Consider the following 114,183-nt stretch of genomic DNA (forward strand, 5'->3'; position numbering starts at 1 on the left):
GTCCGGCGGCTGGTCGGCCTGGGATTGGTGGGGCGTCTGCGTGGCCAGGGATCCGTCCGGCGGCTGGTCGGCCTGGGATTGGTGGGGCGTCTGCGTGGCCAGGGATCCGTCCGGCGGCTGGTCGGCCTGGGATTGGTGGGGCGTCTGCGTAGCCAGGGATCCGTCGGGCGGCCAGGTGGGCAGGGACCGTGTCGGCGGGGCGGCCAGGGACCGTATCGGCGGGGCGCCCAGATGGCCACGGATCGGTATCGGCGGGGCGGCCAGGTGGCCAGGATCTGTGGGGACTCCGGGGCACGGCAGAGTGCCGTCCCACAGTGAGAACCGCTTCGCCTACCCACCCCCTTCCTCCCCTACGCTTGTCCCGTGACCCCCGTCGAGCTGTCCCGCACCGTGCTGCACGCGGTGCGTTGTGCTGTCGATGACGGGGAGCTGAGTGTGACCGTGCCCGAGCGGGTCGTGGTGACCGAGCCGGGGCCCGGGGGGTGCGGGGACTTCGCCACCAATGTCGCTCTGCAGCTCGCCCGGTCGGCTGGGCAGCCGCCACGGCGGGTCGCCGAGATTCTGCGGCCCCGGCTCGTCGGTGCCGACGGCATCCGGGACGTCGTCGTGACCGGGCCCGGGTTTCTGAACATCAGCCTCGACGCGCGGGCCGACCTCGTCACCGCGCTCGTCCGGGAGATCCGGGCCCGTGGTGCCTCGTACGGCCATGGGGACGCCCTCGCCGGTCAGGTTGTCGCGCTGCGGGTGCCGTACGAGGTGCGGGCCGAGGTCGTCGCGGACGCCGTCGTACGGATCGTGGCCACGCAGGGCGGGCGGGCCACCGTCGAGCACGGTGAGCCCGTCAATCTGCGGCCCGTGCCCGCGCCCGAGGATCCCGCGCCGCTGGGCCACGACGCCTCCCAGTGGGCCCTGCTGCACCCCGCCGCGCACGACCGGCCGCGGATCACCGCCGATCATCTGGTCCAGCGGGAGAGCAATCCGCTGTTCCGGATCCGGTACGCCCATGCCCGCATCCGGTCCCTCAGCCGCAACGCCGCCCGCCTGGGCTTCACCGCCGAGCCCGGCCCCCTCGACGCAGGCCACTCCGCCGGCGCCGGCCCACTGGTCACCAGCCGCTCCACCGACACCCCCCCGGCCACCTCCGCGAACGGCACCTCCGCCCACGGCACCCCCACCCTCCTCACCCCCCTGGCCGACCACCCCCGCATCCTCTCCGCGGCCGCCACCCACCGTGCCCCGGACCGGCTTGCCCGGCATCTCGTCACCGTTGCGGATGCCGTACTGCCGTTTCTGCCCTCCGTGCTGCCCTGCGGCGAGGAGAAACCCTCGGCCGCCCACCGCGCCCGGCTCGCCCTCGCCGAAGCCGCCGGGACGGTGCTGGCCGGCGGCCTGTCCCTGCTCGGCATCGACGCACCCGAACACCTCTGAGGCTCCTCGCGAGAGACGCCCGGAGAGAGACAGAGAGTCTGAGAGTCACCGTCATGAGCCGTTCCGCCCATCCCGCCGGGCCCCGCCACGCCGACGTGCTGCCCGAGGGGCACTACTCCGCGCCGCCCGCCGATCTCAACGCCCTCGACCACAAGGTGTGGGCGCAGACCGTCGGGCGCAATACCGACGGTGTCGTCACCGTCGGCGGCGTCGATGTGAACACCCTCGCCGAGGACCACGGCACCCCCGCCTACATCCTCGACGAGGCCGACTTCCGTGCACGCGCGCGTGCGTGGCGTTCCGCCTTCGGGGCCGATGCCGACGTGTTCTACGCCGGGAAGGCGTTCCTGTCCCGTGCCGTCGTGCGGTGGCTCCACGAGGAAGGGCTCAACCTCGACGTGTGCTCGGGTGGGGAGCTGGCCACCGCCCTCTCCGCCGGCATGCCGGCCGAGCGCATCGCCTTCCACGGCAACAACAAGTCCCTGGAGGAGATCGAAAGGGCCATCCGCGCCGGTGTCGGGCGGATCGTGCTCGACTCCTTCCAGGAGATCGTGCGCGTCGCCCACATCGCGCAGTCCCTGGGCAAGCGGCAGAAGGTCCAGATTCGGATCACCGTCGGGGTCGAGGCCCATACGCATGAGTTCATCGCCACCGCCCATGAAGACCAGAAGTTCGGGATTCCGCTGGCCGGGGGGCAGGCCGCGGAGGCCGTGCGGCGGGCGTTGCAGCTCGACGGGCTCGAGCTGATCGGGATCCACTCCCACATCGGGTCGCAGATCTTCGACATGTCCGGCTTCGAGGTCGCTGCCCATCGCGTCGTAGGGCTGCTGAAGGACATTCGCGACGAGCACGGGGTCGAGCTGCCCGAGATCGACCTGGGGGGTGGGCTCGGGATCGCCTACACCAGTGACGACGATCCGCGCGAGCCGCACGAGATCGCCAAGGCGCTGACCGAGATCGTCACGCGTGAGTGCGAGGCCGCCCGGCTGCGCACCCCGCGCATCTCCGTCGAGCCCGGGCGCGCCATCGTCGGGCCGACCGCCTTCACGCTCTACGAGGTCGGCACCGTCAAGCCGCTGGACGGGCTGCGGACGTACGTCTCCGTCGACGGCGGCATGTCCGACAACATCCGGACGGCCCTGTACGACGCCGAGTACAGCGTCGCCCTCGTGTCCCGGACCTCCAGCGCCGAGCCCATGCTCGCCCGCGTGGTCGGCAAGCACTGCGAGAGCGGGGACATCGTGGTCAAGGACGCGTTCCTGCCGGCCGACCTGGCGCCGGGCGATCTCATCGCCGTACCGGCCACCGGCGCGTACTGCCGGTCCATGGCCAGCAACTACAACCATGTGCTGCGGCCGCCCGTCGTCGCCGTGAAGGACGGCGAGGCGCGGGTGATCGTGCGGCGCGAGACGGAGGAGGACCTCCTGCGTCTCGACGTCGGCTAGCCCGCCACCGGGGCTGGAAGATCTCCGGTCCTCCGGCCCCGTGCCCATGAAATACATGTCTCACGATCCGGACGAAGGGTAGAAACTCCCGTCCGGTGAGTGAGACTGGTCCAACCGTAGACGGTAAGAGGAAACGAGGTCGGATGATGCGTACGCGTCCGCTGAAGGTGGCGCTGCTGGGCTGTGGAGTTGTCGGCTCAGAGGTGGCGCGCATCATGACGACGCACGCCGACGACCTCGCCGCCAGGATCGGGGCGCCCGTGGAGCTCGCGGGCGTGGCCGTACGGCGGCCGTCCAAGGTGCGCGAGGGCATCGACCCCGCCCTCGTCACCACCGACGCCACCGCCCTCGTCAAACGCGGGGACATCGATGTGGTGGTCGAGGTGATCGGCGGGATCGAGCCCGCGCGGACCCTCATCACCACCGCCTTCGAGCACGGGGCGTCCGTCGTCTCCGCCAACAAGGCCCTGCTCGCCCAGGACGGGGCCGCCCTGCACGCGGCGGCGGAGGAGCACGGCAGGGACCTGTACTACGAGGCCGCCGTCGCCGGTGCCATCCCGCTGATCCGTCCGCTGCGCGAGTCCCTCGCCGGTGACAAGATCAACCGGGTGATGGGGATCGTCAACGGCACCACCAACTTCATCCTCGACAAGATGGACTCCACGGGCGCGGGGTACCAGGAGGCGCTCGACGAGGCCACCGCCCTCGGGTACGCGGAAGCCGACCCGACCGCCGACGTCGAGGGCTTCGACGCCGCCGCCAAGGCCGCCATCCTCGCCGGGATCGCCTTCCACACGCGCGTGCGCCTCGACGACGTCTATCGCGAGGGCATGACCGAGGTCACCGCCGCCGACTTCCGCTCGGCGAAGGAGATGGGCTGCACCATCAAGCTGCTCGCCATCTGCGAGCGCTCCAAGGACGGTGCGTCGGTCACCGCGCGTGTGCATCCCGCCATGATTCCGCTGACCCACCCGCTCGCCTCCGTGCGCGGCGCGTACAACGCCGTCTTCGTGGAGAGCGACGCCGCCGGTCAGTTGATGTTCTACGGCCCCGGCGCCGGCGGTTCGCCGACCGCCTCGGCCGTGCTCGGCGACCTCGTCGCCGTCTGCCGCAACCGGCGGGGCGGCGCCACGGGGCCCGGTGAGTCGGCGTACGCCGCCCTGACCGTCTCGCCCATGGGCGAGGTCGTCACGCGCTACCACATCAGCCTCGACGTCGCCGACAAACCGGGTGTTCTCGCCCAGGTCGCGACCGTGTTCGCCGAGCACGGGGTGTCGATCGATACGGTGCGCCAGCAGGGCAAGGACGGCGAGGCCTCCCTCGTCGTCGTCACCCACCGTGCGTCCGACGCCTCCCTGAACGGGACCGTCGAGGCGCTGCGCAGCCTCGACACCGTGCGGGGTGTCGCCAGCATCATGCGGGTTGAAGGAGAGTAACCAGCAATGACCCACCAGTGGCGCGGAATCATCGAGGAGTACCGGGACCGGCTGCCGGTATCCGACACCACGCCGGTCGTGACGCTCCGCGAGGGCGGCACGCCCCTCGTGCCCGCGCAGGTGCTCTCCGAGCGCACGGGCTGCGAGGTCCACCTGAAGGTGGAAGGTGCCAACCCCACCGGGTCCTTCAAGGACCGCGGTATGACCATGGCCATCAGCAAGGCCAAGGAGGAGGGGGCGAAGGCCGTGATCTGCGCCTCCACCGGCAACACCTCGGCCTCCGCCGCCGCTTACGCCGTGCGGGCCGGCATGGTTTCGGCCGTTCTCGTCCCGCAGGGCAAGATCGCCCTCGGCAAGATGGGCCAGGCCCTCGTGCACGGCGCGAAGATCCTCCAGGTCGACGGCAACTTCGACGACTGCCTCACCCTCGCGCGCAACCTGAGCGAGAACTACCCGGTGGCGCTGGTCAATTCGGTCAACCCGGTGCGTATCGAGGGCCAGAAGACGGCCTCCTTCGAGATCGTGGACATGCTCGGCGACGCCCCCGACATCCACGTCCTGCCGGTGGGCAACGCGGGCAACATCACCGCCTACTGGAAGGGCTACAAGGAGTACGCCGCCGACGGCATCGCCACGAGGACCCCGCGCATGTGGGGCTTCCAGGCCTCCGGCAGTGCGCCGATCGTGCGCGGCGAGGTGGTCAAGGACCCGTCGACCATCGCCACCGCCATCCGCATCGGCAACCCGGCCTCCTGGCAGTACGCCCTGGCCGCCCGGGACGAGTCGGGCGGCCTCATCGACGAGGTGACGGACCGTGAAATCCTGCGCGCCTACCGCCTGTTGGCCGCGCAGGAGGGCGTCTTCGTGGAGCCCGCCTCCGCCGCCTCCGTGGCCGGTCTGCTGAAGGCCGCCGAGCAGGGCAAGGTCGACCCGGGCCAGAAGATCGTGTGCACGGTCACCGGCAACGGTCTGAAGGACCCCGACTGGGCCGTCGCCGGCGCCCCGCAGCCGGTCACCGTCCCGGTCGACGCGGCCGCCGCGGCCGAGCGCCTCGGTCTGGCCTGAACCCTGGAAAAACCCTGACAGGGTGCACAGGGGGCTTACGACACGCATCGTGCGCCTCCTGTGCGCCCTATGTCGCCACAGAACCTTCCTTCGATAGGCTGTACCGAACCCGCCCGTTGCATATGCCCTCGCATCGGGGCAGCGCCGCGCCGTCTGCGCGGCCCGAGGGTCTCCCCGTACGTCATCGAATGTCTTCGACAGTCACGCAGCTCAAGGAGAGTCAACGAGCGATGGCCGGTCCAGCGTTCCGCGCCGCCGCCGTCCGGGTGCGCGTTCCCGCCACCAGCGCCAATCTCGGCCCGGGCTTCGACGCCCTCGGCCTCGCGCTGGGGCTCTACGACGACGTGGTCGTCCGGGTGGCCGACTCCGGGCTGCACATCGACATCGCGGGGGAGGGCAGCGAGACCCTCCCGCGTGACGAGTCTCACCTTCTCGTCCGCTCCCTGCGCACCGCCTTCGACCTGCTCGGCGGGCAGCCGCGCGGCCTGGAGATCGTCTGCGCCAACCGCATCCCGCACGGCCGTGGCCTCGGCTCCTCCTCCGCCGCCATCTGCGCCGGCATCGTCGCCGCCCGCGCGGTGACCATAGGCGGCGAGGCCCGCCTGGACGACGCGGCGCTGCTGGAGCTGGCCACCGAGATCGAGGGCCACCCCGACAACGTGGCCCCGTGTCTGCTCGGTGGGTTCACGATCGCCTGGATGGAGTCCGGCGCCGCCCGGGCGATCAGGATGGAGGCCAGTGATTCCATCGTTCCGGTGGTTTTCGTGCCCGGAAAGCCGGTCCTGACCGAGACCGCGCGCGGCCTGCTGCCGCGCACCGTGCCGCACGTCGACGCCGCCGCCAACGCGGGCCGTGCCGCCCTGCTCGTCGAGGCCCTCACCCGGCGCCCCGAGCTGCTGCTGCCCGCCACCGAGGACCGCCTCCACCAGGAGTACCGCGCCCCGGCCATGCCGGAGAGCGCCGCGCTGGTGGAGCGGCTGCGCGCCGACGGCATCCCGGCCGTCATCTCCGGCGCCGGACCCACCGTCATGGCGCTGGCCGACGCCGACAGCGCCGACAAGGTCGCCCACCTCGCGGGTGCGGGCTGGGCCGCGAACCGGCTGGACCTCGATGTCCAGGGAGCGAGCGTGCTGCCGCTTGCGACCTGACACACGGTTGCCGGATTTGGAGAGGGGGAATGTTTGTTGGATCCGGTAGTGTTAACCTCAAGTCTGCACCCGACCCCACCATGGCGAGGTGCCTCGTGTCCCAGTCCGGGACAGACATTCTTCCGGGAGCCTCCCACGCCACTCCGTGTTCCGTGCGCCGTACCTGGGCAGTACGTCGCATGCGGACACTGAGCGGGCCGCCGGGCACGCTCCGGAATCGGTGCTACCACGCCACGTGACACTGAGTGCCACGACTCGCGGAAGCGCCATCACCGCACATTTCTTCCGCCGCTTTGGCGGACCACCGCCCCGGCACGGTTCACGGAAAGCAAGGACCGTAGCCGGACAGCACAACCGGTCGCCGAGCCAGACAGGCCGACGTCCGCTCCAGGGAAGGACCCTTCGTGAGCGACACCACCGATCTGATGGGCGCACGTGTCGAGGAGACCGCTGCCGCGCCCGCCACGGACGCCTCCGCGCCTGCCACCGGTGCCGGCTCCCGGCGGCGCCGCGGTACCGGCCTTGAGGGCATGGTGCTGGCCGAGCTGCAGCAGGTCGCCTCGGGCCTCGGCATCAGGGGCACCGCGCGGATGCGCAAGAGCCAGCTGATCGAGGTCATCAAGGAGGCGCAGGCCGCCGGGGGCGCCGCCCCCAAGGCCGAGGCCGCCACCGAGACCAAGCCGAAGCGCCGCGCCACCTCCAAGGCCCGTACCGGCGAGGACACCGCCGAGAAGAAGGCGGAGGCCAAGACCGAGGCCCCCGCCGAGAAGGCCGTGGCCCAGCAGCAGATCGAGATCCCCGGCCAGCCCGGTGGGGGCACCTCCCGCGATGGGGGTACCGCCCGCGCGAGCGCAGCCGAGCGTGGGGAAGACGACGCGCCGACCGAGCGCCGTCGTCGCCGCGCCACCGCCGAGGCCGGCAGCCCCGCCCCGAGCAGCGCGGAGACCATCACCGCCGAGGCCAAGGCCGAGCCCAAGGCCGAGACCCCCGCCCAGCAGCCGCAGGGCGAGGCCGGTGACGGCGACGGCCGTGGCCGCCGCGACCGCCGTGAGCGCGGCCGGGACCGCGACCGCCGCGGCAAGGGCGACGAGCAGCAGGGCGGCCAGCGTCAGCAGCAGGGCCAGCAGCAGGGCGGCCGTCAGGACCGTCAGCAGGACGAGGACGACTTCGAGGGCGGCCGCCGGGGCCGTCGCGGCCGCTACCGGGACCGCCGTGGCCGCCGTGGCCGCGACGACATCGCCGAGCCGCAGCTCGCCGAGGACGACGTCCTGATCCCCGTCGCGGGCATTCTGGACATCCTCGACAACTACGCCTTCATCCGGACCTCCGGCTACCTGCCGGGCCCGAACGACGTGTACGTCTCCCTCGCCCAGGTCCGTAAGAACGGCCTGCGCAAGGGCGACCACGTCACCGGTGCGGTCCGGCAGCCCAAGGAGGGCGAGCGCCGCGAGAAGTTCAACGCGCTGGTCCGCCTCGACTCCGTCAACGGCATGGCGCCCGAACACGGCCGTGGCCGCCCGGAGTTCAACAAGCTGACCCCGCTCTACCCGCAGGACCGCCTCCGCCTGGAGACGGACCCGGGCGTGCTCACCACCCGCATCATCGACCTGGTCTCGCCGATCGGTAAGGGCCAGCGCGGTCTGATCGTGGCCCCGCCGAAGACCGGCAAGACCATGATCATGCAGGCGATCGCCAACGCGATCACGCACAACAACCCCGAGTGCCACCTGATGGTCGTCCTCGTCGACGAGCGTCCGGAAGAGGTCACCGACATGCAGCGGTCGGTCAAGGGCGAGGTCATCTCCTCGACCTTCGACCGCCCGGCCGAGGACCACACCACGGTCGCCGAGCTCGCCATCGAGCGCGCCAAGCGCCTGGTGGAGCTGGGCCACGACGTGGTCGTGCTGCTCGACTCGATCACGCGTCTGGGCCGCGCCTACAACCTGGCGGCTCCGGCCTCCGGACGCATCCTGTCCGGTGGTGTCGACTCCACCGCGCTGTACCCGCCGAAGCGGTTCTTCGGCGCGGCGCGCAACATCGAGGACGGCGGTTCGCTGACCATCCTGGCCACGGCTCTCGTGGACACCGGGTCCCGCATGGACGAGGTGATCTTCGAGGAGTTCAAGGGCACGGGCAACATGGAGCTGAAGCTCGACCGCAAGCTCGCGGACAAGCGGATCTTCCCGGCCGTGGACGTGGACGCCTCCGGTACCCGTAAGGAGGAGATCCTGCTGGGTGCCGAGGAGCTGGGCATCGTCTGGAAGCTCCGCCGTGTGCTGCACGCGCTCGACCAGCAGCAGGCCATCGAGCTGCTGCTCGACAAGATGAAGCAGACCAAGTCGAACGTCGAGTTCCTGATGCAGATTCAGAAGACGACGCCGACGCCCGGCAACGGCGACTAGTCGGTACAGACCGGGCAGGAAAGAAGGCCGCCCCCCGTCAATCGGTGACGGGGGGCGGCCTTTTGGCGCTGAGAGGTACGGGTGCGCATCACGCGCCCCTCCTGACTCATCGCCCCATGGGGGACTCTCTTGTCCACGCCTCTTCCCCGCAGCGGCCGGCACAGACGACGCATACGCATCGTCCTGCCCGTCGCCGCCGCCGGTGTCGCCGCGGCCGTCGCCGCCGCGGTGCTGACCACCTCCGCCGGTGCCACGACGACTTCGGCCTCGCCGACCGTCAAGCCCGCCACCAGCTCCGCCTCGCTCAGCGAGCTGACGAACCGCGTCGCGGGCGCGCTCGCCACCGACAAGGACTTCAAGAAGGCTTCGAAGACCAAGGACACGAACGGCGGCGGCACGGCCTCCTCGTCGTCCTCGTCGTCCACGTCGTCCTCGTCCACGACGTCCGGCACCGGCACCGTCAGCCCGATGATCATCGGCGGTACCACCACGAGCATCACCTCGGCCCCGTGGATGGCCCAGCTCTGGTACTACGACGACAAGGGCACCAGCGACACCAGCGACGACGTCGGCTTCTTCTGCGGCGGTGCCGTGGTGGCGCCGACGAAGATCCTGACCGCCGCGCACTGCGTCAAGGGCTTCGACTGGCACGCCAACGGCGCCATCGTCACCGGCACCGACCAGCTGCCCACCACCGACTCCTCCGGCAACACCGACGTGCACGGCGGCACGGTCTCCGGCGTCTGGCGGCAGTGGAACCACCCGTCGTACAACGCGACGACCATCGACAACGACATCGCCGTACTGACCCTGCCGAGCCCGATCAAGGCGACGCCGATCCGCATGACGACGTCGACCGACACGGCGTCCTACGCGGCCGGCACCAGTGCCAAGGTCTACGGCTGGGGCCGCACCAGCTCCACCAGCCAGGACATCTCGCAGACGCTCAAGACGGCGACGCTGCCGATCCAGTCGGACAGCACGTGCTCCGGCGCCTTCGGCAGCGACTTCATCGCCGGCCACATGGTCTGCGCGGGCAACCCCGCGACCGGCAGCGACTCCGGCACCACCGCCACTTGCAACGGCGACTCCGGCGGCCCGCTGATCGTGAACAACCGCATCGTGGGCATCGTCTCCTGGGGCGTGCAGAACTGCGTCGCCAAGGGCGCCTACAGCGTGTTCAGCAAGGTGAAGTCGTACGTCGGCGCCGCCTACCCGCGCATCGACGACACCAACCTCAGCGGCGACCACAAGGCCGACCTGTTCGTGCGCGAGCACTCCACGAACACCGGCTACGAGAAGGACTCCAAGGGCACCTCGTTCGCGTCCCGCGTCTCCTGGGGCAGCTTCTCCGGGTACAACACGATCCTGCAGACGGACCTGGACCGGGACGGCTACCAGGACTTCATCCTGCGCCGCAGCAGTGACGGGGCCGTCTTCTGGCTGCACTACATCCCGGCCACCCAGAGCTGGAGCAAGAAGGAGATCTTCAGCAACTGGTCCACCCGGAAGGCCACCGTCGCCCCCGGCGACGTCACCGGCGACTACCTGCCCGACCTGCTCTCGGTCGACTCCTCCGGCAACCTGTGGATCTACCCGGGCAAGGGCGACGGCTCCTTCGCCTCCCCCGTCAAGGTGGGCTCCGGCTGGGGCCAGTACAACTCCCTGCGCGGCCACGGCGACTTCGACGGCGACGGCAAGGCCGACCTGATCGCCCGCCAGAGCAGCACCGGCGACGTCTACCTGTACCGGGGCACCGGCACGGCCGGCTCGGGCGCCTTCGCCCCCCGGATCAAGGTGCGCAGCGCCTGGACCGGCTACAACGCCTTCGACGCCGTCGGTGATGTGACCGGTGACGGCAAGGCCGACTTCCTGGCCCGCACCTCCGGCGGCACGCTCTACCTGTACCCGGGCACCGGCAAGGCGACCAGCGAGATCTTTGCCACAAGGATCTCGGTCGGCACCGGTTTCCAGGCGTACGACCTCTGGGGCTGAAACCCCAGGTGAGCGAGACTCACCGCCCGTGACCCGATCACGCACAGTGCCCATCGCCGTACGCGGTGGGCACTGTGCGTTGTGCAACCCTTGCCCGAGTTTCTCCGTCTGCCCTTACGGAGTGACGATGGAGCGGTACTGACCGCGCCTGACCCTGAAAGCAGGGGGTAACCGACCGACGAGACCTAGGAGCGATGTGTCCGCCGAGAGCACGCCGGAGCCCGTCATACCCGAGCCGGGCGAGACCGGCCCCCGCCGCAGTGGCAACGGCCGCCGCAGGAGCCGGAAGGCCCTGCGCGCCGCGGCCTGGACGGCCGCAGGTGTGGTCGCGCTGGGCGGGGCCGGCGCCGGTTACCTCTACTTCAAGCTCAACGGCAATATCCGAAGCGTCGACATCGACCAGGCCCTCGGCACCGACCGCCCCACGAAGATCGACAACGGCTCCGAGAACATCCTGGTCCTCGGCTCGGACACCCGCTCCGGCTCCAACAAGAGGCTCGGCGGCGGCATCGACGACGGCAGCGCCCGCTCCGACACGGCGATGATCGTCCACGTCTACGAGGGCCACAAGAAGGCCAGTGTCGTCTCCGTCCCCCGGGACACCCTGATCGACCGCCCGGCCTGCACCGACACCAAGGGCACCAGACACCCGGCCGCGAGCGGAGTGATGTTCAACGAGGCCTACGCCACCGGCGGCGCGGCCTGCGCGGTGAAGACCGTCGAGTCCCTCACCGGCATCCGCATGGACCACTACCTGGAGGTCGACTTCGCCGGCTTCCAGAGGCTCATCGACGACCTCGGCGGCGTCCCGGTCACCACGACGAAGACCATCGACGACCCGCAGAGCCACCTGGACCTCCGGGCCGGCACCCACACCCTCGACGGGCAGCAGGCCCTCGGCCTGGTCCGCACCCGGCACGGCGTGGGCGACGGCTCCGACCTGGGCCGCATCCAGCTCCAGCAGGCCTTCGTCAAGGCCCTGCTCGACCAGGTCGAGCACGTCGGCGTCTTCAGCAACCCGAAGAAGCTGTACGACCTCGCCGACACCGCCACCAAGACGGTCACCACCGACTCCGACCTGGGCTCGGTCAACTCCCTGATCGACTTCGCGGACGGCCTCAAGGGCATCGGCTCACGGCACATGACCATGATCACCATGCCGGTCCAGTACGACCCGTCGGACCCCAACCGCGTGCTCATGCAGAAGCAGAAGGCCCAGCTGGTCTGGGACGCCCTGAAGAACGACCGGCCCATCCCGAGGTCGGCGACGCAGGGCACGGCAACCGGAGAAGCCAAAGGCGTGGTGACTCCCTGAGGGGCGACTCCCCAGGGGCGCGGGGCTGTATCGATGTGCGGCTCCGCCGCGTGGGCGCGACAAGCCACGGACAACCTGCACTCGCCCACGTCGAGACCACGGCAGCCCCGTAGGCGACAACCCACTCACCCGCAGGAATACAACAACCGCACCCCCGGTTTTGGGAGAGGGCCCCAGTCCTGGCAGACTGGTACGTCGGCTCCGGTTCACGCTCCCGCACCCCGCGGCGGCGACCCGGCGCCCTCCCGAAACCTAGGAGACACCTTGAAGCGCGACATCCACCCCGCGTACGTCGAGACGCAGGTCAGCTGCACCTGTGGCGCGTCGTTCACCACCCGCAGCACCATCGAGTCCGGCACCATCCGGGCCGAGGTCTGCTCCGAGTGCCACCCGTTCTACACGGGCAAGCAGAAGATCCTCGACACCGGTGGCCGTGTGGCCCGCTTCGAGGCCCGCTTCGGCAAGGCCGCCGGCTCCAAGAAGTAGCGAGCCCCATTTCGCCGGTCCACGGTCACGCCCTCGCGGGGGTGTGCCCGGGACCGGCGTTTTTGGTCGCCCGCCCTTCCCTTCACCGCAGTACAGGAGCCCAAGATGTTCGAGGCCGTCGACGAACTCGTCGCCGAGCACGCCGATCTGGAGACGAAGCTCGCCGACCCATCGGTCCACGCCGACCAGGCGAACGCGCGCAAGCTGAACAAGCGCTACGCCGAGCTGACCCCGATCGTCGCCACGTACCGCTCCTGGAAGCAGGCCGGCGACGACATCGAGACCGCGCGCGAGTTCGCGGCCGACGACCCCGACTTCGCGGCCGAGGTCAAGGACCTGGAGAAGCAGCGCGAGGAACTCACGGAGAAGCTCCGCTTCCTGCTGATCCCGCGCGACCCGAGTGACGACAAGGACGTCATTCTGGAGATCAAGGCGGGCGCGGGCGGCGACGAGTCGGCCCTGTTCGCCGGCGACCTGCTGCGCATGTACCTGCGCTACGCCGAGCGCGTCGGCTGGAAGACCGAGATCATCGACGCCACCGAGTCCGAGCTGGGCGGCTACAAGGACGTCCAGGTCGCGGTGAAGGCCCGCGGCCAGCTCGAACCCGGCCAGGGCGTGTGGGCCCGGCTGAAGTACGAGGGCGGTGTGCACCGCGTGCAGCGGGTGCCGGCGACCGAGTCGCAGGGCCGTATCCACACCTCCGCCGCCGGTGTCCTCGTGACCCCGGAAGCCGAGGAGGTGGACGTGGAGATCAACCCGAACGACCTCCGCATCGACGTGTACCGCTCCTCCGGCCCGGGCGGCCAGTCGGTCAACACCACCGACTCCGCGGTGCGCATCACGCACCTCCCGACCGGGGTCGTGGCCTCCTGCCAGAACGAGAAGAGCCAGCTGCAGAACAAGGAGCAGGCGCTGCGTATCCTGCGCTCCAGGCTGCTCGCCATGGCGCAGGAGGAGGCCGAGCGGGAGGCCGCCGACGCCCGCCGCAGCCAGGTCCGCACGGTGGACCGCTCCGAGAAGATCCGCACCTACAACTTCCCGGAGAACCGCATCTCGGACCACCGCGTCGGCTTCAAGGCGTACAACCTGGACCAGGTCCTGGACGGCGACCTCGACGCGGTCATCCAGGCCTGCGTCGACGCCGACTCGGCGGCGAAGCTGGCCGCGGCGTAAGACACGTACGAGCACGACACGGAGGACTCGCGTGAACCTGCTGCTCGCGGAGGTGGCCCAGGCCACCCAGCGGCTGGCCGACGCCGGCGTGCCCTCGCCGCGTACCGACGCGGAGGAGCTCGCCGCGTTCGTGCACGGCGTGAAGCGCGGCGCACTGCACTCCGTGAAGGACTCGGACTTCGACGCCCGGTACTGGGAGGTCATCGCCCGGCGTGAGCAGCGCGAGCCGCTGCAGCACATCACCGGGCGGGCCTACTTCCGATACCTGGAACTCCAGGTGGGGCCGGGCGTGTTCGTGCCGCGGCCGGAGACCGAGTCCGTGGTCGGCTGGGCCATAGACGCCGTACGGGCCATGGACGTCGTCGAGCCGTGCATCGTCGATCTGTGCACCGGCTCCGGCGCCATCGCGCTCGCCCTCGCCCAGGAGGTCCCGCGCTCGCGCGTGCACGCCGTGGAGCTGTCCGAGGACGCCCTGGTGTGGACGCGGAAGAACGTCGCGGGGTCCAGGGTCGATCTGCGCCAGGGGGACGCCCTGACGGCCTTCCCCGACCTCGACGGGCAGGTCGACCTGGTGATCTCCAACCCGCCGTACATCCCGCTCACGGAGTGGGAGTACGTGGCGCCCGAGGCCCGCGACTACGACCCCGAGATGGCGCTGTTCTCCGGCGAGGACGGCCTCGACCTGATCCGCGGCATCGAACGCACCGCACACCGTCTGCTGCGCCCCGGCGGGGTCGTCGTGATCGAGCACGCCGACACCCAGGGCGGCCAGGTGCCGTGGATCTTCACCGAGGAGCGGGGCTGGGCCGACGCGGCCGACCACCCCGACCTCAACAAGCGCCCCCGGTTCGCGACCGCCCGCAAGGCGCTGCCGTGAGCACCCCGACATCAGTCCTTTTCGAAGTTCAGCAGTACGTGTACGAGGAGGCCCGCTAGACATGGCACGGCGATACGACACCAACGACGCGACCGACCGCGTGACGGGTCTGCGTGAAGCCGCGTCCGCGGTCCGCCGGGGCGAGCTGGTGGTGCTCCCGACCGACACGGTGTACGGCATCGGCGCCGACGCGTTCTCCTCGGAGGCGGTCGCCGACCTGCTCGCCGCCAAGGGCCGGGGCCGCAATATGCCCACCCCTGTCCTCATCGGCTCCCCGAACACCCTGCACGGCCTCGTCACGGACTTCTCCGAGCTGGCCTGGGAACTGGTCGACGCGTTCTGGCCGGGCGCCCTGACCCTCGTCGCCAAGCACCAGCCGTCCCTGCAGTGGGACCTCGGCGACACCCGCGGCACGGTGGCCGTCCGCATGCCCCTGCACCCCGTCGCCATCGAGCTGCTCACCGAGGTCGGCCCCATGGCCGTGTCCTCCGCCAACCTCACCGGCCACCCGGCGCCGGAGAACTGCGACGCCGCGCAGGAGATGCTCGGCGACTCCGTCTCCGTCTACCTCGACGGCGGCCCCACCCCGGCCAACGTGCCGTCCTCCATCGTGGACGTCAGCGGCCCGGTGCCGGTGCTGCTGCGCGAGGGCGCGCTCTCCCCGGAGGAGCTGCGCAAGGTCGTACCCGACCTCGAGGTGGCGAATTGACGGCCCCTGAAGCGGGGCGTGGCATAGGCATAGGGGAGCGTGTCGCGGAGCAGACGACGACGTTCGGCTTTCCGCGCGACACCTTCCGCATCCTCCACGTCAGCACCGGCAATGTGTGCCGCTCGCCCATCACCGAGCGGCTGACCCGCCATTTCGTGGCGGAGCGGCTCGGCGTGCTCGGCGGCGGGCTGATCGTGGAGAGCGCGGGAACCTGGGGCCACGAGGGCGCGCCGATGGAGGCCAACGCGGAGACCGTGCTGGCCGACTTCGGCGCGGACGCCTCCGGCTTCTTCGGACGGGAGCTGCTGGACGAGCACGTGATCAGGGCCGACCTGGTGCTCACCGCCACCCGCGACCACCGCGCGCAGGTCATCTCCATGGGCCATTCGGCGGGCCTGCGCACCTTCACCCTGAAGGAGTTCACCCGGCTGGTCCGGGCGATAGATCCGGCCACCCTGCCGCCCCTGGACGACGGCGTTGTCATGCGCGCCCGAGCCCTGGTGCGTGCGGCGGCGGCTCTACGCGGGTGGCTGCTGGCCCCCACCGCGGAGGCGGACGAGGTCCACGACCCGTACGGGGCGCCCCTGACGTTCTTCCGGTCGATCGGGGACGAGATACACCAGGCGCTGGACCCGGTGGTGACGGCGCTGACCGGGGTGGCGGCGCGGACGTGAGCGCCCCGTAAAGAGCTGCAATACCGGGCATACCGCACATCCCCGGCCTACATTGGGAACACGTCACCGTCGACCGCCCGGGAGCCCGCCATGTCGGTCACCCATACCCTCGAGACCGACGTCCTGCGGCGGCAGGACCCGGCGATGGCCGAGATCCTGCTCGCGGAACTGGACCGGCAGTCCACCACCCTGCAGCTGATCGCCGCCGAGAACTTCTGCTCGCCGGCCGTGCTCGCCGCCCTCGGCTCCGCCCTCGCCAACAAGTACGCCGAAGGCTATCCAGGCGCCCGGCACCACGGCGGCTGCGAGATCGTGGACCTCGCCGAACGCGCCGCCATCGACCGGGCCAGGGAGCTGTTCGGCGCCGAGCACGCCAACGTCCAGTCCCACTCCGGCTCCTCGGCCGTCCTGGCCGCCTACGCCGCCCTGCTGCGCCCCGGCGACACCGTCCTCGCCCTCGGCCTGCACTACGGCGGTCATCTCACCCACGGCTCGCCCGCGAACTTCTCCGGCCGCTGGTTCGACTTCGTCGGGTACGGCGTGGACGCGGAGACCGGCCTTATCGATCACGACCAGGTGCGTCACCTCGCCCGCAACCACCGTCCGAAGGCGATCGTGTGCGGCTCGATCGCCTATCCCCGGCACATCGACTACGCCTTCTTCCGCGAGGTCGCCGACGAGGTCGGGGCCTATCTGATCGCCGACGCCGCGCACCCCATCGGGCTGGTCGCCGGCGGCGCGGCGCCGAACCCGGTGCCCTACGCCGACATCGTGTGCGCGACCACCCACAAGGTGCTGCGCGGTCCGCGCGGCGGGATGATCCTGTGCGGGAGCGAACTGGCCGAACGCGTCGACCGTGCGGTGTTCCCCTTCACCCAGGGCGGCGCACAGATGCACACGATCGCCGCGAAGGCCGTCGCGTTCGGCGAGGCGGCGACACCGGCCTTCGCCGTGTACGCCCATCAGGTGGTCGCCAACGCACGGGTCCTCGCCGGTCACCTGGCCGCCGAGGGCCTCACGGTCACCACCGGCGGCACGGACACCCATCTGATCACCGCTGACCCGGCCCCGCTGGGCGTGGACGGCCGCAGCGCGCGCGGCCGGCTCGCCGCCGCCGGGATCGTCCTGGACTGCTGCGCGCTGCCGCACGGCGACGGCCGCGGCCTGCGCCTGGGCACGGCCGCGGTGACCACGCAGGGCATGGGAGAGCCGGAGATGGTGCGGATCGCCGCGCTGATGGCGGCCGTGCTGCGCGGCGCGACCGAGCCGGCCGCGGCACGGGACGAGGTGCGCTCTCTCACAGGTGCCTTTCCGCCGTATCCGGCCTGAACGGGGGTAGGCGATGCCCCGTACACCCCGGTGTGCGCCGTGGTTCACAGCCGGGCGTGCAACCATCGTGGCTACCCGGAAGTCCCCATCCATATACGTCCATCGCTAGGGTGTGGGGCTGTGATGGCCAGCGAGACCCGTGGGGAAGCCTGTGCGTGAATACCTGCTGACGCTCTGCATCACGGCCGCGGTGACGTATCTGCTGACAGGGCCGGTACGGAAGTTCGCGATCGTGGCCGGGGCGATGCCGGAGATCCGGGCGCGTGACGTGCACCGGGAACCCACTCCGCGCCTCGGCGGTATCGCCATGTTCTTCGGACTGTGCGCGGGCCTGCTGGTCGCGGACCATCTGACCAACCTCAACGAGGTCTTCGCGAAGTCGAACGAGCCGCGGGCCCTGCTCTCCGGGGCGGCCCTGATCTGGCTGATCGGCGTCCTGGACGACAAGTTCGAGATCGACGCGCTGATCAAGCTGGGCGGCCAGATGATCGCCGCGGGCGTGATGGTCGTCCAGGGTCTCACCATCCTGTGGCTGCCGATCCCCGGCGTCGGCAACGTGGCGCTGACCCAGTGGCAGGGCACGCTGCTGACCGTGGCGCTCGTCGTCATCACGATCAACGCGGTGAACTTCGTGGACGGCCTGGACGGTCTCGCGGCCGGCATGGTCTGCATCGCGGCGGCCGCGTTCTTCCTGTACTCGTACCGGATCTGGTACTCGTACGGCATCGAGGCCGCCGCCCCGGCGACCCTGTTCGCGGCGATCCTGATGGGCATGTGCCTGGGCTTCCTGCCGCACAACATGCACCCCGCGCGGATCTTCATGGGCGACTCCGGCTCCATGCTGATCGGCCTGGTGCTGGCGGCGGGTGCGATCTCGATCACCGGTCAGCTGGACCCGGACGCGCTGGGCCTGTACGTGGGTTCCGAGAGGGCCGCGGTGCACGCGACGGTCCCGGTCTACATCCCCCTCCTCCTCCCGCTGACAATCATCGCCGTACCGGCCGCCGACCTGGTGCTGGCCATCGTGCGCCGTACCTGGCGCGGCCAGTCGCCGTTCGCCGCGGACCGCGGGCATCTGCACCACCGGCTGCTGGAGATCGGCCATTCGCACAGCCGGGCGGTGCTGATCATGTACTTCTGGTCGGCGCTGATCGGCTTCGGCGCGCTGGCGTACTCGGTCAACTCGGCCTCGATGTGGATCGTGCTCGGCGTGGTGTTCCTCAGCGCGGTCGGTCTGGTCCTGCTGCTGCTCCCGCGCTTCACGCCGCGGGTGCCGGTGTGGGCACAGCGCTTCGTGCCGCCGCGCTACCGGCTGCTCCGCCGTGCTGCCGCGGCCGCCGCGGCAGGCGAGGCCGAGGAGCCGCAGGAGGTGCACGAGGCCCCGGAACGGGCTCCCGTCACCGCCGGGGTCTCGGGTGTCAACGGAGCGACCGCGATCGGCGCTCGTTCGCGTTTCCTTGACCGGGGCTGACCCGCGCAAGGTAAGAATCTGACTAGAGCATTGCCAACTCGTGGGGGAGCATAGTCCCCCAATACCAGACAAGTGGGCCCGGTTTTTGCACAGACGCGCGCCGTCAGTCTCATGTGTGACAGTAAGCACACGTGACGGGTAAAGACCTCATCAAATAGTTTGTGATACGGTTCACGAGAACCCCGGAGAGAACCGAAGGACCGTAGTGCGACGGTCCATTGGTGTGAGGTCTCGATCACTCAGCCCGGGACTACGCTCGTCCATGACGACACCCTGCCCCCTGTGAAAGCGGAGTTGCCGCCATGCCGTCCAATGACGCCCGGAACCTTCTGCAGATCGCTGTGCCCGCAGCAGCTGCAGGCGCGATCGCCGTCGCCGTGAGCGCCGCGGTCGCGGGGGGCAAGGGTGCGCTCGGTGCGGCCGTCGGCACGGTACTGGCCGTCCTGTTCATGGGAATCGGCCTCTACGTGCTGCAGTGGACGGCAAAAACTCTCCCGCAGCTCTTCCAGGCGATGGGCCTCATGCTCTACATGGCCCAGCTGCTGCTCCTCTTCATCTTCGTCGCCGTCTTCAAAGGCACCTCCCTCTTCAACGGCAAGGCGTTCGCCGTGGGGATCGTGGTCACGACCGTCGCGTGGATGGCCGCGCAGGCCCGCGCGCACCTGAAGGCCAAGATCTTCTACATCGACCCCGACTCCGCGAAGAGCGACAAGTCCGAGAAGACAGGGCCGTCGTCGTGAGGGGTAGGGGCGGGATAAAGGCCTGTGAGATCTCCTGCTATCGTCCGGTGCCAACTGCGGCATCGCGGGCGCGGGCATCTGAGCTGACGCCTGCTCGATCGCGAGGCTCGATGCCCCCCAGCCGCCCCCACATCCGTAACACCAGTCCGGTGCCGATCCGCGGCCGCGCGCCGCGCCGACACAACGAGGTTGCCGTACCCATGCGTCACGCCGAAGGAGCCCGCGGTGAGTGCTGACCAGACCCAGCTCGCCTTTGACTGGAGTTGTCGGATCATGTCCGACAATGGGTGTGGCTTCCCGGCTCCGGGCCTGCACTCGTTCCTGTTCAAGCCGATCGCCACGGTCGGGGGCTTCGACTTCAACAAGGTGATGCTGCTCGCGCTCATCACCACCGCGCTCGTCGTCGGCTTCTTCTGGTCCGCCTTCGGCAACGCCAAGGTCGTCCCGGGCAAGCTGCAGATGATCGGCGAGGCCGGCTACGACTTCGTGCGCCGCGGCATCGTGTACGAGACCCTCGGCAAGCGCGAGGGCGAGAAGTGGGTGCCGTTCATGGTCTCCCTCTTCTTCTTCGTCTGGATCATGAACGTCTGGTCCGTGGTCCCGCTGGCGCAGTTCCCGGTCGCCTCGATCATCGCCTACCCGATGGTGCTGGCCGTGATCGTCTGGATCCTCTGGGTCGGGCTGACCTTCAAGCGACACGGTTTCGTCGGCTTCTTCAAGAACGTGACCGGCTACGACAAGTCGCTCGGCGCGGTGCTCCCGCTGGTCATGCTCATCGAGTTCTTCTCGAACCTGCTGGTCCGCCCGTTCACGCACGCGGTGCGACTCTTCGCCAACATGTTCGCCGGTCACCTGATGCTGGTGATGTTCACCGTCGCCTCCTGGTACCTGCTGAACAGCTGGATGATCCCGGCCGCCGGCGTCTCCTTCGTGATGACGATGGCCATGATCTGCTTCGAGCTTTTCGTCCAGGCCGTCCAGGCGTACGTCTTCGTACTGCTGGCCTGCTCCTACGTTCAGGGCGCTCTCGCCGAGCACCACTGAGCCGCCCCCACCCCCAGGTCGTCCGGTGGCCAACCCCCACCGGTCCGTAAAGAAAAGGAAGATTCAGCATGGCTGCCACTGAGACCCTCGCCGCTGTCTCCGGTTCCATCGGTTCCGTCGGTTACGGCCTCTCGGCCATCGGCCCCGGCATCGGCGTCGGCATCATCTTCGGCAACGGCACCCAGGCGCTCGCCCGTCAGCCCGAGGCCGCGGGTCTGATCCGCGCCAACCAGATCCTCGGCTTCGCCTTCTGTGAGGCGCTCGCCCTGATCGGCATCGTCATGCCGTTCGTGTTCGGTGTGAAGTAAAGACTTCCCTCACCGACACGTATCGACGAAAGGCACTGATGTGATCGCCAACCTGGTACAGCTGGCGGCTCCGGAGAAGGGCGGGAACCCGCTCATTCCCGAGGGCCCCGAGCTGCTCGTCGGCACCATCGCCTTCGCCATCGTGTTCTTCTTCTTCTGGAAGAAGCTGCTTCCGAACATCAACAAGGTTCTGGAGGAGCGTCGCGCGGCGATCGAAGGCGGCATCGAAGAGGCCGACGCCATGAAGGTGGAGGCCCAGAGCGTCCTTGAGCAGTACAAGGCCCAGCTCGCCGAGGCCCGGCACGAGGCCGCGCGCCTGCGCCAGGAGGCGCAGGAGCAGGGTGCCGCCCTCATCGCCGAGATGCGGGCCGAGGGCCAGCGGCAGCGCGAGGAGATCGTCACCGCAGGTCACGCCCAGATCGAGGCCGACCGCAAGGCCGCCGCGCAGACGCTGCGTCAGGACGTCGGCAGGCTCGCCACCGAACTGGCCGGCAAGCTCGTCGGCGAGTCCCTCGAGGACCACGCCCGGCAGAGCCGTGTGATCGACCGCTTCCTCGACGAGCTCGAGGAGAAGGCCGAGGCCACGCGATGAACGGAGCGAGCCGCGAGGCCCTGGCAGCCGCACGTGAGCGTCTCGACGCGCTGACGGACTCCACGTCCGTCGACGCCGCTTCGCTCGCCGACGAGCTGGCGGCCGTCACCGCGCTGCTCGACCGCGAGGCCGGCCTGCGCCGGGTCCTCACCGACCCGGCGCAGCCCGCAGAGGCCAAGGCGGAGCTGGTCCAGCGTCTGCTCGGTGCCCAGGTCAGCGGCGCGACCGCCGACCTGGTGGCCGGGATGGCGCGCTCCCGCTGGTCGCAGCCCCGCGACCTGGTGGACGCGCTGGAGGAGCTGGCGAGCATCGCCGACCTCACGGCCGCGGAGAGGACGGGCACCCTCGACGACGTCGAGGACGAGCTGTTCCGGTTCGGCCGGATCGTCTCCTCCAGCACCGAGCTGCGCGCCGCGCTGACCGACCGCGCCGCCGGCACGGCGGCCAAGACGGAGCTGCTGCACCGGCTGCTCGGCGGACGGGCCAAGCCGGTCACCGAGCGTCTGGTGGTGCGCCTTGTGACCGCGCCGCGTGGACGTAGCCTGGAAGCGGGACTGGAGTCCATGTCCAAGCTGGCCGCCGAGCGCCGGGACCGCATGGTCGCCGTCGTCACCTCGGCGGTGCCGCTGAGCGACGGCCAGAAGCAGCGCCTCGGCGCCGCCCTCGCCAAGCTCTACGGCCGTCGGATGCACCTCAACCTGGACGTGGACCCCGAGGTCATCGGCGGTATCCGGGTGCAGGTCGGTGACGAGGTCATCAACGGCTCCCTCGCGGACCGGCTGGATGACGCCGCCCGCCGCATGGCGAGCTAGCAGCAACTCGATATTTCGAGAAAAGCAGTACGTACTTACGGCCCTGGTTGGGCCGTGCAGAGGATTCCTGGGGGTCGCCCCCAGACCCCCCAAGTGAAACTTCGGGCCCAACAAGGAGAGCAGGGAACCCAGATGGCGGAGCTCACGATCCGGCCGGAGGAGATCCGGGACGCGCTGGAGAACTTTGTCCAGTCGTACAAGCCGGACGCGGCCTCGCGCGAGGAGGTCGGTACGGTCACCCTTGCCGGCGACGGCATCGCGAAGATCGAGGGTCTTCCCTCGGCCATGGCCAACGAACTGCTGAAGTTCGAGGACGGCACCCTCGGCCTCGCCCTCAACCTCGAGGAGCGCGAGATCGGTGCCATCGTCCTCGGTGAGTTCAGCGGCATCGAGGAGGGTCAGCCGGTGCAGCGCACCGGTGAGGTCCTCTCCGTCGCGGTCGGCGAGGGCTACCTCGGCCGTGTCGTCGACCCGCTCGGCAACCCGATCGACGGCCTCGGCGAGATCGAGACCGACAGCCGCCGTGCGCTTGAGCTGCAGGCCCCCACGGTCATGCAGCGCAAGTCGGTGCACGAGCCGATGGAGACGGGCTACAAGGCCGTCGACGCGATGACCCCGATCGGCCGCGGTCAGCGTCAGCTGATCATCGGTGACCGCCAGACCGGCAAGACCGCCCTGGCCGTCGACACGATCATCAACCAGCGCGACAACTGGCGCACCGGCGACCCCAAGAAGCAGGTCCGCTGCATCTACGTCGCCATCGGCCAGAAGGGCTCCACCATCGCCGGCGTGCGCCGCGCGCTGGAGGAGAACGGCGCCCTGGAGTACACGACCATCGTCGCCGCCCCGGCGTCCGACCCGGCCGGCTTCAAGTACCTGGCGCCGTACACCGGTTCGGCCATCGGCCAGCACTGGATGTACCAGGGCAAGCACGTCCTGATCATCTTCGACGACCTCTCGAAGCAGGCCGACGCCTACCGCGCCGTGTCCCTGCTGCTGCGCCGCCCGCCGGGCCGTGAGGCCTACCCGGGTGACGTCTTCTACCTGCACTCCCGGCTGCTGGAGCGCTGCGCCAAGCTCTCCGACGACATGGGTGCCGGTTCGATGACCGGTCTGCCGATCGTCGAGACCAAGGCCAACGACGTCTCGGCGTTCATCCCGACCAACGTCATCTCCATCACCGACGGCCAGTGCTTCCTGGAGTCGGACCTGTTCAACGCCGGTCAGCGCCCCGCGCTGAACGTCGGTATCTCCGTCTCCCGAGTCGGTGGTTCCGCGCAGCACAAGGCGATGCGCCAGGTCTCCGGCCGGCTCCGTGTCGACCTCGCCCAGTTCCGTGAGCTGGAGGCGTTCGCCGCCTTCGGTTCCGACCTGGACGCGGCCTCGAAGGCGCAGCTGGAGCGCGGTTCGCGCATGGTCGAGCTGCTGAAGCAGGACCAGTACCAGCCGATGGCCACCGAGGACCAGGTCGTCTCCGTCTGGGCCGGCACCAACGGCCGTATGGACGACGTGCCGGTCGCCGACATCCGCCGCTTCGAGAAGGAACTGATCGACTTCCTGCACCGGAAGCACCAGGGCCTGATGACCTCCATCAAGGAGGGCGCCAAGATGTCCGACGACACGATCCAGGCGATCGACGACGCGGTGGCCGAGTTCAAGAAGCAGTTCGAGACCTCGGACGGCAAGCTGCTCGGCGAGGACGTCCCTGCCGCTGCCGCCAAGTGACGTAAGGAAGGGACCTGACTCATGGGAGCCCAGCTCCGGGTCTACAAGCGTCGCATCCGATCCGTCAGCGCGACCAAGAAGATCACCAAGGCGATGGAGATGATCGCCGCCTCGCGCGTCGTCAAGGCGCAGCGCAAGGTGGCGGCCTCCACGCCGTACGCGACCGAGCTGACGCGCGCGGTCACGGCGGTCGGCACCGGCTCGAACACCAAGCACCCGCTCACCACGGAGGCGGAGAACCCGACCCGTGCCGCGGTCCTGCTCCTCACGAGCGACCGCGGTCTGGCCGGCGCCTTCAACTCCAACGCCATCAAGACGGCGGAGCAGCTGACCGAGCGCCTGGAGCGCGAGGGCAAGCAGGTCGACACGTACATCGTCGGCCGGCGCGGTGTCGCCCACTACAACTTCCGTGAGCGCAAGATCGCGGAGTCGTGGACGGGCTTCACGGACGAGCCGTCGTACGCGGACGCCAAGAAGGTCGCGGCGCCCCTGATCGAGGCCATCGAGAAGGACACGGCTCAGGGTGGTGTGGACGAACTCCACATCGTCTTCACCGAGTTCGTCTCGATGATGACGCAGACGGCGCTGGACGCCCGGCTGCTGCCGCTGCGCCTCGAAGAGGTCGCCGAGGAGGCTCACCCCAAGGGGGAGATCCTCCCGCTGTACGACTTCGAGCCCTCGGCGGAGGACGTCCTCGACGCCCTGCTGCCGCGCTACGTGGAGAGCCGTATCTACAACGCGCTGCTCCAGTCGGCCGCTTCGAAGCACGCCGCCACGCGGCGCGCGATGAAGTCGGCCACCGACAACGCCGGTGAGCTCATCGAGAACCTCACCCGGCTTGCCAACGCGGCCCGCCAGGCCGAAATCACCCAGGAAATCAGCGAGATCGTCGGTGGCGCGAGCGCCCTGGCCGACGCGACCGCGGGGAGTGACCGATAAATGACCACCACTGTTGAGACCGCGACGGCTACGGGCCGCGTCGCCCGGGTCATCGGCCCGGTCGTCGACGTGGAGTTCCCCGTCGACGCGATGCCGGACATCTACCAGGCCCTGCACGTCGAGGTCGCCGACCCGGCCAACGCGGGCGAGAAGAAGACGCTGACCCTGGAGGTCGCCCAGCACCTGGGTGACGGCCTGGTCCGCGCGATCTCCATGCAGCCCACCGACGGTCTGGTCCGCCAGGCCCCGGTCGTCGACACCGGCGCGCCGATCTCGGTGCCGGTCGGCGACTTCACCAAGGGCAAGGTGTTCAACACCCTCGGTGAGGTGCTGAACGTCGACGAGACCTACGACGGCGAGCGCTGGCCGATCCACCGCAAGGCCCCGAACTTCGACGAGCTCGAGTCCAAGACCGAGATGTTCGAGACGGGCGTCAAGGTCATCGACCTGCTCACCCCGTACGTCAAGGGCGGCAAGATCGGCCTGTTCGGCGGCGCCGGCGTCGGCAAGACGGTGCTCATCCAGGAGATGATCTACCGTGTCGCCAACAACCACGAGGGTGTCTCCGTGTTCGCCGGTGTCGGTGAGCGCACCCGTGAGGGCAACGACCTCATCGAGGAGATGACCGACTCGGGCGTCATCGACAAGACCGCGCTGGTCTTCGGCCAGATGGACGAGCCCCCGGGCACCCGTCTGCGCGTCGCGCTGGCCGGCCTGACCATGGCCGAGTACTTCCGTGACGTCCAGAAGCAGGACGTGCTGTTCTTCATCGACAACATCTTCCGCTTCACGCAGGCCGGTTCCGAGGTCTCCACGCTGCTCGGCCGTATGCCGTCCGCGGTGGGTTACCAGCCGAACCTGGCCGACGAGATGGGCATCCTGCAGGAGCGCATCACCTCGACCCGCGGTCACTCGATCACCTCGATGCAGGCGATCTACGTCCCCGCCGACGACCTGACCGACCCGGCCCCGGCGACCACCTTCGCCCACCTCGACGCGACGACGGTGCTGTCCCGTCCGATCTCCGAGAAGGGCATCTACCCGGCCGTGGACCCGCTGGACTCGACGTCCCGGATCCTGGACCCGCGCTACATCGCGCAGGACCACTACAGCGCGGCCATGCGCGTGAAGAACATCCTGCAGAAGTACAAGGACCTGCAGGACATCATCGCGATCCTCGGTATCGACGAGCTCGGCGAGGAGGACAAGCTCGTCGTCCACCGTGCCCGTCGCGTGGAGCGCTTCCTGTCCCAGAACACCCACGTCGCCAAGCAGTTCACCGGCGTGGACGGTTCGGACGTGCCGCTGGACGAGACGATCGCCGCGTTCAACGCGATCTGCGACGGCGAGTACGACCACTTCCCGGAGCAGGCGTTCTTCATGTGCGGTGGTCTTGAGGACCTCAAGGCCAACGCCAAGGAGCTGGGCGTCTCCTGAACTCCCTGAGTTCGTCCGAGGGGGCGGGTGCGTCCCGCCCCCTCATCCACGCCCACTAGAATTGACCCCAACACCCGGCGCCCCTGCCGGGTGGTGACCCGAGGAGCCACCCTTGGCTGCTGAGCTGCACGTCGAGCTGGTCGCCGCCGACCGCCAGGTCTGGTCCGGCGAGGCCACCCTGGTCGTCGCGCGCACCACGTCCGGCGACATCGGCGTCATGCCCGGTCACCAGCCGCTGCTCGGTGTGCTGGAGTCGGGCCCGGTGACCATCCGTACGAGTGACGGTGGAACGGTCGTCGCCGCGGTGCACGGCGGTTTCATCTCGTTCGCGGACAACAAGCTGTCCCTGCTGGCCGAGATCGCCGAGCTGTCGGACGAGATCGATGTCCAGCGCACGGAGCGGGAGCTGGAGCGTGCGAAGGCGGAGGGCGACGCCGCCGCCGAGCGCCGCGCAGACGTCCGCCTGCGTGCGGCGGCGGCGCGCTGAACCAGCCGCGCGGTACGTTGACGTCACTCAGCCGCGGCCGGCCCGGAGCAATCCGGTGCCGGTCGCGGCTGAGGCAGATGTGGGTGTTTTTCCGGTTTCATTACTCAGTGACAGAAGCAGTTCCCCTACCTAGGAGACGAGGAGGTCGGTGCCGATGGTCCTCGCTCTGACTGTGTGCGGGATCGTGGTCGCGCTCGTGGTGGTGGGACTGTTCCTGTTCGGGCTGCGCCGCAGGCTCATCCAGCGCTCCGGCGGCACCTTCGACTGTTCCCTGCGCTGGGACGTGGCCGAGAAACCGGACGCGGGCGGCAAGGGCTGGTCCTACGGCGTCGCCCGCTACAACGGCGACCGCATCGAGTGGTACCGCGTCTTCTCCTACGCCTTCCGCCCGCGCCGCACCCTGGAGCGCGCCGCCATCGAGGTGGCCGGCCGCCGGCTGCCCGAGGGCGAGGAGGAACTGGCGCTGCTCTCCGACGCGGTGGTCCTCGCCTGTACCCATCGGGGCACCCGCCTCGAACTCGCCATGAGCGAAGACGCGCTGACCGGATTCCTCGCGTGGCTGGAGGCAGCCCCGCCCGGTCAGCGAGTGAATGTGGCGTAGCCACATTCACTCTCCCCCGGACGAAGTCCGGGGGAGAGTCAACGTCGCTTAGTGGGTCTTTCTACAGATTGCTGCTGATGGCGTTCACCAGCTCACCGTCGCTGGTGTCGCCGCTGAACTCCCAGAAGAACGCGCCGCCGAGCCCCTGGGACTTGGCCCAGCTCATCTTGCCGGCGATGGTCGACGGGGTGTCGTACGACCACCAGTTGCTGCCGCAGTGCGCGTACGCCGTGCCCGCGACGGTGCCGGTGACCGGGCAGGACGTCTTGAGCACCTTGTAGTCCTCGATGCCCTGCTCGTACGTGCCCGCAGCCGGACCCGTGGCCGTCCCGCCCGGAGCGTCCTGAGTGACACCGGTCCAGCCGCGGCCGTAGAACCCGATGCCGATGAGCAGCTTGCTCGCGGGGACGCCGATGGACTTGTACTTGGCGATCGCGTCGGCGGTGGTGAAGCCCGCCTTCGGGATGCCGCTGTACGAGGTGAGCGGGGAGTGCGGGGCGGTCGGGCCCTGTGCGTCCCAGGCGCCGAAGAAGTCGTACGACATCACGTTGTACCAGTTGACGTAGCTCGCGGCGCCCGCGTAGTCGGCGGCCTCGATCTTGCCGCCGGAGGAGCCGTCGGCGGTGACCGCGGCGGTGACCAGCTTGCTCGAACCGAACTTGGCGCGCAGCGCGGCCATCACGTTCTTGAAGGCCGCCGCCCCGCTGGTGTCACAGGACAGGCCGCAGGCGTTCGGGTACTCCCAGTCGATGTCGATGCCGTCGAAGACATCGGCCCAGCGCGGGTCCTCGACCAGGTTGTAGCAGGAGTCGGCGAACGCGGTCGGGTTGGCCGCGGCCTGGGCGAAGCCGCCGGACCAGGTCCAGCCGCCGAAGGACCACAGCACCTTGATGTTCGGGTACTTGGCCTTCAGCTCGCGCAGCTGGTTGAAGTTGCCGCGCAGCGGCTGGTCCCAGGTGTCGGCGACGCCGCTGACCGACTGGTCGGCGGTGAACGCCTTGTCGTAGTCGGCGTAGGAGTCGCCGATCGCGCACTGGCCGTTGGTCACGTTGCCGAAGGCGTAGTTGATGTGCGTGATCTTCGCGGCCGAGCCGGACGTCACCAGGTTCTTGACGTTGTAGTTGCGGCCGTAGATGCCCCACTCGGTGAAATAGCCGAGTTTGACCTTGTCGCCGGTGGTCGGGGGAGTGGTGGTGCCGCCGGTGGTGTGCACCTTGACCGCGCCGCTGACCGGGCCGGTCTGGTCGGCGGTGTCGCGGGCCTGCACGGTGTAGGAGTAGTCGGTGCCGGCGCTCAGCCCGCTGTCCGTGTACGACGTGGTCGTCACGGTGCCGACGACCTTGCCGTCGCGCAGCACGTCGTAGTTCTTGATGCCCTTGTCGTCGGTGGCCGCGCCCCAGCTGAGCTGCACCGAGGTGTCGGTGACGTTCGAGGCGGTGGGCGTGCCGGGGGCGCTCGGGGCGGCGTCGCCGGGGACGGTCGTACCGTCACAACTGTCGCCGTTCAGCTTGCAGTTCGTCGGCGAACCCGGTCCTGCGCCGTTGAAGCCGAAGGAGACCGAGGCGCCGGGGGCGATGGTCCCGTCGTAGGACTTGTTCTTGGCGGTCCAGTGGGTGCCGGAGCTGGTGACGTCCGCGTCCCAGGCGGAGGTGACGGACGTGCCGGAGGGGAAGTCCCACTCGACGGTCCAGGAACTGATGCTGGAGGAACCGGTGTTCTTGATGGTCCACTGGCCGCCGAAGCCGGTTCCCCAGTCGCTGGTCTTGGTGAAGCTCGCCGTGGCGTTGGTCGCGGCCTGGGCGGGGCTCGCGAGACCGACGAGGCCGGCCAGGGGGAGCAGCAGGGTCGCGAACCCTGCCGCGGCTCTGTGTCTGAAGCGCATGCTGCGCCTCCTCGATATGGAGGAATGTTCGGGAGTGCCAGGGGCATGACTGAGCCATCACGCCCACGGTGCTGCGAGAGTAGAAAGGTCTGGACCACGGGTCAATAGGTCTGGACCAATTCGCTCCGCAGTGCCGCTGGATCCCCAACTCCTGTGCCGGCAAGGCCGCTTGGACCCGGCTGCGCAGCCCCAGCTTGGCCAGCAGCCGGCTGACGTGCGTCTTCACCGTGCCCTCCGCCATCCGCAGCCGCTCGGCGATCTCGGCGTTCGACAGTCCCTGGCCGACACAGGACAGCACCTCCCGCTCATCGCGCCACAGGGCGGCCGGTACGACCCGCCGAGCACGGGCAACAGCCCGGTGATCCGGGGGATGCGGCGGGCGGAGGACGGGGTGCCGTACAGGACGGCCGAGTACACCAGATCGGTGTACAGCACGATCGTGACGACACTGCCCTGGGTCACCGTGTCCAGGGTCAGCGCGAGCGTGCCGACCGCGAGACCGATGCGCGGCCGGGTGCGGTGCAGCGGCTCGCACGCGGCCGTCACCGCCAGCGGCACCAACGGCGCCCAGGGCGCCGCCCACTGCACGATGGGGTCGGAGGGCACCCGCGGATGGATCCCGAACAGCCACAGCAGCACGCCGCCGAGCGGCCCGCCCACGGCGATCCGCACGTCGTCGCGGTGGGGGCGGGGGAATGAGAGGGGCCAACACGGGGGCTGCACCCTTCGCGTGAGCCGGGAGAATGGTCCCGGAGTACATCGAAGGTCGCAGGCGTACACCGAGACGGTGTAGCCGCCCCGCCCCCGCCCACCCTGCCGCCCGCCCGGCGTGGGGTCGTACGCTGACCGGCGACGAGGAGGGGTGCATGACGGACACGGCGGGCTCCGGTGCGGTGCTGGTCGTCGACGACGACGCGGCGATCCGGCGCTCGCTGGAGCGCGGACTCAGGCTGAGCGGCTTCGCGGTGCGGACCGCCGCCGACGGCCCCGAGGCGCTGGCGGCGATCCGGGACACGCCGCCCGATGTGCTGGTGCTCGACGTGTCGATGCCGGGCATGAGCGGCATCGAGGTGTGCACCCGGCTGCGCGACGGCGGCCGCGACCTGCCCGTGCTGATGCTCTCCGCCCTGGACGAGACCGCCGACCGGATCGCCGGGCTCCAGGCCGGCGGCGACGACTACCTGGTCAAGCCGTTCGCCCTGCAGGAACTGGTGCTGCGGCTGCGCGCCCTGCTGCGCCGCCGCCCGCCCACCGGCCGCGCGGAGCTGCGGGTCGCGGGCCTGGTGATCGACCCGGACGCCCGCACCGCCGAGCGGGACGGCAGGCACCTGGACCTCACCCGGCGCGAGTTCGAACTGCTGGAGGTGCTCGCCCGCAACGCCGGACTCGTCCTCACCCGCGACCAGCTCCTGGAACGGGTGTGGGGCTACGACTTCGACGTGCGCACCGACGCCGTCGACACCTTCGTCAGCTATCTGCGGCGCAAACTGGAGGCGGACGGCGGCGGCCGGCTGATTCACACCGTGCGGGGCGTCGGCTTCGTGCTCAGGGAACCGCGGGACACACCGTGAGACTCACCACCCGTATCGCCCTCGCCGTCGGCTGCACCGTCCCGCTGCTCGTGCTCGCCGCCGGCTGGCTGCTGCTGCACCTGGTCGCCCGGGACCTGCACCGGGCCGAGGACCAGCACCTGCGGCAACGCGCGGTGGCCCTCGCCCCGGACGCCCGGGCGCTGCTGCGGGCCTCGGCGAACGGCCGCCCCAAGGCCGCCGATACCCGGGAGCGGCAACTGTTCACGGCGGCCCTCGACGTCGGCGTACGGCTCGTCGGGACGGACAGCACCTTCGGCGGCGGTCCCCAGCCCGGCCCCGCCGTGGCCCTGCCCGACCGGTCCGCCGGCTTCGCCACCGTCCGCGCCGACGGGCGCAGTTGGCGGGCCCTGGCCCGGCCGGTGCGGACCGCCACCGCCTCCGGCACGCTGTGGCTCTTCTCGCCCGACACCGCCGACCGCACCCAGGTCCGGCTCGTCCGCAACCGGGTGCTCCTCACCGCGGTGCTCGCCGCACCCCTGTCCGGTCTGCTCGCCTGGGGCCTGGCCGCCGGGGCGAGCGCGCCCCTGAGCCGCCTCACCCGCCGCACCGCGGGCCTCGACCCGCGCACCAGCGCCACCCGGCTGCCCGCGGAGCGCACCGGGGTGCGCGAGGTCGACGAACTGGCCACGACCCTCAGAACCGTCCTCGCCCGCTACGACGAACAGGCCGCCCGCACCGGCCAGGCCCTGGACACCGCCCGCTCCTTCTCCTCGGCGGCCGCGCATGAACTGCGCACCCCGCTGATGAGCATGGGCACCAACCTCGACATCCTCACCGACCACCCCGACCTGCCGGCGCCGGAGCGCGCCGAGGTCCTCGCCGACCTGCACCGCGAACACGCCCGGCTGCTCGGCCTCCTGGTGATGCTGCGGGACCTGGGGCGCGCGGACCTGGTGGAGGCCGACGCGTTCCGGCCCGTCGACCTGCCCGACCTCGCCGACGCCGCTGTGGCCGAGGCCCGGCGCCGCGCCCCGGACGCCGACATCACCCTCGACACGGCACCCGGAGTCACCGTGCACGGCTGGGAACCCGGCCTGCGCCTGCTGCTGGACAACCTGCTCGGCAACGCCCTCGTCCACGGTCGCGACTCACAGGGCCGGGCACGGGTGCGGGTCGGCGTGACCGGCAGCGCGGGCCAGGTCCTCGTCACGGTCGACGACCACGGCCCCGGGGTACCGTCCGACGCCCGCGCGAGGATCTTCGAGCGGTTCCAGCGGGGCCCGGACAGCGTCGGCTCCGGGCTCGGCCTCACCCTCGTCGCCCAGCAGGCGGCCCTGCACCGGGGGAGCGTCACGGTCACGGACGGGCCGGACGGGTGCGGCGCGCGCTTCGAGGTACGGCTGCCCGCGCAGGGCGGCGGGGCGCCCGCGGACGGCGGCGCGCTGCCCGGCCGGCGGGACTGGCTGATCGGCACAGCCGGGGCGAACCGGTCACAGAGTTTTCCCAAAGACCGCTCCTAGCCTCCGTCCCGTCGGACGGCGACCTGTCCGTCCGGAAAGGGGCCGGACGGACCACCGGGCCGTCCGGGAAGGGAACGGAGAGCAGGATGAACGCACGACGACGTACCCGCACGCTGCTCGCGGGCGGGGCGATGGCGGCCGTACTGGCGGTGGCGGGCACCACCGGGGCCGCGGCGGCCGACAGCACCCCGAAGCCGGGCCCCACCGGCGACGGGGCGCACGCCCTGTGCAAGCGGGTGCCCAAGATCGACCGCCGGATCCAGCGGGCCCTGAAGCGGCTGGACGCGGGGGCCGGCACCCGTGGCTCGGTGGCCCGGCTGGAGCAGCGCGTGGACAACGCGAAGAAGGCGGGTCACACCCAGATCGCCACCTTCCTCCAGGACCGGCTGGACTTCCGCAAGTCGCTGGTGACCAATCTGGAGCAGCGCCAGAAGGACCTGAACGGCGTCCGGACCTGGTGCCAGGACAACAACGGCGGGAAGGCGGGGAGTTGATGCGCGCGCCGTGGCCGGCGCTGCCGGCGGTCGCCCTTCTGGTGACGCTCACCGCGGGCTGCGCCCACCACGCCGGGGCGTCCCCCGACACCCCGGCGGTGTCCGGCACACCCGCCGCCGCGCCTTCGGGGTACGCCGAGATGCAGAAGAAGGTGGACGCGGCCGAGTCCGCGGCCGCCGCGGCCGACCGGGACGCGACGAGCGACGCGGACAAGTGACGCGTAGGGGTCCCGGGGCGTGCGGCGTCCTCAGCGCTCCCCGCCCGGGACCCACAGCACGTCCCCGACGTCCTTGTTGGCGATACGGGCCAGGATGAACAGCAGGTCGGACAGCCGGTTGAGGTAGGTGGCGGTGAGCGGGTTCATCGTGTCGCCGTGCGCCTCCAGGGCCGTCCAGGTCGAGCGCTCGGCGCGGCGCACGACCGTGCAGGCCTGGTGCAGCAGGGCCGCGCCCGGGGTGCCGCCGGGCAGGATGAAGGAGCGGAGCTTCTCCAGCTGCTCGTTGAAGCGGTCGCAGTCCGCCTCCAGCTTGTCGATGTAGAACTGCTCCACCCTGAGCGGCGGGAACTCCGGGTTCTCCACCACCGGCGTCGACAGGTCCGCACCCACGTCGAACAGATCGTTCTGGACGCGCACGAGGACCTTGACGACCTCCGCGTCCAGGCCGCCCAGCGCGATCGCGGTGCCGATCACCGCGTTGGCCTCGTTGGCGTCGGCGTAGGCCGAGATCCGGAGGTCGGTCTTGGCGACCCGGCTCATGTCACCGAGTGCGGTGGTGCCCTTGTCGCCGGTCCTGGTGTAGATACGCGTCAGATTGACCATGCGGCCAGCGTAGTTACGCTCCGGCCGTCCGGAACACTCGTGTGCCCACCGTCACCGCCAGTGCCGCGAAACCGACGGCGACGAGGACGCCGTAGAGCATGTGCGCGCTCGTGTAGTGCCCGACGTACGCGTCACGCACCGCGTCCACCAGGTAGCGGAACGGCACGAAGTGCGACAGCACGTTCAGCCAGGTGGGCGCGAGCGTCATCGGGAGCATCAGGCCGGACAGCAGCATCGACGGCATCGACACCATGTTGATCAGCGGGCCGAACTCCTGCGGGGTGCGGACCTTCATGCCGAGCGCGTACGACAGCGAGGCCAGCGACACCGTGAGCAGGGCGACGAACGCGAAGCCGATCAGGATGCCGGCGAGCGGCGCGCGCAGCCCCATCACCAGCGCGGCCAGCACCAGCAGCACCGCCTGGAAGACGAAGACCGTGGCGTCGCGCAGCACCCGGCCGAGGAGGAGGGCGAGCCGGCTGACGGAGGTCACCCGCGTCCGCTCCACCACCCCCTGCCCCTTCTCGACGATGATCGTGAAACCAAGACGGCGCCGCTGGCCACCGGAGAGCGCGCCGGCCTTCCGGTCGAGGAGGCCGGCGCCGCCGCCGACGACCCGCTGCCGGACCTGATGGCCGGTCAGGTCTGCTGGATCCATCAGACGGTCTTCGTCACCATCGGCCGCGAGATGATGGCCGGCCGCAAACCGGCCGAAGTCTCCCGAGAGGTACTCGCCCTCCTCGACGACATCGAGGACCTGTTGAGCGACCGCGTCCTGAACTACGCCGTACGCGGCAGGGCCTGAGCGCGCCGCCGGACGGCGCCAACCGTCACGGACCCGCGAGGATTTGCGCTCCGGCCGGCGAGGCCGGAATCCTGTCGGATCCGCCGGCTCGAGGGCCGCCGAGCCCGTCGAACGAGACGTGACCGGTGTCTCAGCGTCTGAGACCGTGACACGCGTTACTAACCGCTCACACAGCGCCGCCAGAGCGCTATGGTCCGCCGGAGAAGCAGACTTGGAGCGCGTTCAAGGGAGTCGGAGTGGCACGGAAGCTCGCCGTCATCGGGGCCGGTCTCATGGGGTCCGGGATCGCTCAGGTCGCCGCGCAGGCGGGCTGGGACGTCGTCCTGCGGGACGTCACCGACGAGGCACTGAAGCGTGGCACCGACGGCATCAAGGCCTCGTACGACAAGTTCGTGAGCAAGGGGAAGCTGGAGGCCACCGCCGCCGAAGCCTCCCTGGCCCGCATCACCGCGACCACCGACCTGGACGCCGCCGCCGACGCCGACGTCGTCGTCGAGGCCGTCTTCGAGAAGCTGGAGGTCAAGCACGAGATCTTCCGCACGCTCGACAAGCTCGTGCGCGAGGACACCGTGCTCGCCTCCAACACCTCCGCCATCCCGATCACCAAGATCGCGGCGGCCACCGAGCACCCCGAGCGGGTCGTCGGCGTCCACTTCTTCTCGCCGGTGCCGATGATGCAGCTCGTCGAGCTGGTCCGCGGCTACAAGACCAGCGACGAAACCCTCGCCACCGCACGGGAGTTCGCCGAGTCCGTCGGCAAGACCTGCATCGTCGTCAACCGGGACGTGGCCGGCTTCGTGACCACCCGGCTCATCTCCGCCCTCGTGGTGGAGGCGACCAAGCTCTACGAGTCCGGCGTCGCCACCGCCGAGGACATCGACCTCGCCTGCAAGCTGGGCTTCGGCCACGCCATGGGCCCGCTCGCCACCGCCGACCTCACCGGCGTCGACATCCTGCTGCACGCCACCAGCAACATCTACACCGAGTCCCAGGACGAGAAGTTCGCCCCGCCGGAGCTGATGCGCCGGATGGTGGACGCCGGTGACATCGGCCGCAAGAGCGGGCAGGGCTTCTACAAGTACTGAGCACCTTCCGTACGGACATCCGCCGGACATCACCCCCGGGAGTTCACTCCCAGGGGTGAATTCGGTATCGGTTCGCTTACAAACAGCAACCGCACCACCACTCACACAGTCAGACGTTGCAACGTCACGGAGTACGCCAACCGCACTCAACGGGGAGCGCATATGTACATCAGGGGCGACCACGCCGAGCTGGTCGTCGGGGGCCGCCTCGACGTCCGCAGCGCGGCGGACGCCCGTACGGCCCTGCACTCGGCCGTCGACACCGGAGTCGGCGACCTGGTGCTCGACCTGTCCGAACTGGACTCCTGGGACGCCACCGGACTCGGGGTGATCATGGGCGCCCACCGGCGGGCCGGCCGCTGCGGTCGCCGTCTGGTGCTGCGCGGTGTCCCGCCGCAGATGCAGCGCCTGCTGGTGGCCACCCGGCTGCACCGCATCCTCGCCATCGAGGGCGGCCTCGGGGTCGAGTCGCAGCCCCGGGTGTGAGACGCGTACGAGTCTGAGCCGGACGCAGACCGCTGCGGCCGCTGAGACCCGGACACAGCCGCCGAAGCGCACGACGCGGGCAATCCTCACCGGACTGTGATGTCTTGGACCGCACGGCACCCCGCCCTGTCGGAGATACTGAGCGAAGGTTTAGGGTTCGGTCGCCCGCCGCCTCGCAACCCTCGACCGAGCGGGTCCGGACCAGAAGCGACAGCGCGGTGTGCGACAAGGCCGGGAGGGGCCGGAATCCGGGCACACGACGCTTTTGGGGGGTCTTAACCCATGGAACCCATGGACCCGATCGACCGGGAACCCGAGGAGCACGGTCAGGCTGCGAGCCGTCGCCCGCCCCGGGAGTCCCTCACCTCGGACTTCGGTCAGAGCACGCCCGCGCTCGCCCGTACGGCGCACGTCGTGGCCGGCGACCTGCTGCTGACCGTGAACCCCGTGGACGGCAGCGAGATAGAGCCCTGCCCGCCGGACCGGCGGCCGGTGCCGCCCCGCAAGCGCACCGCCGCCGAGCGCGCCGAGGTTGAGCGGGCCGCCCGGCCGCCGGTGCCGCCCGGCCCCGCCCAGCCGGCGCTCTCCCTGCTGGAACGCCAGGACGAGCGCGAGCGCCTGGTCCGCCTGCTGGCCCGGGGGCGTTCGGTACGGCTCACCGGGCCCGGCGGCTCGGGCCGTACGGCCCTGCTGGAGCTGGTCGCCGAGGACTGCCTGGACCTCGCCCCCGACGGCGTGGTCCGGCTCACCGGCTTCCACCGCACCACCACCGACCTGCTGCACGACCTCTTCCACGCGGTCTACGACGCCCCGCGCCACCGCCTCGATCCGGAGGAACTGCGCGCACTGGTCCGCGAGATCGGCGCGGTCGTCGTCCTGGACGACATCGAGTTCGGCGGCGCCGCGCTCGACGAGCTCCTCGACGCCACCCCCGAGTGCGCGTTCCTGATCGGCGCCACCCCCGACGTGCCCCCGCCCTCCGAGGGGTCCGAGGTCGAGGAGGTCTTCCTCAGCGGCCTCGACCGCGCCGCCGGCGTGGAGATCCTGGAGCGGACCGTCGGCCGCGTCCTCACCGAGGAGGAGTCCAACTGGGCCGGTGACCTGTGGTTCGAGTCCGAGGGGCTGCCGCTGCGCTTCGTCCAGGCCGGGGCCCTGCTCCGGCAGCGCGACGAGCTGCGGGCCGGCGTCGGGGCGGTGGACGAGTACGGCGTCTTCGAGGACGTACGCCCACCGGCGGAGCTGTCCCTGGAGCCGGCGGACGAGATCCCGCTGCCCTCCCTCGGCGAGGCCGCCGCGCCCGCCCCGCTGCTCGCCTCCCGGCTCAGCGCCTCCGCCCGAGCCACCCTGCGCTTCGCGGTCGCCCTCGGCGGCGAACTGCCGCACCAGGCGCATCTGCCGGCGCTGATCGGCGACACCCACGCCGACGCCGCCCTCGGCGAGCTGGCCGGGTGCGGACTGGTCTCGCCGGTCGGTGCCCGCTACCGGCTCGCGGCCGGGGTGCCGGCCCAGCTGGAGGCCGCCGGGTACGCCGACGACGCCCAGGCCCAGGCGCTGGCCGCCGCCGAGCACTACACCTGGTGGGCCGGGCATCCGTCGGTCACCCCCGAGCGGGTGTGCGCCGAGGCGGACGCGGTGCTGGCCGCGCTCGCCGTGATCGTCCCGCACCCGGCACCGCCCGCCGAGGGCGAGGAGAGCTGCGCGGTACGGCTCGCCCGTACGGCCGCGCCGGCGTTCGCCGCCGGGCTCCACTGGAGCGCCTGGGAGCGGGCCCTGCGGTCCGGCGCGGAGGCCTCCCGGCTGACCGGCGAAGTGGCCGAACAGGCCTATTTCCACCACGAGTTGGGTGTCCTCGCGCTCTGCGGGGGGCAGCTCGACCGGGCCCGCGCCGAGTTGGAGGCGTCCATCGGGCTGCGCGGGGCGCTCGCCGACAAGCGGGGCACGACCGCCGGGCGCCGGGCGCTCGCACTGGTCGCCGACCGTTCCGGTGACGTACCCGGGATCGCCGCGACGGCGGGGGACGAGCTGCCGGAGGTACGGCACGAGGAGTCGGCCCCGCCGCCGTACGTGCCCCTCGGTGACCCGCTGGTCACGACCAGGCTCCCGGCCACCACGGAGCGGGGCGGGGGCTTCCGGCGGCTGGCCCGCCGCAACCTCGTCGCGGTCGGCTCCGGGGCGCTGCTCGCCGCCGTGCTGGGTACGGTCGTCACGCTGGGCATGACGTCCAACGAGAACGCCGACAAGAACCCGGCCGGCAAGGTCGACGTCAACCCCTCGGCGAGCCAGGGCACTGACGACGGCACCCTCGGCGCCGACCCGAACCAGACCCCGTCGGCGGGCGGCTCGGCCCCGGCCGCCCCCCGCCCCACGGACTCGGGTCGCACGACGGAGGACCCGACGCCGTACCAGCCGGCCACATCGCCGTCGTCGGCCCCGAGCCACACCCGGGGCACGGGCGGGGGAGGTACGACACCGACGCCGTCCAGGTCCACGACCAAGTCGGGTACGCCGACACCGACGAAGACCAGCCCGAGCCCGTCGCCCTCGGCCTCGCCGTCATCCAGCACGCCCTCGCCGTCCGCGTCCCCGTCGGCCTCGAGCCCGTCCACGACGGACACGGCGAGCGGCCCGACGACACCGCAGAGTTCGGGGAGCGCAACGAACTCGGGGACCGCGTCGCAGTCGTCCGGCTCGGTCATCTGACCGAGCCGAGAAAGTGAGCCTCAGAACAGGCGGAGCTTGTCGTCCTCGATGCCCCGCAGGGCGTCGTAGTCGAGGATCTGGCAGTTGATGCCGCGGTCGGTGGCGAGGACGCGGGCCTGGGGCTTGATCTCCTGGGCGGCGAAGACGCCACGGACCGGGGCCAGGTGCGGGTCGCGGTTCAACAGGTCCAGGTAGCGGGTGAGTTGTTCGACGCCGTCGATCTCGCCCCGGCGCTTGATCTCCACCGCGACCGTCCCGCCGTCCGCGTCCCGGCACAGGATGTCCACCGGGCCGATGGCCGTCATGTACTCGCGGCGGATCAGCGTGTAGCCGTCGCCGAGCGTCTCGATGCGGTCGGCGAGCAGCTCCTGCAGGTGCGCTTCCACGCCGTCCTTGATCAGACCCGGATCCACGCCGAGTTCGTGCGAGGAGTCGTGGAGGATCTCCTCCATCGTGATGATCAGTTTCTCGCCCGCTTTGTTGACGACCGTCCAGACGCCCTCTTCCTCGCCGGTGCCCTCCTTGAGCGTGCAGGGCGGCGACATCCAGTTGAGGGGCTTGTAGGCCCGGTCGTCGGCGTGGATGGAGACGCTGCCGTCCGCCTTGACCAGGATCAGGCGGGGCGCCGAGGGCAGGTGGGCGGTGAGCCGGCCGGCGTAGTCGACCGAGCATCGGGCAATGACGAGACGCATGGTCGGCAACGCTACTCGACGCCCCTCGGTGCGCGCGATTCGCCCGCCCCGCTCCCGATCGATCGCCCCAATTGTCCCTGGAAACTCTTGTTCATCCCTGGCCGATTGTGCCCGTAAAGGGACCGTTCCATATACGCATTCTGCTGGTGTGGTCACCTACGGTTGCCTACCGTAGTAAACGGGAGGTCGCGACCTGTGTACTGAGCGTGTTCGAAATAGCGAACCTCCCCTTTCTGTCCGGCAACCCCTGCTCTTCGGGGGTGCGAGAGGAGTACCCATGTCGCTCGACGTCTCACCGGCCCTACTCGAACAGGCCGAGCGAGGCGAGGTCGACGAAGCAGAATTCGTCGACTGCGTCCGGACCTCCCTGCCCTACGCGTGGGAGATGATCAGCTCCCTGGTGGCCCAGCTGAAGGTCGACGGCGGACCGTTCGCCGACAACCAGACGCCCCCGCCGGACGAGCAGGCACGCGGTCAGCTGCTGCGTGCGCTCGCGAGTGACGCCATCCGCGGCGCCCTGCAGCGGCACTTCGGTGTGCGGCTGGCCTTCCAGAACTGCCACCGGGTGGCGGTGTTCCCGCTGGACGCCTCGGTGGACGAGACGTTGGCCCGCTTCACCTCGGTACGCAGCCAGTTGCTGAACCAGTCGCCGGAGCTTCGGGACTGCTGACGGGGCGGTCCCGGTACGGCAGACGTTGTGAGTCGCTTGCTTGCCGCTCCACCCGCGGGAGGTGCATTCAGTGCTGGGGCGGCAAGCCCCCGAGGCGGCCTGGGAGTTGTCGGACGGCTCAGCGCAGCTGGGGCAGCACCTCGGCACCCAGCCGCCGCAGGTTCTCCTCCGTCGCGGCGAGATCGCCCGAGCCCTCCACTAGGAGGGCGAAGCGGGAGATGCCGGTGCGCTCCGAGGTGGCCGCGAGCCGGTCGGCGGCCAGCCGCGCAGTGCCGACCGGGTGCAGTCCGCAGAGCAGTTCGGTGTAGGCGTACGGGTCGCGCATCGCGCGCGCCCGGCCGTCCACCGTCACATGCGCCTCCAGGCCCTGTTTCAGCCAGCCCGGCATGGCCTTCATGAGCGTCTCCGCCGCGTCCGTGCGCCGGTCGGCGAGCTGGCACACCCCGGCCGAGACATGCGCGGCGTCCGCGACCTCCTCGGCCGGCCGGCCCGCCGCGCGGGCGCAGCGCTGCCAGAAGGCCACCATCTCGGCCTTTTCCTCGTCCCCGACGTGCATGCCGAGCAGCATCGGCAGCCCGCGCTCGGCGGCCAGCCGAACGCTCGCCGGGGAGGTGCACGCGACGACGACCTCCGGGCCCGGAGTCTCGGTCAGCGCCTCCGACGGGCGGGGTACGACCGGCACCTCGCGGAAGCTGAACCTTTCGCCGGACGCCGACACCCGTGGCTCGCGCAGCCAGCGCAGCAGCAGATCCAGTGACTCGGGGAATCCGTGTTCGTACGCCTCCAGGCCCGCGCCGAAGACCTCCAGATCCACCCAGGGCCCGCCCCGGCCCACGCCGAGCGTGAACCGGCCGCCGCTCGTCAGGTGCAGCAGCGCGGCCTGTTCGCCGAGTGCGACCGGGTGGGCGGTGGGCAGTACGCTGACCGCAGTGCCGATCCGGATGCGGCGGGTGCGGCCGAGCAGCAGGGCGGCCAGGGTGACGGCGGACGGGCATGTGCCGTACGGCACGAAGTGGTGCTCGGCCAGCCAGACGGCGTCAAGACCGGCCTCCTCGGCGACCTCCGCGGAGCGGACCACCCGGTGCAGGGCCTCCCCGGGGCCCTGGCCCGGGAACTGGGCGCCCAGCACAAAACTTCCTACGTACATCTCATTTCCTGCTTCCTTGGCTCCGACCCGGAGCTCCCCCACAGGGCATAACCGTCTGACACGTGCGCAGGACACGGCCTGACGGAGAGATTTGCGGATTGTCTGCAGAATGGGTCGCTCTGGAGGGTGACTTGTGTGGGTTGGTGCCGTACGCGTACCCCATACGGCGGCGCGTAGGCTGGATGCAGCCCGTGCTTCCTGTACAGCCCCGAGAGGTGTCCCGTGTCCCCGCGTCGCAATCGACCGAAGGCAGCCGGATCGTCGGGCCGGAGCGCCGAGGACGACCGCGCCGGCCGGTACGGCGGCTGGCAGTCGACCGAGAGCTGGCAGGGCGAGGACTGGAGCGTGCGCCATGTCGCCGGGGCGAGCGCGGAGGGCAAGACCTACCGCTGCCCGGGCTGCGACCAGATGATCCCCTCCGGCGTCCCGCACGTGGTGGCCTGGCCGGAGCACGCGGGCGTGGACGACCGCCGCCACTGGCACAAGGCCTGCTGGAACGCGAAGGACCGCCGCACCACAAGGGTGCCGCGGTCCCGTAACGCGCCTAGGTTCTAGCCCGGGCCTTGTCCGTCAGTCCGGTCGGTCGTTGAGCCCCTCAAGGACCACCCACTCCGAGTAGTCGAACCGCTCCCCGAGGGCGACGAACGCGTCGTACAACCCCGTGCCCTCCGGCACCGGCACCTGGTACGACTTCACGGCACGGAGGAACAGCCGGTAGCCGAGGTCAGCACACGCCTCGGTGACGACCCGCAACAGCGCGGGGACGAGACCGGTCACCGGAGTTCCGTACATGGGCTTCTCGGCCTCACGGCTGAGCCGCTCCGCGACCGGTCGCATCACCTGGACAACCGCCTGGCGCAGCTCCTCGTCCACCACCGGCTGTGGCGGCGCAGGCACGAACTCCGGATCGTCCCGGTGCACACTTGCCAGCCATGCCTGCTCGATCCGCTCCAGCCAGGTACGGGCACTCATGCCGTACTCGGCCGGGTCGGAGGTGCCGTGGGTGGCCCCCAGCCACACCGTACGGATCGTCCTGTCCGGCAGCGGGGAGGGCAGGAGCCGCTGGACGTCCTGGCCCAGTCGTGCGGCCTTCGACCGGTCGAACTGCTCCACGGCGATTTCCGCGAAGTGGAGCCACATCGGCACGGGACCACCTTCCGGCAGGTGGCGCCGGGCGTCCTCGGGGGACAGCGCACGGGGGAAGTCTCACCGTGAAGCCACCTAGGTCAGCCCGACGTCGGTCACGTAGATGCCTTCCCGGAAGCCGTTGTCGGCGGCGTCCTCGTGTTCGGCTTGGGCTTCGTCCGGCATCATCACCCCACCAAGTAGGACGTGTACACGACCCACTTGCCGTGCGGGTGGGCGTGTCCTTGCCGATGTACTTCAGCTGCACGATGACCCAGTTAGTCTCGACCTCGCTCTTGATCACTTGGTCACCACGGACCGCCCACTCGTACCCGAGCGCTTCCCGACCGGCATGTCCCGGCCCATCGGTCGGTTGAGATGAGCATGAGGAAACCCCGCCAGGTAGTCTCTGGCGGGGTTTCGAGTCATCGACCTGTCGAGATCACTCTTGGCTCAAGGCGGCTCGCAGACAGGCGATCAGATCATCGGCCGGCACCTCGGCCCAGTCCGCCCCGGGCACCCCGAGGCGGACCTCATAACGCTCTCCGTCCAGCTCGTACACCAGGACCTGACGCTTCGTTCCGTCCAGCAACGGAAACGGATCCACACACAGGCGGACGGCACCGTGCGTGATCGATGGGAACATGTTCCGCAGTACCTCATCCGCACGAAGGCGACGCAGAAGGTTCCACTGTCTCCGGTGGAAGTCGGACGACAGAAGGCCGGACCACTGCAAAGAGGTAGGCTCTCCGCCTTCGATTGCTCTGGCGAATTCATCGAGCTCCAGGAATTCGAATCTCGCCTTCAACTCGTCGAATGGCATTCCTTCCCGCCATGCAGCGACCGCCTCCACGAGCAATCCGAGGTCGTCCGTCGAGCCGATCTCCCAGGCGAATCCGGGAGCCCCTTCGGCGAACCCGATAATGTGGACACGCAGCCGGAACAGACGCTCGTCGGTCGCAGTGTGGACCGACATGAAGCCCCTCGCCGTCTCGATGACGTCGGACTCCCAAGGCGGTAGCCCGATGTCGCATCCGTGCAGCTTCGCCGCCTCTTTCATGGCCGGTCCAAGGCCGCCCGAAGCGGTCACGTCCGGGTACAGGTCCTTCCGATAGGTACCCATAATTCGACTCCTCAGCAGTGGCAGTAACCGATGACCGAACCTTTCACGGGGGGAAGTTCTCCCTTCAGCACCGATAGATCCGGCATAGCTGTCGGTGCATCCGACACCATGGCTCCTTCTGGTGTACCGGTGGGGTGATGGTCTCGGTCAGCCACCAGGAAAATGGCTGGATTTCGCCCATGGCGTCGGTGGGTACGACGGTGAAAAACGAGGCCTCCCGTCGGCGCTGTGGATCTGGCGATCCACAGCGCCGACGGGAGGCCCTCACCCGATCAAGCGAGGCTCACACGTCCCGGTTCTCCAGCAGCGCGATGGCGCCGGCGAACGCGGCCGCCGACAGGCCCAGCATGATCCATAGCGGGTCCCAGCCCGTGGGGCCGGAGCTGCTCAGGGAGTTGTCGTAGAAGCAGCTCATCTGGCTCGGGATGGAGTACTCCAGCAGCCACTGCCGCACCTTGGACAGCGACTGCGAGGCCATGAACAGCGCGATCACCAGCGGGGCCAGGACCGCGCCGATCATGATGGTGATGGCGCCCGCGGAGTGCCGGATGATCGAGCCGATGAGCAGCGAGAACAGCCCGAGCAGCGCGATGTAGAGGCTGATGCCGAGGGTCGCCTTCAGCCAGTCGCCGGTGGAGGGGGTGCGGGCGCCGCCGACGCCGTTCAGCATGGACGCGTGGATCATGGCCATGAGGCCGGACACGGCCAGGGTGACGACGAAGGCGACGGCGAAGAACACGACCGCCTTGGCGGCGAGCACCCGGCCCCGGCTCGGGCACGCGACCATCGTCGTACGGATCATGCCGGTGCCGTACTCCGAGGCCGTGGTCAGCACGCCGAGCGTGATGATGCACATGCTGCCCAGCAGCAGGCCGAAGAAGCCGAACTGGAGCGGGTTCTGGTCCGACAAGGTCTCCGGGCTGGAGTTGGACTTCACCACCGAGGCGGTCAGCAGGCCGATGGCGAGGACGAGCACCACGAAGACGCCGAGCGTCCACATCGTCGAACGCACCGACTTGATCTTGGTCCACTCGGAGGACAGCGCATGCCCGAGGTGGGTGCGCACGACCGGGATCGGCGAGGTGTAACCGGGGTACGACCCGCCGGGCGCCGCCTGCCAGTGGGGCGCGGCTGCGGGGGCCTGCGGCATGGGGGGCTGGTGGGTGCTCATCGGGCGTCCTCGGGCTTGGTCAGGTCGGCGGGGGCGGTGGCCGGGGCCGGGGGAGCGGCGGCGGGCGCCTGCTGCGGCGCGGGCGGTGCCGCGTCGGCCGGCTGGGCCGAAGCGGGCGGCTGGGCCTGCGCGGCCGGGGCGGGCGGCTGGGACTGCGGGGCGGCGGGAGTCGGCGCGCCCGCAGCCTGGGTCTGCTGGGCGTACGGGTTGGGGGCGCCGTAACCGGCATTCTGCGGGCCGCCGTACGGCCCCGCGGAACCCTGGGGCATCGCGAAGGGCTGCCCACCCTGCTGGGGCGGCGGCGGGGCGTACCAGCCGGGCTGGCCCTGGCCGGGTACCGGCATGGGCGGCTGGGCGCCCGGCGGCAGCGGCTGCTGCAGGCCCGCCTTCTGGTCGATGGTCGAGCGGTAGTCGACCGCGCCCTGCGTCATCCGCATGTACGCCTCCTCCAGCGAGGCCTGGTGCGGCGACAGCTCCCACAGTCGGACACCCGCCTCGTGCGCGAGGTCGCTGATCCGGGGCAGCGGCAGCCCGGTCACCCGCAGCGCGCCGTCCTGCTCCGGCAGCACGTGGCCGCCCGCCTCGGTGAGCGTGGTGCTCAGCTTCTCGCGCAGCTGCGGCTCGGCGTCCGGGGTGCGCACCCGGGCGAAGTCGGCGGAGTTGGCCGAGATGAAGTCCTTCACGCTCATGTCGGCGAGCAGCTGGCCGCGCCCGATGACGATGAGGTGGTCGGCGGTGAGCGCCATCTCGCTCATCAGGTGGGAGGAGACGAAGACCGTACGGCCCTCGGCGGCCAGGGCCTTCATGAGGTTGCGGACCCAGAGGATGCCCTCGGGGTCGAGGCCGTTGACCGGCTCGTCGAACAGCAGCACCTGCGGGTCGCCCAGCAGCGCGGCGGCGATGCCGAGCCGCTGGCCCATGCCGAGCGAGAAGCCCTTGGAGCGCTTGCGCGCCACGTCCTGCAGGCCCACGACACCGAGCACCTCGTCCACGCGGCGGGCCGGGATGCCCGACAGCTGGGCGAGGCTCAGCAGATGGTTGCGGGCGGTCCGGCCGCCGTGCACGGCCTTGGCGTCGAGCAGCGCGCCGACCTGGCGGGGGGCGTTGGGCAGCTTGCGGTACGGGTAGCCACCGATCGTCACCGATCCGGACGTCGGGTTGTCCAGCCCGAGGATCATCCGCATCGTCGTCGACTTGCCCGAGCCGTTCGGCCCGAGGAAGCCGGTGACGGCACCTGGCCGCACCTGGAAGGAAAGGTTGTACACGGCGGTCTTGTCGCCGTAGCGCTTGGTCAGGCCGACAGCCTCGATCATGCTCCGCACCCATCGAAAGGTTCAGGACAGCGGGGAGCCGCCCCCGTAAGGGTTAGGAGGATATCGAGGCGCTGACGGTTCCGCCCAAGGGACGGCAAAGCCAGAACACTACGGTGCGTGGCGGAAACCTCTACTGGGCGTCCCTGCGCTTGAGGAGGACATACCCGCCGGCGAGCGCGGCGATCACCCACAGCACCATGATCCCGAGCCCGCCCCAGGGCCTGTACGGCGTGTCGTCGGCCCTCGGGACCACCTGCATGATCCGGCTGCCCGCCTGGTCCGGCAGGAACCGGCCGGCCTTCTTCGTCGCGTCGACGTTGCCGAGGATGGTGGAGATCAGGAAGAAGAACGGCATCAGGATGCCCAGCGACAGCATCGGCGAGCGCAGCATCGCGGCCACGCCCATGGAGAACACCGCGATCAGCGTCATGTAGAGGCCGCCGCCGACGACCGCGCGCAGCACGCCCGGGTCGCCGAGCCGCGCCCCGTGCGGGCCGAGCATTGCCTGACCGAGGAGGAACGCGGCGAAGCTCGTGGCCATGCCGACCACCAGCGCGAGCGCGCCCGCCACCGCGATCTTGCCGAACAGGAAGGTGGCGCGCTGCGGTACGGCGGCCAGCGAGACCCGGATCATGCCGGTGCTGTACTCGTTGGAGACGACCAGCACACCGAACACGATCATGGCGAGCTGGCCCAGGGTCATGCCCGCGAAGCTGACGTAGGTCGGATCGAACGACAGCCGGTCCTGCACCGGCATTGAGTCGAACTGGCTCCGCGACAGCGCGGAGATGAGCGTCCCGATGGCGATCGTGACCGCCACGGCCACCGACAGCGTCCACACCGTGGATGCCACCGACCGGATCTTGGTCCACTCGGACCGGATGACCTGCACGGCTGCCATGGACGTCAGGCCCCCTTCCACTCGGCGCCCCACTCCCGCGGGGCGTCCCCGGGCCCGGCGTGCGCGTGGTACTCCACGGACTGCGCCGTCAGCTGCATGAACGCCTCCTCCAGCGAGGCCTGCCGGGGGCTCAGCTCGTGCAGCACGATCCCGTACCGCGCCGCCAGCTCACCGATGCGCTCGGCCTTGCCGCCCGCCACCTCCAGCGCGCCCCCGCCCGCCTCCACGACGGTGATCCCGTCCTCGTGCAGCACATCGAGCAGCCGCTCGCGCTGCGGAGAGCGGATCCGGACGTAACTGCGCGCGTACTGCCGGATGAAGGCGGTCATGGTCGTGTCCGCCAGCAGCCGCCCCTGCCCGATGACGACGAGATGATCGGCGGTCAGCGCCATCTCGCTCATCAGATGGCTGGACACGAACACCGTCCGCCCCTGCGCGGCCAGCGACTTCATCACGTTCCGGATCCAGTGGATGCCCTCCGGGTCCAGCCCGTTGACCGGCTCGTCGAACATCAGGATCCGCGGATCCCCGAGCAACGCCGCCGCGATCCCCAGCCGCTGCCCCATGCCGTACGAGAACCCCTTGGCCTTCTTCCGCGCCACGGCGGTGAGCCCGACGGTGTCCAGCACCTCCGCCACCCGCGACGTCGGGATCCCGTTGCTCTGCGCCAGACACAGCAGATGGTTGTAGGCGCTGCGCCCGCCGTGCACGGCCTTGGCGTCCAGCAGCGCGCCGATGTACGTCAGCGGGTCCTTGAGCTGGGCGTAGTGCTTGCCGTCGATCCGGACGTCACCGGCGGTGGGGTGATCGAGCCCGAGGATCATCCGCATGGTCGTGGACTTCCCGGCGCCGTTGGGCCCGAGGAAGCCGGTGACGATGCCGGGCCGCACCGCGAAGGTGAGATGGTCGACCGCCACCTTCTCGCCGTACCGCTTGGTCAGCCCCTCCAGCTCGATCATGCGGCCACGCTAAGACGGGACAAAGCCCCCTGCCACCGGAGCGGGAGGGGGCTTCGTGTCGTTCGGCGACCGCGCGCGGATGGGTTACCGGGTCTGCTGCGCCGGCACCCCGCGGGAGATCGGCTCGTCGTCCCCAGGCGTGCCCGCGGCAGCGACCGCCGCACCCGTCAGCGTCGCCAGCATCTCGCGGACGTTCGTCAGCTGGGCGTTGATCGAGTCGCGGCGGTTGGTCAGCGCGGCCAGCTCGCGCTCGGATTCCGAGCGGATGCGGTCGGCCTTGGCGTTGGCGTCGGCCACGATGTCCTCGGCCTGGCGCTGGGCGGTCTCCACCGTCTGGCGGGCGCGGCGCTCGGCGTCGGTGCGCAGCTTCTCGGCCTCCAGGCGCAGCTGCTCGGCGCGGTGCTCGATCTCCGCCAGCCGCTTCTCGGCCTTCTGCTGGCGCGTGGCCAGGTCGCGCTCGGACTGCTCGCGGCGCTTGGCGAGGTTCGTCTCGAAGTCGGCGGCGGCCTGTGCGGCCTTGGCGCGGGTCTCCTCGAAGAGGGCGTCCGCCTCCTCGCGCTTGGACTGCGCGTCCTTCTGGGCCTCGGAACGCAGCTGGGCGGCCTCGCCCTTCGCCTTCTCGACGATCCGGACGCCCTCGTCCTCGGCCTTGGCCTTGCGCTCGGCGGCGTAGGACTCGGCGTCGTTGCGGACCTGCTGGGCCGCGGACTCGGCGAGGTCGCGGTGCTGTTCGGCCGCCCGCCGGGCCTCCTCACGCAGTTCCTTGGCCTCTTCCTCGGCCAGGCGCAGGATCTTCTCGACCCGGGCACCGAGACCCGCGTACGACGGTTCGGCGTCGGTGACCTGAGCCTGCGCGTTCTGCGTCTCGAGGTGGAGCTCCTCGATGCGCTTCTCCAGGGCGGTGATGCGGGCGAGGGCGCTGTCACGGTCGGAGACGAGCTTGGAGATACGTTCGTCCACCTGAGCGCGGTCGTACCCACGCCGCACAAGCTCGAAGCCGTAGGGGGAAGTGTCGCTCATGGGGTTCCTGTCAATGAGACCGGTGAGGTGATAAGGGGAATCCTAGGGGCCGAAGCGGTGTGTCATCGAGCGGATACGGTTTTGATCTGGAGAATGGCACCTCTTTTGGGTGGCCGGCCGCCGGACAGCTTGCCAATGACTCGGGCAAAGCCCCCAGACGTTACCGGAACGCACCGCTCACACTAGCCGTCTGACGACTTGCCACCCGATCGGGGGGCGCCGACCGTCGCGCCGGCCTTGACCGAGCCCTCCTTGCCGGCCGACGGGGCCTCGAAGGACTCCAGCGCCTCCAGGACGTCCTGGACCCGGGAGATCTCGGCGTTGATGTCCTCGCGCCGGCGCACCAGGATCTCCAGCTCGCGCTTGCCCTCCTCGACGGTGCGCCGGGCCTCGCGGATCGCCTCGGCCTTGAGCTCCTCGGCCTCCTTGACGAGGCTGGCCTTCTTCTGCTCGGCCTCCTTGAGCAGCGCCTCCGCCTTCTTGACGGCGGCGATGCGCACCTTGCCCGCCTCGGAGTTGGCGTCCGACACCAGCTCCTTGGCCTTCGCCTCCGCCTTGGCCAGCTGCTCCTCGGCGGCCTTGATGAGGGCGTCGCAGCGGTCGCCGGTGGACTTCATGGTCTCGGCGGCCTCGCGCCGGGCCCGCTCGTGCAGCTCCTCGATCTCGGTGGTGATGCGGTCGCGCAGCTCCTCCGCGCGCTCCCGGATCGCGGTCGCGTCCCGGCGGGCGCCGACCAGCAGCTCGTCGGCGTCCGTACGGGACTTCTCCACCAGCGAGTTGCCCTCGACGGTCGCCTCGGCGACGATCCGCTCGGCCTCGCTGCGGGCCGCCCCGACCATCGTGTCGGCCTGCGACTCGGCGTCCGCGGTGGTCTTCAGCGCCTGCTCCTGCGCCTCGCTGAGCAGCTTGTCGACCTCGGACGTGGTCTCGGTGATGAGCGTGTCGACCTGCTCGGCCGCCTCCGAACGCCGTTTGTTGGCTTCCTTGCGGGCCTCGTCCAGGGTCCGCTCGGCCTCCTCGCGGGCGGAGCTGAGGAGCCGTTCGGCCGCCTCCTCCGCGTCCACCCTGAGCTGCTCGGACTCCGCCCGCACCCGCTCGGCGTGGGCCTGTGCCGAGCCGACCGTCTCGGCGGCCTCCGCGCGCAGCCGTTCGGCCTCGCCGGTGGCGTCCCCGATGAGCTGCTCGGCGGCCGCCAGGGCCTCCGCACGCACCCGCTCGGCCTCGGCGGCGGTCTCCGTCTGCAGCCGCTCGGCCTCGGCGATCGTCTCGTTCTGGAGGCGCTCGGCCTCTTTGCGGGCCTCGGTGATGAGGGTGTCCGCCTGGGTCGCCGCGTCCGAGCGGATGCGGTTGGCGTCCTCGCGGGCGTCCGCCCGGGTGCGGGCGGCGGCCTGGTCGGCCTCGGCGAGCGCGTCCGAGGCCTCGGTGCGCGCCCGCTGGGCGTACTCGCCGGCGTCCGAGCGCAGCCGCTCGGCCTCCGCCATCGCCTCCGCGACCGCACGCTCGGCCAGCGCCTTGGCGGCCTGAGACTCCTCGTTCGCCTCGCGGCGGACACGGCTCGCGTCCTCGCTCGCCCGTTCCCGCTCGGCGTAGGCGTCGGCGCGGACCCGGTCCGCCTCTTCCTCGGCCTCCCGCCGGGTACGGTCCGCCGCGTGCTCGGCGGCCGAACGCAGCCCGGTGATCTCCTCCTGCGCCTGCTCGTGCAGCCCGGCGACGGAGTCCCGCACCTGCTGGGCGTGCTGCTCGGCGGCGGACACCATCTCGGTGGCGCGCCGGTCGGCCTCCTCGACCAGCCGCGTCGCCTCGGCCTGCGCCTCCTCCACGCGCCCCCGCGCTACGGCCAGCAGCTCCTCGCTCTGCTCGCGGGCCCGCTCGCGCTCCTGGTCGGCCTCGGCCCGCGCGGAACCGAGGATCTCCTCGGCCTCGCGGCGGCGCCGGACGGCCTCCTCCTGGGCGGCGGCCAGCGTCTCGGACGCCTCGGTGCCGAGCCGCTCGGCGGCGGCCTGCGCCTCCGCGCGCACCCGGTCGGCCGTGTCCTGGGCCTCCGCCTTCAGCCGCTCGGCCTCGGCGGCGGCCTCCGAGCGCAGCCGTACGGCGACGGCCTCGCCCTCGGCGCGCGAGGCGGACGCGTCGGACGCGGCCTCGTTGCGCAGTCGGTCGGCCTCGGCCTCGGCCTGCTGCTGGAGCGCGCGGATCCGTTCCGCCGACTCCGCGCGCAGGCGCTCGCTCTCCTCGGCGGCCTCGCGGCGGATCCGGGCGGCCTCCTCGCGGGCCTCGGTGAGCGCCTGCTCGGCCGACTCCAGCCGGTCCCGTGTCTCGGTCTGCAGCCGGGTCAGCTCCCCGGCGGCCTCCGCGCGGCGGGCCTCGACGGCGCGCTCGGTCTCCTCGCGCAGCTCGCGCGCGGCGGTCTCGGCGCCCGCCTTGACCGACTCGGCCTGCTCGTCGGCCTCGGCGCGCAGCCGCTCGGCCTCCTTGCGGGCCCGGTCCAGGGTCTCCTCGGCCTGCCGGCGCAGGCTGGTGGCCCGCTCGATGGCCTCGGTGCGGACCTTCTCGCTGTCGGTGGTCGCGGTCTGCCGCAGTTCGTCGGCGTCCGCCTTGGCCTTGGCCAGCAGTTCCTCGGCGGACCTGGCCGCCTCCTCGATCTGCGCGACCGCCTCCCGGCGGGCCTCCGCGCGGATCGACTCGCCCTCGGCGACCGCGTCGGCGCGCAGCTGCTCGGCCTCGCCGCGCAGCCGGCGGGCCTCCTCCTGCAGCTCGACCGTCTTGGCGCGGTACTCCTTGGTGTCGTCCTTCGCCGCGCCCTTGAGCTGCTCGGCGATGTCGTGCGCCTCGGCGCGCAGCCGGTCCGCCTCGGCCTCGGCCTCGGTGCGGATCCGCTCGGCCTCCTCGGCGGCGGCCTTGGTGGTCCGCTTGGCCTCCTCGGACGCCTTGTTGAGCACGTCCTCGGCGGTCTTGGCGGCCTTGGACAGCTGGGTCGCGCTCTCCTCGGCGGTGATCGTGCGGGCCTTCTCGGCTGCCTCGGCGATGATCTTCTCGGCCTCGGCACGGGCGTCCGCGACCAGCTGCTCGGCCTCGGTCCTGGTCTGCTCGGCCTCCTTGGTGGCCTCCTCGACCAGCCGGGCGACCTGCTCCTTCGCCGTCCGCGTGCGCGCCTCGCCCGCCGCCTGGGCGCTCGCGAGGGTCTTGGCGGCGGCCTGCTCGGCCTCCGTCTGCAGCTTCTCGGCCTCGGCCTGCGCCTTGCGCAGCGCCTCCTCGGCCGCCGCCATCCGCTCCTCGGCGGCCCGGCTCAGCTCGGTGGCCTGCCGGCGGGCGGTGTCCGACTCGCCGGCCGCGTCGGTGCGCAGCCGCTCGGCGTGGTCGGTGGCCTCCTGGGCCTGCGTGGACGCCGCGTTCAGCAGCCGCTCGGCGTCCGTGCGGGCGCGGCGCAGCAGCTGCTCGGCCTCCGCGCGGGCCGCCTCGGCGTCGCTCTGCAGCCGCTCGCGGGCCTCCCGGGTCAGCCGCTCGGCCTCGGCGCGGGCGGCGGCCAGCGCCTGCTCGGCCTCGGCGCGGGACTCGTCGAGCAGGCGGCGGGCCTGCTGTTCGGTGCGGGCGCGCAGCTGCTCGGCCCACGCCACGTTCTCGTTGACGTGCGACTCGACGGTGGCGCGGCGCTCGGCCAGCTCCTGATCGAGCTGCTGGCGCCGGGTCACCGCCTCCTGGTGCAGCTCCGCCTGCAGCCGGGCGGCCTGCTCGGCGTGCTCCTGCAGGATCCGCTGGGTCTGCGCGCGCGCCTCGGCGGCCATCCGCTCCGCGTCCTGGCGCAGCTGGTCGGCCTGCATCTGGGCATTGCGGAGCAACTGCTCGGCCTGATAGCCGATGTCACCGCCGTCGAAGGCGGGCCGGGTCATCAGGGTGCGGCGCGCCTCGTGCAGCTTGGCGCGCAGCACCTCGACCTGGTAGCCGAGGTCCTCGGCGTGCTGGATCGCCTTTTCCCGCTCGGTCTTCAGCCGCTTCATCTCGGCCTCGAACCGAGAGAGGTGGTCGACGTCAGCCGCCGGCTCTCGCTCCTGGCTCTCGTAGCCCCGCACTGCGCGGTCCCATCCGTCCCCTGGTCAGCTTCTCCTGCGAGCTCCGTCCATCCGCCGAACGGGGCCCCCGGGGAATGGTGTCAGATCAACGGCGGAGCACGGGCTGCTGCCCCGACGCTCGTCCCCCGAAACCCGGACCCCGGAACGGCCGTCCCCCGCGTTCGGGGACGACCGCCCCCAACCCTACCGGCCCATATGTACGGGGGTCAGTGCTCAGGGGACTCAACAGGGGCCGAAGTGACCAGTTCTGTGAGCACGCCGTGGCAATCCTTGGGGTGCAGGAAGGTGATCCGCGACCCCATGGAGCCGCGCCGTGGCTCGTCGTACAGGACGCGCACGCCCTTCTCGCGGATGTCCGCGGCGTCCCCGTCCACGTCCGCCGTGCCGAAGGCGATGTGGTGGACGCCCTCCCCGTTCTTCGCCAGCCACTTGCCGACCGCGGAGTCCTCGCGGGTCGGTTCCAGCAGCTGGAGGTAGGAGGCGCCGCCGTCCGAGGTTTCGTTGATCTTGAGCATGGCCTCGCGCACGCCCTGCTCTTCGTTGACCTCGGTGTGGAACACCTCGAAGCCGTAGGTGGCCTGGTAGAACTCGACGGTCGCGTCGAGGTCGTGGCAGGCGATCCCGATGTGGTCGATTCGCGTCAGCATGGATTCAGTGCAGCGCCACTCCCGTGGTTACGCAACGTGCCAGCGATCACACTGACAGGCCGATGACGGCACGGAGTGCCATCAGTACATTCGAAGTAAACCCTCGTTCACTCCTCGGCCTGGGCAGGCCGGTAAGGGGATCGCAGCTCATGCCTTCTGGAACGAACAGCTCGGTGATCGTCGCGGGCGCGCGCACGCCCATGGGACGACTGCTCGGCTCCCTCAAGTCCTTCTCCGGAGCCGACCTCGGCGGCTTCGCGATCAAGGCCGCCCTCGACCGTGCGGGGATCGGCGGCGACCAGGTGCAGTACGTGATCATGGGCCAGGTGCTCCAGGCGGGTGCCGGCCAGATCCCGGCCCGCCAGGCCGCCGTCAAGGCCGGCATCCCGATGAGCGTCCCGGCGCTCACCATCAACAAGGTCTGCCTCTCCGGCCTCGACGCGATCGCCCTGGCCGACCAGCTGATCCGCGCGGGTGAATTCGACATCGTCGTGGCGGGCGGCCAGGAGTCCATGACCAACGCCCCGCACCTGCTGCCGAAGTCCCGCGAGGGCTTCAAGTACGGCGCGGTCCAGATGCTGGACGCGATGGCCCACGACGGCCTGACCGACTCCTTCGAGGGCATCGCCATGGGCGAGTCCACGGAGAAGCACAACACCCGCCTCGGCATCGGCCGCGCCGAGCAGGACGAGATCGCCGCCCTGTCCCACCAGCGGGCCGCCGCCGCGCAGAAGAACGGCCTGTTCGAGGCCGAGATCACTCCGGTGGAGATCCCGCAGCGCAAGGGCGACCCGGTCCTGTTCAGCAAGGACGAGGGCATCCGCGGCGACACCACGGCCGAGTCCCTGGGCAAGCTGCGCCCGGCCTTCAGCAAGGAGGGCACGATCACCGCCGGCTCCTCCTCGCAGATCTCCGACGGCGCCGCCGCCGTGGTCGTGATGAGCAAGGCCAAGGCCGAGGAGCTGGGCCTGAGCTGGCTCGCCGAGATCGGCGCGCACGGCAACGTGGCGGGACCGGACAACAGCCTCCAGTCCCAGCCGTCCAACGCCATCCTGCACGCCCTCAAGAAGGAGGGCCTGGAGGTCTCCGACCTCGACCTCATCGAGATCAACGAGGCCTTCGCCGCGGTCGCCGTGCAGTCAATGAAGGACCTCGGCGTGTCCACGGAAAAGGTGAACGTCAACGGCGGTGCCATCGCCCTGGGCCACCCGATCGGCATGTCCGGCGCCCGGCTCGTGCTGCACCTCGCGCTGGAGCTGAAGCGGCGCGGCGGCGGCACCGGCGCGGCCGCGCTGTGCGGCGGCGGCGGCCAGGGTGACGCGCTGATCGTGCGGGTACCGAAGGCGTAAGCACCCTCGTCGTGCGCGTCCGCACGTCGTTGTACGCGTCTGTACGTCTGTGAACTGAACGGAGCTGTTTGATGCAGGACGTCTCCTCTCTGGTGGCCCAGGCCAGGGAAGGCCGGCCGCGGGCCGTGGCCCGGCTGATCTCCCTCGTGGAGGGGGCGTCCCCGCAGCTCAGGGAAGTCATGGCGGCCCTGGCCCCGCTGACCGGCAATGCCTATGTGGTCGGTCTGACGGGCTCCCCGGGGGTCGGCAAGTCGACCTCCACCTCCGCGCTCGTCACGGCGTACCGCAAGCAGGGCAAGCGGGTCGGCGTCCTGGCCGTCGACCCGTCCTCGCCGTTCTCCGGCGGCGCCCTGCTCGGCGACCGCGTCCGCATGTCGGACCACGCGTCGGACCCGGGGGTCTACATCCGCTCCATGGCCACGCGAGGGCACCTGGGCGGCCTGGCCTGGGCGGCTCCGCAGGCGATCCGGGTGCTGGACGCGGCGGGCTGTGACGTGATCCTGGTGGAGACGGTCGGCGTCGGTCAGTCGGAGGTCGAGATCGCCTCCCAGGCGGACACCAGCGTGGTCCTCCTGGCCCCCGGCATGGGCGACGGCATCCAGGCGGCCAAGGCGGGCATCCTGGAGATCGGCGACGTGTACGTCGTCAACAAGGCCGACCGGGACGGAGCCGACGCCACGGCCCGCGAACTGAACCACATGCTCGGCCTCGGCGAGTCCCGCGGCCCCGGCGACTGGCGCCCGCCGATCGTGAAGACGGTCGCGGCCCGTGCCGAGGGTGTCGACGAGGTCGTGGAGGCCCTGGAGAAGCACCGCGCGTGGATGGAGGAGCGCGGGGTGCTGGCCGAGCGCCGCAAGGCCCGTGCCGCCCACGAGGTGGAGACCATCGCGGTCACGGCCCTGCGCGAACGCATCGGCGACCTGCACGGCGACCGCCGCCTCAGCGCGCTCGCGGAGCGCATCGTCGCGGGCGAGCTGGACCCGTACCGGGCGGCGGACGAGCTGGTGGCGGGCCTGACGCAGGGCTGAGGGGTCGCCGACTCCGCGATTGCGCTGGTAAGTTGACGGGCATGTTCCTCACCTTGGCGTAGAGCGCACACCGGACCGCGAGGCCGACGAGAAGGCCCTCGCGTCCCTCGGTGTCCCCTCTTCCGCCTCCACCAGAGGAACATCAGCATGTCCACGCATGCCCCTGTGCGGCCCTCGTACGCCGCCGTGCTGCGCCTTCCGCACGCGCGCCGCACCTTCGCCTCCGCGCTCGCCGCCCGCTTGTCCTACGGCACGGTCTCCCTGGCCGCGCTGCTCTCCGTCACCCGGGCCACCGGCTCCTACGCCGTCTCCGGCGCCGTGCTCTCCCTGTTCGGCGCCGCGACGGTCTTCCTGAGCCCGTTCAGAGCATCCTTGATCGACCGGCACGGGGCGCGCAGGGCCCTGCTGCCCATGTCCGTGCTCTACGGCGCCCTGCTGTGCGTCCTGGCCGCGCTGACCTGGCGCCCCGGGGCACCGCCGCCGGCCATCGCCGCCGCGGCGGCCCTCGCGGGCGCGTGCGCGCCTCCGCTGGGGCCGACGATGCGCGCGCTGTGGGCCGAACTCGCCCCCGAGCCGGGCATGCTGGCCCGCGCCTACAGCCTGGACGGGGTCGCGGAGGAACTGCTGTACGTGTCCGGCCCGGTGCTGGTCGGCGCGCTGCTGGGCTTCGCACCCCCGGCGTCCGGGATCCTGCTCAGCGCGCTCCTGGTCGTGGGCGGCACCTGCGCCTTCGTCGCGTCCCCCGTGCTGCCCGGTCCCCGTTGTGCCGCCCCCGGGACGAGGCGCGGGACCCTCTTCGGCCTGCGGGCGCCGGTCGCCGTGGCCATGGGCGCCGGACTGGCGCTCAGCGGGCTGGACCTGCTGGCGATGGCCTTCGCCACGCAGCGGTCGTACGGCACCGGCGTGGTGCCCTGGGTGCTGGGGGCGCTCTCGGCGGGCAGTGCGGTGGGCGGCCTGGTCAATGGCGCGGTGCGGTGGCGGGCGCCGGCCCGGGTCCGGCTGTGCGGCTTCGCCGTCGCGCTGGGCCTGGTGATCGCGGCGGGGGGCCTGGCGCCCGGCGTGTGGTCCCTCGCCGCGGTCATGGGACTCGCCGGAGCGTTCGTCGCCCCCACCCTCACGACGGCGTACCTCGTGGTCGAGGAGACGGCATCCGAGGGGGCTCGCACCCAGGCGGGCGCCTGGGTCAACACCGGGGTGAACGCAGGGAGTTCCGCGGGGGCGATGGTGACGGGCGCGCTGATCGGACGGGTGCCGCTGGGGGTGTGTTTCGTCCTGGCGGGAGCGGTGGCCGTGCTGCCCGCCGTGGCGGCGTATCGCCGTCGCGGGGTGCCGGTCGCCGGCGGCTGATCGCTCCCCCACTCTCGACTTCGCTCGAGCGGGGGACCCCCGTCGCGGCGGAGCCGCACATCGATACAGCCCCGCGCCCCTGACGGGGCGCGGTTCCCCCAGGAGGCTCAGGGACGGCCCCGCTGCCCCCGCAAATGATCGGCGATCGGCTTCAGTGCCTTGTCCAGTTCCGTCAGCGCCTCCGGCGACAGCAGATCGATGAAGTGGCGCCGCACGGAGGCGACGTGATACGGCGCCACCTTCCTCATCGTCTCCATGCCGTGCTCGGTCAGCACGGCGTACAGCCCCCGCCGGTCGGACTCGCAGTTCTCGCGGCGCACCAGGTTCGCGTTCTCCATCCGCGTGATCTGGTGCGACAGCCGGCTCTTGGACTGCAGGGTCGCGGAGGCGAGGTCGCTCATCCGCATCCGCACGTCGTCCGACTCGGACAGGTTCACGAGGATCTCGTAGTCGTTCATAGTCAGGCCGAACGGCTGCAGATCCTTCTCCAGTTGGTACGTCAACAGCCTGTTGACCTCCAGGTGGGTGCGCCAGGCGCACTGCTCCGCATCGGTCAGCCAGCGCGTGGCCGTCTCGGTCTCCATGAATGAAGTCTACCTAAGAAGTTGAATGGCGAACTACTTCGGGTGGTGTGACAGTGCGCACGCGTTCGATGTCACCCTCCGCAGACTACCGCTCACAGCCCGAAGCGGCGCTGGAGGTCTCCCAGCTGTCCGGGAAGGCGCGGTGCCCCCGATGGTTGCTGACCGTGTCCGCCCGGTGCCGCTCCGCCACCTCCGGGGACCCCTGGTTCGGACGGAACGACACCCGTCGCCGTCTCCTCCATGAGGGTCTCCGTCGACTGCAACAGGACCGTCCCGGCGCCCACGAACTCGAACTGGTGCTCCTCCCCGGATACCCCGCCGAGGCCCGTCATTGCACGTAGACCGCCCAGTACACCCGTCAGATAGCCATGGTCGTAGTGATGGCACGGCGACGGGCAGTCGGCCCACCCGACGAGCGCCTGCGGGTCGACCCGGATCGGAGGTTCCATGAACACCACCGGACCGTTAGATGCGGCCACAAACTTTCCGGTTCCGATAAGGGTCAGAAAACCCGGCACGATCGATTGCTTGAGCGCGAGACTTGGCTGAAAAGCGAGCAGGTTGCCCGCGCGAATGGTCAGGTTCCCGTCGTCCAGGTCGTAGGAATTGACGTCGAAGGCCCGGTCGGCGAGCAGCATCTTGCCCGAGCCCGCCGCCACGACCCAGTCGCTCGCGTGCAGTGGCGAATGGAACGAGGTACGGACAAGTCGGTCGAGTCGGCCGTGCCCGATGCCGTTGAACTCGATCGCCCCATAGTAGGCGATCATCTTCCCCTTCTGCAGGAACCACTGCCCGCTCTTGAGCTCCACGCAGAACGTGTACTTGTTCACGTTGTCGTCGGCGGGCAGGGTCATCGGGTCGTACACCACCGGCCCGGCGCCCGGAGTTCCGTACGCGCTCACAGCTTCTCCTCCGACGCCTGGACGTACACCGTGCCGTTGCCGCTCAGCTCCAGCTGGAAGGCCTCGCCGGAGCCGCGGCCCACCATGTCGCGCCAGCCGAGCGCGGTGGACAGTCTGTTGCGGACCTCGCCGTGGTGGGCGACGTACGCCTGTGGGTCGACGTGGACCGGGCGCTGCGGGGTGATCGGGATCTCGAAGACGCCGCCGTGCGCCATCACGGCGACCGAGCCCTGGCCCTGGAGGGTCGTGGTGAACAGGCCCTGCCCGGTGACCTGGCCCCGGACCAGGCCCATCACCCCGCCCTGCGAGCCCATGAACATCGTGCCCTGCTGCAGGGTGCCCTCGAAGGCGAGCAGCCGGTCGGCCTCGACGTACAGGGTGTCGCCGGAGAGGTTGATGACGTGCACGTGGTGGCCGCCGTGCCCGAAGAAGACGGTGCCGCTGCCCTCGACCGTCATCAGCGGGGTCGCCTCGCCCGTCACCCGGCGCCCGATCATGGACATGAGCCCGCCCTGGCCGCCCTGGATGTTCGGCGTGAAGGACACGTCCCCCTTGTAGGCGACCATCGCCCCGCGCTGACTGAACAGCCGCTGCCCGGGCAGCACGGTCGCCTCGACCATCTTCGAGTTGATCTCCCGGAACGCCATGGCTACAGATCCCCCGCGATCGTGTTCCGCTCGCTCGGCTGCACGTACACCAGTCCGTCGCCCTCGAAGCGGATCTGGAAGGCCTCGCCGCCGCCCTCCCCGAAGAACGTGCGGAACGTCACTCCGGACTGGAAGGACTGCCGGACGTTGCCCTGGTGGGCGATGTAGGCACCCGGGTCGACGATCAGCGGGTACTGCGGGCTGACCCGGAGCACGACCGCCGGCCCGTCGGACATGATCGCCGCCTGCCCGTGCCCCTCGACGGTCGTGGTGAACAGACCGTTGCCCTGCGAGGCGCCGCGCAGCCCGGTGAACGTCGTGCCCGTGCGCAGGCCCGCGTCCGTCACGAGCAGGTTGCTCGACTCCACGTACAGCTTGTCGCCCTGGAGGCTCACGAGGTTGATCTCGGTCGCCCGGTCCGCGAACCAGCACGTGCCGTGCCCCTTCACCTCCATCACCGTCATCTGCTCGCCGGTGAGCCGCCGGGTCACCATCCCGCGCAGTCCCTCGCCCCCACCGGTGAGCTTCTTGAAGCTCATCTGCCCGTCGTACGCGACCATCGAGCCGTTCTTCGCCTTCACGGCGTCCCCGGTCATGTCGACGGCGAGCACCTTGCTGCCTTGCAGTCGGAACATCGCCACGGAGCGAAAGTAGCGGCGCCACGGGTGGACGGAACAGGGCCCGTGGGTGGATACCGACCCTGAGCGGACCCCTAGGGCTGCCGTTTGCTTCAATGGTGGGACGCTTGTGCGTGCGTTCACAAACGGCAGCCCGCAGCCGACGGACCGTAACCGCGAGACCGTCGCGCCCCCTCCCACCGAAGGTGATCCGTGGACATCAAGACCGCCACCGCCCTCCGCCGCCTCCGCCTGGTCTCCGCGCCCGAGGCCGTGTCCTTCCTGATCCTCCTCGTCTGCTCGGTGCTGAAGCGGACCACCGACTTCAACGCGGTCCCCGTCATGGGCGCGGTCCACGGCGTCCTGTTCATCCTGTACGTGATCTTCTGGGCGGACGCCTGGAACCGCGCCAAGTGGCCGCTGAAGACCGGTCTCCTCTACTTCGTCCTCTCGGTGCTGCCCACCGGCGGCTTCTTCGCCGAGCGCAAGCTGCGCCGCGAGGCCGAGAACGCCGTCATCGCGGCCCGCGCCCGCAAGGAAGGAATCGTGAACGCATGATCGTCGCCTTCTCCGTGACGCCGCTGGGCGTCGGCGAGGACGTGGGGGAGTACGTCGCCGACGCCGTCCGCGTGGTGCGCGAGTCGGGGCTGCCCAACCGCACCGACGCCATGTTCACCTCGATCGAGGGCGAGTGGGACGAGGTCATGGACGTCGTCAGGCGCGCCGTCGCGGCCGTGGAGGCGCGCGCCCCGCGCGTGTCGCTCGTCCTCAAGGCCGACATCCGCCCCGGCGTGACCGACGGGCTCACCTCCAAGGTCGAGACCGTGGAACGGCATCTGGCGCAGTAGTTCGGCCCCCTTTTGAGCGGTCGCCGGGGGAGGTGTACGTTCCCCTCCTGATCATCCGAGCGATCGCTCAACTTCACGCTCTGGCCTGGGGGAACACCATGCGTCTCTACCGAGAGACACACATACGCGCCGATCTCGACGAGCTGTGGGCGCACACCCAGGACCCCGCCACGCGCCTGCGCTGGGACCTCCGCTTCAAGTCCATCGCCCCCCTGCCGGGCGTGGCGGGCGAGCCCCGGCGCTTCACGTGCACCTGGCGCGTACTGCCGCTCCTCACCGTGCCCGGCACCGGCGTCGCCGCCGGCGAGAGGGACCGCCCCGACGGCACGCGCGTGTGCGCCCTGCGTTTCTCCTCCTCGCACCCGCTCTCCCCGATCGCCGAGGCGAGCGCCTACTGGCGTTACGTGCCCGACGCGCAGGGCGTGCGCCTGCTCACCGGGTACGAGTACCGCGCCCGCGGGGGCGCGTTCGGGGCAGCCGCGGACCGCCTGGTCCTTAGGCCGCTCACGGGCTGGGCGACGGCGTGGTCCTTCGACCGGCTCCGGCTGTGGCTGGAGCGGGGGATCACCCCCGAGCGGGCCCTGGTCAACTGGATCGTCGAGCTGGCGGTCCGTGCGGTTGTCCTCACGGTGTGTCTGACCGGGCTGGGGCTGGAGTCGCTGCTGCGGCTCTTCGGGTCCTTCGCCGACACCGTGGCCTATCTGTGCCCGCTGGTGCTGGTGGTCGCCGGGTCGCTCGCGGTCTTCAAGGCGCCGCTGGCCGGGACGCCCGCCGCCCGGCGCTGCCTGCGGGCGCCGGTCACCCGGGCGCGTGCGCCGCGGGTGCTGCGGCGGCTGGAGGCGTACGGGTGAGGGTCCGGGCGACCTGCGAAGTCCCGGAGCTCGTCAGTGCCACCCCCAGGGGTGTCCGCTCGTACAGCACCTGATGTCCGTACCGCCGTGAGGTCAGCAGACCGGCATCCCGCAGCACCGTCAGGTGGGCCGACACCGATGAGGGGGCCAGCCGTAGTCGGTGGGCCAGTGCCGTGGTGGTCGCCGGTTCGTCCAGCGCGGCCAGCACCTCGGCGCGGTTTCGGCCCAGCAGCCGTACCAACGCCTCCGGCGTCCGTTCGCCCGACTCCGTCCACAGGCCCGCGATTCCCCGGGCCGGATAGACCAGCGTCGGCTGCCACGGTGGTTCGAAACCGGTGATCACGTCGGGCCACGAGAAGACGCTCGGCATCAGTACGAGCCCCTGGCCGCCGAGGTCGCGGGCGTACTCGGTGTGCAGGGCGAGAGTCAGCGTGCGCCCGTCCCAGGACAGGCGGCTGTCCAGCTCCGGCAGCAGCGTGCCGAGGCCCACCTCGGCCAGGCGGCGGGAGTGGAAGGCCACGTCCGCCTCCAGCAGAGCCCGCAGCCGGGGCCAGTCCGGGGCGATCAGCGCCCGCCAGGCCTCCTCCACGGCGTCCGCCAGCTCCTCGATCATCCGGGCCGGGTCGGCGAGCCAGGCGCGGCCCTGGGGCGACTCCAGCGCGCCGGGTGTGCAGGCCAGGGAGAGCGCGGTGTCCTCGCGGGCCGCTTCCGGATCGGACGCCCGTACGGCCGCGATCTCCTCCTCGAACGTGGCGGCCGGCCCGATCGGCGGCGCCCCGAGCCAGTCCGGCGAGTGCCCCCGCCGGGGCATCAGCAGCCACAGCGGAGCAAGGTCGAGCCCGGCCGCCGCATCCCTGATCCGCCGCAGCCAGGGCGCCTGATAGGCGTGCCGGTCCGGCCGCTTCAGGGTGCGCACCGCCTCCTGCGTCTCCCACAGCGGGGAGATCGCGAACCGGCAGCGCAGGAAGTCGTCGTCGCCGAAGTGCAGCCTCGACGCCATGCACACCCCCGGGGAGATTCGGCTGGAGCCGAAACTCTACGGCTCCCGGACCGTCCCCGGGCACGCTGCCCGGCATGTCCGCTCCCACCGGGGCCGGCCCGGCGTCCGCCGGGTACGGCCGTGTCTTCGCCGTGCCCGAGTTCCGGGCCGTCTTCGCCGCGCACGTCCTGTCCATGCTCGGCGTGATCGTCAGCGAGATCGCGCTCTCCGTCCTCGTCTACGACCTCACCCGCTCGCCCCTGCTGAGCGCGCTCACCTTCGCCCTCGGCTTCCTGCCGTACGCCGTGGGCGGCACCCTGCTCGCGCCCGTCGCCGACCGCTTCCCGGCCCGGCGCGTGCTGGTCGGCTGCGATGTGGTGTGCGCCGGCTGTGTGGCCCTGATGACGGTGCCGGGCACCGGCATCGGGCTGCTGCTCGCGCTGCGCTGCGCGCTCGCCGTCGTCTCGCCGGTGTTCTCCGGCACCCGTATGGCCACCCTGGCCGACGTCCTCGGCGACGGCGAACTGTTCGTCCTCGGCCGCTCCCTGCTGCGGATCGTCGCGCAGAGCGCGCTGCTCGTCGGCTACGGCCTCGGCGGTCTGCTGCTGACCGCCGTCAGCCCGCGCCACGCCCTGCTGATCACCGTCGGCACCTTCCTCGCCTCCGCCACGCTGCTGCGCTGCGGCACCCGGCACCGCCCGGCCCGCACATGCCGGGGCGCGGGCACTCCGTCCGGTCTGCGGGGGCTGCCGGCCGACCGCCGCGTGCGCGTCCTGCTGCTCATGTTCTGGATCCCGGCGGCGTTCTCGGTCGTACCAGAGGCCCTGGCGGCGCCGTACGCCGACGAGCTGGGCAGCGGTTCCGTGGGCCTCGGCCTGCTGATGTGCGCGCTGCCCGTCGGCACGGTGGCCGGCGAACTGTTCGCCGGGGCCCGGCTGCGGCCGAATACCCGCGAACGCATCGCCCTCCCGTTGCTCTGCCTGACCCTGCTGCCGTACCTCGGCTACGCCCTGCGCCCCGGACTTACCGCCTCCCTGGTGCTCCTGCTGCTGTCCGGGGCCGGGTCGGCGTACACGCTGGGCCTGGACCAGTGGTTCGTGCGGGCCGTGCCGCAGGAACTGCGCGGGCGGGCCATGACCATGCTGCAGGCCGGGCTGATGACCGTCCAGGGCGTCGGCATGGCACTGGCCGGTGTGGCGGCGCAGACGGCGGGTCTGCGTACGGCGGTGGCCGGGGCCGGTGTGACGGGTGTGCTCTGCTGTTGCGGGCTGGCTGTGGCCGCCCGGGCCACGGAGAAGGAGCCGAGGGCCGAGAAGCGACCGAAAGCCGAGACGGGGCTGCCCGGAATATGACCGGCCGGTAGGGTCTGATGACGTGCCGAAGCCACTCAGCCTCCCGTTCGACCCCATCGCGCGCGCCGACGAGCTCTGGAAGCAGCGCTGGGGAAACGTGCCGTCCATGGCCGCGATCACCTCGATCATGCGGGCCCAGCAGATCCTGCTCGCCGAGGTGGACGCGGTGGTCAAGCCGTACGGACTGACGTTCGCGCGGTACGAGGCACTGGTGCTGCTCACCTTCTCCAAGGCCGGCGAGCTGCCCATGTCCAAGATCGGCGAGCGGCTGATGGTGCATCCCACGTCCGTGACGAACACGGTCGACCGGCTGGTGAAGTCCGGGCTGGTCGCCAAGCGGCCCAATCCCAACGACGGCCGCGGCACCCTCGCCGTCATCACCGACAAGGGCCGTGAGGTGGTCGACGCGGCCACTCGCGACCTGATGGCGATGGACTTCGGGCTCGGCGTGTACGACGCGGAGGAGTGCGCGGAGATCTTCGCGATGCTCCGCCCGCTGCGCATCGCGGCGCACGACTTCGAGGAGGAGTGACCCGGGGCAAGATCTCCCGGAACGGGTGGTTACGCTCGTCGGCATGAAGAAGAGCGTGCTGACCCGCTACCGCGTCATGGCCTACACCACCGGTGTCCTGCTGGTCCTGCTGTGCCTGAGCATGATCGCGAAGTACGGGCTCCACATCGACGGCGCCAAGTCCGTCACCGAGGTCGTCGCCATCGCCCACGGCTGGCTGTACGTCGTCTACCTCGTCGTCGCCTTCGACCTGGGCTCCAAGACGAAGATGCCGATCGGCAAGCAGCTGTGGGTGCTGCTCGCGGGGACGATCCCGACGGCCGCCTTCTTCGTCGAGCGCAGGATCAGCCGCGAGCTGGAGGCCAAGGTCGCCGACCAGGCCCCGGCCGTCGCCAAGGCGTAAGGGCGACCGGCATCACACCGCCGTACGGACGTCGTACGGCGGTCAGCCATCGACATTTACTAGGACGTCCAAGTAAATTCGATGGTATGGACGCTCACGCCATCGAGGAGGGCCGCCGACGCTGGCAGGCCCGCTACGACGCGGCCCGCAAGCGGGACGCAGACTTCACCACGCTCTCCGGCGATCCCGTGGAGCCGGTGTACGGGCCCCGACCGGGCGACACGTACGAGGGATTCGAGCGGATCGGCTGGCCCGGGGAGTACCCCTTCACGCGCGGGCTCCATCCGACCGGCTACCGCGGGCGTACCTGGACGATCCGGCAGTTCGCCGGGTTCGGCAACGCCGAGCAGACCAACGAGCGGTACAAGATGATCCTGGCCGCCGGCGGCGGCGGTCTGTCCGTGGCCTTCGACATGCCGACGCTCATGGGGCGCGACTCCGACGACCCCCGCTCGCTGGGCGAGGTCGGGCACTGCGGGGTCGCCATCGACTCGGCCGCCGACATGGAGGTCCTGTTCAAGGACATCCCGCTCGGTGACGTCACCACCTCCATGACCATCAGCGGGCCCGCCGTGCCCGTCTTCTGCATGTACCTGGTCGCCGCCGAGCGCCAGGGCGTGGACCCGTCGGTCCTCAACGGCACGCTGCAGACCGACATCTTCAAGGAGTACATCGCGCAGAAGGAGTGGCTCTTCCAGCCCGAGCCGCATCTGCGCCTGATCGGCGACCTCATGGAGTACTGCGCGGCCGGTATTCCTGCCTACAAGCCGCTGTCCGTGTCCGGCTACCACATCCGTGAGGCGGGGTCGACGGCCGCGCAGGAGCTGGCGTACACCCTGGCGGACGGCTTCGGATACGTCGAGCTGGGGCTCAGCCGCGGCCTGGACGTGGACGTCTTCGCGCCCGGCCTGTCCTTCTTCTTCGACGCACACGTCGATTTCTTCGAGGAGATCGCCAAGTTCCGTGCCGCGCGCCGGATCTGGGCCCGCTGGATGCGGGACGTGTACGGCGCGAAGAGCGACAAGGCGCAGTGGCTGCGGTTCCACACGCAGACGGCCGGTGTGTCGCTGACGGCCCAGCAGCCGTACAACAACGTCGTCCGTACGGCCGTGGAGGCGCTGGCGGCGGTCCTCGGCGGGACCAACTCGCTGCACACCAACGCGCTCGACGAGACGCTCGCGCTGCCCAGCGAGCAGGCGGCGGAGATCGCGCTGCGCACCCAGCAGGTGCTGATGGAGGAGACCGGGGTTGCGGGCGTGGCCGACCCGCTGGGCGGTTCGTGGTACGTCGAGCAGCTGACGGACCGGATCGAGGCCGACGCGGAGAAGATCTTCGAGCAGATCAAGGAGCGGGGCCTGCGGGCCCACCCGGACGGGCGGCACCCGATCGGGCCGATCACCTCCGGGATCCTGCGCGGGATCGAGGACGGCTGGTTCACCGGCGAGATCGCCGAGTCCGCCTTCCGCTACCAGCAGGCGCTGGAGAAGGGCGACAAGAAGGTCGTCGGCGTCAATGTCCACACCGGGTCCGTGACCGGGGATCTGGAGATCCTGCGGGTCAGCCATGAGGTGGAGCGGGAGCAGGTGCGCGTCCTCGGTGCGCGCAAGGCCACGCGGGACGAGTCCGCGGTGCGCTCCGCGCTGGAGGCCATGCTGGCTGCCGCGCGGGAGGGGTCCAACATGATCGAGCCGATGCTCGACGCGGTGCGGGCCGAGGCGACCCTGGGCGAGATCTGCGGGGTGCTGCGGGACGAGTGGGGCGTGTACACGGAGCCCGCGGGCTTCTGAGCGGGCTCAGGCGGACGAGGTCAGGCCCAGGAGCAGTACCCGTGTGAAGTCGCGGACCCACTCCTCGTCCGCCGGTTTGCCGCTCACCAGGGTGCGGTGGACCACCGCACCCGCGACCATGTCGAAGATCATGTCGCCCGTGCGGGCGGACTCCTCCGGGTCGGGTTCCGGGGGGAGTTCGCCGCGGCTCTGGGCGCGGGCGCGGCCCTGCAGGACCAGGCGCATCTGGCGCTCCACGATGGAGGCGCGGATGCGCTCGCGCAGGGCGTCGTCGCGGGTGGACTCGGCGACCACCGCCATCAGGCCACTCTTGGCCTCCGGACGGGCCAGGATGGCCGCGAACTGCAGGACCACGCCCTCGATGTCGGCGGCCAGGCTGCCGCGGTCGGGAAGCTCCAGCTCGTCGAAGAGTTCCGCCACCGCGTCGCACACCAGCTCGGGCTTGCCGGCCCAGCGGCGGTACAGCGTCGTCTTCGCAACCCCGGCCCGGGTCGCCACGTCTCCCAGCGTGAGCTTGGACCAGCCCAGTTCCACCAGCGCCTCCCGGGTCGCGGCCAGGATCGCGGTGTCCGCGGCGGCGCTGCGCGGGCGCCCGGTACGGCTGGCGGGAGTGCGGCTCTGCATCCCTCGACCATAACCGGCGGGATCTGTGCGGTCGTGAGGGAGATCACCGGGGAGTGGTGTCGCGGGGGGTCCGCATGGCATTACGCTACGAGTCGTAGCGAAAGCGCGTGCGGGGTCGTGACGGACGTACACGGGACGCACGCGAGCGGTGACCACGGGGGCGTGGGGTGGGGACCCGGCGCCCGCGCACGACACTTTTTCATTCCGGCGCGATAACGGGGGAGGATAGACGCATGCAGCCACGGAACATGTCCATGAGCGGCGTCGTCGACCTCGCCGCGGTGAAGGCGGCCCAGGAGGCCAAGGCCAAGGCCGAGCAGACGCGCGCCGAGGCCGCCCGGCACGGCGGCACGGGTGCCGTCGCCCCGGCCGATCTCGTCATCGACGTCGATGAGGCGGGCTTCGAGAGGGACGTCCTCCAGCGCTCCGCCGAAGTACCCGTCGTCATCGACTTCTGGGCCGAGTGGTGTCAGCCCTGCAAGCAGCTGAGCCCGGTCCTGGAGCGGCTGGCCGTCGAGTACGGCGGGCGCATCCTCCTCGCCAAGATCGACGTCGACGCCAACCAGATGCTGATGCAGCAGTTCGGGGTGCAGGGCATCCCGGCCGTCTTCGCCGTCGTGGCCGGACAGGCGCTGCCGCTGTTCCAGGGGGCGGCCGGCGAGCAGCAGATCCGGCAGACCCTGGACCAGCTGGTGGAGGTCGCCGAGCAGCGCTTCGGCATCACCGGCCTGACCGTCGACCCGGACGCGCAGCCGGGACAGGCCGCCGCGCAGGAGCAGGCGGGGCCGTACGACGCGGCGCTGAACGCCGCCGCCGAGGCGCTGGACGCGGGCGACCTGGGCGGTGCCATCCGGGCGTACCAGAACGTGCTGGCCGACGACCCGGCCCACCCCGAGGCCAAACTGGGTCTCGCGCAGGCCGAGTTGCTGCAGCGGGTGCAGGGCTTCGACCCGCAGAAGGTCCGCCAGGAGGCCGCGGAGAAGCCGAAGGACGTCGACGCGCAGATCGCCGCCGCCGATCTGGATCTGGTGGGCGGGCATGTCGAGGACGCCTTCGGACGGCTGATCGAGACCGTGCAGCGTACGGTGGGTGACGACCGGGACACCGTGCGGCGCCGGCTGCTCGAACTGTTCGAGGTCGTGGGACCCGAGGATGCGCGCGTGGTGGGCGCACGAAGGGCCCTCGCGCGCGCCCTGTTCTGACCAGTCGCTAAACGCCACGGCTTGTGATGCCGGGGTGAAAGGTTTGCCGACGAGTCGTCACGGCGGCTCTGCTTTACCAAAGCTTGGTAATTGCGCAAACTGTTACTCGGAGTAAGTCGAGGCCGTTGATCTGTCTGGTTTCATCCAGGGATCAACGGCTTTGCTCTGCCCATGAATGCCACCCAGCGTCGCGCTCCGAGATCGGTCGGTCGTCCTCCGGTTATCCGGCCGTTACTAGCCAGTAACGAACCCCCTTGTGCCCGGCGCGAGAATGCACCACGATCGGCGACGCTCGGTCCATTCCCTCACCCCGGCAGCCGGTCGGGTCACGGGAGAATCTGGGTCCCCACCGAGCAGAGCCGACGGCAGTGGCGCCGGCTCTAGGGCAGGGGGGTCTTCGCCCAACAGCGAAGCCTGTCCAGCAAGGTTGTGCGTGATGCGTGTCAGGCGCGACCAGTGGTTGTCGCTCGGGGGTGATCGCCGGTGATTCGGGCGCGGTTCGCGCCGCCGAGCGCGGGCGCTCTCCTTTCCGAGGACGTAGCACTTCTCCCATCCCTGCCTGGTTGAGCCGCCGACCGGTGGCGAGTCCGGGCCAGGAGATGTACGTCCGAGAAGGAGGAAATATGGAGTCCCAGGTGCGTGGCGGGACCAGATGGAAGCGGTTCGCTGTGGTCATGGTGCCCAGCGTCGCCGCGACGGCCGCGATAGGTGTCGCCCTCGCGCAGGGCGCTCTCGCTGCGTCGTTCAGTGTGTCGGGTCAGTCGTTCAAGGTGACGGCCGACACGCTCGAGGGCAAGGGCTTCGAGCAGTACGGTGCCCTCGACAACGGCTATGAGCTGAACGGTAAGAAGACGCTCCACCCGGTTGCCGTCTCGGCGTTCACCCACGCCGAGATCACCAACCTGTGCCAGTCCGTGGTCACGCCCGACGTGCCGATCTTCGGCAAGGTCAGCCTGATCCTGCGGGCGGGTGGACCGGGTCACGACAAGGTCGAGGCCGACCGGATCTACATCGACGTCGCGGACCTCAACGCCGACGCCACCTTCAACAACATCGACATCGGTGTTGCCGCCAAGGACGCCGACAAGGGTCCGGGCATGAAGGGCGGGGGCGAGCAGGCCAACCCGTACGGCTTCGCCCAGCAGGCCGACTCGGCCACGTTGACCGGCGTGAAGCAGACGGCGTGGGCGACCACCGCCGGTACCTTCAAGCTGAGCGGTCTGCACATGTCGCTGTCGACCGATGGCGCGGAGTGCTACTAAGCACTCGTTGACGGGCGGGGGAGCCGATGGCGCCCCCGCCCGTCCCCTCTCCGGCCGCGTCTTCACGCGCGGCACACATCACGACCACAGCAACGCCGCACCAGGGAGCTGTTTTCCATGAGCGCCGAGACTCCTGCCGCCGCGCCCGGCCAGTTCACCCGCCGGAGGCTGCAGTTCCGCGCCTGGCGGGGCACGCGTCCGTTCTGGGCCGGTCTGTACGTCCTGCTCAGCGGTCTTCCGATCATCTACTTCCCCTACTTCCACCTCCAGGTCGGGCATCTGACGCTGGCGATGGCGACGACGGCGGGAGCGGGATCCCTGATCATCGGCGTACTGCTCATCGTCCTGGGCATCAGCCTCTGGTTCCAGAAGCACGTACGGACGTTCGCGGGCGTCGCCGCGATCCTGCTGGCGCTGGTGTCCCTGCCCGTCTCCAACTTCGGCGGCTTCATCATGGGCTTCCTGCTCGCCCTCATCGGAGGGGCGATGGCCGTCGCCTGGTCGCCGGGCACTCCGCCGCAGCCGCAGCCGCCGGCCGAGGCGGGCCCGGACGAGGGCGGTGCCCCGCAGACCGCGCCGCTGCCCGAGCAGCGCATGGACGCGTCGGGGGAGAACGACCTGTCAGGAACGAGCCCGGCCAACGGGGCGAACGGGAGGCACAGTGCCGGCTGACGAGGTGACCCGCGCGACCGATGTGGACGGGTCGCGCGCGAGAACCGGGCCCCGACACGCGGCCCCCAGGAAGCCGCTGTTCACCAGGTTCCACATGCCGGCCGGCAAGGCGATAGCCACCGTGGCGATGCCGACGGCGGTGCTGATGGGCATGGGCTTCACGTCCTCGCTGGCCCTCGCGGCCGGCAACGGCGGCAGCCCGTCCCCGTCGACCACGGCCAAGAGCCTGACGGCCGACGAGTACAAGGACTGCGTGAAGGCGCTGGACGGGTCCAAGGACGCGTCGTCGTCGCCCTCGCCCTCCGCCTCGAAGAGCGCCGACACGGCCACGCCGTCGCCCTCGGCGAGCGCGGACGCCAAGGACTCGAAGGCCACGCAGTCCGGTGACTCGGGCAAGACCTCTTCGTCGGATTCAGGTTCCGGCGACAAGGCCACGCCCCAGCCGTCCGCGACCTCCGGCTCCTCGGGCTCCGGCTCGGACTCGGGCTCCGGTTCGTCGGGTTCGTCGTCGTCCAGCGGTGACACGGCCACGCCCGCCCCGTCCGCGTCCAAGAGCAGCGGCGGTCTGCTGGGCACCCTCGGGGACACGCTCGGCGGCATCCTCGGCGGCGGCAGTTCGGACTCCGGCAGCTCCGCCGCGAGCTCGACGCCGTCCGCGAGCCCGTCGGCGAGCGCCTCCCCGGACGCGTCGTCGTCCGGCTCCAAGGCCACCGACACCGTGAAGGACACCGTCTCCACGGCCGGCAAGACGGTCGGGGACACTGTCAAGAAGGCGACCGACACGGTCAAGAAGACCACCGACACGGTCACCAAGACGGCCCAGGACACCGTCAAGGCGGCCGAGTCGGCCACGCCGAACCCGTCGGCGAGTTCCTCCGCCTCGGCGCAGAACTGCCCGGCGGCCACCACCGACCAGAGCGGCGTCGACAACAAGGTGCCGGTGGCGGACGACCCCTGGTACCTCAGCGCCAGCTCGCTGCTGCTCAAGGGCGCCGACTACCAGGGCATCGTCGAGGTGAAGACGGCGTCAGGCACCACCAAGAAGGTGCTGAAGTACGTCATCTCCGGCGGCACGGACATCGGCGACCTGCACCAGACGGTGAACGACAAGCTCTCCGGCAAGACCTACCACGTGCAGGCGGCCCAGGGCTCGACGTCCACCATCCGGGGCGGCGCCACCACGATGTACACCCAGAGCATCTCGGGCAACCTGTTCGGTCTGATCCCGATGACGTTCACGCCCGACAGCCCGCCCCCGCTGAACCTTCCGCTGATCTACTTCACCAACGTCCACGTGGTGCAGGCGGCGCAGTTCGGCGGCAATCTGCACGTGCCCGGCATGCATGTGTACACGACCGACTGACCGGTCCTGCAAAGCCCGTTCGGGAGCCGCACACAGCTGAGGGCGCCCCCCTGGTCCAGGGGGGCGCCCTCAGCGCCGTACAAGGCCCTTGTTTGGCCCGTCAGTTGTTCTGGGAGTTCTGGGTGCCGAGGTGGTGGACGCGGAGCATGTTGGTGGTGCCCGGGACGCCGGGGGGCGAGCCGGCGGTGATGATGACCGTGTCGCCCGCGTCGAAGCGGCCGAGCCGGGCGACCTCCTGGTCCACCAGGTCGACCATCTCGTCGGTGGTGTTCACGAACGGCACGACGTGCGGCTCCACGCCCCAGCTCAGGGTGAGCTGGTTGCGGGTGCCCTCGTCCGTGGTGAAGGCGATGATCGGCTGGATCGCGCGGTAGCGGGACAGACGGCGCGCGGTGTCACCGGACTGGGTGAAGGCGACCAGGCCCCGGCCGCCGAGGAAGTCGGCGATCTCGCAGGCCGCACGGGCCACCGAACCGCCCTGGGTGCGCGGCTTCTTGCCCGGCACCAGCGGCTGCAGGCCCTTGGAGAGCAGCTCCTGCTCGGCTGCCTGGACGATCTTCGACATGGTCTTGACCGTCTCGACCGGGTAGGCGCCCACGCTGGACTCGGCCGACAGCATGACCGCGTCGGCGCCGTCCAGGATCGCGTTGGCCACGTCGGAGGCCTCGGCGCGGGTCGGACGGGAGTTGGTGATCATCGACTCCATCATCTGGGTCGCCACGATCACCGGCTTGGCGTTGCGCCGGCACAGCTCGATCAGGCGCTTCTGCACCATGGGGACCTTCTCGAGCGGGTACTCGACGGCGAGGTCACCGCGGGCGACCATCACACCGTCGAACGCCATCACGACGTCCTCCATGTTCTGCACCGCCTGCGGCTTCTCCACCTTGGCGATGACCGGGACGCGGCGGCCCTCCTCGTCCATGACGCGGTGCACGTCCTGCACGTCCTTGGCGTCCCGGACGAAGGACAGCGCGACCAGGTCGCAGCCCATGCGGAGGGCGAAGCGCAGGTCCTCGACGTCCTTCTCGCTCAGCGCGGGCACGTTGACGGCCGCGCCGGGCAGGTTGATGCCCTTGTGGTCGGAGACGACACCGCCCTCGATGACGATCGTCTTCACCCGGGGGCCCTCGACGTCCAGGACCTTCAGCTCGACGTTGCCGTCGTTGATCAGGACCTGGTCGCCGCGCGAGACGTCGCCCGGCAGCCCCTTGTACGTCGTACCGCAGATGCTCTTGTCGCCCGGAACGTCCTCGGTCGTGATGACGAACTCGTCACCGCGTTCCAGCTCGACCGGACCCTCGGCGAAGGTCTCCAGGCGGATCTTCGGGCCCTGCAGGTCGGCGAGGACGCCGATGGGCCGGCCGGTCTCCTTGGACGCGGCCCGGACGCGGTCGTACCGCGCCTGGTGCTCGGCGTGGGAGCCGTGGCTGAAGTTGAACCGGGCCACATTCATGCCCGCCTCGATCATGGCGACGAGCATCTCGTGGGAGTCGACCGCGGGGCCGAGAGTACAGACGATTTTCGAACGGCGCATGGGGCGATCCTATCGGTTTGTTTCGCTACGGAATATTCCGTCTGGCGGAAGATACAAATGAGTGCCGCACCGCTCAGGTGCTGCTATTCAGTTGTTCTTTCCGACCAGTGCGTAGGTCTGCGTCGCGATCTCCAGTTCTTCATCCGTCGGGACCACGGCCACCGCCACCCGCGCCGACTCCGGCGAGATCAGCCGGGGATCGCCCGAGCGCACGCCGTTCAGCTCCGGGTCGACGGCCAGGCCAAGGCTCTCCAGGCCCGCGATCGCCGCCTCCCGCACGGGGGCCGCGTTCTCGCCGACCCCGGCCGTGAACGCGACCGCGTCCACCTTCCCGAGCACGGCGTAATAGGCGCCGATGTACTTCTTGAGCCGGTGAATGTAAATGTCGAACGCGAGAGCGGCGGCTTCGTCGCCCTCGTCGATCCGGCGGCGGATCTCCCGCATGTCGTTGTCCCCGCACAGACCGAACAGACCGCTCCTCTTGTTGAGAAGAGTGTCGATCTCGTCCATGGACATATCCCCAACCCGGGCCAAATGGAAGATGACGGCCGGATCCACATCACCGGAGCGCGTACCCATCACCAGCCCCTCCAAAGGAGTGAGCCCCATGGAGGTGTCCACGCACCGGCCCTTCTCCACGGCGGACGCCGAGGCGCCGTTGCCCAGGTGCAGCACGATGACGTTGACCTCGGACGGGTCCTTGCCCAGCAGCCGCGCGGTCTCACGCGAGACGTAGGCGTGCGAGGTGCCGTGGAAGCCGTAGCGGCGGATGCGGTGGCGGTCGGCGATCTTCGGGTCGATCGCGTAGCGCGCCGCCGACTCCGGCATCGTCGTGTGGAACGCGGTGTCGAACACGGCGACCTGGGGCAGGTCGGGGCGCAGCGCCTGGGCGGTGCGGATGCCGGTCAGGTTGGCCGGGTTGTGCAGCGGGGCGACCGGGATCAGCCGCTCGATCTCGGCGAGCACCTCGTCGTCGATGACGGTCGGCTCGGTGAAGAACATGCCGCCGTGCACCACCCGGTGCCCGATCGCGGCAAGTTCCGGCGAGTCCAGGCCCAGCCCGTCCCGGGTCAGCTCCTCGGCGACCGCCTTGAGGGCGGCATCGTGGTCGGCGATCGGCCCGGTGTGCTCGCGGGTGGCCCCGGAGATGAGGCAGGTGTGCTTGAGCCGGGAGGTCTGCTCGCCGATGCGCTCCACCAGCCCGACGGCGAGCCGGCTCGCGTCGCGCATGTCGAGGAGCTGGTACTTCACCGACGAGGAGCCGGAGTTGAGGACGAGGACGCGGCTCGCCGCGAGGTTATCTGCCACGGTGATTCTGATGCTCTCTGTACTCAGTTGGCGGGCGTCTGGGCCTGGATCGCCGTGATGGCGACGGTGGAGACGATGTCCTGGACGAGCGCGCCCCGGGACAGATCGTTGACCGGCTTGCGCAGCCCCTGCAGGACCGGCCCGACGGCGATCGCGCCGGCCGAGCGCTGCACGGCCTTGTAGGTGTTGTTGCCGGTGTTGAGGTCGGGGAAGATCAGCACGCTGGCCTGCCCGGCGACATCGGAGTCCGGCAGCTTGGTCGCGGCGATGGACGGCTCGACGGCCGCGTCGTACTGGATCGGCCCCTCGATCTTCAGGTCGGGCCGGCGCGAGCGGGCCAGCTCGGTGGCCTCGCGCACCTTCTCGACATCGGCGCCGAAGCCGGACGTGCCCGTGGAGTACGACAGCATCGCGATCCTGGGCTCCACGCCGAACTGCGCGGCCGTGGACGCCGACTGGATGGCGATGTCCGCGAGCTGCTCGGCGTTCGGGTCCGGGTTGACCGCGCAGTCGCCGTAGACCAGCACCTTGTCGGCCAGGCACATGAAGAAGACGGACGAGACGATCGACGACTCGGGCCTGGTCTTGATGATCTCGAAGGCCGGGCGGATGGTGGCCGCCGTGGAGTGCACCGAGCCGGACACCATGCCGTCGGCGAGGCCCTCCTGGACCATCAGGGTGCCGAAGTAGTTGACGTCCGAGACGACGTCGTAGGCCAGCTCGACGGTGACGCCCTTGTGGGCCCGGAGCTGGGCGTACTTCTCGGCGAAGGAGTCGCGCAGTTCCGAGGTGGCCGGGTCGATCAGCCGGCTGTCGCCGAGGTCGATGCCGAGGTCGGCGGCCTTCTTGCGGATCTGGTCGACCGGGCCGAGCAGGGTCAGGTCGCACACGCCCCGGCGCAGCAGCACCTCGGCCGCGTGCAGCACCCGCTCCTCGGTGCCCTCGGGCAGGACGACCCGGCGCTTGTCGGCGCGGGCCTGCTCCAGCAGCTTGTGCTCGAACATCATCGGGGTGACCCGGTCGGTGCTGGGGGCGCTGACGCGCGCGGCCAGGTCGGCGGTGTCGGCGTACCGCTCGAAGAGGCCGAGCGCCCGCTCCGCCTTGCGCGGGGTGGCCGCGTTCAGCTTGCCCTCCAGGGAGAACAGCCGCTCGGCGGTGGGGAAGCTGTTGCCCGTCACGGAGAGCACCGGGGTGCCGGGGGCGAGGCGGGCGGCGAGGGTGAGGATCTCCTCGCTCGGCACCTCGTTCAGGGTCAGCAGCACGCCGGCTATCGGCGGGGTGCCGGCGCTGTGCGCGGCCAGCGAGCCCACGACCAGGTCGGCGCGGTCGCCCGGGGTCACGACCAGGCAGCCCGGGGTCAGGGCGCCGAGCAGGTTGGGCAGCATCGCGCCGCCGAAGACGAAGTCGAGGGCGTCCCGGGCGAGCCCGGAGTCGTCGCCGAGCAGCACCTTGGCGTCGAGGACATGGGCGATCTGGGCGACGGTCGGCGCGGACAGCGCGGGCTCGTCGGGGACGACGTAGCAGGGCACCGGCAGCCGGTCCGCGAGCCGCTCGGCGATCTCGTCGCGATCCTCGCGGGTCACCCGGTTGGTGACCATCGCCAGCACGTCGCAGCCCAGGCCGTCGTAGGCGCGGTAGGCGTTGCGGGTCTCGGCGAGCACCGACTCGGTGGTCTGCCCGCGGCCGCCGACCACCGGGATCACGGAGGCGCCGAACTCGTTGGCGAGGCGGGCGTTCAGGGACAGCTCGTCCGGCAGCTGGGTGTCGGCGAAGTCGGTGCCGAGGACGAGCACGACGTCGTAGTCACGCGCCACCAGGTGGAAGCGCTCGACCAGCGCGGAGACCAGCTCGTCGGTGCCCTGCTCGGCCTGCAGCGCGGACGCCTCGTGGTAGTCCATGCCGTAGACGGTCGCCGGATCCTGGGAGAGGCGGTACCGCGCCCGCAGCAGCTCGAACAGCCGGTCGGGGCCGTCGTGCACGAGCGGACGGAACACGCCCACCCGGTCGACCTGCCGGGTCAGGAGCTCCATGACCCCCAGCTCCACGACCTGGCGGCCGTCACCGCGGTCGATCCCGGTCACGTACACGCTGCGCGTCACGCGTCCACTCCGTTCCTCTGTTCGTGTGACCTGTATGTCTTGAATGTCGAATCTTCGGCATAAAAATCGCCCACCAAGGTGAGCAGAACCCTCTTGACAATACCCCTGGCCCCGGATAAGGCGCCCGTCAAGTGACTCGCTGTCCCGGTGGACGTGAAACAATCGACACTGGCTCACCGGTAACGACAGCGAGCAGGAGACACAGCACGATGCGCATCGGAGTTCTCACCGCAGGCGGCGACTGCCCCGGCCTGAACGCCGTGATCCGGTCGGTCGTGCACCGGGCGGTTGCGCAGTACGGCGACGAGGTCATCGGCTTCGAGGACGGCTACCGGGGTCTGCTCGACCGGCACTACCGCACCCTGGACCTGGACGGCGTCAGCGGCATCCTGGCCCGCGGCGGCACCATCCTCGGCTCCTCCCGCCTCGAGCGCGACCGGCTGCGCGAGGCCTGCGAAGGCGCCGCCGACATGGTCGAGGAGTTCGGCATCGACGCGCTGATCCCGATCGGCGGCGAGGGCACGCTGACCGCGGCCCGCATGCTCTCCGACGCGGGCCTCCCGGTCGTCGGCGTCCCCAAGACCATCGACAACGACATCTCCTCCACCGACCGCACCTTCGGCTTCGACACGGCCGTCGGGGTCGCCACGGAGGCGATGGACCGCCTGAAGACCACGGCCGAGTCCCACCAGCGCGTGATGGTCGTCGAGGTCATGGGCCGGCACGCGGGCTGGATCGCCCTGGAGTCCGGCATGGCCGCCGGCGCCCACGGCATCTGCCTGCCCGAGCGCCCCTTCGACCCCGCCGACCTGGTCAAGATGGTCGAGGAGCGCTTCGACCGCGGCAAGAAGTTCGCCGTCATCTGCGTCGCGGAGGGCGCACACCCCGCCGAGGGCACCATGGACTACGGCAAGGGCGAGATCGACCAGTACGGCCACGAGCGCTTCCAGGGCATCGGCACCGCGCTGGCGTACGAGCTGGAGCGGCGCCTCGGCAAGGAGGCCAAGCCGGTCATCCTCGGCCACGTCCAGCGCGGCGGCGTCCCCACCGCCTACGACCGGGTCCTCGCCACCCGCTTCGGCTGGCACGCCGTCGAGGCCGCGCACCGCGGCGAGTTCGGCCGGATGACCGCGCTGCGCGGCACCGACATCGTGATGGTGCCGCTCGCGGAGGCGGTCACCGAGCTGAAGACGGTGCCCAAGGACCGCATGGACGAGGCGGAGTCGGTTTTCTAGGCGGTCTGTTTCTCCACCGCCGTCCAGAAGTTCTCCACGATCCGGTCGAGGAAGTCCCGGCCGGACTCGCTGGCGCTTGTGCTGCCTCCTCCCCAGCTCAGGGTGGCGGCCATGTGGCCCTGGTAGTCCTCGTGCAGTTCCTGCAGTACGCCTTCGAGGACGGTCCGGTCCACGGGTGCCAGCTTCGCCACCGGCCGCACATAGGCCTGCCAGCGGGTGGTCACCGCGCTGTGCAGCAGCTCGGCGAGTTTCGCCTCGCGGCCGGTGACGGCGACGAAGTCGGGCAGGCCGAGATCCAGCACCCGGGCGAGTGCGGCCGACTGGCGCTCGTTGCCCCGCCACTGCCCGCCCTCCTCCATGTGCAGATAGGTGCGCAGGTCCATGTCCACGGCACGGGCGACGTCCTCGGGCGCGACGGCGCGGGCGATGCGGTGCTCGCGCAGAGTCTGCGGCCGGCCGAGGAGTTCGCCAGGGGAACACCACAGCACGCCGGCCAGCGCGGTGAGTTCCGGGTGGCTGGGTGCGGCGGCGCCGCGTTCCCACGCGATCACCAGATCGGGAGTGACGTACGGCAGTCCGTACGAGGCCCGCAAGCCATAGGCGACGTGCTCGGGGCCCATGCCGAGCGCGGCGCGCAGCCGGCGGGCCGCGGGGGCGTTGAAGGGGGGAGCTGAGGGTTGGCGCACCTCGCACAAGCTAGGGCCGCTGTGAAGCGAGGGCTACGGTCTGTTCGGCCAGGATCACGGATTGTCGGAACGTACAGTTCCGGCCGTTCGGTAGGTAACGGACGGAACACCCTTCCGGCTCAGCCCTTGACCGCCCGGCCCCGCGCGAAACCGCCGCCCAGTCTGCGCGCCACCAGGACGAGGAGCGGGAGCGCGGTCGTGTCGTCCTCGGCGGGTGCGAGGTGTGGGAGCAGGCGGTCCAGCTCCGCCGACCGGCCGGTGAAACCCAGGGGGCGGGGCGGCAGGGTGGTGCTCGCGCGGGGGACCGGTCCGTGGAGGGCGCCCCTACCGGTCTCCGGCCTGCTTACCGATGACCGGCGCGTAGAAAGTGCCGCCCCGGAAGTCGATGTGGTCGCCCGTGCCGCGCGCTTGGGGGCCCTCCTCGGAGTCGGAGGAACCCCCGCCCCGCGGCCGGTACTTGTGCAGCACCGCCACCGCAACGGCCGCCGCCTGCGTAGCCGCCCGTTCCTGCGAGCCACCGGCGTCGGCCACCGCCTTCGCGGCGTTCGCCTGGTCGCTGATGCCCCGGACGACCAGCGCCTGCCGGCCCTCCAGATGGGCGGCGTGGGCCGCTCCCGCGCCCTCCATCTCGAACGCGGCGGCGTCGTTGTAGTGCTCCCGGACATGCCGGGCGATCTCGGACTCGGCGTCGGCGAGGACGACGTCCGCCGTGGCGATCGGCTTGAAGTGCGCCCGTACGTCGGGTAGGTCCCGCACCGCGGCACGGGCCGCCGAGAGCAGCGCGTGGGAGCCATGCCAGGCCTCGGGGCGGATCAGCAGGCCGTCCGTTGTCTGCTTGCCGCCGTGGATGCCGTACACCTTCGTGCCGACGACGACGTCCCCGAGAGCGATGTCCTCCTTCAGGCTGCCCGCCACGCCGACGAACAGGACGGCTTCGGGGCGCAGCCAGCCGATGAGCGACGCGGTGAGCGCGGCAGTGTTCCTGGCGCCCTCGCCCAGCTCGGCGGCGGCCACCTGCCAGGGTGTGCCGGGCAGATGCCCCACCTCCACGAAGGTTCCGTTGCCGGGGTGGGGCCGGTCCTTTCGTCCCTTGATGTGGGCGCGCACGGCGGCGTACTCCAGCGCCAGTGCGGTCAGGACCAGAACAGTGGGCTTCGTCTCCGGCACACCCTTAAGGTAATGCCTGGGGAAGGGGGTGCACGTGGCTGAACGGGACGTCACGGTGGGCCAGTTGCTGCTCGCCGAGTACCAGACGATCAAGGACGAGCAGAAGACCCGGATCGGGTTCCGGGACAATCTGCTGTACGTCACTCTCACCGTGGTGGCCGCCGTGATCGCCGCCGCCGCCCAGGCCAAGCAGCCGGCGATGCTGCTGGCGCTGCCGCCGGTGTGCGTGGTGCTCGGGTGGACCTATCTCGTGAACGACCAGAAGATCTCGGCGATCGGGGCCTATGTGCGGGGCGAGTTGGGGCCCCGGCTCGCCGCGACGGCTCAGGCCGAGGGCGGCGAGGTCTTCGCGTGGGAGGTCGCGCACCGCACGGACCCGGGGCGGGTCTCCCGGAAGGTCGCGCAGTGCGTGGTGGACCTCCTCGCCTTCTGCGTCGTGCCGCTGAGCGCGCTCGTCGTGTACTGGGCGGGCGGTGATGCCTCGGCCGGGCTGGTGGTCCTGTCCATGCTGGAGGCGGTCGCGGTCGTGGGGCTGGGGGTGTGCATCGTCCAGTACGCCGTTCCGTTCGGAGTGGGGAGTACCTCCGGGTGAGCGATCACGTCGACTTCCGGGGCGGGAACTTCCGCGGGCCCGTCATCGGCGAGGCGGAGTACAGGCAGCAGGCGCCGGCCCGGGCCGACGCGCCCGAAGCCGCGCAAGCCCTCGCCCGGGCCGAGGCCCTCACCGCCCCTGAGGCACCCACCGATAAACCAACTCCGGCCTCCCCACCTGCCCGTACAACGGACTCCGGCCCGCCCGCCCCGCTTCCACCAGGTGTTCCAGATACCGCCGGGCCGTGATCCGTGAGATACCCACCGCCTCGGCCACGCCGGCCGCGGTCAGCCCCTCGGAAGCCTCCCGCAGTGCCCCCGTCACCCGCTCCAGCGTCGGCCCGCTCAAGCCCTTGGGCAGTGCGGCGGGCGACGGCGCGCGGAGGGCGGCCAGGGCCCGGTCGACCTCGTCCTGGCCGCTCGCCTCGCCCACCGCCGCACGGAACTCGGCGTATCGGACCAGGCGGTCCCGGAGTGTGGCGAAGGTGAAGGGCTTCAGGACGTACTGGACGACGCCCAGCGAGACGCCCTCCCGCACCACCGCCAGGTCCCGCGCCGACGTCACCGCTATCACATCCGCGTGATGCCCGGCCGCGCGCAGGGAGCGGGCCAGCTGCAGGCCGTGCACATCCGGCAGATGCAGGTCCAGGAGGAGCAGGTCCACGGGCGTGCGGTCGAGGAAGCGCCGCGCCTCCGCGCCCGTGTGCGCCTTGCCGACCGCGACGAATCCCGGCACCCGGCCGACGTACATCACATGCGCGTCGGCGGCCACCGGGTCGTCCTCGACGACCAGGACGCGGATGGGCTGCTGCTCGTTCGTCATCTGCTGCCACCCGTGGGGGTGCGCAGCGGCAACCGGACCTCGAACACCGCTCCGCCCTCGCCATCCTCGTCGGACTCCGCCACCGTCAACGTGCCCTCGTGGCGGGTCACCGCCTGCCGGACCAGGGCCAGCCCGAGGCCCCGTCCGCCGGGCCCGGCCGGCTTCGTCGAGAACCCCCGCTGGAATACCAGGTCGGCATGGTCCGGGTCGACCCCGGGGCCCGTGTCGGACACCCTGAGGACCACCTCGTTGTCCGAGGCGTACGCCGTCACCGTCACCCGCGCCCGGACGCTGCCCTGCGCCGCGTCCACCGCGTTGTCGATCAGGTTGCCGAGGATGGTGACCAGGTCACGGGCGGGCAGGTCGTCCGGGAGCAGGCCGTCGTCCAGGCGGCTGTCCTCCGACACCACCAGCTCCACGCCCCGCTCGTTGGCCTGTGCCGTCTTGCCGAGCAGCAGGGCGGCGAGCACCGGTTCGCCGACCGCCGAGACCACCTGGTCGGTGAGTGCCTGGGCCAGCTCCAGTTCCGCCGTGGCGAACTCCACCGCCTCCTCGGCCCGGCCCAGCTCGATCAGCGACACCACCGTGTGCAGGCGGTTGGCGGCTTCGTGCGCCTGCGAGCGCAGCGCTTGGGTGAAGCCCCGCTCCGAGTCCAACTCGCCCATCAGCGACTGGAGTTCGGTGACATCGCGCAGGGTGACGACCGTGCCGCGGCGCTCCCCGCCCGACACCGGGGAGGTGTTCACCACCAGCACCCGGGACGCCGTCAGGTGCACCTCGTCCACCCGGGGCTCGGAGGACAGCAGCGCGCCGGTCAGCGGGGCCGGCAGGCCCAGGTCGGCCACCGAGCTGCCGATCAGCTCCGTGTCCGGAGCGCCCAGGCCCAGCAGCTCCCGTCCGCCGTCGTTGATCAGCGCCACCCTGTACTGCCCGTCCAGCATCAGCAGGCCCTCGCGGACCGCGTGCAGCGCCGCCTGGTGGTAGTCGTGCATCCGGCTCAGCTCGGTGGCGTTCATGCCGTGGGTGTGACGGCGCAGGCGCGCGTTGATCACATACGTGCCGACCGCGCCGAGCAGCAGGGTGGCCCCCGCGAAGCCGAGCAGCGCCGTGACCTGCCCCTGGACCCGGGCGCTGATCGCCTCGACCTTGATGCCGGCGCTGACCAGGCCGATGACGCGGCCGTTCTCCTCGACCGGGGTCACCGCGCGCACGGAGGGGCCGAGGGTGCCGGTGTAGGTCTCGGTGAAGGTGTGGCCGTGCAGGGCGGGGTCGATACGGCCGAGGAAGCGTTTGCCGATCTGTTTCCGGTCGGGGTGGGTCCAGCGGATGCCCGCCGGGTTCATGATCGTGACGAAGTCGACGTCCGCGTCCCGCATGACCATGAGCGCGTACGGCTCCAGGTCCCTCGTGGGGTGGGAGGTGTGGATCGCCGAGCGGACCGAGGGGGCGTCCGCTATCGAGCGGGCCACCGCGGTGACCTGGCGGACCGCCGCGTCCTCGGCCTGCCGCCGGTCGCTTACGTAGGTGAACAGCGCGTACCCGGCCACGACCACCGCTATCAGCACGGCCTGCACGGCGAACAGCTGGCCGGCGAGGCTGCGAGGTCGGGGGAGGGACGGGAGGTGCATGTCAGCAGTGTGCCTCTCCGGTTAAGCGTGAACTAAATGAACGGAAGGGTGACCGCCCTCACAGGTCGGGAGATAGTCACGGCGTTCCCCAAACAACGCCCGGACGTGAGCCGCACGCCGGTTGTTCGCCGACGAAGACGTCAAGGAGGGCAGTCGTGGCCGCCATAACCCCCGATACGGCACCTGCCGCACCCCGCGTGAAGCGGGACCGGACCCACTATCTGTACATCGCCGTCATCGTGGCGGTCGCGCTCGGCATCGCCGTGGGCCTCATCTGGCCCGACGCCGCGGTCCAGCTGAAGCCGCTCGGTACCGGCTTCGTGAACCTGATCAAGATGATGATCTCGCCGATCATCTTCTGCACGATCGTGCTCGGGATCGGGTCCGTACGGAAGGCCGCCAAGGTCGGCGCCGTCGGCGGTATCGCCCTCGGCTACTTCCTCGTGATGTCCCTCGTCGCGCTCGCCATCGGGCTCGTCGTCGGCAATGTGCTGCACCCCGGTGACGGGCTGCACCTGACGAACGCGATCAGGCAGACCGGGCACGCCCAGGTGTCCCCGGACGCGCTGCCGCCGGTCGACTTCGTGCTGTCGATCATCCCGACCACGTTCGTCTCGGCCTTCACCGAGGGCCAGGTCCTGCAGACGCTGCTGGTGGCCCTGCTCGCCGGGTTCGCGCTGCAGGCCATGGGCTCGGTCGGGCAGCCGGTGCTGCGCGGCATCGAGCACATCCAGCGGCTGGTCTTCCGCATCCTGTCGATGGTCATGTGGGCCGCGCCGATCGGCGCGTTCGGCGCGATCGCGGCCGTCACCGGTTCGGCCGGACTGGACGCGCTGAAGAGCCTCGCCGTGCTGATGCTCGGGTTCTACGTCACCTGTGTGCTGTTCGTCTTCGTGGTGCTCGGCGCGATCCTCCGGGCCGTCGCGGGCCTGAACGTCTTCTCCCTCTTCAAGTACCTGGGGCGGGAGTTCCTGCTGATCCTGTCCACCTCGTCCTCCGAGTCCGCGCTGCCGCGGCTGATCGCCAAGATGGAGCACCTGGGCGTCAGCAAGCCCGTCGTCGGTATCACCGTGCCGACCGGTTACTCCTTCAACCTCGACGGCACGATGATCTACATGACCATGGCGTCGCTGTACATCGCGGACGCCCTGGGCACGCCGATGTCCGTCGGTGAGCAGATCCCGCTGCTGCTCTTCCTGCTGCTGGCCTCCAAGGGCGCGGCGGGCGTCAGCGGCGCCGGTCTCGCCACGCTGGCCGGCGGTCTGCAGTCGCACAAGCCCGCCCTGGTCGACGGGGTCGGGCTGATCGTCGGTATCGACCGGTTCATGAGCGAGGCCCGTGCGCTGACGAACTTCGCGGGCAACGCGGTCGCCACCGTGCTGGTGGGCACGTGGACGAAGGAGATCGACAAGGAGCGGGTGCGGCAGGTGCTCGCGGGTGAGCTGCCGTTCGACGAGACCACGCTGATGGACGAGGGCCAGGGCTCGGCCGCCGGGCTTCCGGAGCCTCGCGAGGGGGAGCTGGCCAAGGCCTGATCCGTGATCACCCGGAAGGAACTCCGGATGCCCGGCCCCGCCTGAACCCGGGCCGGGCATCCGGGAACCACCGCCGGGCGGCTGGGGCTCCCCCGTGCCTCAGCCGCCCGGCTTCTCTCGTTCCTCACTCACCTTGGCCACCAGCTCGGTGGCCGTCGAGGCGGGTACGCCCGCCGCGGTCAGCACCGTGACCGTGGCCGAGCGGCCCGCCTCCTGTGCTGTCAGCAGGCCGTCGTTCACCGCCTCCATCACCGCCATGATCACCTGCTCGTGCACGTACGCCAGCGCCGGCGCCGGCAGGGGTGAGCTGAACACGCCCTGATCCAGGCCCTGTTGGAGCAGTCGGACCTTGCCCTCGCGCAGCGGGGCGAGGCGTTCGCGGATGCCCTGGACGGTGACCGTGCGCTGGGCCAGGGCGATCAGCAGCCGGTAGCGGTCGGCGATCTCCCCGATGGCGAGCACCGAGCGGGCCACCGACTCCGCCGGGTCGGTCACCCCGTCACGGGCGCGGGCGTCCGCGTCCGCCAGCGCCGCCACGGCCCCGTCGACCAGGGTGCTGATCAGCGCCTCGCGGCTGGGGAAATGGCCGTACACCGTCCGTCGTACGACTCCCGCGGCGCGCGCGATCTGGTCCATGGAGGCGTCGGGATCGCGCAGCAGTTCGGCGAGGGCGACGTCGAGGATGCGGCGCCGGTTGGCGTCGGCGCGGCTGGTGTTACCCGTGGTCATGGCCGTCATTCTGCCTTCCCTCCGCCTTCCCTCTGCCCCTCACTTGACTTGCACAGTGCTGTGCAACGACGTACATTGCACATGGTTGTGCAATTGCACGACGATGTGCAAATACATGCCGTGCACCACGTACTCGTCGCACACCCGAGGAAGGCGACCCCTGACATGCGACTCGTCATGACCGAACCGGTCGAGAAGATGGAGCGCCCCTACGCCCGGCGCTGGTGGGCACTGCTCGTGCTCTGCCTGAGCCTGCTGATCATCGTGATGGCGAACACCGCCCTCACGGTCGCCGCGCCCGACATGACGAAGGATCTCGGGCTGACCAGCGCCGACCTGCAGTGGGTGATCGACGGCTACACCGTCCCCTACGCCGCGCTGATGCTGCTGCTCGGCGCCATCGGCGACAAGTACAGCCGGCGCGGCGCGCTCGTCCTCGGCCTCGTCGTCTTCGGCGGCGGCGCGGTCTTCGGGTACCTCGCCGACAGCGCGGCGACCGTCATCGCGGCCCGTGCCGTGATGGGCGTCGGGGCGGCGCTGATCATGCCCGCCACGCTCTCCCTGCTCGCCGCGACCTTCCCGCGGGGCGAGCGGGCCAAGGCGATCACCCTGTGGACGGCGACGGCAGGCCTCGCCATCGCCGCCGGACCGGTCGTCGCCGGCGCCCTGCTGCGCGACCACGGCTGGTCCTCGACCTTCCTGATCAACGTGCCCATCGCGGCCGTGGCGATCGTCGCCGCCTTCGTCCTGGTCCCGCCCTCCAAGGCCGGTCACCACGACCGCATCGACTACGTCGGCGGCCTGCTGTCGGTGATCTGGACCGGCTCGCTGGTCTACATGATCATCGAGGGCCCGCACTTCGGCTGGGGCGTCAAGGCCGTCACGGCGGCGGTGATCGCGGGCATCGGCCTGGTCGCCTTCGTCGCCTGGGAGCTGCGCCACCCCCGCCCGATCCTCGACGTGCGCCGCTTCACCACCCGCCGCTTCGCCGGCTCCAACCTGGCCGTCGCCCTGTTCTTCCTCGCCGTCTTCGGCGCCTTCTACTACCTCACCCAGCATCTGCAGTTCGTCCTCGGCTACGACGCCCTGCAGACCGGCGTACGCATGCTGCCGCTGGCCGGTGCGGTCTTCATCGGCTCGGCGCTGACCGGCTGGCTCACCCCGCGCGTCGGCATGAAGTGGACCGTCACGGCGGGCATGGTCGGCGGTACGACGGCCCTTGCGCTGCTGACCCGGGTCGACGCGGCCTCGACGTACGCCGACTTCCTGGCCCCCCTGATCATCCTCGGCCTCGCCATCGGCCTCGCCCTCTCGCCCTGCACCGACGCGATCATGGGCGCCTTCCCCGAGTCCGAACTGGGCGTCGGCGGCGCGGTCAACGACACCTCGCTGGAGCTCGGCGGCTCCCTCGGCATCGCCATCCTCGGCTCGCTGCTCGCCACGTCGTACGGCAACCACCTCCGCGACGCCGGCGCGGGCAGCAAGCTCCCCGCGAGCGCCCTGGACACCGCGCGGGACTCGGTCGGCGCCGGGTACGCCGTCGCCCAGGGAATCGGCGACAAGGCGCACGCACTGGCCGCACAGGCGGCCCACGCCAAGGACCCCCAGCAGGCCGCACAGCTCAAGCAGCAGGCCACCGAACTCGCCGCGGGCGCCCGGCAGATGGCCGACGCGGTCGGCTCCTCCTTCTCCTCCGCCGTCGCGCACACCAGCCTGGTCGGCGCGGTGATCCTCGGCATCGGCACGGTCCTCGTGGCCGTCCTGCTGCCACGCCGTGAAGCCGCCGCGCCGGAGGTGAAGACCGAGGAGAGGGAGCTGGTGAACAGCTCGGCCGACTGACGGTTTCCCGCCTCCATCCGCTAACGTGCCGCTCCGGACCGACCGGAACGGCACGTTCGTGCCCGGCGTCAGTACGTGTGAGTCAGTACCTGCATGGAGGCACGGGGGACATGAAGATCGACTGGGACCGGCGGACCTGCGCGCGCAAGGGGCACGTGACCTACGCGCCCGACGACCCCCGGCTGCGGATCCGGCTGCACGCCGAGACCGCGCTCGGGGAGGTGTGGCGCTGTCTGCGCTGCGGCGACTTCGTGCTCGGTGAGCCGCACGGCTCGGGACCGGCCGCGGACGCCCCGCTGGTGCCGCGCGGCAAGGTGCTCCGCGACCTGTTCATCCTGCGCTTCCTCTCGATCGAGCGGGCCGTGCGCGGGGTGTTCATCGTGCTGGTCGCGGTCGCGGTGTGGAAGTTCAGCAACAGCCAGGACGCGGTGCGCCGGCTCTTCAACCAGAACCTGGATGTCTTCCGCCCGGTCTTCAAGCACTTCCACTACGACCTCGACCACTCACCGGTGGTCGGCTCCATCCAGAAGGCCTTCGGCTACAAGCACTCCACGCTGCTGCTGGTCGCCGCCCTGCTGCTGGTCTACGCCCTGATCGAACTGGTCGAGGCGGTCGGCCTCTGGTACGCCAAGCGCTGGGCGGAGTATCTGACGGTCGTCGCCACCGCCGCCTTCCTCCCCCTGGAGATCTACGAGCTCACCGAGAAGGTCAGCTATCTGAAGATCGTCACCCTCGTCCTCAACATCCTCGCGGTCCTCTACATCGCCCTGGCCAAGCGCCTGTTCGGCCTGCGCGGCGGCCGCAAGGCCTTCGAGGAGGAGCGGCACAGCGCCTCCCTGATGGAGGTGGAGGAGTCGGCGGGGGTGACGGTCTGAGGGCGCATCGTGGCCCCCGGCCTTGCCTTGACGCCGACGTCAACACCTACGGTCGTGGACATGCGAATCGGCGAGCTGGCCGCACGGGCCGGGACCAGCACCCGCACCCTGCGCTACTACGAGGCACGGGGGCTGCTGCCCGCCCGGCGCGACGACAAGGGACACCGCACCTACGACGAGAGCGACCTCAGGCTGCTCCGGCAGATCCGGACGCTGCAGGACTTCGGGTTCGAGCTGGAGGAGACCCGGCCCTTCGTGGAGTGCCTGCGCGCCGGGCACCCGGACGGCGACTCCTGCCCGGCCTCGCTCCAGGTCTACCGCCGCAAGCTGGCGGAGCTGGACGCGCTCATCGGGCAGCTGTCGGCGGTGCGGGAGACGGTCGCCGGGCAGCTGCGGCGGGCCGAGCTGGCCCGTGACGCGCTGGCCGCCGAGGCGCTGGTTCCGGGTGGCCCGGAGCCCGTGTGCGAGCTGGGAGGGCTTTCGCGATGAGCTTGGTGAGCGGACTGACCGAGGTGACGGACGCGGATTTCGAGACGGAGGTACGGGGCTCGGACCTGCCGGTGCTGGTGCAGTTCACGGCCGACTGGTGCGGTCCGTGCCGGCAGCTCGCGCCGGTGCTGAAGGACATCGCCTTCGAGGAGGGCGACCGGCTGAAGATCGTACAGATCGACGTCGACCGCAATCCGGGGACGACGGTCGCCTACGGGGTGCTGTCCACGCCGACCCTGATGGTCTTCCGGGACGGTGAGCCGGTGTGGTCCATGGTGGGGGCGCGGCCCAAGCGGCGGCTGCTGGAGGAACTGGCCGACGTACTGTAAAGCCGCCCACGAAAAATCCCCTGAGCAATTGCGCTCGGGGGATTTCTGTGCGTATATTCAGTGGTTCGTGACTTCATTTAGACGAGTCACGGAGAAGTTCACTGGGCACAGTATATCCGGGCGGGAGCGGAATTGTCAAACACCGAATTTCCGAACGATGAATTGCGGCACGAGCAGGAATTCATCGACGGACTGTACGCGCGCGTGGACGTGCTGCGCGGCGACGCCGAGACCTCGGTCGCGGACGCGCTCGCCCAGGGCGACAAGCCCATGCAGGCCCGGCTGGAGCGGGACATCCTGGTCGCCGAGCGTTCGGGGCTGCTCGCCGCGCTGAACGCCGTGGACGGCTCGCTCTGCTTCGGCCGGATCGATCTGGCCGACGGCACCGCCCACCACATCGGCCGGATCGGGCTGCGCGAGGACGACGCCGAGCGCACCCCCGTCCTCATCGACTGGCGGGCCGATGTCGCCCGCCCCTTCTACCTGGCCACCGGTCACACCCCGATGGGCCTGCGCCGCCGCCGGCACATCAGCACCGAGGGCCGGACCGTGACCTCCCTGCACGACGAGATCCTCGACCTCGGCGACGCCACCCGCACCGGATACGAGGACCACAACGGGGACGCCGTGCTGCTGGCCGCGCTGAACTCGGCGCGCACCGGCCGCATGAGCGACATCGTGCAGACCATCCAGGCCGAGCAGGACGAGATCATCCGGGCTCCGTACCGCGGTGTGCTGGTGGTCGAGGGCGGGCCCGGCACCGGCAAGACCGCGGTCGCCCTGCACCGCGCCGCCTACCTCCTCTACGAGTACCGCGAGCTGCTGGCCCGCCGGGCCGTGCTGATCGTCGGCCCCAACCCGGCCTTCCTCGGCTACATCGGAGAGGTGCTGCCCTCCCTCGGTGAGACCGGGGTGCTGCTGGCCACGGTCGGCGAGCTGTTCCCCGGCGTGAAGGCGACCGCGACCGACACCGCCGAGGCGGCCGCCGTGAAGGGCCGCGCCGACATGGCCGACGTGCTCGCCGCCGTCGTACGCGACCGGCAGGCACTGCCGGACCCGGTCATCGCGATCGAGCACGACCGCGAGGTGCTGATGCTCGACGACGGGCTGGTCTCCGTCGCCCGCGAGCGCACCCGTGCCGCCAAGCTGCCGCACAACGCGGCCCGCGAGTACTTCGAGGGCCACATCCTCAACACCCTCACCGAGCTGTACGCCGAACGCGTCGGCACCGACCCGTACGACGGCAGCAGCCTGCTCGACGCCTCCGACATCACCCAGATCCGCGACGAACTCGCGGAGAACCCCGAGGTCTGGTCCGCGATCGACCAGCTGTGGCCGCGGGTCACCCCGCAGCGGCTCGTCGCCGACTTCCTCGCGGAGCCGGACGGCTACCTGCCGCAGGCGGACGCGGACGCGATCCGCCGCCCGGTGACCCGCGCCTGGACCGTCGCCGACGTCCCCCTCCTGGACGAGGCGGCCGAACTTCTCGGCGAGGACGAGCGCTCGGCACGGGCCCGTGCCGAGCGCGAACGAGAGATCCAGATCGCCTACGCGCAGGGCGTGCTGGACGTGTCGTACGCCTCCCGGACCTACGAGTTCGAGGACAAGGAGGACGGTGACCCGGACGGGTCGGAGGTGCTGTCGGCGCACGACATCATCGACGCCGAGCGGTTCGCCGAGCGGCACGAGGAGGCGGACCACCGCAGCGCAGCCGAGCGCGCCGCGGCCGACCGGACCTGGGCGTTCGGGCACATCATCGTGGACGAGGCGCAGGAGCTGTCGCCGATGGCCTGGCGGCTGCTGATGCGGCGCAGCCCGACCCGCTCGATGACCCTGGTGGGCGACCCTGCCCAGACCGCCGAGGCGGCCGGTGTCGGCTCCTGGGCGGACATCCTCGCCCCCTATGTCGAGGACCGCTGGGAGCACACCCGGCTCGGCGTCAACTACCGCACCCCGGCCGAGATCATGGAGCTGGCCGCGGCCGTGGTCCGCGCCGAGAACCCGGACTTCGAGCCGCCGAGCTCGGTCCGGTCGACCGGGGTACGGCCCTGGGTGCGGCGGGCCGACGGCGACCTGCCCGAGGCAGTGGCCAAGGCGGTCGCCGAACTCACCCCGGCCGAGGGCCGCCTCGCCGTCATCGCCCCGCGCGAGCTGCACCGCTCGCTGGCCGGCCGGCTGGACGGCGTCACGGCGGGCGCCGAGCCCGATCTGACCCGTACGGTCGTGCTGCTCGACCCCCGCCAGGCCAAGGGCCTCGAATTCGACTCGGTCCTGGTGGTGGAACCGGCCCGCTACGGCACGAGCGACCTGTACGTCGCCCTGACCCGGGCCACCCAGCGGCTCGGGGTGCTGTACACGGACGAGCTGCCCGAGGCGCTGGCCGCGGGCGTCACCGGGGACTAGCGGAACCGCCGGTGGGCGACGGCGGCGGGTAGCTCGGGTGCAGCGAGGAGGACAGCGGCTCCAGCGACGCGCACAGCGCGGTCGGGAAGGCCGGTTCCCTGCCCTGCACGGCCCGGCACCCGCCGGCCGCGCTCTCGAAGAACGGCTTCCAGCCGGAGTGCTCGGCCCGGAAGAAGTAGCGGTCACCGAGGCGGGACGTGCAGGCGGGGTCCTTGGTGTCGTCGCCGCACGCCGGTCCCGTGCGCCAGGAGAAGTCGAGCACCAGCCACGTCCCGTCGCAGTGCTCGGCGTCCCGGTAGGAGTGCATGGGGGCGTCTACGGCGATCATCGCCTGCTCGTAGGAGGCGGTGGTGCAGCCGGTGGCCGGCGGATGGCAGCCGAGTTTCCCGCACAGCCGCAGCGTGGGCGGCTTGGCGCCGTCGGCGGTGAAGACGATGTCGTTGTCGACCACCAGCTCCCGCTCGCCCAGCGGCTTGGGCAGCCGTACCCGGACCGTGGCCGTCTTCTCCCTGGTGCACCCGGAACGCCTGTCTCCGGACGGGGAGCTGAAGGTGATCTGCACATGCACGGTGCCCGGCACCGTGCCGTACTCGGCGTCGGTGTCCACCGCCTTGAGATCCCGCACGCACGGGTGCTCTCCGCTGGGCACGCGCGTGTCCAGGCTCAGCGTGCGGTGGTCGGCGCCGATCCGGGCACCGGTGACACCGGACGGGCCGAAGGTGGTCCACGGGATCGGCCCGGTCCGAGCGGGCGAGGCCCCTCCGGCCACCCGGGTGCCGCAGCCGCCCAGCAGCAGGACGGCCACGGCGCACAGCAAAGCGGTCACTGATCTCCAAAGTCGCACGCGCCTCAATCCCCCCGTGGTGCACCTGAGTTGACCTGGGGGCACTATAAGGCGCGCGCCGCCCGGTCAGGCGGGCCGCAGCCAGACCGTGGCCAGCGGCGGCAGGGTCAGCCGGATGCTCGCCGGGCGGCCGTGCCAGCCCTGGGGTTCCGGTTTGATGATGTCGGGGTTGGTGACGTCGCCGCCGCCGTACCGCGCGGCGTCCGTGTTCAGCGACTCGTGCCAGGCGGGCACGTCCTCGGGGACCCCGAGCCGGTAGTCGTGGCGGACCACCGGGGACAGGTGGGAGACCGCGAGCAGCGGGTTGCCGTCGGCGTCCAGGCGCAGGAAGGCGAAGACGTTGTCGTCCGCGGCGTCCCCGGTGATCCACTGGAAGCCCGCCGGGTCGGTGTCCCGCTGCCACAGGGCCGGGGTCGCCCGGTACAGCGCGTTCAGGTCCCGTACGAGATCCCGTACGCCCCGGTGGTCGGCCTCGGCGCCGTAGGACGGGTCGAGCAGCCACCAGTCGGGGCCGTGTGCCTCGGACCACTCGGCGCCCTGGGCGAACTCCTGCCCCATGAAGAGGAGTTGCTTGCCGGGGTGGGCCCACATGAAGCCCAGGTAGGCACGGTGGTTCGCGCGCTGTTGCCACCAGTCGCCGGGCATCTTCGACACCAGGGACCGCTTGCCGTGCACGACCTCGTCGTGGGAGATGGGCAGGACGTAGTTCTCGCTGTACGCGTACACCATCGAGAAGGTCATCTCGTGGTGGTGGTACTTGCGGTGCACCGGCTCGTGGCCCATGTACTCCAGCGAGTCGTGCATCCAGCCCATGTTCCACTTCAGGCCGAAGCCGAGCCCACCGAAGCCGCTCGGGCCCTTGTGGTGGGTGGGGCGGGTGACGCCGTCCCAGGCCGTCGACTCCTCGGCGATGGTCACCACACCCGGGCAGCGCCGGTAGACCGTGGCGTTCATCTCCTGCAGAAAGGCCACTGCGTCCAGGTTCTCCCGGCCGCCGTGCTCGTTCGGCGTCCACTGGCCCGGCTCGCGCGAGTAGTCCAGGTAGAGCATCGAGGCGACCGCGTCCACGCGCAGGCCGTCGATGTGGAACTCCTCGCACCAGTACACGGCGTTCGCCACCAGGAAGTTGCGCACCTCCTTGCGGCCGAAGTCGAACTCCAGCGTGCCCCAGTCCGGGTGCGCGGCCCGCAGCGGATCGTGGTGCTCGTACAGCGGCCGCCCGTCGAACTCGGCCAGCGCCCAGTCGTCGCGCGGGAAGTGCGCCGGCACCCAGTCCATCAGCACCCCGATGCCGGCCTGGTGCAGCCGGTCCACCAGGTACCTGAAGTCGTCCGGGGTGCCGAGCCGGGCCGTCGGGGCGTAGAACCCGGTGACCTGGTAGCCCCAGGACCCGCCGAAGGGATGCTCGGCGACCGGCATCAGCTCGACATGCGTGAAGCCCATCTCCCGTACATAGGCGGGGAGTTGTTCGGCGAGCTGGCGGTAGGTGAGGCCCGGGCGCCACGAGGGCAGGTGGACCTCGTAGACGGAGAAGGGCACCTCGTGCACGGGGATGTCGCCCCGGTGCGCCATCCACTCCGCGTCGGCCCACTCGTGCTGCGAGACGTCCACGATCGACGCCGTCGCGGGCGGGGCCTCGGTACGACGGGCCAGCGGATCGGCGCGCAGGGTGCGCGAGCCGTCCGGGCGGGTGATCTCGAACTTGTACACCTCGCCCGCGCCGATCCCCGGCACGAACAGCTCCCACACCCCGGAGGAGCCCAGCGAGCGCATCGGGAAGCCGGTCCCGTCCCAGAAGTTGAAGCCGCCCGCGATCCGCACGCCCCGCGCGTTGGGCGCCCACACCGCGAACCGGGTGCCGGTGACCCCCTGGTGGGTGGTGACATGCGCGCCGAGCGCCTGCCACAACTGCTCGTGCCGGCCCTCACCGATCAGATGCAGGTCCAGCTCGCCCAGGGTGGGCAGGAAACGGTAGGGGTCCTCGGTGTCCAGGACGTTCCCCTCGTACGCCACCAGCAGCCTGTACTCCGGTACGTCCGCGAGCGGCAGCAGACCCGAGAAGAACCCGTCGCCGTCGTCGTGCAGCTCGGCCCGCAGCTCGCCGGTCACGACCGTGACGGACAGCGCGTACGGCCTGAAGGCCCGGAAGACCACGCCGCCGGGCACCGGATGGGCGCCCAGGACGGAGTGCGGGTCGTGGTGGGTGCCGTGCAGCAGCCTTTCCCGGTCGGCGGGGGGGACGGCGGCCGCCGGCCGCTCGTGCGTCGGCACCTTCTGCCTCGGGACCGTCTTCTCCCTGGTCCTGGTGTGCTTCTTGCCCTTCGGGGTCACGGACGAGCCTCCTGGGTGTTCACGCGGCGAGGCGACGGATCGCCGAGAGCGGTACGGGGAGCCAGTCGGGGCGGTGCCGGGCCTCGTAGACGACCTCGTAGACCGCCTTGTCGGTCTCGAAGGCCCGCAGCAGCACCGGATCGGTGCGCGGATCGCGGCCGGACACCTCCGCGTACCCACAGCAGTAGGCGGCCCGGCACGCGCGCGCCCAGTCCGGCGCGGGCGGGGTCACGGAGTGGGCGGCGTAGTCGAAGGAGCGGAGCATCCCCGCGATGTCCCGCACCGGCGGCTGCGGCATCCGCCGTTCGGCCGGCGGCCGGGCCGGCTCGCCCTCGAAGTCGATCAGCGACCACTCCCCGGAAGGGGAGCGCAGACACTGGCCCAGGTGCAGATCGCCGTGGATCCGCTGGGCGGTCCAGGTGCGGCCCTCGGTGGCGAGCGAGGCCAGCGCCGCGTAGGCGGAGCGCAGTCCGCTTTCATACGGCCGCAGGGCGGGCACCGCCTGGACGGCCGCCTCCAGTCGCTCGGTCATCCCGTCGGCCAGCGACTGCAGCTGCACATGGCCGAGGGTGACCGTCGGCAGGGCGCGGGCGAGCGCGGTGTGCACCTCGGCGGTGGCCCGGCCCAGCGACCGTGCCTCGGCGACGAAGTCCTCGCCCTTGGCCAGCTCGCGCAGCGCCAGCTCCCAGCCGTCGCTCGCCCCGCTGACGAAGGGCTGGAGCACCGCCAGCACATACGCATCCGCCTCCAGCTCGGCGTGCAGCCAGGCCGTCGGCGCGGGCACCCGGGGGCAGTCCTCGCGGGCCAGCGCCAGGGGTATCTCCAGGTCGGGGTTGACGCCGGGCACCACCCGGCGCAGCAGTTTCAGGATGAACGTATCGCCGTAGACCACCGACGAGTTGGACTGCTCGGCGGTCATCAGCCGGGCCACGAGACCCTCGCGGATCTCCTGGCGGGGGTCCCGCTCGAAACGCAGCCCGCCGATGCGCGCCCGGGTGCGCAGGGCCTCCAGGAGCACCTCGGCGGGCCGGGGGTCGTACAGGGCCTCGTACACCGTGCGTCCGGCGAGCGGCCCGTCCGCCACATGCCCGATCAGCGCGGGCGCCAGCCGGGGCGGCAGCGCCTCGCGCACGCCTATGAGGAGCTGGTAGCAGTCGCCCGGGTGGGGCTCGGCGCCCAGCGCCGACGGCTGGTGGACGCGCAGCAGCAGGTGGTACAGGCCCAGCCGGCCGTCGGGCGGCAGCAGTTCGGTGACGGCCACGGGGGTGAACCCGGTGACCGGGCGCCCCTTGCCGGCGAACCAGCGCTGCCTCGGCAGCCACTCGCGCAACAAGGGGTCGAGCGAGGCGAGGAGAGGAGTGGTGCTGGAAGAGGTGACCGTTTCCGCCATGGGCGTCACGTCCTTTCCCCGGGTCGTCGGGGTGTTACTGATGCGTGCCCCGGGTGGGGCGGTGGAAACCGCCCCACCCGGGCCCACTACGCGGCTTCCCGCCGCAGGCGGAACCAGTAGAAGCCGTGCCCCGCGAGGGTGAGCAGGTACGGCAGCTCGCCGATCGCCGGGAAGCGGACCCCGCCGAACAGCTCGACCGGGTGCCGCCCGCCGAACCGGCTCAGGTCCAGCTCCGTGGGCTGTGCGAAGCGGGAGAAGTTGTGGACGCAGAGCACGAGGTCGTCCTCGTACTCGCGCAGGAAGGCGAGCACCGCCGGGTTGGTGGACTGCAGCTCGGTGTAGGACCCCAGTCCGAAGGCGGGATTCTGCTTGCGGATCTCGATCATGCGCCGGGTCCAGTGCAGCAGCGACGACGGCGACGACATCGACGCCTCGACGTTGGTGACCTGGTAGCCGTAGACCGGGTCCATGATCGTCGGCAGGTACAGGCGTCCCGGGTCACAGGACGAGAAGCCGGCGTTGCGGTCGGGGGTCCACTGCATCGGGGTGCGCACGGCGTCGCGGTCGCCGAGCCAGATGTTGTCACCCATGCCGATCTCGTCGCCGTAGTAGAGGATCGGCGAGCCGGGCAGGGACAGCAGCAGGGCGGTGAACAGCTCGATCTGGTTGCGGTCGTTGTCGAGCAGCGGCGCGAGGCGGCGGCGGATGCCGATGTTGGCGCGCATCCGCGGGTCTTTCGCGTACTCGGCCCACATGTAGTCGCGCTCTTCGTCGGTGACCATTTCGAGGGTCAGCTCGTCGTGGTTGCGCAGGAAGATGCCCCACTGGCACTTCGAGGGAATGGCCGGTGTCTTGGCGAGGATCTCCGAGACCGGGTAACGGGATTCCCGCCGTACGGCCATGAAGATGCGCGGCATCACCGGGAAGTGGAACGCCATGTGGCACTCGTCGCCGCCGGAGGAGTAGTTCCCGAAGTAGTCGACGACGTCCTCCGGCCACTGGTTGGCCTCCGCCAGCAGCACCTTGTCGGGGTACTGGGTGTCGATCTCCTTGCGCACCCGCCGGAGGAACTCGTGGGTCGCCGGCAGGTTCTCGCAGTTGGTGCCCTCCTGCTGGTACAGGTACGGCACGGCGTCCAGCCGGAACCCGTCGATGCCGAGATCCAGCCAGAACTTCAGCGCGGAGATCATCTCCTCCTGCACCGCCGGGTTCTCGTAGTTGAGGTCCGGCTGGTGCGAGAAGAAGCGGTGCCAGTAGTACTGCTTGCGTACCGGGTCGTACGTCCAGTTGGAGGCCTCGGTGTCGACGAAGATGATCCGGGCGTCCTGGAACTGCTTGTCGTCGTCGGCCCAGACGTAGTAGTCCCCGTACGGACCGTCCGGATCCCGCCTCGACTCCTGGAACCACGGGTGCTGGTCGCTGGTGTGGTTCATGACGAAGTCGATGATCACGCGCATGCCGCGCTGGTGGGCGGCGTCCACGAACTCCACGAAGTCGGCGAGGTCACCGAATTCGGGCAGTACGGCGGTGTAGTCGGAGACGTCGTAACCGCCGTCCCGAAGCGGTGACTTGAAGAACGGCGGCAGCCACAGGCAGTCCACGCCGAGCCACTGCAGATAGTCCAGCTTGGCGGTCAGACCCTTCAGGTCACCGATGCCGTCGCCGTTGCTGTCCTGGAAGGAGCGGACCAGGACCTCGTAGAAGACGGCGCGTTTGAACCACTCCGGGTCCCGGTCCTTGACGGGCGTGTCCTCGAAGGTGTCCGGGACGGGCTCATTCACGATCATATTGTGGGTGACCCTCCGATCTGCGGGTTGGACGGTCGCAGGACGGTGAAGACATGCGCGGGCCGATGACCCGGTTCGAGGCGCACATAGTTGGCCCTGCCCCAGTAGTAGGTCTCGCCGGTGAGCTCGTCGCGCACCGGCACGGACTCGTGCCAGTCCAGGCCGAGTTGCGGCATGTCCAACGAGACCGTTGCCTCCTGGGTGTCGTGGGGGTCGAGGTTGGCGACCACCAGAACCGTGTTCGACCCGCTCCGCTTCGAGTACGCGATCACCGCGTCCTTGTCGGCGTGGTGGAAGTGCAGATCGCGCAGCTGACGCAGGGCCGGGTTCTGCCGCCGGATGGTGTTGAGCCTGGTGATGAGCGGCGCGATGGTCCGGCCCTCACGCGCCGCAGCCTCCCAGTCCCGCTGCCTGAGCTGGTACTTCTCCGAGTCCAGGTACTCCTCGCTGCCCTGCCTGAGCGGGGTGTTCTCGCACAGCTCGTAGCCGCTGTAGATGCCCCAGGCGGGGGAGAGGGTCGCGGCGAGCACGGCCCGCACCTCGAAGGCCGGCCGGCCGCCGTGCTGAAGGTAGGCGTGCAGGATGTCCGGGGTGTTGGCGAAGAAGTTCGGCCGCATGTAGGCCGCGGCCTCACCCGCCAACTCGCTGGCGTATTCGGTGAGTTCCTGCTTTCTGTTGCGCCAGGTGAAGTAGGTGTAGGACTGCTGGAAGCCGATCTGGGCGAGGGTGTGCATCATCGCCGGGCGGGTGAAGGCCTCGGCCAGGAAGATCACGTCCGGGTCGGACGCGTTGACCTCCGCGATGACCCGCTCCCAGAAGACGACCGGCTTGGTGTGCGGGTTGTCGACGCGGAAGATGCGCACGCCGTGGCCCATCCAGTGCCGCAGGACCCGGACGGTCTCGGCGACGAGCCCGTCCATGTCCGCGTCGAAGGCGATCGGGTAGATGTCCTGGTACTTCTTCGGCGGGTTCTCCGCGTAGGCGATCGTGCCGTCCGGCCGGTGATGGAACCACTCCGGATGCTTGTGCACCCAGGGATGGTCGGGCGAGCACTGGAGCGCGAAGTCGAGAGCGACCTCAAGACCGAGTCCGCGGGCCTTTTCGACGAAGAAGTCGAAGTCCTCGAGGGTGCCGAGGCCCGGGTGGACCGCGTCGTGCCCGCCCTCGGGCGAACCGATCGCCCAGGGCACGCCCACGTCCTGCGGACCGGCGGTAAGCGTGTTGTTGGGCCCCTTGCGGAAGGTCGTGCCGATGGGATGGATCGGCGGCAGATAGACGACGTCGAAGCCCATCTCCGCGATCGACTCCAGCCGGCGCACGGCCGTACGGAACGTGCCGTGCGGCTGTTCGGCCGTACCCTCCGAGCGCGGGAAGAACTCGTACCAGGAGCCGTACAGGGCCCGCTCCCGCTCCACCAGCAGCGGCATCGGGTCGGAGGCGGTGACCAGCTCCCGCAGCGGATGACGGGCCAGCAGGTCCTTCACCTCCGGTGCCAGCGCCGCCGCGAGGCGCCAGGCGGCCGGCCGGTTCTCGTTCCGCAGGGCCGACACGACCTTTCGCACGACCGGCCGTTGGCCGGCCGGGACGCCGGCGGCGGCGCGCTCGTACAGCCGCGCGCCCTCCTCCAGGACCAGTTCGGTGTCGATGCCCGCCGGGATCTTGATGCCGGCGTGGTGCTGCCAGGTCGCGACCGGGTCGGCCCAGGCCTCCACCGTGTAGGTCCAGCGGCCCGGTTCACCCGCGGTGACGATGGCGCCCCAGCGGTCGGTGCCGGGGGCCAGTTCGCGCATCGGCGTCCACGGTCCGGGCCGGCCGGCCGGGTCGCGCAGCACCACGTTCGCCGCGACGGCGTCGTGCCCCTCCCGGAAGACGGTGGCGGACACCTCGAACGACTCACCGGTCACCGCCTTGGCCGGCCTGCGCCCGTGGTGGACCACCGGACGTACGTCGAGGACGGGGATACGGCCGAGGACGGTGTCCGGGGGACCGGTCGGGGCCTGTGCGGGGACGGGCACGTCGGTGGCGGCCTTTACGGATTTCTTGCCCGTTGTTTTCCTGGCCGGCTGCCTGGCCGACTTCTTGGCCGGTTTCTTGGCCTGCTGCCCGGCCGGGGTCTGCTCGGCCTGCGCGGCCTGCCCGCCCGGGGTCTGTTCGGCCTGCGCGGCCTGCTCGGCCTGCGTGGGCTGCTCCGGTGCTGCTGCCGGGGCCTTGCTGCTTGTCGGAGGTGCTGACGAATGGTGCGTGGCGGGCATGACCGCTCCTGTCCGCGTCAACGTGGGTGTGGGCGGATGGATGTGGTGACGTGGGTCCTGCGGAGGTGCTGTGGGACGCCTGTGGGTTCGTACCGGAGGAGCCTTCCCACCCTGTTCGGGTGGGCAATCCGGAACTTTGTTAACTACTCCCGCGTATGTCCACCCACAAGACCGGCCCCTTTCACCGGGTCTCTTTTCCGGGTGCCCGCGGGCCGTCACCCCACGCCCCGACACCCCCGCCGGACGCGTCCCCACCGACCCCCGGGTAACCCACTACCGTCGAGGGTGACGACGAGACGTACAGCGCCGTGCGTCTCACTCCGCAACGCGTCCGAGGTGGAAGTGTGAAGGCGATCCGTCGGTTCACCGTCCGTCCCGTTCTCCCCGAACCTCTGCGGCCGCTGAGCGACCTGGCGCGCAATCTGCGCTGGTCCTGGCATGCGGAAACGCGCGATCTGTTCCAGTCCGTGGACCCCGAGGCGTGGGCCGCAGCCGGGGGTGACCCGGTGCGGATACTGGGCCGGGTACGGCCGGCGCGGCTGACCGAGCTGGCTGGGGACCGGCGTTTCCTGCGCCGCCTCACCGCGGTCGCCGACGACCTCGACGACTATCTGACCGGCGACCGCTGGTACCAGACCCAGGCGGACGGCATGCCCACGGCCATCGCCTACTTCTCCCCGGAGTTCGGCATCACGGCCGCCCTGCCCCAGTACTCCGGCGGCCTCGGCATCCTGGCAGGCGACCATCTGAAGGCGGCCAGCGATCTCGGCGTACCCCTGATCGGTGTCGGGCTGCTGTACCGGCACGGGTACTTCCGGCAGACCCTGTCCCGCGACGGCTGGCAGCAGGAGCACTACCCGGTGCTCGACCCCAACGAGCTGCCCCTGACCCAGTTGAAGGAGGCCGACGGCGCCCTGGCCCAGGTCTCGCTCGCGCTGCCCGGCGGCAAGGCGCTGCGCGCCCGGATCTGGCTGGCCCAGGTGGGCAGGGTGCCGCTGCTGCTCCTGGACTCGGACGTGGAGGAGAACGACCTCGGCGAACGCGGGGTGACCGACCGGCTCTACGGCGGCGGCAGCGAGCACCGGCTGCTGCAGGAGATGCTGCTCGGGATAGGGGGTGTGCGGGCGGTGCGGACGTACTGCCGGCTCACCGGGCACCCGGAGCCGGAGGTGTTCCACACCAACGAGGGGCACGCGGGGTTCCTGGGCCTGGAGCGGATCGCCGAACTGTCCGCGGCCGGCCTGGACTTCGACTCCGCCCTGGAGGCGGTGCGCGGCGGCACGGTCTTCACCACCCACACTCCCGTCCCGGCCGGCATCGACCGCTTCGACCGGGAGCTGGTCGCCCGGCACTTCGGGGTGGACGCCGAGCTTCCCGGCATCGACGTGCAGCGGATTCTGACCCTGGGGATGGAGACGTACCCCGGCGGCGAGCCGAACCTGTTCAACATGGCCGTGATGGGGCTCAGGCTGGCCCAGCGGGCCAACGGGGTGTCGCTGCTGCACGGTCAGGTGAGCCGGGAGATGTTCGCGGGATTGTGGCCGGGATTCGACCCCGAGGAGGTGCCGATCACCTCCGTGACCAACGGGGTGCACGCGCCGACCTGGGTCGCCCCCGAGGTGCTGAGGCTCGGCTCCCGGCAGGTCGGCTCCGAGCGGGCCGAGGACGCGCTGACCGTCGGCGGCTCCGAGCGCTGGGACTCGGTGGCGGAGATCGAGGATCAGGAGATCTGGGAGCTGCGTCGCACCCTGCGCGAACGGCTGGTGCTGGAGGTGCGGGAGCGGCTGCGGGCGTCCTGGCGGCAACGGGGCGCGGGCGATGCCGAGCTGGGCTGGATCGACGGCGTGCTGGACCCGGACGTCCTGACGATCGGCTTCGCGCGCAGGGTGCCGTCGTACAAACGCCTGACGCTGATGCTGCGGGACCGAGACCGCCTGATGGAGCTGTTGCTGCATCCCGACCGCCCGATCCAGATCGTCGTGGCGGGCAAGGCGCACCCGGCGGACGACAGCGGCAAGCGCCTCGTGCAGGAGTTGGTCCGCTTCGCGGACGACCCGCGGGTCCGCCACCGGATCGTGTTCCTCCCCGACTACGGCATGGCGATGGCGCAGAAGCTCTACCCCGGCTGCGACATCTGGCTGAACAACCCCCTGCGCCCCCTGGAGGCGTGCGGTACGAGCGGTATGAAAGCGGCACTCAACGGCTGCCTGAACCTCTCGGTCCTGGACGGCTGGTGGGACGAATGGTTCCAGCCGGACTTCGGCTGGGCCATCCCGACGGCGGACGGCGCGGGCACGGACCCGGACCGCCGCGACGACATCGAGGCGGCGGCGCTCTACGACCTGCTGGAGCAGCGGGTGACTCCGCGCTTCTACGAGCAGGGCCGGGCCGGCCTCCCCGACCGCTGGATCCAGATGGTCCGCCAGACCCTCACCCTGCTCGGCCCCAAGGTGCTGGCCGGCCGCATGGTCCGCGAGTACGTCGACCGCCTCTACGTCCCCGCCGCGCAGGCCCACCGCGCACTGACCCCGGACACGGCGGGCGAGCTGGCCGCCTGGAAGGCCCGGGTCCGGGCGGCCTGGTCCGGGGTGAGCGTGGACCACGTGGAGACGACGGCCCCGACCGCCACGGCGGAACTGGGCTCGACGGTGGGCCTGCGGGTCCGGGTGGCCCTCGGCTCACTGACTCCGGACGACGTCGAAGTCCAGGCGGTGTCGGGCCGGGTGGACGCGGAGGACCACATCACGGACGCGACGGTGGTCCCCCTGAAGCCGGCCGGTGCGCCGGATCTGGAGGGCCGCCTGCTGTACGAGGGCCCGCTGGCTCTGGATCGCACGGGTCCGTATGGCTACACGGTCCGCATCCTCCCGAGCCACCGTCTGCTGGCCTCCGCCGCCGAGCTGGGACTGGTGGCGGTGCCTTCGGAGGAGGGGGTGGAAGGGGCGGGGGTGTTGTTGCGGTAGGGGGCTGACGACGTCTCCGCTACGTGGCCTTCTTCAGGGCCTCGATGAAGAGGGTGAAGGATCCGGCCGGGACGGTGAGGGTGCCGACGGCCGGGTCCTTGGAGTCGCGGATGGATGTGCGGGTGGGGGTGGTGGCGATCTCGACGCATTCGTTGCCGTCGCCCTCACCGGAGTAGGACGACTTCCGCCAGTTGTCGAGGGGGTTCATGGGATACCTCACAGCTCCTTCGTCAGCTCGCGAATGAAGTCCCGCGACTGATCGGGCTCAAGCGATACGGCCTCCACCTTACGGAAGCGCGTTCGATAGGTACTGAGCTGAGCTTCCGAGTCGATGAAGACAGAACCGTGAGGTGCGTCCCGTACCACTGTGTCCAGTCTCGGCAGGGGGCCACTCACGTACGTCATCGTGCTGGAGGCTCTGGCGAAGCCGTCCAGGTCGAAGGGGATGACGCGAACGGTGATGTGGTCTGCCTCGGAGAGTTCCAGGAGCCGGCCGAGCTGAGCCCTGGAGGTGGCACGGTCGCCGACTCTGATCCGAAGTGCCGCCTCATGGATCACCGCTTCGTACGGGACGGCGAACTCCTGCCGTGCCTTGCGATGCTGGATGCGCAACTCGAGTTCCTGGCGGGTCAGTTCCGGCAGCCTGGACGAGAAGACGGCACGAGAGTAGTCCTCGGTCTGCAGCAGGCCCGGTACGTACAGGATGGCCACGTGGCGGAGGGAACGGGCGTGATGCTCCAGCTCGGACAGGTCGAGGAATGATGTGGGCAACAGGCCCCGGTACTCCTCCCACCAGCCGCGCGTCCGATCGGTAGCCATCTCCACCAGGGCGTCGATGAACTCCTCGTCGGTGCAGGCGTAGTGGGACGCGAACCGACGCAGGCGCTCCTCGCTCACTCCGATGAGCCCCGACTCGATGTGGCTGATCTGGACCCTGTTCATGCCGAGCAGCGCCGCCGATTGGACGGCGGTGAGCCCGGCTGCCTCACGGAGCCTGCGCAGTTCGAGCCCGAGTCGCAACTGACGTGCTGTTGGTTCGCGCCTCTGCACCATGAGTTGCTCCGGCTCTTTCGGGGAGTGATCGTGCGATCAGCTTGCCACGGGTAACAGATTACCCCTACCGTCGGTGACGTAGCGCACACGCAGCGGAAGCGCACCGCGCCGTCGTGCCATGGCGGCTGCGGCAATGCCACCGCGCGCGGAATCCCCACTCACTGACCGGAGTTGATGACGCATGCCCGAGAACGAAGACACCTGGGACTACACGCTCTACATCCCGAACGACCTCCGGTGTGCCGCCGTACCCTGCGCCTGATCCTGACCCTGCACGGGTTGATCGGGCTGGTGGACACGGCGGAGCTGCTGGCGGCGGAGCTGGTGTCGAACGCCGTGCGGCACACGAAGGGGCCGGCGGCGTTGAGGGTGCGGCGTACGGCGGAGGGGATGGTGTGGATCGGGGCGTGGGACACCGATCCCGCGCCACCGGACCCGCCGCGCCCGCTGGAGCAGGTGGCCGAGCTGGAGCTGGAGGACGGGCGGGGGCTCGGGCTGGTCAGGGCGTGCGCGCAGTACTGGGGGTGGCAGCCGACGGCTCGGTTCGGGGATCGGGGGAAGTTCGTGTGGTGCGAACTTGTGGCGGCGTAGCTCGTTGATCACGGCGATGGAAGGGAGAGCTGATGGTCGGCTCGTCGCATGAGGCGTTGCACCGGATCTTTCAGAAGGATCCGGCGCTGCTGACGAAGGCGTTACAGAAGGTGCTGTGCGTGCCGTTTCCCGAGCCCCGGGAGATCGCGGCGCTGAATGTGGATCTCACCGAGATCGAACCGGTCGAGCGGCGGGTGGACACGCTGTTGCGGGCGGAGACGGACGAGGGCACGTATCTGCTGGTGGTGGAGTCGCAGGGGAAGGTGGACGATCGTAAGCGGGGCAGCTGGCCGTACTACCTGAGCTACTTGTACGAGAAGTACCGCTGTGAGCCGGTGCTGATCGTCATCACCCAGAGCAGCAGGACCGCCCAGTGGGCCTCGCGCCCGATCCGCTTCGGCTTCACGGGCTGGGACTCGTTGACGGTGCGGCCGCTGGTGCTGGGTCCGGACAATGTGCCGGTGATCGCGGACGAGCGGCAGGCGGAGCAGGATGTCCCCCTTGCGGTGCTCTCGGCCATGACGCACGGGCGTGGACCGCAGGCTCCGGCCATACTGGAATCCCTGGCCGCCGCCCTGCGGACCATCGACCCGGACAATGCCGCGGTCTTCGTGCAGTTCGTCGACTCCTGCCTGGCCGACCCCCAGGCGAAGCAGATGTGGAGGGATTTGATGACGGCGATCCAGTACTTCTGGCGACACCCGCTTGCCGAGCAGGTACGGGAGGAGGGTCGAGAGCAAGGTCTGGAACAGGGGCGTATCGAGGACCGCCAGGAGATGATCCTGCGCATCCTGGAATGGCGCGGCATCCCGGTACCCGACTCCGTCCGTGAGCGAGTCGAAGCCTGCGCAGACCTGGATCAGCTGGAGGTCTGGGCCCAGCGAGCCGTACACGCCACGGACGCGACGGAGCTGTTCACCGAGGAGTGAACAGGTAGCCGTTGGGCCGCTCGCTTCTCGGCGAGTGTCGTGCCTGCGCGAGGTGCGTCAAGGGCGCTGCGCGTCGGCTCCGCCGATGGCCCTCCGGGCCATTTCATACTGTGTCCGGCTATTGCGTTCCCCGAGGAAGTCGGAAAGGAGCGCTGATTTGGCGGGAGTCGAGGATGACTCCTCTCTTGAGTTCATCGATGCCTTTACCTGACAGGTGAACCTTGGCGTTGTGTGGTGGTTCCAGGAAGTCCACTGGTTTCTCGTAGTGACGAATCCAGTCAAGTGTCATGTAGTCCTGGCGTGCATTTGCGTCGACAACGGCACTGGATGAAAATTTCTGACCCGTGCGCGCGATGCCGTCCACACATCGAACGACGCATACGGCGGTCGTAGTAGTCCTCGCCTCGACGGAGTAGACCTGCAGCCTTGCGGTGTCAATGTTGTGCATGCCGGTGAGCTTCCGCTACAAAGCGTCTTATTTGTTCAGGGGATACTCTTCGTATGCATCAATTTTCAGAACGTGGATCCTCATTTTAGCGGGGATGTCGTGCACCGTGCTTACCGGGAGCGCAACAGCAGCTAGGCTCATTGCTTTTTGTCGATGGTGAAGTCGATTCCTGCCGTGCGCAGGGCGTCGGCCAGTCTACTAATTTCCACCAGCGTTCCTGTCCGTCCTTCAGAGCGCAACTTATCCGCCGCTTCCTTGGATTCCTGCAATGAAGTCCCATCGATCTCGCGCATTGTCTTGATTAGTCTTGCGCCACCAATTTCTGTTCCGGAAACACGGATTACCGATTCGCGATTAGCGGAAAGCACTGCATTCCGGACGTAGCTAGGGGATGGGCCCGATCCGCCGGCATGCCATGCGTCTCCGCATTTTGGGCAAGTGCATTCTGTATCCCAACGAGGCCTTCCGTTTATGAGGGCCTCCGTTGCCGTGCAAGATGCAGCCGCTCCGCAATTGTCGCACGTTTCTGTGTACGGCCCGCTCTCTAGGATCATATTGCCTCTCATTCCCATCCTCGCATTCTCCTGTATCGTTCTATTGTTTCGTAGAATCTATCGGACAGGCCAGATCCATTCTTGGGGTGATGGTCTTCGAATATCCCTCTGGACCACCAGCGATGATGGAGTTCTTCATGTGCGATTGTATCCCGTAGCTCATGTCGAGAGACGAAAGAATCGCGTCCTAGGTGTGTATCCTCCCCAAATTTTGACACCCCGTGGCCGACGAATGGGCTGTACTGAGGTTTATGGGTGAGCCGCAGGTTGGGAAACTCCTCCTTGATGATTGCGTCGATGGCGCGATTACGAGCTTCAGCGGTCCTACCTGTCACATGGCTCAGGTCTGCGGTCCACCGGCGCGGTTTGTCCTCCAGGCCCTTTCCCTCGAGAAGGGAGGGGTTTGAGTTATCGCTCGGTGCTTTGCAGGGGGCCAGCCCAAGTGGATCCGTCCACGTGTAAGGGTTCTGTACATAGCTGGCGGGGTTGGGTGCCGGGGTCAGCCCAAGAGGATCGGCGGTGAGGTATCTGGCCGTTTCAGGGTCGTAGTGGCGGAAGTAGTTGTAGTGGAGGCCGGTTTCTGGGTCGTAATACTGGCCCGGGAAGCGTAGGGGTGTGTAGGTGGTGCTCTCGGCTGCCCACGCTGTTGTCCCCCACAGGGTGCTTCGGGTGCGCTAGGCGACGTCGCCCTGTTCGTCTATGAGTTCGTTCGGGGTGCCTACCAGGTCGGTGACGATGGCGAAGAAGCGGGAGTCGATTTCGTCCTGGGGGGCTTCGGCTGCTGTGATGCGTTCGGTTTGGGCGAGGGGGCGGAGGCCTCGGTGGTCCCAGGTCAGGGTGACCGGGTTGGGGAGATCTCCCGAGGTTGTGGTCTGTTCGCAGAGGGTGGTGCCGTCCCAGGTGAAGTCGACGCGTTCTACAACCGATTCGCCGTCCTCCGCCAGGCGGAGCTTGGCCGTCCGGCGGCCGAGGGGGCCGTAGGTGTAACGCCAGCGGGTGCCGTCGGGGGTCACCACGGAGGCCAGGCGGTCCTCGGCGTCCCACTCGTAGCGCCAGGTGTCCGCCTTCCTCGACAGGCGGGTTTTCTGGCGGAGGGTGATGCGGCCCAGGGCGTCGTGTTCGTAGCGGACGTTGCCTGCTCGGGTGATGCGGGTGCCTGCGTAGGTGCGGGGGCCCGTGGCCTCTGCGCCCGGGTGGGTCGTCGGCCAGGTTGCCTGGGTCAGGTTGCCTGCCTCGTCGTAGGCGTAGCTCTCCGTCCAGTTCGCCGCGTGGACCGCCGTTACCCGGCCCGTCGCGTCCAGGTCGAAGCGGCGGGAGCCGGACAAGTGGTCGGCGATGCCGATGACGTTGCCGTCGGCGCGGTAGGCGTACGCCCGGTGCTGGACCGTGCGGCCCTCCGCGCCCGTCACCGACTGCACAGTCAGACGGCCCATCGCGTCGAAGGTGTGCTCCAGCGTGACCGCTCCGCCGATCCGGCGGGTCAGTTCTCGGCCTGCCTCGTCGTAGGTGAAGTCGATCGAACGGCCCGACGCCACCATGCCCGTGCGGCGGCCCGCCGCGTCGTACGTCCAGCTGGTGACGGCGCCTGCCGGGGTTGTGCGGCCCGTGCGGCGGCCCAGGGCGTCGTACGTGTACGTCACCGTGCGGTCGTTGACGGTCTCCGAGTGCAGGCGTCCGTAGCGGTCGCGCAGCAGGGTCAGGGTCGTGCCGTCCGGGCCCGTGGCCTGAGCCACTGGTCCGTCTCATAGAGCGTGCCCGCGGACAACCCCACCTCCGCCGCGAAGGCGTTGCCCTCCGCCACCAGGCCGCGCACGCCCCACTCCCAGCGCTCGCAGAACGACGTGAACTTCGACGTCAGGTCCTCGTGGCCCAGCTCCATCCCGGAGAGTTCCAGGTTCGAGAAACCCCGGCCCGCTCCCGCCATGCCGACGAGGCCCAGGTCCTTCAACTCGGCCAGCGTCTGGGTGATGCCCTGCGCGATCAGGTTCAGCCCGGCGGCCTCGATGTCCTTGCCGCCGCCCTTGTCCCCGCTCATCGCGGTGTTCCCCCGTTCGTCTCCTCCACGGCCCGGTCAACGGCCGCCGCATCCGGCACGATCCCCACCACCGGTGGGAACAGCACCTCTTCGCCCTCGCTGCCCACATCCAGGGCGACCCCGCACGGCACACCCACCGCCGGCACAGCGGCATCCAGCAGCCGTGCCCCGAACCATCGTTGGTAAGCCCACTCCCGCGCCGCCTCGCCGCATGCGAGTGCGAATCGGGCCAGGGCACGCTCGTCGGAGAAGGCGTAGATCCAGCGCACGCCACCGAAGTCGGCCGTCAGCAGGCCGTCGTTGTCCGCGTCCAGCGGAACGAGTACGGCCGTACGACGGAACTCGCCCAGCAACATGGCGAACTCACGGCGCCTGCGCTCGACAGCATCTGAGGCGACGGTGAGCGTTGCTGCGCGCTCAGGCAAACCCGCGTCCTCGGACGCCTTCGCTTCGGTCGTGTCCCGCTGGTCAGTGCGGGGCACGACCACATAGTCGTACAGGCGTGACCTGCGTCTTCTCGCCGACGAGCCGCTATCGCCCCCGCGTTCGAACATGCCTGGGATCATCACACCGGCACATTGCGGATCGCAACGCGGAACGGGGCACCGGCGAACAGGTCGGCTGAATTCCGATCCCTACGCGCTCTACGGCGCGAGCAGATGCAGCCCTGAGCAGCCGTACCCGCCTGCCGGGTCCGGTGCGTACACCCAGTAGAGCGCCAGGAGCTGCACGAACAGCAGGAACAGTGCGAGGGTCGCGGAGATCGTCACGAGCCACGCACGTCCGCCTCGGCCCGGCACCAGACCAGGGCTGTGCGCACTGCGCAGCAGCCCTGCGTACAGCGCCACCGCGGTAACAGAACACAGTGGACCGGCCCATGCCGTGATGTACATCCGCGTGGAGGGGCCCAGGTACTCGCAGTGCTGGAACGTGTCGGAGGAGAAGGAGAAGTGGGCGGCCAGCAGCCCGAACGACACGATCGTCAGGACGGGCACGAGCAGGTCGGTGCGGCGCCGGGCCGGGGAGGAGGCGGTGGCCTGGTCGGTGGTGGCGGGCGTAGGAGGAGGTGTCATCAGTACCAGTCCGGGTTGGGGCGAACGATGCGGACGTTCTGGGCGCCTTCGTGCTTCTCGGTGGCGGGGAGACGTCCATCCAGACTCACGTTCTGGTAGGAGTCGGTGTGCTGGGTGTACTTGATCTCACCATCGGGCATCACGGCTGTGACGATCGCCGCGTGATGCGTGTTGCCCTTCTCGATCGAGTCGTTGGGGCCGGACTGCTCGAAGTAGAGGATGTCACCCGGCTTCACCTCGGAGCGCGGGATCTCCTCACCGCCGTGCCGGAGCATGAAGTCCTTCTGGTTCTCGGCGGCGGACCAGGTGTTGGAGTAGGCGAGTGACCTGTCTATCCGGTCGATGCCGGTCGGGTTGCCGATCATCCAGCTGTCGTCGTCGCTGGTTCCCCAGATCGACGTCTTCTCCTTCATCCCCGCCGCATGCAGGGCGTTGGAGACGAAGTTGGTGCAGTTGTTGCCGAAGTCGGTGGGGTCGCTCTTGTCCCAGTTGTCCAGGGCGTACTGGACCAGCTTGACGCGGTCATACTTGCCGTTGCCGCGCAGGTCCTGCTGGACGTCGGGGGGTATGCCGTCGAGGTTGGCGATGAGAACCGGCTCGGCCAGCATCATGTCCTTGCGCTGCTGGGCCGTCAGGCCGTCCCACCACTCGCGCACGGTCGTCGGATCCTGTCCGACCGGGACGTCGGCGGCCAGCATCTGCATCTCGACGTGCGAGGCGTCGTTCTGCAGCTTGAGCGCCTTGTCCGGGTCGGCCAGGTTGGTCTGCTCGGCGAGCTTGGCGAATTCCGCCGCGGCCAGCTTGTCGGCGGTGGTCACCTGCTCCACGGCCTGGTTGATGAGATCCAGCACCTGGGTCCGGTAGGGCCCGAGATCCTCGGCCTCCATACGGTTGTGGACGGGCGGGCCCGTGACCGTGCCGTCGGTGCTGATCGTCAGTCCGTACCGGTCGGCGAGCTCGGTCGCCTCGCGCAGGGTGCTCTGGGCGGTCTCGATGGCCGTGGTCACGCCCTCGACGACCATCTTGACGGAGAGCAGGATGTCGGAAGCCGCCTCGAGTTGGTTGGCCAAACTCTCGAACTTGCCGGCGGCGGCCTGTCCGACCTCGTCGGTCCAGTTGTCGGCCAGCGGCTTGACCCCGAGGTTGCGCAGGTCCTTCGCCGCGCCGAGCGCGTACGTGGACAGCGACTCCCACTCCGCCGCGGCCGTCTGCCACTTCTTGGGGAGGGCGTTGTTGATGCCTTCGTACGAGACCACGCTCAGGCCTTCCCCAGATCCTGGACGGCCGCGTGCAGCCGGGCCTCGGCCTCGGCGTCAGCTCTGTCGTAGCCCTGGGCGGAGTCCTTCAGCTTGGCGCTGAGGTCGCCGAGCTGCTTGGCGAGCGACACCATGTGGTCTTCCCAGTCCAGTGCGCACACCTTGAGCTGGACAGGGCTCAGCCAGCCGTAGCCGTAGTGGGCCCCGTACACCTCGTCGCTCGTGTCGAGGGAGTGGCTCAGGCGCTGCATCGCCTGGCGTGACAGGGTCTCCGTGTCGGCGGCCGCGCCGTGTACGCCCTGCGTCTTGATGTCGATGTCCGGGCGGCCCCCGCCGCCCGCGCCCGCGTCGGCCACGTGGTTCAGCCGCATGTGCGCCGATGCGGGGCCGGTCGCGCCCTCCCCGTTCTGGCGCCGCTCAGCGGCCTCGGCCTTCAGCTGTTCCCACTCGTCCCATGCCATGGGCGTGTGCCTCCCCCGTGTGTGCCGATCCCGGCGAATCTAGCAGCCGGGGGTAGTGAACACGTCAACGAGTGGGGAGGGCGCCTGGGTGGCGTGTGAAGTTTTTGGGTGCGGGTGCGCCTCGGCCCGCTCAACCGACACACCCACTTCGCCGCGCGGCTGGGCTTCAATTGGTTCGTGGACGACTCGCCAGAGCTCGCTGAGACTGAGCTGGAGAAGATCTACCATGTCGTGCGCGAGCCCGGCTTCAGTGCCTACTTCCTGCTCGGCGCCGGTGAGGAGGCGGAAACCGTCGACAACACCGACGCGTGGGTGCGGTTGCCCGACGGCAGCCGGTGGTCGGCCACGCTGCTGACGCTCGGCGCGATCGGCAGGGTGCTCCGGCGCTGGAAGGAAACCGGCGAGGAAGGCGGTGGCGTCTTCTTCGCGTGTCCGGATCTCGTCGTCGTGCCCGAGTCCGGGGTGCCCGCCATGACGGCGGCCCTCCGCGAGGTCGTGGCCCACGGAGTCCAGGGCATCCTCGCGCGGTTGGCGGACTGAGGCGGTCAGTCCTCGGACAACCCCTCGCACAGCCTGCGCAGCACCGCGCCGCAGCGGCGGGCGTACGCGTGCTGCAGGCCCCGGGTCGCCGGGCCGGCCGCCCTTGCGTACCACTTGACCGGTTTGCTGAAGGCGGCCACCGTCAGCCAGACCGTGCCGTCTCCCGTGCGGTCGACCACGAAGGCCTCCTCGCCGCATTCGGGGTGGCCCTCCAGGGTGCCGTAGGCCCAGCCGGCCCGGCGGGGTTCCTCGGTCGTCCAGATGACGCGGCAAGGGGCCTTGATGAGCCCGGCCAGGGTGACCGTGACGGCTACGTCAGGGGCCGCGCGGTCGGCGGTGGCGTCGATGCCGACGCCCAGGGCTCGGTGCATCTCCCAGGTGAGGACCGCCTCGGCGGCCCGGTGGAAGAGCTTCTGGCCCTCGCCGAGGCGGGTGCGGACGTGCAGGGGGTGGAAGCCGGGCGGGCAGTAGGTGAGATCGTCGCGGGTCGCGCCGACCGGCTCGTACGTGAAGGGCGCCGAGGACATGGGTCACAAGGGTAGGGCGGCGCCCGGAGGGTCCTTCCCCCGGGTGCCGCCCGTCCTCGACCACGTGCGCGTCAGTTGACGTTGACCGCCGACCAGGCCGCGGCCACCGCCTTGTACTCGGTGCTGCCGGAGCCGTAGAGGGCCGATGCCGCGCTCAGCGTGCCGGTGCGGGCCGCCTTGTAGTTCGTCGTCGACGTGAAGTACGTGGTCAGCGCCTTGTACCAGATCTGCAGCGCCTTGGCGCGGCCGATGCCGGTGACCGTGGAGCCGTTGGACGTCGGGGAGTTGTACGTCACTCCGTTGATCGTCTTCGAACCGCTGCCCTCCGAGAGGAGGTAGAAGAAGTGGTTCGCGACGCCGGACGAGTAGTGGACGTCCAGGTTGCCGACCGACGAGGACCAGTAGTCCGCGCTGCCGCCGTCCTTGCTGGGCTTGTCCATGTAGCGCAGCGGGGTGCCGTCGCCGTTGATGTTGATCTTCTCGCCGATGAGGTAGTCACCGGGGTCCGAGGCGTTGTTGGCGTAGAACTCCACGCCCGTGCCCATGATGTCGCTGGTGGCCTCGTTCAGGCCGCCGGACTCACCGCTGTAGTCCAGGCCCGCCGTGTTCGCGGTGACGCCGTGGCTCATCTCGTGGCCGGCCACGTCGAGCGAGGTCAGCGGGTGGGTGTTGCTGTCGCCGTCGCCGTAGGTCATGCAGAAGCAGCTGTCGTCCCAGAAGGCGTTGACGTAGTTGCTGCCGTAGTGGACGCGGCTGTAGGCGCCGACGCCGTCGTTCTTGATGCCGCTGCGGCCGAAGGTGCTCTTGTAGAAGTCCCAGGTCTCCTGCGCGCCGTAGGCGGCGTCCGCGGCGGCCGTCTGGTCGCTGGAGGAGCTGGAGGCCGTGCCGGTGCCGAAGACGTTCGTCGAGTTGGCGACCAGGGTGCCCTTGCCCGAGGTCTTGCGGGCCAGGTTGTAGGTCTTGTGACCGCCGCGGGAGGCGTCGGTCAGGTTGTACGACGAGCCCGACTGGGTCGTGGTGAGGCTGACCGTGCCGGAGTACAGCGTCTTGCCGGTGCCGGTCGCGTTCTCGATGCCCTGGTACTCGAAGAGCTTCTTGCCGGTCGCGGCGTCGGTGATGACGTGCAGCTGGTTCGGGGTGCCGTCGTCCTGGAGGCCGCCGACGACCGTCTCGTAGGCGAGGACGGGCTTGCCGGAGCCGGCCCAGATCACCTTGCGGGCGCCGTCCGCGGAGGACTTGGCGGAGCCGAGGGTCCTGGCGGCGGACACCGCCTGCTGCTCGGCCTTGGCGGCGGTGATCTGCGGCTTGAGCGAGGCCACCTTGATGGCCGCCTTGGTCGCCTTGGTGACGCCCTCGGTTCTGCCGGACTTGGCGGTGTGGACGACCAGGTCGCCGCCGAGCACCGGCAGGCCCGCGTAGGTGCGCTCGTAGCGGGTGTGGACCGTGCCGTCGACGTCCTTGACGACGTCCTTGACGATCAGCTTCTCCTTGGCGCCGAGGCCTATCTGCTGCGCAGTCTGGGCCGCGTCGGCCTGCGCCTTCTGTATCAGGGAGATACGGGCCGAGTCCGACAGGGCGGCGGGCGCGGCGGCGAGCGTCGCGCTGCCCTTGCCGGCGGCGGTCGCGGTGGGGGTCAGACCGGTGGAGAGCAGGGCTCCGGCGGCGACGGCGGTGGCAACGGCCAGAGTGGCGCGCTTGTGACGCGTGTAGCGGGGGGTCACGCAAGCTCCTTCTCGTGGGGAGTCCGGTCAGC

102 protein-coding genes and 5 pseudogenes are annotated in these 114,183 nt (G+C 70.2%); 61 read left to right on the forward strand and 46 right to left on the reverse strand.

Going from position 1 to position 114,183, the window contains the following annotated elements:
* The first annotated feature begins 363 nt into the window (after nt 1–363).
* The 25 genes from nrtL (at nt 364) to ACWCQS_RS16825 (ending at nt 27,638) form a co-directional block, all read left to right on the forward strand.
* Nucleotides 364–1,428, forward strand: a complete 1,065-nt coding sequence (gene nrtL / locus ACWCQS_RS16705) for an ArgS-related anticodon-binding protein NrtL (protein WP_451005109.1) — start codon at nt 364–366, stop codon at nt 1,426–1,428.
* 53 nt (nt 1,429–1,481) lie between these two features.
* Nucleotides 1,482–2,873: a diaminopimelate decarboxylase gene (gene lysA, locus ACWCQS_RS16710; RefSeq protein ID WP_451005110.1), complete on the forward strand. Its 1,392-nt coding sequence runs from the start codon at nt 1,482–1,484 to the stop codon at nt 2,871–2,873.
* A 143-nt stretch (nt 2,874–3,016) separates the two neighbouring features.
* On the forward strand, nt 3,017–4,309 hold the full coding sequence (locus ACWCQS_RS16715) for a homoserine dehydrogenase (RefSeq protein WP_451005111.1): 1,293 nt from the start codon (nt 3,017–3,019) through the stop codon (nt 4,307–4,309).
* A gap of 6 nt (nt 4,310–4,315) precedes the next feature.
* Nucleotides 4,316–5,374, forward strand: a complete 1,059-nt coding sequence (gene thrC / locus ACWCQS_RS16720) for a threonine synthase (RefSeq protein WP_451005112.1) — start codon at nt 4,316–4,318, stop codon at nt 5,372–5,374.
* 230 nt (nt 5,375–5,604) lie between these two features.
* A complete protein-coding gene (gene thrB / locus ACWCQS_RS16725) occupies nt 5,605–6,522 on the forward strand; it encodes a homoserine kinase (RefSeq protein ID WP_388620867.1) in 918 nt (305 codons plus the stop codon).
* A gap of 404 nt (nt 6,523–6,926) precedes the next feature.
* Entirely contained in the window at nt 6,927–8,924 is a 1,998-nt protein-coding gene (gene rho, locus ACWCQS_RS16730) for a transcription termination factor Rho (RefSeq protein WP_451005113.1), read from the forward strand.
* 129 nt (nt 8,925–9,053) lie between these two features.
* Nucleotides 9,054–10,919, forward strand: a complete 1,866-nt coding sequence (locus tag ACWCQS_RS16735) for a trypsin-like serine protease (protein WP_451005114.1) — start codon at nt 9,054–9,056, stop codon at nt 10,917–10,919.
* Nucleotides 10,920–11,115: 196 nt separating this feature from the next.
* A complete protein-coding gene (locus tag ACWCQS_RS16740; protein WP_451005115.1) occupies nt 11,116–12,234 on the forward strand; it encodes an LCP family protein in 1,119 nt (372 codons plus the stop codon).
* A gap of 264 nt (nt 12,235–12,498) precedes the next feature.
* Entirely contained in the window at nt 12,499–12,720 is a 222-nt protein-coding gene (gene rpmE / locus ACWCQS_RS16745) for a 50S ribosomal protein L31 (protein WP_030740744.1), read from the forward strand.
* Nucleotides 12,721–12,825: 105 nt separating this feature from the next.
* Nucleotides 12,826–13,893 (forward strand): peptide chain release factor 1, encoded by a 1,068-nt coding sequence (prfA, locus tag ACWCQS_RS16750; protein WP_450981265.1) that lies wholly within the window; start codon nt 12,826–12,828, stop codon nt 13,891–13,893.
* A gap of 31 nt (nt 13,894–13,924) precedes the next feature.
* On the forward strand, nt 13,925–14,770 hold the full coding sequence (prmC, locus tag ACWCQS_RS16755; protein WP_351799915.1) for a peptide chain release factor N(5)-glutamine methyltransferase: 846 nt from the start codon (nt 13,925–13,927) through the stop codon (nt 14,768–14,770).
* Between the two features lie 61 nt (nt 14,771–14,831).
* On the forward strand, nt 14,832–15,479 hold the full coding sequence (locus tag ACWCQS_RS16760) for an L-threonylcarbamoyladenylate synthase (protein WP_388620874.1): 648 nt from the start codon (nt 14,832–14,834) through the stop codon (nt 15,477–15,479).
* Nucleotides 15,476–16,153: an arsenate reductase/protein-tyrosine-phosphatase family protein gene (locus ACWCQS_RS16765; protein WP_388620876.1), complete on the forward strand. Its 678-nt coding sequence runs from the start codon at nt 15,476–15,478 to the stop codon at nt 16,151–16,153. Before ACWCQS_RS16760 ends, ACWCQS_RS16765 begins: the two co-directional genes overlap by 4 nt.
* Before the next feature lie 90 nt (nt 16,154–16,243).
* Nucleotides 16,244–17,482, forward strand: a complete 1,239-nt coding sequence (locus ACWCQS_RS16770) for a serine hydroxymethyltransferase (RefSeq protein WP_451005116.1) — start codon at nt 16,244–16,246, stop codon at nt 17,480–17,482.
* 151 nt (nt 17,483–17,633) lie between these two features.
* Nucleotides 17,634–18,953 carry an MraY family glycosyltransferase gene (locus tag ACWCQS_RS16775; RefSeq protein ID WP_451005117.1) on the forward strand — a complete coding sequence of 440 codons (1,320 nt, stop codon included), beginning with the start codon at nt 17,634–17,636 and terminating at the stop codon, nt 18,951–18,953.
* Between the two features lie 302 nt (nt 18,954–19,255).
* Nucleotides 19,256–19,693, forward strand: coding sequence for a hypothetical protein (locus tag ACWCQS_RS16780; protein WP_451005118.1), 438 nt, complete (start codon nt 19,256–19,258; stop codon nt 19,691–19,693).
* Nucleotides 19,694–19,966: 273 nt separating this feature from the next.
* Nucleotides 19,967–20,737 (forward strand): F0F1 ATP synthase subunit A, encoded by a 771-nt coding sequence (gene atpB, locus ACWCQS_RS16785; protein WP_388620883.1) that lies wholly within the window; start codon nt 19,967–19,969, stop codon nt 20,735–20,737.
* 68 nt (nt 20,738–20,805) lie between these two features.
* Nucleotides 20,806–21,045 carry an ATP synthase subunit c family protein gene (locus ACWCQS_RS16790; RefSeq protein WP_003992984.1) on the forward strand — a complete coding sequence of 80 codons (240 nt, stop codon included), beginning with the start codon at nt 20,806–20,808 and terminating at the stop codon, nt 21,043–21,045.
* A gap of 40 nt (nt 21,046–21,085) precedes the next feature.
* Nucleotides 21,086–21,637, forward strand: coding sequence for a F0F1 ATP synthase subunit B (locus ACWCQS_RS16795; RefSeq protein WP_451005119.1), 552 nt, complete (start codon nt 21,086–21,088; stop codon nt 21,635–21,637).
* On the forward strand, nt 21,634–22,449 hold the full coding sequence (locus ACWCQS_RS16800; RefSeq protein ID WP_451005120.1) for a F0F1 ATP synthase subunit delta: 816 nt from the start codon (nt 21,634–21,636) through the stop codon (nt 22,447–22,449). The genes ACWCQS_RS16795 and ACWCQS_RS16800 overlap by 4 nt, the downstream gene beginning before the upstream one ends.
* Before the next feature lie 132 nt (nt 22,450–22,581).
* A complete protein-coding gene (gene atpA / locus ACWCQS_RS16805; protein WP_450981272.1) occupies nt 22,582–24,174 on the forward strand; it encodes a F0F1 ATP synthase subunit alpha in 1,593 nt (530 codons plus the stop codon).
* Nucleotides 24,175–24,195: 21 nt separating this feature from the next.
* Nucleotides 24,196–25,113 (forward strand): F0F1 ATP synthase subunit gamma, encoded by a 918-nt coding sequence (locus tag ACWCQS_RS16810; RefSeq protein ID WP_451005121.1) that lies wholly within the window; start codon nt 24,196–24,198, stop codon nt 25,111–25,113.
* Nucleotides 25,114–26,550 carry a F0F1 ATP synthase subunit beta gene (atpD, locus tag ACWCQS_RS16815; RefSeq protein WP_451005122.1) on the forward strand — a complete coding sequence of 479 codons (1,437 nt, stop codon included), beginning with the start codon at nt 25,114–25,116 and terminating at the stop codon, nt 26,548–26,550.
* Between the two features lie 112 nt (nt 26,551–26,662).
* Entirely contained in the window at nt 26,663–27,037 is a 375-nt protein-coding gene (locus ACWCQS_RS16820; protein WP_031171909.1) for a F0F1 ATP synthase subunit epsilon, read from the forward strand.
* Nucleotides 27,038–27,191: 154 nt separating this feature from the next.
* The gene (locus tag ACWCQS_RS16825; RefSeq protein WP_351215662.1) at nt 27,192–27,638 is read left to right on the forward strand and encodes a DUF2550 domain-containing protein; all 447 of its coding nucleotides are present in this window, start codon (nt 27,192–27,194) and stop codon (nt 27,636–27,638) included.
* Between the two features lie 61 nt (nt 27,639–27,699).
* On the opposite strand, the gene ACWCQS_RS16830 is transcribed toward ACWCQS_RS16825, so the two are convergent.
* Nucleotides 27,700–29,520 carry a glycosyl hydrolase family 18 protein gene (locus ACWCQS_RS16830; RefSeq protein WP_451005123.1) on the reverse strand — a complete coding sequence of 607 codons (1,821 nt, stop codon included), beginning with the start codon at nt 29,518–29,520 and terminating at the stop codon, nt 27,700–27,702.
* Nucleotides 29,521–29,659: 139 nt separating this feature from the next.
* Nucleotides 29,660–29,851 (reverse strand): annotated as a pseudogene (locus ACWCQS_RS16835) (response regulator transcription factor); the annotation flags it as partial.
* 535 nt (nt 29,852–30,386) lie between these two features.
* On the opposite strand from ACWCQS_RS16835, the gene ACWCQS_RS16840 reads away from it, so the two are divergent.
* The 4 genes from ACWCQS_RS16840 (at nt 30,387) to ACWCQS_RS16855 (ending at nt 33,284) form a co-directional block, all read left to right on the forward strand.
* Nucleotides 30,387–31,091, forward strand: a complete 705-nt coding sequence (locus ACWCQS_RS16840) for a response regulator transcription factor (protein ID WP_451005124.1) — start codon at nt 30,387–30,389, stop codon at nt 31,089–31,091.
* A complete protein-coding gene (locus tag ACWCQS_RS16845; protein WP_451005125.1) occupies nt 31,088–32,572 on the forward strand; it encodes an ATP-binding protein in 1,485 nt (494 codons plus the stop codon). Before ACWCQS_RS16840 ends, ACWCQS_RS16845 begins: the two co-directional genes overlap by 4 nt.
* Nucleotides 32,573–32,658: 86 nt before the next feature.
* A complete protein-coding gene (locus ACWCQS_RS16850) occupies nt 32,659–33,066 on the forward strand; it encodes a hypothetical protein (RefSeq protein WP_451005126.1) in 408 nt (135 codons plus the stop codon).
* Nucleotides 33,066–33,284: a hypothetical protein gene (locus ACWCQS_RS16855; RefSeq protein ID WP_451005127.1), complete on the forward strand. Its 219-nt coding sequence runs from the start codon at nt 33,066–33,068 to the stop codon at nt 33,282–33,284. Before ACWCQS_RS16850 ends, ACWCQS_RS16855 begins: the two co-directional genes overlap by 1 nt.
* Before the next feature lie 30 nt (nt 33,285–33,314).
* Here the strand turns inward: ACWCQS_RS16855 and ACWCQS_RS16860 are convergent, their stop codons facing one another.
* Nucleotides 33,315–33,887 (reverse strand): cob(I)yrinic acid a,c-diamide adenosyltransferase, encoded by a 573-nt coding sequence (locus ACWCQS_RS16860; protein ID WP_388620904.1) that lies wholly within the window; start codon nt 33,885–33,887, stop codon nt 33,315–33,317.
* A gap of 13 nt (nt 33,888–33,900) precedes the next feature.
* Nucleotides 33,901–34,431 (reverse strand): annotated as a pseudogene (locus ACWCQS_RS16865) (ABC transporter permease); the annotation flags it as partial.
* A gap of 45 nt (nt 34,432–34,476) precedes the next feature.
* Between ACWCQS_RS16865 and ACWCQS_RS16870 the strand changes: the two are divergent.
* The 4 genes and pseudogenes from ACWCQS_RS16870 to ACWCQS_RS16885 form a co-directional block, all read left to right on the forward strand.
* Nucleotides 34,477–34,692: pseudogene (locus tag ACWCQS_RS16870) on the forward strand (TetR/AcrR family transcriptional regulator); the annotation flags it as partial.
* 236 nt (nt 34,693–34,928) lie between these two features.
* Entirely contained in the window at nt 34,929–35,777 is an 849-nt protein-coding gene (locus ACWCQS_RS16875) for a 3-hydroxyacyl-CoA dehydrogenase family protein (RefSeq protein ID WP_451005128.1), read from the forward strand.
* 162 nt (nt 35,778–35,939) lie between these two features.
* Nucleotides 35,940–36,263 (forward strand): STAS domain-containing protein, encoded by a 324-nt coding sequence (locus ACWCQS_RS16880; RefSeq protein WP_451005129.1) that lies wholly within the window; start codon nt 35,940–35,942, stop codon nt 36,261–36,263.
* 291 nt (nt 36,264–36,554) lie between these two features.
* Entirely contained in the window at nt 36,555–38,963 is a 2,409-nt protein-coding gene (locus ACWCQS_RS16885; RefSeq protein WP_451005130.1) for an ATP-binding protein, read from the forward strand.
* 20 nt (nt 38,964–38,983) lie between these two features.
* Here ACWCQS_RS16885 and nucS read toward each other — a convergent pair whose 3' ends face one another.
* Nucleotides 38,984–39,655 carry an endonuclease NucS gene (gene nucS / locus ACWCQS_RS16890; protein WP_451005131.1) on the reverse strand — a complete coding sequence of 224 codons (672 nt, stop codon included), beginning with the start codon at nt 39,653–39,655 and terminating at the stop codon, nt 38,984–38,986.
* Nucleotides 39,656–39,932: 277 nt separating this feature from the next.
* On the opposite strand from nucS, the gene ACWCQS_RS16895 reads away from it, so the two are divergent.
* Nucleotides 39,933–40,325: an SCO5389 family protein gene (locus tag ACWCQS_RS16895; protein ID WP_055704181.1), complete on the forward strand. Its 393-nt coding sequence runs from the start codon at nt 39,933–39,935 to the stop codon at nt 40,323–40,325.
* A 118-nt stretch (nt 40,326–40,443) separates the two neighbouring features.
* On the opposite strand, the gene ACWCQS_RS16900 is transcribed toward ACWCQS_RS16895, so the two are convergent.
* Nucleotides 40,444–41,472 carry an LLM class flavin-dependent oxidoreductase gene (locus tag ACWCQS_RS16900; RefSeq protein WP_451005132.1) on the reverse strand — a complete coding sequence of 343 codons (1,029 nt, stop codon included), beginning with the start codon at nt 41,470–41,472 and terminating at the stop codon, nt 40,444–40,446.
* A gap of 222 nt (nt 41,473–41,694) precedes the next feature.
* Here ACWCQS_RS16900 and ACWCQS_RS16905 point away from each other — a divergent pair, with 222 nt between their 5' ends.
* A complete protein-coding gene (locus tag ACWCQS_RS16905; protein WP_388620921.1) occupies nt 41,695–42,027 on the forward strand; it encodes an ATP/GTP-binding protein in 333 nt (110 codons plus the stop codon).
* 15 nt (nt 42,028–42,042) lie between these two features.
* Here the strand turns inward: ACWCQS_RS16905 and ACWCQS_RS16910 are convergent, their stop codons facing one another.
* From ACWCQS_RS16910 to mce, 9 genes are all read right to left on the reverse strand, one after another.
* A complete protein-coding gene (locus ACWCQS_RS16910) occupies nt 42,043–42,618 on the reverse strand; it encodes a hypothetical protein (protein WP_451005133.1) in 576 nt (191 codons plus the stop codon).
* A 421-nt stretch (nt 42,619–43,039) separates the two neighbouring features.
* Complete coding sequence (locus tag ACWCQS_RS16915; protein ID WP_451005134.1) at nt 43,040–43,720, reverse strand: hypothetical protein; 681 nt, start codon at nt 43,718–43,720, stop codon at nt 43,040–43,042.
* A gap of 283 nt (nt 43,721–44,003) precedes the next feature.
* Nucleotides 44,004–44,891, reverse strand: coding sequence for an ABC transporter permease (locus ACWCQS_RS16920; protein ID WP_451005135.1), 888 nt, complete (start codon nt 44,889–44,891; stop codon nt 44,004–44,006).
* Nucleotides 44,888–46,204 (reverse strand): ABC transporter ATP-binding protein, encoded by a 1,317-nt coding sequence (locus tag ACWCQS_RS16925; protein WP_451005136.1) that lies wholly within the window; start codon nt 46,202–46,204, stop codon nt 44,888–44,890. The genes ACWCQS_RS16920 and ACWCQS_RS16925 overlap by 4 nt, the downstream gene beginning before the upstream one ends.
* A gap of 130 nt (nt 46,205–46,334) precedes the next feature.
* Entirely contained in the window at nt 46,335–47,105 is a 771-nt protein-coding gene (locus ACWCQS_RS16930; RefSeq protein ID WP_451005137.1) for an ABC transporter permease, read from the reverse strand.
* A 5-nt stretch (nt 47,106–47,110) separates the two neighbouring features.
* Nucleotides 47,111–48,064, reverse strand: a complete 954-nt coding sequence (locus tag ACWCQS_RS16935; RefSeq protein ID WP_451005138.1) for an ABC transporter ATP-binding protein — start codon at nt 48,062–48,064, stop codon at nt 47,111–47,113.
* A gap of 84 nt (nt 48,065–48,148) precedes the next feature.
* Complete coding sequence (locus ACWCQS_RS16940; protein ID WP_451005139.1) at nt 48,149–49,084, reverse strand: cellulose-binding protein; 936 nt, start codon at nt 49,082–49,084, stop codon at nt 48,149–48,151.
* Nucleotides 49,085–49,266: 182 nt separating this feature from the next.
* Nucleotides 49,267–53,148 carry a polarized growth protein Scy gene (gene scy, locus ACWCQS_RS16945; RefSeq protein ID WP_451005140.1) on the reverse strand — a complete coding sequence of 1,294 codons (3,882 nt, stop codon included), beginning with the start codon at nt 53,146–53,148 and terminating at the stop codon, nt 49,267–49,269.
* Between the two features lie 206 nt (nt 53,149–53,354).
* Nucleotides 53,355–53,795 carry a methylmalonyl-CoA epimerase gene (gene mce / locus ACWCQS_RS16950; RefSeq protein ID WP_388620931.1) on the reverse strand — a complete coding sequence of 147 codons (441 nt, stop codon included), beginning with the start codon at nt 53,793–53,795 and terminating at the stop codon, nt 53,355–53,357.
* 149 nt (nt 53,796–53,944) lie between these two features.
* Here mce and ACWCQS_RS16955 point away from each other — a divergent pair, with 149 nt between their 5' ends.
* From ACWCQS_RS16955 to ACWCQS_RS16965, 3 genes are all read left to right on the forward strand, one after another.
* A complete protein-coding gene (locus ACWCQS_RS16955) occupies nt 53,945–55,144 on the forward strand; it encodes an acetyl-CoA C-acyltransferase (RefSeq protein WP_433452591.1) in 1,200 nt (399 codons plus the stop codon).
* A gap of 71 nt (nt 55,145–55,215) precedes the next feature.
* Entirely contained in the window at nt 55,216–56,172 is a 957-nt protein-coding gene (meaB, locus tag ACWCQS_RS16960; protein ID WP_450981294.1) for a methylmalonyl Co-A mutase-associated GTPase MeaB, read from the forward strand.
* A gap of 147 nt (nt 56,173–56,319) precedes the next feature.
* Nucleotides 56,320–57,519, forward strand: coding sequence for an MFS transporter (locus tag ACWCQS_RS16965; RefSeq protein ID WP_451005141.1), 1,200 nt, complete (start codon nt 56,320–56,322; stop codon nt 57,517–57,519).
* 107 nt (nt 57,520–57,626) lie between these two features.
* Here the strand turns inward: ACWCQS_RS16965 and ACWCQS_RS16970 are convergent, their stop codons facing one another.
* From ACWCQS_RS16970 to ACWCQS_RS16985, 4 genes are all read right to left on the reverse strand, one after another.
* Nucleotides 57,627–58,103 (reverse strand): MarR family winged helix-turn-helix transcriptional regulator, encoded by a 477-nt coding sequence (locus ACWCQS_RS16970; protein ID WP_450981296.1) that lies wholly within the window; start codon nt 58,101–58,103, stop codon nt 57,627–57,629.
* Nucleotides 58,104–58,195: 92 nt separating this feature from the next.
* Nucleotides 58,196–59,005 carry an AIM24 family protein gene (locus tag ACWCQS_RS16975; RefSeq protein WP_451005142.1) on the reverse strand — a complete coding sequence of 270 codons (810 nt, stop codon included), beginning with the start codon at nt 59,003–59,005 and terminating at the stop codon, nt 58,196–58,198.
* On the reverse strand, nt 59,002–59,652 hold the full coding sequence (locus ACWCQS_RS16980; protein WP_451005143.1) for an AIM24 family protein: 651 nt from the start codon (nt 59,650–59,652) through the stop codon (nt 59,002–59,004). The genes ACWCQS_RS16975 and ACWCQS_RS16980 overlap by 4 nt, the downstream gene beginning before the upstream one ends.
* Nucleotides 59,653–59,654: 2 nt before the next feature.
* The gene (locus tag ACWCQS_RS16985) at nt 59,655–60,287 is read right to left on the reverse strand and encodes an AIM24 family protein (RefSeq protein WP_228623656.1); all 633 of its coding nucleotides are present in this window, start codon (nt 60,285–60,287) and stop codon (nt 59,655–59,657) included.
* Nucleotides 60,288–60,482: 195 nt separating this feature from the next.
* Between ACWCQS_RS16985 and ACWCQS_RS16990 the strand changes: the two genes are divergently transcribed.
* From ACWCQS_RS16990 to ACWCQS_RS17000, 3 genes are all read left to right on the forward strand, one after another.
* Nucleotides 60,483–60,827 carry a DUF3817 domain-containing protein gene (locus ACWCQS_RS16990; RefSeq protein ID WP_388620947.1) on the forward strand — a complete coding sequence of 115 codons (345 nt, stop codon included), beginning with the start codon at nt 60,483–60,485 and terminating at the stop codon, nt 60,825–60,827.
* A complete protein-coding gene (locus tag ACWCQS_RS16995; protein WP_189891742.1) occupies nt 60,824–61,117 on the forward strand; it encodes an MTH1187 family thiamine-binding protein in 294 nt (97 codons plus the stop codon). Before ACWCQS_RS16990 ends, ACWCQS_RS16995 begins: the two co-directional genes overlap by 4 nt.
* Nucleotides 61,118–61,215: 98 nt before the next feature.
* The gene (locus tag ACWCQS_RS17000) at nt 61,216–61,968 is read left to right on the forward strand and encodes an SRPBCC family protein (protein WP_451005144.1); all 753 of its coding nucleotides are present in this window, start codon (nt 61,216–61,218) and stop codon (nt 61,966–61,968) included.
* On the opposite strand, the gene ACWCQS_RS17005 is transcribed toward ACWCQS_RS17000, so the two are convergent.
* Nucleotides 61,916–62,968 (reverse strand): DUF5937 family protein, encoded by a 1,053-nt coding sequence (locus tag ACWCQS_RS17005; protein WP_451005145.1) that lies wholly within the window; start codon nt 62,966–62,968, stop codon nt 61,916–61,918. The genes ACWCQS_RS17000 and ACWCQS_RS17005 overlap by 53 nt on opposite strands.
* A gap of 74 nt (nt 62,969–63,042) precedes the next feature.
* Here ACWCQS_RS17005 and ACWCQS_RS17010 point away from each other — a divergent pair, with 74 nt between their 5' ends.
* From ACWCQS_RS17010 to ACWCQS_RS17025, 4 genes are all read left to right on the forward strand, one after another.
* Nucleotides 63,043–64,299: an MFS transporter gene (locus tag ACWCQS_RS17010; RefSeq protein ID WP_451005146.1), complete on the forward strand. Its 1,257-nt coding sequence runs from the start codon at nt 63,043–63,045 to the stop codon at nt 64,297–64,299.
* 22 nt (nt 64,300–64,321) lie between these two features.
* On the forward strand, nt 64,322–64,831 hold the full coding sequence (locus ACWCQS_RS17015; RefSeq protein WP_451005147.1) for a MarR family winged helix-turn-helix transcriptional regulator: 510 nt from the start codon (nt 64,322–64,324) through the stop codon (nt 64,829–64,831).
* Between the two features lie 43 nt (nt 64,832–64,874).
* Nucleotides 64,875–65,213, forward strand: coding sequence for a DUF3817 domain-containing protein (locus tag ACWCQS_RS17020; protein WP_451005148.1), 339 nt, complete (start codon nt 64,875–64,877; stop codon nt 65,211–65,213).
* An 86-nt stretch (nt 65,214–65,299) separates the two neighbouring features.
* Nucleotides 65,300–67,000 (forward strand): acyl-CoA mutase large subunit family protein, encoded by a 1,701-nt coding sequence (locus ACWCQS_RS17025; protein WP_451005149.1) that lies wholly within the window; start codon nt 65,300–65,302, stop codon nt 66,998–67,000.
* Between the two features lie 6 nt (nt 67,001–67,006).
* On the opposite strand, the gene ACWCQS_RS17030 is transcribed toward ACWCQS_RS17025, so the two are convergent.
* The gene (locus tag ACWCQS_RS17030; RefSeq protein ID WP_388620961.1) at nt 67,007–67,624 is read right to left on the reverse strand and encodes a TetR/AcrR family transcriptional regulator; all 618 of its coding nucleotides are present in this window, start codon (nt 67,622–67,624) and stop codon (nt 67,007–67,009) included.
* A gap of 233 nt (nt 67,625–67,857) precedes the next feature.
* Here ACWCQS_RS17030 and ACWCQS_RS17035 point away from each other — a divergent pair, with 233 nt between their 5' ends.
* From ACWCQS_RS17035 to ACWCQS_RS17050, 4 genes are all read left to right on the forward strand, one after another.
* Nucleotides 67,858–68,826 (forward strand): tetratricopeptide repeat protein, encoded by a 969-nt coding sequence (locus tag ACWCQS_RS17035; RefSeq protein ID WP_451005150.1) that lies wholly within the window; start codon nt 67,858–67,860, stop codon nt 68,824–68,826.
* 623 nt (nt 68,827–69,449) lie between these two features.
* Complete coding sequence (locus ACWCQS_RS17040) at nt 69,450–70,088, forward strand: DUF6230 family protein (RefSeq protein ID WP_451005151.1); 639 nt, start codon at nt 69,450–69,452, stop codon at nt 70,086–70,088.
* 117 nt (nt 70,089–70,205) lie between these two features.
* A complete protein-coding gene (locus ACWCQS_RS17045) occupies nt 70,206–70,760 on the forward strand; it encodes a DUF6114 domain-containing protein (protein ID WP_451005152.1) in 555 nt (184 codons plus the stop codon).
* Complete coding sequence (locus ACWCQS_RS17050) at nt 70,750–72,123, forward strand: hypothetical protein (RefSeq protein WP_451005153.1); 1,374 nt, start codon at nt 70,750–70,752, stop codon at nt 72,121–72,123. Before ACWCQS_RS17045 ends, ACWCQS_RS17050 begins: the two co-directional genes overlap by 11 nt.
* Nucleotides 72,124–72,223: 100 nt before the next feature.
* Here ACWCQS_RS17050 and pyk read toward each other — a convergent pair whose 3' ends face one another.
* The 3 genes from pyk to pta all read right to left on the reverse strand — a co-directional run bounded on the left by pyk (nt 72,224) and on the right by pta (nt 77,067).
* The gene (gene pyk, locus ACWCQS_RS17055; protein ID WP_450981307.1) at nt 72,224–73,660 is read right to left on the reverse strand and encodes a pyruvate kinase; all 1,437 of its coding nucleotides are present in this window, start codon (nt 73,658–73,660) and stop codon (nt 72,224–72,226) included.
* 87 nt (nt 73,661–73,747) lie between these two features.
* Complete coding sequence (locus tag ACWCQS_RS17060; protein ID WP_451005154.1) at nt 73,748–74,968, reverse strand: acetate kinase; 1,221 nt, start codon at nt 74,966–74,968, stop codon at nt 73,748–73,750.
* Between the two features lie 23 nt (nt 74,969–74,991).
* Nucleotides 74,992–77,067, reverse strand: a complete 2,076-nt coding sequence (gene pta, locus ACWCQS_RS17065) for a phosphate acetyltransferase (RefSeq protein ID WP_451005155.1) — start codon at nt 77,065–77,067, stop codon at nt 74,992–74,994.
* A 209-nt stretch (nt 77,068–77,276) separates the two neighbouring features.
* Between pta and ACWCQS_RS17070 the strand changes: the two genes are divergently transcribed.
* The gene (locus tag ACWCQS_RS17070) at nt 77,277–78,302 is read left to right on the forward strand and encodes an ATP-dependent 6-phosphofructokinase (RefSeq protein ID WP_450981310.1); all 1,026 of its coding nucleotides are present in this window, start codon (nt 77,277–77,279) and stop codon (nt 78,300–78,302) included.
* Here the strand turns inward: ACWCQS_RS17070 and ACWCQS_RS17075 are convergent.
* Entirely contained in the window at nt 78,299–78,988 is a 690-nt protein-coding gene (locus ACWCQS_RS17075; protein ID WP_451005156.1) for a helix-turn-helix domain-containing protein, read from the reverse strand. The genes ACWCQS_RS17070 and ACWCQS_RS17075 overlap by 4 nt on opposite strands.
* Nucleotides 78,989–79,312: 324 nt before the next feature.
* On the reverse strand, nt 79,313–80,155 hold the full coding sequence (locus ACWCQS_RS17080; protein ID WP_451005157.1) for a 5'-methylthioadenosine/S-adenosylhomocysteine nucleosidase family protein: 843 nt from the start codon (nt 80,153–80,155) through the stop codon (nt 79,313–79,315).
* A gap of 34 nt (nt 80,156–80,189) precedes the next feature.
* Between ACWCQS_RS17080 and ACWCQS_RS17085 the strand changes: the two genes are divergently transcribed.
* Nucleotides 80,190–80,747, forward strand: a complete 558-nt coding sequence (locus tag ACWCQS_RS17085) for a hypothetical protein (RefSeq protein ID WP_451005158.1) — start codon at nt 80,190–80,192, stop codon at nt 80,745–80,747.
* A 129-nt stretch (nt 80,748–80,876) separates the two neighbouring features.
* On the opposite strand, the gene ACWCQS_RS17090 is transcribed toward ACWCQS_RS17085, so the two are convergent.
* Both ACWCQS_RS17090 and ACWCQS_RS17095 read right to left on the reverse strand, forming a co-directional pair.
* Nucleotides 80,877–81,569, reverse strand: coding sequence for a response regulator (locus tag ACWCQS_RS17090; protein ID WP_451005159.1), 693 nt, complete (start codon nt 81,567–81,569; stop codon nt 80,877–80,879).
* The gene (locus ACWCQS_RS17095; protein WP_451005160.1) at nt 81,566–83,197 is read right to left on the reverse strand and encodes a sensor histidine kinase; all 1,632 of its coding nucleotides are present in this window, start codon (nt 83,195–83,197) and stop codon (nt 81,566–81,568) included. Before ACWCQS_RS17095 ends, ACWCQS_RS17090 begins: the two co-directional genes overlap by 4 nt.
* A 155-nt stretch (nt 83,198–83,352) precedes the next feature.
* Between ACWCQS_RS17095 and ACWCQS_RS17100 the strand changes: the two genes are divergently transcribed.
* Nucleotides 83,353–84,732, forward strand: a complete 1,380-nt coding sequence (locus tag ACWCQS_RS17100; protein WP_451005161.1) for a cation:dicarboxylate symporter family transporter — start codon at nt 83,353–83,355, stop codon at nt 84,730–84,732.
* Between the two features lie 99 nt (nt 84,733–84,831).
* Here ACWCQS_RS17100 and ACWCQS_RS17105 read toward each other — a convergent pair whose 3' ends face one another.
* On the reverse strand, nt 84,832–85,470 hold the full coding sequence (locus ACWCQS_RS17105) for a TetR/AcrR family transcriptional regulator (RefSeq protein WP_451005162.1): 639 nt from the start codon (nt 85,468–85,470) through the stop codon (nt 84,832–84,834).
* A gap of 156 nt (nt 85,471–85,626) precedes the next feature.
* Between ACWCQS_RS17105 and ACWCQS_RS17110 the strand changes: the two genes are divergently transcribed.
* The 5 genes from ACWCQS_RS17110 (at nt 85,627) to ACWCQS_RS17130 (ending at nt 91,396) form a co-directional block, all read left to right on the forward strand.
* The gene (locus ACWCQS_RS17110; protein ID WP_451005163.1) at nt 85,627–87,300 is read left to right on the forward strand and encodes an MFS transporter; all 1,674 of its coding nucleotides are present in this window, start codon (nt 85,627–85,629) and stop codon (nt 87,298–87,300) included.
* 110 nt (nt 87,301–87,410) lie between these two features.
* Nucleotides 87,411–88,175 carry a DUF2127 domain-containing protein gene (locus ACWCQS_RS17115; protein ID WP_451005164.1) on the forward strand — a complete coding sequence of 255 codons (765 nt, stop codon included), beginning with the start codon at nt 87,411–87,413 and terminating at the stop codon, nt 88,173–88,175.
* 60 nt (nt 88,176–88,235) lie between these two features.
* A complete protein-coding gene (locus ACWCQS_RS17120) occupies nt 88,236–88,664 on the forward strand; it encodes a MerR family transcriptional regulator (RefSeq protein ID WP_451005165.1) in 429 nt (142 codons plus the stop codon).
* A complete protein-coding gene (gene trxA, locus ACWCQS_RS17125; RefSeq protein ID WP_451005166.1) occupies nt 88,661–88,993 on the forward strand; it encodes a thioredoxin in 333 nt (110 codons plus the stop codon). Before ACWCQS_RS17120 ends, trxA begins: the two co-directional genes overlap by 4 nt.
* 162 nt (nt 88,994–89,155) lie before the next feature.
* Entirely contained in the window at nt 89,156–91,396 is a 2,241-nt protein-coding gene (locus ACWCQS_RS17130) for a HelD family protein (protein WP_451005344.1), read from the forward strand.
* On the opposite strand, the gene ACWCQS_RS17135 is transcribed toward ACWCQS_RS17130, so the two are convergent.
* The 5 genes from ACWCQS_RS17135 to ACWCQS_RS17155 all read right to left on the reverse strand — a co-directional run bounded on the left by ACWCQS_RS17135 (nt 91,383) and on the right by ACWCQS_RS17155 (nt 100,000).
* Nucleotides 91,383–92,222 carry a hypothetical protein gene (locus tag ACWCQS_RS17135; protein ID WP_451005167.1) on the reverse strand — a complete coding sequence of 280 codons (840 nt, stop codon included), beginning with the start codon at nt 92,220–92,222 and terminating at the stop codon, nt 91,383–91,385. The two genes, ACWCQS_RS17130 and ACWCQS_RS17135, sit on opposite strands and share 14 nt — an antisense overlap.
* A gap of 84 nt (nt 92,223–92,306) precedes the next feature.
* Nucleotides 92,307–94,511, reverse strand: a complete 2,205-nt coding sequence (gene glgB, locus ACWCQS_RS17140) for a 1,4-alpha-glucan branching enzyme (protein ID WP_451005345.1) — start codon at nt 94,509–94,511, stop codon at nt 92,307–92,309.
* A gap of 79 nt (nt 94,512–94,590) precedes the next feature.
* Nucleotides 94,591–95,961 carry a maltokinase N-terminal cap-like domain-containing protein gene (locus ACWCQS_RS17145; RefSeq protein WP_451005168.1) on the reverse strand — a complete coding sequence of 457 codons (1,371 nt, stop codon included), beginning with the start codon at nt 95,959–95,961 and terminating at the stop codon, nt 94,591–94,593.
* 86 nt (nt 95,962–96,047) lie between these two features.
* Nucleotides 96,048–97,748: a maltose alpha-D-glucosyltransferase gene (treS, locus tag ACWCQS_RS17150; protein WP_451005169.1), complete on the reverse strand. Its 1,701-nt coding sequence runs from the start codon at nt 97,746–97,748 to the stop codon at nt 96,048–96,050.
* Nucleotides 97,745–100,000: a maltotransferase domain-containing protein gene (locus ACWCQS_RS17155; RefSeq protein ID WP_451005170.1), complete on the reverse strand. Its 2,256-nt coding sequence runs from the start codon at nt 99,998–100,000 to the stop codon at nt 97,745–97,747. Before ACWCQS_RS17155 ends, treS begins: the two co-directional genes overlap by 4 nt.
* Before the next feature lie 344 nt (nt 100,001–100,344).
* Between ACWCQS_RS17155 and ACWCQS_RS17160 the strand changes: the two genes are divergently transcribed.
* Complete coding sequence (locus ACWCQS_RS17160; RefSeq protein ID WP_451005171.1) at nt 100,345–102,963, forward strand: glycosyltransferase family 1 protein; 2,619 nt, start codon at nt 100,345–100,347, stop codon at nt 102,961–102,963.
* 19 nt (nt 102,964–102,982) lie between these two features.
* Here ACWCQS_RS17160 and ACWCQS_RS17165 read toward each other — a convergent pair whose 3' ends face one another.
* Nucleotides 102,983–103,171, reverse strand: coding sequence for a DUF397 domain-containing protein (locus ACWCQS_RS17165; RefSeq protein ID WP_451005172.1), 189 nt, complete (start codon nt 103,169–103,171; stop codon nt 102,983–102,985).
* An 8-nt stretch (nt 103,172–103,179) separates the two neighbouring features.
* Nucleotides 103,180–104,016, reverse strand: a complete 837-nt coding sequence (locus ACWCQS_RS17170) for a helix-turn-helix domain-containing protein (protein WP_451005173.1) — start codon at nt 104,014–104,016, stop codon at nt 103,180–103,182.
* Between the two features lie 181 nt (nt 104,017–104,197).
* Between ACWCQS_RS17170 and ACWCQS_RS17175 the strand changes: the two are divergent.
* Together ACWCQS_RS17175 and ACWCQS_RS17180 are read left to right on the forward strand one after the other, a co-directional pair.
* Nucleotides 104,198–104,607: pseudogene (locus ACWCQS_RS17175) on the forward strand (ATP-binding protein).
* Nucleotides 104,608–104,639: 32 nt separating this feature from the next.
* The gene (locus tag ACWCQS_RS17180) at nt 104,640–105,536 is read left to right on the forward strand and encodes a hypothetical protein (protein WP_451005174.1); all 897 of its coding nucleotides are present in this window, start codon (nt 104,640–104,642) and stop codon (nt 105,534–105,536) included.
* A 118-nt stretch (nt 105,537–105,654) separates the two neighbouring features.
* Here ACWCQS_RS17180 and ACWCQS_RS17185 read toward each other — a convergent pair whose 3' ends face one another.
* The 8 genes and pseudogenes from ACWCQS_RS17185 to ACWCQS_RS17220 all read right to left on the reverse strand — a co-directional run bounded on the left by ACWCQS_RS17185 (nt 105,655) and on the right by ACWCQS_RS17220 (nt 111,363).
* Nucleotides 105,655–105,984 carry a hypothetical protein gene (locus ACWCQS_RS17185; RefSeq protein ID WP_451005175.1) on the reverse strand — a complete coding sequence of 110 codons (330 nt, stop codon included), beginning with the start codon at nt 105,982–105,984 and terminating at the stop codon, nt 105,655–105,657.
* Between the two features lie 137 nt (nt 105,985–106,121).
* On the reverse strand, nt 106,122–106,277 hold the full coding sequence (locus ACWCQS_RS17190) for a hypothetical protein (RefSeq protein WP_451005176.1): 156 nt from the start codon (nt 106,275–106,277) through the stop codon (nt 106,122–106,124).
* A gap of 269 nt (nt 106,278–106,546) precedes the next feature.
* A pseudogene (locus tag ACWCQS_RS17195) lies at nt 106,547–108,271 on the reverse strand (RHS repeat-associated core domain-containing protein); the annotation flags it as partial.
* The gene (locus ACWCQS_RS17200; RefSeq protein ID WP_451005177.1) at nt 108,235–108,573 is read right to left on the reverse strand and encodes a hypothetical protein; all 339 of its coding nucleotides are present in this window, start codon (nt 108,571–108,573) and stop codon (nt 108,235–108,237) included. The gene ACWCQS_RS17200 and the pseudogene ACWCQS_RS17195, both read right to left, overlap by 37 nt.
* On the reverse strand, nt 108,570–109,139 hold the full coding sequence (locus ACWCQS_RS17205) for a hypothetical protein (RefSeq protein ID WP_451005178.1): 570 nt from the start codon (nt 109,137–109,139) through the stop codon (nt 108,570–108,572). Before ACWCQS_RS17205 ends, ACWCQS_RS17200 begins: the two co-directional genes overlap by 4 nt.
* 78 nt (nt 109,140–109,217) lie before the next feature.
* Nucleotides 109,218–109,646 (reverse strand): hypothetical protein, encoded by a 429-nt coding sequence (locus tag ACWCQS_RS17210; protein ID WP_451005179.1) that lies wholly within the window; start codon nt 109,644–109,646, stop codon nt 109,218–109,220.
* Complete coding sequence (locus ACWCQS_RS17215) at nt 109,646–110,902, reverse strand: amidase domain-containing protein (RefSeq protein WP_451005180.1); 1,257 nt, start codon at nt 110,900–110,902, stop codon at nt 109,646–109,648. The genes ACWCQS_RS17210 and ACWCQS_RS17215 overlap by 1 nt, the downstream gene beginning before the upstream one ends.
* 2 nt (nt 110,903–110,904) lie before the next feature.
* Nucleotides 110,905–111,363: a hypothetical protein gene (locus tag ACWCQS_RS17220; RefSeq protein ID WP_451005181.1), complete on the reverse strand. Its 459-nt coding sequence runs from the start codon at nt 111,361–111,363 to the stop codon at nt 110,905–110,907.
* Between the two features lie 177 nt (nt 111,364–111,540).
* Between ACWCQS_RS17220 and ACWCQS_RS17225 the strand changes: the two genes are divergently transcribed.
* Nucleotides 111,541–111,903, forward strand: a complete 363-nt coding sequence (locus tag ACWCQS_RS17225) for a hypothetical protein (protein WP_451005182.1) — start codon at nt 111,541–111,543, stop codon at nt 111,901–111,903.
* Nucleotides 111,904–111,908: 5 nt separating this feature from the next.
* Here ACWCQS_RS17225 and ACWCQS_RS17230 read toward each other — a convergent pair whose 3' ends face one another.
* Both ACWCQS_RS17230 and ACWCQS_RS17235 read right to left on the reverse strand, forming a co-directional pair.
* On the reverse strand, nt 111,909–112,430 hold the full coding sequence (locus tag ACWCQS_RS17230; RefSeq protein ID WP_451005183.1) for a DUF1990 domain-containing protein: 522 nt from the start codon (nt 112,428–112,430) through the stop codon (nt 111,909–111,911).
* Nucleotides 112,431–112,501: 71 nt separating this feature from the next.
* Complete coding sequence (locus ACWCQS_RS17235) at nt 112,502–114,151, reverse strand: M4 family metallopeptidase (protein ID WP_451005184.1); 1,650 nt, start codon at nt 114,149–114,151, stop codon at nt 112,502–112,504.
* Between the last annotated feature and the right edge of the window lie 32 nt (nt 114,152–114,183).

Source organism: Streptomyces sp. NPDC002076, assembly GCF_053593835.1.

Bases quoted from the DNA above. Each gene is read 5' to 3' on its own strand.
- lysA (WP_451005110.1), top strand. From the start codon at position 1,482: ATGAGCCGTTCCGCCCATCCCGCCGGGCCCCGCCACGCCGACGTGCTG.
- ACWCQS_RS16715 (WP_451005111.1), top strand. From the start codon at position 3,017: ATGATGCGTACGCGTCCGCTGAAGGTGGCGCTGCTGGGCTGTGGAGTT.
- thrC (WP_451005112.1), top strand. From the start codon at position 4,316: ATGACCCACCAGTGGCGCGGAATCATCGAGGAGTACCGGGACCGGCTG.
- thrB (WP_388620867.1), top strand. From the start codon at position 5,605: ATGGCCGGTCCAGCGTTCCGCGCCGCCGCCGTCCGGGTGCGCGTTCCC.
- prfA (WP_450981265.1), top strand. From the start codon at position 12,826: ATGTTCGAGGCCGTCGACGAACTCGTCGCCGAGCACGCCGATCTGGAG.
- ACWCQS_RS16760 (WP_388620874.1), top strand. From the start codon at position 14,832: ATGGCACGGCGATACGACACCAACGACGCGACCGACCGCGTGACGGGT.
- ACWCQS_RS16770 (WP_451005116.1), top strand. From the start codon at position 16,244: ATGTCGGTCACCCATACCCTCGAGACCGACGTCCTGCGGCGGCAGGAC.
- ACWCQS_RS16780 (WP_451005118.1), top strand. From the start codon at position 19,256: ATGCCGTCCAATGACGCCCGGAACCTTCTGCAGATCGCTGTGCCCGCA.
- atpB (WP_388620883.1), top strand. From the start codon at position 19,967: ATGTCCGACAATGGGTGTGGCTTCCCGGCTCCGGGCCTGCACTCGTTC.
- ACWCQS_RS16790 (WP_003992984.1), top strand. From the start codon at position 20,806: ATGGCTGCCACTGAGACCCTCGCCGCTGTCTCCGGTTCCATCGGTTCC.
- ACWCQS_RS16800 (WP_451005120.1), top strand. From the start codon at position 21,634: ATGAACGGAGCGAGCCGCGAGGCCCTGGCAGCCGCACGTGAGCGTCTC.
- atpA (WP_450981272.1), top strand. From the start codon at position 22,582: ATGGCGGAGCTCACGATCCGGCCGGAGGAGATCCGGGACGCGCTGGAG.
- ACWCQS_RS16810 (WP_451005121.1), top strand. From the start codon at position 24,196: ATGGGAGCCCAGCTCCGGGTCTACAAGCGTCGCATCCGATCCGTCAGC.
- atpD (WP_451005122.1), top strand. From the start codon at position 25,114: ATGACCACCACTGTTGAGACCGCGACGGCTACGGGCCGCGTCGCCCGG.
- ACWCQS_RS16825 (WP_351215662.1), top strand. From the start codon at position 27,192: ATGGTCCTCGCTCTGACTGTGTGCGGGATCGTGGTCGCGCTCGTGGTG.
- ACWCQS_RS16830 (WP_451005123.1), bottom strand. From the start codon at position 29,520: ATGCGCTTCAGACACAGAGCCGCGGCAGGGTTCGCGACCCTGCTGCTC.
- ACWCQS_RS16840 (WP_451005124.1), top strand. From the start codon at position 30,387: ATGACGGACACGGCGGGCTCCGGTGCGGTGCTGGTCGTCGACGACGAC.
- ACWCQS_RS16850 (WP_451005126.1), top strand. From the start codon at position 32,659: ATGAACGCACGACGACGTACCCGCACGCTGCTCGCGGGCGGGGCGATG.
- ACWCQS_RS16855 (WP_451005127.1), top strand. From the start codon at position 33,066: ATGCGCGCGCCGTGGCCGGCGCTGCCGGCGGTCGCCCTTCTGGTGACG.
- ACWCQS_RS16860 (WP_388620904.1), bottom strand. From the start codon at position 33,887: ATGGTCAATCTGACGCGTATCTACACCAGGACCGGCGACAAGGGCACC.
- ACWCQS_RS16880 (WP_451005129.1), top strand. From the start codon at position 35,940: ATGTACATCAGGGGCGACCACGCCGAGCTGGTCGTCGGGGGCCGCCTC.
- ACWCQS_RS16885 (WP_451005130.1), top strand. From the start codon at position 36,555: ATGGACCCGATCGACCGGGAACCCGAGGAGCACGGTCAGGCTGCGAGC.
- nucS (WP_451005131.1), bottom strand. From the start codon at position 39,655: ATGCGTCTCGTCATTGCCCGATGCTCGGTCGACTACGCCGGCCGGCTC.
- ACWCQS_RS16895 (WP_055704181.1), top strand. From the start codon at position 39,933: ATGTCGCTCGACGTCTCACCGGCCCTACTCGAACAGGCCGAGCGAGGC.
- ACWCQS_RS16900 (WP_451005132.1), bottom strand. From the start codon at position 41,472: ATGTACGTAGGAAGTTTTGTGCTGGGCGCCCAGTTCCCGGGCCAGGGC.
- ACWCQS_RS16915 (WP_451005134.1), bottom strand. From the start codon at position 43,720: ATGGGTACCTATCGGAAGGACCTGTACCCGGACGTGACCGCTTCGGGC.
- ACWCQS_RS16920 (WP_451005135.1), bottom strand. From the start codon at position 44,891: ATGAGCACCCACCAGCCCCCCATGCCGCAGGCCCCCGCAGCCGCGCCC.
- ACWCQS_RS16925 (WP_451005136.1), bottom strand. From the start codon at position 46,204: ATGATCGAGGCTGTCGGCCTGACCAAGCGCTACGGCGACAAGACCGCC.
- ACWCQS_RS16930 (WP_451005137.1), bottom strand. From the start codon at position 47,105: ATGGCAGCCGTGCAGGTCATCCGGTCCGAGTGGACCAAGATCCGGTCG.
- ACWCQS_RS16935 (WP_451005138.1), bottom strand. From the start codon at position 48,064: ATGATCGAGCTGGAGGGGCTGACCAAGCGGTACGGCGAGAAGGTGGCG.
- ACWCQS_RS16940 (WP_451005139.1), bottom strand. From the start codon at position 49,084: ATGAGCGACACTTCCCCCTACGGCTTCGAGCTTGTGCGGCGTGGGTAC.
- mce (WP_388620931.1), bottom strand. From the start codon at position 53,795: ATGCTGACGCGAATCGACCACATCGGGATCGCCTGCCACGACCTCGAC.
- ACWCQS_RS16955 (WP_433452591.1), top strand. From the start codon at position 53,945: ATGCCTTCTGGAACGAACAGCTCGGTGATCGTCGCGGGCGCGCGCACG.
- meaB (WP_450981294.1), top strand. From the start codon at position 55,216: ATGCAGGACGTCTCCTCTCTGGTGGCCCAGGCCAGGGAAGGCCGGCCG.
- ACWCQS_RS16965 (WP_451005141.1), top strand. From the start codon at position 56,320: ATGTCCACGCATGCCCCTGTGCGGCCCTCGTACGCCGCCGTGCTGCGC.
- ACWCQS_RS16970 (WP_450981296.1), bottom strand. From the start codon at position 58,103: ATGGAGACCGAGACGGCCACGCGCTGGCTGACCGATGCGGAGCAGTGC.
- ACWCQS_RS16980 (WP_451005143.1), bottom strand. From the start codon at position 59,652: ATGGCGTTCCGGGAGATCAACTCGAAGATGGTCGAGGCGACCGTGCTG.
- ACWCQS_RS16985 (WP_228623656.1), bottom strand. From the start codon at position 60,287: ATGTTCCGACTGCAAGGCAGCAAGGTGCTCGCCGTCGACATGACCGGG.
- ACWCQS_RS16995 (WP_189891742.1), top strand. From the start codon at position 60,824: ATGATCGTCGCCTTCTCCGTGACGCCGCTGGGCGTCGGCGAGGACGTG.
- ACWCQS_RS17000 (WP_451005144.1), top strand. From the start codon at position 61,216: ATGCGTCTCTACCGAGAGACACACATACGCGCCGATCTCGACGAGCTG.
- ACWCQS_RS17005 (WP_451005145.1), bottom strand. From the start codon at position 62,968: ATGGCGTCGAGGCTGCACTTCGGCGACGACGACTTCCTGCGCTGCCGG.
- ACWCQS_RS17010 (WP_451005146.1), top strand. From the start codon at position 63,043: ATGTCCGCTCCCACCGGGGCCGGCCCGGCGTCCGCCGGGTACGGCCGT.
- ACWCQS_RS17020 (WP_451005148.1), top strand. From the start codon at position 64,875: ATGAAGAAGAGCGTGCTGACCCGCTACCGCGTCATGGCCTACACCACC.
- ACWCQS_RS17025 (WP_451005149.1), top strand. From the start codon at position 65,300: ATGGACGCTCACGCCATCGAGGAGGGCCGCCGACGCTGGCAGGCCCGC.
- ACWCQS_RS17030 (WP_388620961.1), bottom strand. From the start codon at position 67,624: ATGCAGAGCCGCACTCCCGCCAGCCGTACCGGGCGCCCGCGCAGCGCC.
- ACWCQS_RS17035 (WP_451005150.1), top strand. From the start codon at position 67,858: ATGCAGCCACGGAACATGTCCATGAGCGGCGTCGTCGACCTCGCCGCG.
- ACWCQS_RS17040 (WP_451005151.1), top strand. From the start codon at position 69,450: ATGGAGTCCCAGGTGCGTGGCGGGACCAGATGGAAGCGGTTCGCTGTG.
- ACWCQS_RS17045 (WP_451005152.1), top strand. From the start codon at position 70,206: ATGAGCGCCGAGACTCCTGCCGCCGCGCCCGGCCAGTTCACCCGCCGG.
- pyk (WP_450981307.1), bottom strand. From the start codon at position 73,660: ATGCGCCGTTCGAAAATCGTCTGTACTCTCGGCCCCGCGGTCGACTCC.
- ACWCQS_RS17070 (WP_450981310.1), top strand. From the start codon at position 77,277: ATGCGCATCGGAGTTCTCACCGCAGGCGGCGACTGCCCCGGCCTGAAC.
- ACWCQS_RS17090 (WP_451005159.1), bottom strand. From the start codon at position 81,569: ATGACGAACGAGCAGCAGCCCATCCGCGTCCTGGTCGTCGAGGACGAC.
- ACWCQS_RS17095 (WP_451005160.1), bottom strand. From the start codon at position 83,197: ATGCACCTCCCGTCCCTCCCCCGACCTCGCAGCCTCGCCGGCCAGCTG.
- ACWCQS_RS17105 (WP_451005162.1), bottom strand. From the start codon at position 85,470: ATGACGGCCATGACCACGGGTAACACCAGCCGCGCCGACGCCAACCGG.
- ACWCQS_RS17110 (WP_451005163.1), top strand. From the start codon at position 85,627: ATGCGACTCGTCATGACCGAACCGGTCGAGAAGATGGAGCGCCCCTAC.
- ACWCQS_RS17115 (WP_451005164.1), top strand. From the start codon at position 87,411: ATGAAGATCGACTGGGACCGGCGGACCTGCGCGCGCAAGGGGCACGTG.
- ACWCQS_RS17120 (WP_451005165.1), top strand. From the start codon at position 88,236: ATGCGAATCGGCGAGCTGGCCGCACGGGCCGGGACCAGCACCCGCACC.
- trxA (WP_451005166.1), top strand. From the start codon at position 88,661: ATGAGCTTGGTGAGCGGACTGACCGAGGTGACGGACGCGGATTTCGAG.
- ACWCQS_RS17145 (WP_451005168.1), bottom strand. From the start codon at position 95,961: ATGGCGGAAACGGTCACCTCTTCCAGCACCACTCCTCTCCTCGCCTCG.
- treS (WP_451005169.1), bottom strand. From the start codon at position 97,748: ATGATCGTGAATGAGCCCGTCCCGGACACCTTCGAGGACACGCCCGTC.
- ACWCQS_RS17155 (WP_451005170.1), bottom strand. From the start codon at position 100,000: ATGCCCGCCACGCACCATTCGTCAGCACCTCCGACAAGCAGCAAGGCC.
- ACWCQS_RS17165 (WP_451005172.1), bottom strand. From the start codon at position 103,171: ATGAACCCCCTCGACAACTGGCGGAAGTCGTCCTACTCCGGTGAGGGC.
- ACWCQS_RS17170 (WP_451005173.1), bottom strand. From the start codon at position 104,016: ATGGTGCAGAGGCGCGAACCAACAGCACGTCAGTTGCGACTCGGGCTC.
- ACWCQS_RS17180 (WP_451005174.1), top strand. From the start codon at position 104,640: ATGGTCGGCTCGTCGCATGAGGCGTTGCACCGGATCTTTCAGAAGGAT.
- ACWCQS_RS17185 (WP_451005175.1), bottom strand. From the start codon at position 105,984: ATGCACAACATTGACACCGCAAGGCTGCAGGTCTACTCCGTCGAGGCG.
- ACWCQS_RS17190 (WP_451005176.1), bottom strand. From the start codon at position 106,277: ATGCGCGAGATCGATGGGACTTCATTGCAGGAATCCAAGGAAGCGGCG.
- ACWCQS_RS17200 (WP_451005177.1), bottom strand. From the start codon at position 108,573: ATGAGCGGGGACAAGGGCGGCGGCAAGGACATCGAGGCCGCCGGGCTG.
- ACWCQS_RS17205 (WP_451005178.1), bottom strand. From the start codon at position 109,139: ATGATCCCAGGCATGTTCGAACGCGGGGGCGATAGCGGCTCGTCGGCG.
- ACWCQS_RS17210 (WP_451005179.1), bottom strand. From the start codon at position 109,646: ATGACACCTCCTCCTACGCCCGCCACCACCGACCAGGCCACCGCCTCC.
- ACWCQS_RS17220 (WP_451005181.1), bottom strand. From the start codon at position 111,363: ATGGCATGGGACGAGTGGGAACAGCTGAAGGCCGAGGCCGCTGAGCGG.
- ACWCQS_RS17230 (WP_451005183.1), bottom strand. From the start codon at position 112,430: ATGTCCTCGGCGCCCTTCACGTACGAGCCGGTCGGCGCGACCCGCGAC.